The sequence below is a fragment of the Pseudomonas sp. Irchel s3b2 genome (genome assembly GCF_900187445.1).
Lineage (GTDB): Bacteria > Pseudomonadota > Gammaproteobacteria > Pseudomonadales > Pseudomonadaceae > Aquipseudomonas.
In genome coordinates, this window is the sequence record NZ_FYEB01000014.1 from 1 (window position 1) to 112,592 (window position 112,592).

General features: G+C 58.7%; 110 protein-coding genes and 2 pseudogenes (1 of these 112 running past the window's edge). 52 read left to right on the forward strand and 60 right to left on the reverse strand.

Annotation, left to right across the window (positions count from 1 at the left end; all coding sequences use genetic code 11):
- Positions 1–232 precede the first annotated feature (232 nt).
- The 4 genes from CKW20_RS23120 to CKW20_RS23135 all read right to left on the reverse strand — a co-directional run bounded on the left by CKW20_RS23120 (position 233) and on the right by CKW20_RS23135 (position 3,910).
- A complete protein-coding gene (locus CKW20_RS23120; RefSeq protein ID WP_095054965.1) occupies positions 233–628 on the reverse strand; it encodes a putative zinc-binding protein in 396 nt (131 codons plus the stop codon).
- 74 nt (positions 629–702) lie between these two features.
- Positions 703–1,377 carry a Crp/Fnr family transcriptional regulator gene (locus CKW20_RS23125; RefSeq protein ID WP_095054966.1) on the reverse strand — a complete coding sequence of 225 codons (675 nt, stop codon included), beginning with the start codon at positions 1,375–1,377 and terminating at the stop codon, positions 703–705.
- A gap of 86 nt (positions 1,378–1,463) precedes the next feature.
- Positions 1,464–2,111: a two-component system response regulator NarL gene (gene narL, locus CKW20_RS23130; RefSeq protein ID WP_095054967.1), complete on the reverse strand. Its 648-nt coding sequence runs from the start codon at positions 2,109–2,111 to the stop codon at positions 1,464–1,466.
- Positions 2,108–3,910 (reverse strand): HAMP domain-containing protein, encoded by a 1,803-nt coding sequence (locus CKW20_RS23135; protein WP_095054968.1) that lies wholly within the window; start codon positions 3,908–3,910, stop codon positions 2,108–2,110. Before CKW20_RS23135 ends, narL begins: the two co-directional genes overlap by 4 nt.
- Before the next feature lie 304 nt (positions 3,911–4,214).
- Here CKW20_RS23135 and CKW20_RS23140 point away from each other — a divergent pair, with 304 nt between their 5' ends.
- The 11 genes from CKW20_RS23140 to CKW20_RS23190 all read left to right on the forward strand — a co-directional run bounded on the left by CKW20_RS23140 (position 4,215) and on the right by CKW20_RS23190 (position 18,867).
- Entirely contained in the window at positions 4,215–5,519 is a 1,305-nt protein-coding gene (locus CKW20_RS23140; RefSeq protein ID WP_095054969.1) for a nitrate/nitrite transporter, read from the forward strand.
- Positions 5,497–6,894, forward strand: a complete 1,398-nt coding sequence (locus tag CKW20_RS23145) for a NarK family nitrate/nitrite MFS transporter (RefSeq protein WP_095054970.1) — start codon at positions 5,497–5,499, stop codon at positions 6,892–6,894. Before CKW20_RS23140 ends, CKW20_RS23145 begins: the two co-directional genes overlap by 23 nt.
- A 70-nt stretch (positions 6,895–6,964) precedes the next feature.
- On the forward strand, positions 6,965–10,738 hold the full coding sequence (locus tag CKW20_RS23150) for a nitrate reductase subunit alpha (RefSeq protein ID WP_095054971.1): 3,774 nt from the start codon (positions 6,965–6,967) through the stop codon (positions 10,736–10,738).
- 1 nt (position 10,739) lies between these two features.
- Positions 10,740–12,278 (forward strand): nitrate reductase subunit beta, encoded by a 1,539-nt coding sequence (gene narH, locus CKW20_RS23155; RefSeq protein ID WP_095054972.1) that lies wholly within the window; start codon positions 10,740–10,742, stop codon positions 12,276–12,278.
- A gap of 2 nt (positions 12,279–12,280) precedes the next feature.
- Entirely contained in the window at positions 12,281–13,036 is a 756-nt protein-coding gene (narJ, locus tag CKW20_RS23160; RefSeq protein ID WP_038982853.1) for a nitrate reductase molybdenum cofactor assembly chaperone, read from the forward strand.
- The gene (gene narI / locus CKW20_RS23165; protein WP_095054973.1) at positions 13,029–13,709 is read left to right on the forward strand and encodes a respiratory nitrate reductase subunit gamma; all 681 of its coding nucleotides are present in this window, start codon (positions 13,029–13,031) and stop codon (positions 13,707–13,709) included. The genes narJ and narI overlap by 8 nt, the downstream gene beginning before the upstream one ends.
- 10 nt (positions 13,710–13,719) lie before the next feature.
- Entirely contained in the window at positions 13,720–14,679 is a 960-nt protein-coding gene (locus CKW20_RS23170) for a peptidylprolyl isomerase (RefSeq protein WP_095054974.1), read from the forward strand.
- A gap of 25 nt (positions 14,680–14,704) precedes the next feature.
- A complete protein-coding gene (moaA, locus tag CKW20_RS23175) occupies positions 14,705–15,697 on the forward strand; it encodes a GTP 3',8-cyclase MoaA (protein WP_095054975.1) in 993 nt (330 codons plus the stop codon).
- A gap of 262 nt (positions 15,698–15,959) precedes the next feature.
- Entirely contained in the window at positions 15,960–17,975 is a 2,016-nt protein-coding gene (locus tag CKW20_RS23180; RefSeq protein WP_095054976.1) for a ribonucleoside triphosphate reductase, read from the forward strand.
- Positions 17,976–18,007: 32 nt separating this feature from the next.
- Complete coding sequence (nrdD, locus tag CKW20_RS23185) at positions 18,008–18,175, forward strand: anaerobic ribonucleoside-triphosphate reductase (RefSeq protein WP_038982862.1); 168 nt, start codon at positions 18,008–18,010, stop codon at positions 18,173–18,175.
- Complete coding sequence (locus CKW20_RS23190; RefSeq protein ID WP_176466953.1) at positions 18,172–18,867, forward strand: anaerobic ribonucleoside-triphosphate reductase activating protein; 696 nt, start codon at positions 18,172–18,174, stop codon at positions 18,865–18,867. The genes nrdD and CKW20_RS23190 overlap by 4 nt, the downstream gene beginning before the upstream one ends.
- A gap of 15 nt (positions 18,868–18,882) precedes the next feature.
- Here the strand turns inward: CKW20_RS23190 and CKW20_RS23195 are convergent, their stop codons facing one another.
- The 4 genes from CKW20_RS23195 to CKW20_RS23210 are packed head-to-tail and all read right to left on the reverse strand — an operon-like array spanning position 18,883 to position 21,983.
- The gene (locus tag CKW20_RS23195; protein ID WP_095054978.1) at positions 18,883–20,262 is read right to left on the reverse strand and encodes a 4Fe-4S binding protein; all 1,380 of its coding nucleotides are present in this window, start codon (positions 20,260–20,262) and stop codon (positions 18,883–18,885) included.
- On the reverse strand, positions 20,250–21,104 hold the full coding sequence (locus CKW20_RS23200; RefSeq protein ID WP_095054979.1) for an FTR1 family protein: 855 nt from the start codon (positions 21,102–21,104) through the stop codon (positions 20,250–20,252). Before CKW20_RS23200 ends, CKW20_RS23195 begins: the two co-directional genes overlap by 13 nt.
- A 21-nt stretch (positions 21,105–21,125) precedes the next feature.
- The gene (locus tag CKW20_RS23205) at positions 21,126–21,458 is read right to left on the reverse strand and encodes a cupredoxin domain-containing protein (protein ID WP_095054980.1); all 333 of its coding nucleotides are present in this window, start codon (positions 21,456–21,458) and stop codon (positions 21,126–21,128) included.
- A complete protein-coding gene (locus tag CKW20_RS23210; protein ID WP_095054981.1) occupies positions 21,459–21,983 on the reverse strand; it encodes an iron transporter in 525 nt (174 codons plus the stop codon).
- Positions 21,984–22,163: 180 nt separating this feature from the next.
- Between CKW20_RS23210 and CKW20_RS23215 the strand changes: the two genes are divergently transcribed.
- Positions 22,164–22,376 carry a DUF3079 domain-containing protein gene (locus tag CKW20_RS23215; RefSeq protein ID WP_095054982.1) on the forward strand — a complete coding sequence of 71 codons (213 nt, stop codon included), beginning with the start codon at positions 22,164–22,166 and terminating at the stop codon, positions 22,374–22,376.
- A 44-nt stretch (positions 22,377–22,420) separates the two neighbouring features.
- Here the strand turns inward: CKW20_RS23215 and CKW20_RS23220 are convergent, their stop codons facing one another.
- From CKW20_RS23220 to CKW20_RS23240, 5 genes are all read right to left on the reverse strand, one after another.
- Positions 22,421–23,359 carry a carbohydrate kinase gene (locus CKW20_RS23220; protein ID WP_095054983.1) on the reverse strand — a complete coding sequence of 313 codons (939 nt, stop codon included), beginning with the start codon at positions 23,357–23,359 and terminating at the stop codon, positions 22,421–22,423.
- 64 nt (positions 23,360–23,423) lie between these two features.
- Complete coding sequence (locus CKW20_RS23225; RefSeq protein WP_095054984.1) at positions 23,424–24,062, reverse strand: nucleoside/nucleotide kinase family protein; 639 nt, start codon at positions 24,060–24,062, stop codon at positions 23,424–23,426.
- 164 nt (positions 24,063–24,226) lie between these two features.
- Entirely contained in the window at positions 24,227–25,153 is a 927-nt protein-coding gene (locus CKW20_RS23230; RefSeq protein WP_095054985.1) for an ABC transporter substrate-binding protein, read from the reverse strand.
- Positions 25,154–25,196: 43 nt separating this feature from the next.
- Complete coding sequence (locus CKW20_RS23235) at positions 25,197–26,219, reverse strand: ribose ABC transporter permease (RefSeq protein ID WP_095054986.1); 1,023 nt, start codon at positions 26,217–26,219, stop codon at positions 25,197–25,199.
- Positions 26,216–27,775: a sugar ABC transporter ATP-binding protein gene (locus CKW20_RS23240; protein WP_095054987.1), complete on the reverse strand. Its 1,560-nt coding sequence runs from the start codon at positions 27,773–27,775 to the stop codon at positions 26,216–26,218. Before CKW20_RS23240 ends, CKW20_RS23235 begins: the two co-directional genes overlap by 4 nt.
- Before the next feature lie 518 nt (positions 27,776–28,293).
- Between CKW20_RS23240 and CKW20_RS23245 the strand changes: the two genes are divergently transcribed.
- From CKW20_RS23245 to CKW20_RS23255, 3 genes are all read left to right on the forward strand, one after another.
- On the forward strand, positions 28,294–29,304 hold the full coding sequence (locus tag CKW20_RS23245) for a LacI family DNA-binding transcriptional regulator (protein ID WP_008073818.1): 1,011 nt from the start codon (positions 28,294–28,296) through the stop codon (positions 29,302–29,304).
- A 397-nt stretch (positions 29,305–29,701) separates the two neighbouring features.
- On the forward strand, positions 29,702–31,366 hold the full coding sequence (gene pgi / locus CKW20_RS23250; protein ID WP_095054988.1) for a glucose-6-phosphate isomerase: 1,665 nt from the start codon (positions 29,702–29,704) through the stop codon (positions 31,364–31,366).
- 115 nt (positions 31,367–31,481) lie between these two features.
- The gene (locus CKW20_RS23255) at positions 31,482–32,708 is read left to right on the forward strand and encodes a carbohydrate porin (RefSeq protein WP_095054989.1); all 1,227 of its coding nucleotides are present in this window, start codon (positions 31,482–31,484) and stop codon (positions 32,706–32,708) included.
- Positions 32,709–32,876: 168 nt separating this feature from the next.
- On the opposite strand, the gene CKW20_RS23260 is transcribed toward CKW20_RS23255, so the two are convergent.
- Entirely contained in the window at positions 32,877–33,965 is a 1,089-nt protein-coding gene (locus CKW20_RS23260) for a GlxA family transcriptional regulator (protein ID WP_095054990.1), read from the reverse strand.
- A gap of 98 nt (positions 33,966–34,063) precedes the next feature.
- Here CKW20_RS23260 and CKW20_RS23265 point away from each other — a divergent pair, with 98 nt between their 5' ends.
- From CKW20_RS23265 to CKW20_RS23285, 5 genes are all read left to right on the forward strand, one after another.
- Positions 34,064–34,936, forward strand: a complete 873-nt coding sequence (locus CKW20_RS23265) for an ABC transporter substrate-binding protein (protein WP_095054991.1) — start codon at positions 34,064–34,066, stop codon at positions 34,934–34,936.
- Positions 34,937–35,013: 77 nt separating this feature from the next.
- Positions 35,014–35,802: an amino acid ABC transporter ATP-binding protein gene (locus CKW20_RS23270; protein ID WP_086945812.1), complete on the forward strand. Its 789-nt coding sequence runs from the start codon at positions 35,014–35,016 to the stop codon at positions 35,800–35,802.
- Complete coding sequence (locus CKW20_RS23275; RefSeq protein WP_095054992.1) at positions 35,802–36,458, forward strand: amino acid ABC transporter permease; 657 nt, start codon at positions 35,802–35,804, stop codon at positions 36,456–36,458. The genes CKW20_RS23270 and CKW20_RS23275 overlap by 1 nt, the downstream gene beginning before the upstream one ends.
- Complete coding sequence (locus CKW20_RS23280; RefSeq protein ID WP_095054993.1) at positions 36,455–37,138, forward strand: amino acid ABC transporter permease; 684 nt, start codon at positions 36,455–36,457, stop codon at positions 37,136–37,138. The genes CKW20_RS23275 and CKW20_RS23280 overlap by 4 nt, the downstream gene beginning before the upstream one ends.
- 4 nt (positions 37,139–37,142) lie before the next feature.
- On the forward strand, positions 37,143–38,570 hold the full coding sequence (locus tag CKW20_RS23285; RefSeq protein WP_095054994.1) for an amidase: 1,428 nt from the start codon (positions 37,143–37,145) through the stop codon (positions 38,568–38,570).
- A 60-nt stretch (positions 38,571–38,630) separates the two neighbouring features.
- On the opposite strand, the gene CKW20_RS23290 is transcribed toward CKW20_RS23285, so the two are convergent.
- Positions 38,631–39,224, reverse strand: a complete 594-nt coding sequence (locus tag CKW20_RS23290; protein ID WP_095054995.1) for a LysE family translocator — start codon at positions 39,222–39,224, stop codon at positions 38,631–38,633.
- A 108-nt stretch (positions 39,225–39,332) separates the two neighbouring features.
- Here CKW20_RS23290 and CKW20_RS23295 point away from each other — a divergent pair, with 108 nt between their 5' ends.
- From CKW20_RS23295 to CKW20_RS23305, 3 genes are all read left to right on the forward strand, one after another.
- Entirely contained in the window at positions 39,333–39,794 is a 462-nt protein-coding gene (locus tag CKW20_RS23295) for an Lrp/AsnC family transcriptional regulator (protein ID WP_218228015.1), read from the forward strand.
- A 160-nt stretch (positions 39,795–39,954) separates the two neighbouring features.
- Positions 39,955–42,078 carry a TonB-dependent siderophore receptor gene (locus CKW20_RS23300; protein WP_176466954.1) on the forward strand — a complete coding sequence of 708 codons (2,124 nt, stop codon included), beginning with the start codon at positions 39,955–39,957 and terminating at the stop codon, positions 42,076–42,078.
- Between the two features lie 200 nt (positions 42,079–42,278).
- Positions 42,279–42,437, forward strand: coding sequence for a KGG domain-containing protein (locus CKW20_RS23305; RefSeq protein ID WP_095054997.1), 159 nt, complete (start codon positions 42,279–42,281; stop codon positions 42,435–42,437).
- Positions 42,438–42,528: 91 nt separating this feature from the next.
- Here CKW20_RS23305 and CKW20_RS23310 read toward each other — a convergent pair.
- A pseudogene (locus tag CKW20_RS23310) lies at positions 42,529–42,792 on the reverse strand (MBL fold metallo-hydrolase); the annotation flags it as partial.
- Here CKW20_RS23310 and CKW20_RS30000 point away from each other — a divergent pair.
- Positions 42,781–42,873, forward strand: a pseudogene (locus tag CKW20_RS30000) (DUF1801 domain-containing protein); the annotation flags it as partial. The pseudogenes CKW20_RS23310 and CKW20_RS30000 overlap by 12 nt on opposite strands.
- Positions 42,874–43,291: 418 nt before the next feature.
- Positions 43,292–43,804: a hypothetical protein gene (locus CKW20_RS23320; RefSeq protein ID WP_176466955.1), complete on the forward strand. Its 513-nt coding sequence runs from the start codon at positions 43,292–43,294 to the stop codon at positions 43,802–43,804.
- A 157-nt stretch (positions 43,805–43,961) separates the two neighbouring features.
- On the opposite strand, the gene CKW20_RS23325 is transcribed toward CKW20_RS23320, so the two are convergent.
- From CKW20_RS23325 to CKW20_RS23345, 6 genes are all read right to left on the reverse strand, one after another.
- A complete protein-coding gene (locus CKW20_RS23325; protein ID WP_095054998.1) occupies positions 43,962–44,609 on the reverse strand; it encodes a helix-turn-helix domain-containing protein in 648 nt (215 codons plus the stop codon).
- Complete coding sequence (locus CKW20_RS29650; protein ID WP_176466956.1) at positions 44,606–44,767, reverse strand: hypothetical protein; 162 nt, start codon at positions 44,765–44,767, stop codon at positions 44,606–44,608. The genes CKW20_RS23325 and CKW20_RS29650 overlap by 4 nt, the downstream gene beginning before the upstream one ends.
- 192 nt (positions 44,768–44,959) lie before the next feature.
- Complete coding sequence (locus CKW20_RS23330; protein WP_095054999.1) at positions 44,960–46,147, reverse strand: MFS transporter; 1,188 nt, start codon at positions 46,145–46,147, stop codon at positions 44,960–44,962.
- 61 nt (positions 46,148–46,208) lie between these two features.
- Positions 46,209–46,907 (reverse strand): dienelactone hydrolase family protein, encoded by a 699-nt coding sequence (locus CKW20_RS23335; protein ID WP_095055000.1) that lies wholly within the window; start codon positions 46,905–46,907, stop codon positions 46,209–46,211.
- 47 nt (positions 46,908–46,954) lie between these two features.
- Positions 46,955–47,470: a DoxX family protein gene (locus CKW20_RS23340; RefSeq protein ID WP_095055001.1), complete on the reverse strand. Its 516-nt coding sequence runs from the start codon at positions 47,468–47,470 to the stop codon at positions 46,955–46,957.
- A 43-nt stretch (positions 47,471–47,513) separates the two neighbouring features.
- Positions 47,514–48,143: a ferric reductase-like transmembrane domain-containing protein gene (locus tag CKW20_RS23345; protein ID WP_095055002.1), complete on the reverse strand. Its 630-nt coding sequence runs from the start codon at positions 48,141–48,143 to the stop codon at positions 47,514–47,516.
- 229 nt (positions 48,144–48,372) lie between these two features.
- Here CKW20_RS23345 and glsB point away from each other — a divergent pair, with 229 nt between their 5' ends.
- The 4 genes from glsB (at position 48,373) to CKW20_RS23365 (ending at position 52,539) form a co-directional block, all read left to right on the forward strand.
- Positions 48,373–49,281 carry a glutaminase B gene (gene glsB / locus CKW20_RS23350; protein ID WP_095055003.1) on the forward strand — a complete coding sequence of 303 codons (909 nt, stop codon included), beginning with the start codon at positions 48,373–48,375 and terminating at the stop codon, positions 49,279–49,281.
- Positions 49,282–49,369: 88 nt separating this feature from the next.
- Positions 49,370–50,488: a DUF3616 domain-containing protein gene (locus CKW20_RS23355; protein WP_095055004.1), complete on the forward strand. Its 1,119-nt coding sequence runs from the start codon at positions 49,370–49,372 to the stop codon at positions 50,486–50,488.
- 83 nt (positions 50,489–50,571) lie between these two features.
- Positions 50,572–52,074 carry an aldehyde dehydrogenase family protein gene (locus CKW20_RS23360; RefSeq protein ID WP_095055005.1) on the forward strand — a complete coding sequence of 501 codons (1,503 nt, stop codon included), beginning with the start codon at positions 50,572–50,574 and terminating at the stop codon, positions 52,072–52,074.
- Positions 52,075–52,188: 114 nt separating this feature from the next.
- Entirely contained in the window at positions 52,189–52,539 is a 351-nt protein-coding gene (locus CKW20_RS23365) for a BON domain-containing protein (RefSeq protein ID WP_095055006.1), read from the forward strand.
- A gap of 64 nt (positions 52,540–52,603) precedes the next feature.
- Here CKW20_RS23365 and CKW20_RS23370 read toward each other — a convergent pair whose 3' ends face one another.
- Positions 52,604–53,263 (reverse strand): carbonic anhydrase, encoded by a 660-nt coding sequence (locus CKW20_RS23370; RefSeq protein WP_095055007.1) that lies wholly within the window; start codon positions 53,261–53,263, stop codon positions 52,604–52,606.
- 165 nt (positions 53,264–53,428) lie between these two features.
- On the reverse strand, positions 53,429–53,896 hold the full coding sequence (cynS, locus tag CKW20_RS23375; RefSeq protein ID WP_030130783.1) for a cyanase: 468 nt from the start codon (positions 53,894–53,896) through the stop codon (positions 53,429–53,431).
- Between the two features lie 118 nt (positions 53,897–54,014).
- Here cynS and cynR point away from each other — a divergent pair, with 118 nt between their 5' ends.
- Complete coding sequence (gene cynR / locus CKW20_RS23380) at positions 54,015–54,920, forward strand: transcriptional regulator CynR (protein WP_095055008.1); 906 nt, start codon at positions 54,015–54,017, stop codon at positions 54,918–54,920.
- Here the strand turns inward: cynR and CKW20_RS23385 are convergent.
- From CKW20_RS23385 to CKW20_RS23410, 5 genes are all read right to left on the reverse strand, one after another.
- On the reverse strand, positions 54,906–55,205 hold the full coding sequence (locus CKW20_RS23385) for a hypothetical protein (protein ID WP_095055009.1): 300 nt from the start codon (positions 55,203–55,205) through the stop codon (positions 54,906–54,908). The two genes, cynR and CKW20_RS23385, sit on opposite strands and share 15 nt — an antisense overlap.
- Positions 55,206–55,331: 126 nt before the next feature.
- Complete coding sequence (locus CKW20_RS23390) at positions 55,332–55,661, reverse strand: hypothetical protein (protein ID WP_095055010.1); 330 nt, start codon at positions 55,659–55,661, stop codon at positions 55,332–55,334.
- 677 nt (positions 55,662–56,338) lie between these two features.
- The gene (locus CKW20_RS23400; RefSeq protein ID WP_095055086.1) at positions 56,339–56,839 is read right to left on the reverse strand and encodes a GNAT family N-acetyltransferase; all 501 of its coding nucleotides are present in this window, start codon (positions 56,837–56,839) and stop codon (positions 56,339–56,341) included.
- A gap of 164 nt (positions 56,840–57,003) precedes the next feature.
- Positions 57,004–58,953: a DNA topoisomerase III gene (locus tag CKW20_RS23405; protein WP_095055087.1), complete on the reverse strand. Its 1,950-nt coding sequence runs from the start codon at positions 58,951–58,953 to the stop codon at positions 57,004–57,006.
- Positions 58,954–59,068: 115 nt separating this feature from the next.
- The gene (locus tag CKW20_RS23410; protein WP_095055012.1) at positions 59,069–59,398 is read right to left on the reverse strand and encodes a DHCW motif cupin fold protein; all 330 of its coding nucleotides are present in this window, start codon (positions 59,396–59,398) and stop codon (positions 59,069–59,071) included.
- A gap of 149 nt (positions 59,399–59,547) precedes the next feature.
- Between CKW20_RS23410 and CKW20_RS23415 the strand changes: the two genes are divergently transcribed.
- Positions 59,548–59,910, forward strand: coding sequence for a DUF427 domain-containing protein (locus CKW20_RS23415; RefSeq protein WP_095055013.1), 363 nt, complete (start codon positions 59,548–59,550; stop codon positions 59,908–59,910).
- Between the two features lie 237 nt (positions 59,911–60,147).
- Here CKW20_RS23415 and CKW20_RS23420 read toward each other — a convergent pair whose 3' ends face one another.
- Positions 60,148–61,770 carry an MFS transporter gene (locus tag CKW20_RS23420; RefSeq protein ID WP_095055014.1) on the reverse strand — a complete coding sequence of 541 codons (1,623 nt, stop codon included), beginning with the start codon at positions 61,768–61,770 and terminating at the stop codon, positions 60,148–60,150.
- A 208-nt stretch (positions 61,771–61,978) separates the two neighbouring features.
- Complete coding sequence (locus CKW20_RS23425; protein ID WP_095055015.1) at positions 61,979–63,625, reverse strand: GMC family oxidoreductase; 1,647 nt, start codon at positions 63,623–63,625, stop codon at positions 61,979–61,981.
- A 133-nt stretch (positions 63,626–63,758) separates the two neighbouring features.
- Between CKW20_RS23425 and CKW20_RS23430 the strand changes: the two genes are divergently transcribed.
- From CKW20_RS23430 to CKW20_RS23440, 3 genes are all read left to right on the forward strand, one after another.
- Positions 63,759–64,655 carry a LysR family transcriptional regulator gene (locus CKW20_RS23430; protein WP_095055016.1) on the forward strand — a complete coding sequence of 299 codons (897 nt, stop codon included), beginning with the start codon at positions 63,759–63,761 and terminating at the stop codon, positions 64,653–64,655.
- Positions 64,656–64,756: 101 nt separating this feature from the next.
- The gene (locus CKW20_RS23435) at positions 64,757–64,972 is read left to right on the forward strand and encodes a DUF4287 domain-containing protein (protein ID WP_095055017.1); all 216 of its coding nucleotides are present in this window, start codon (positions 64,757–64,759) and stop codon (positions 64,970–64,972) included.
- Between the two features lie 372 nt (positions 64,973–65,344).
- The gene (locus CKW20_RS23440) at positions 65,345–65,701 is read left to right on the forward strand and encodes a DUF6124 family protein (RefSeq protein WP_095055018.1); all 357 of its coding nucleotides are present in this window, start codon (positions 65,345–65,347) and stop codon (positions 65,699–65,701) included.
- Between the two features lie 73 nt (positions 65,702–65,774).
- Here CKW20_RS23440 and CKW20_RS23445 read toward each other — a convergent pair whose 3' ends face one another.
- The 7 genes from CKW20_RS23445 to CKW20_RS23475 are packed head-to-tail and all read right to left on the reverse strand — an operon-like array spanning position 65,775 to position 72,120.
- The gene (locus tag CKW20_RS23445) at positions 65,775–67,193 is read right to left on the reverse strand and encodes an ATP-binding protein (protein ID WP_095055019.1); all 1,419 of its coding nucleotides are present in this window, start codon (positions 67,191–67,193) and stop codon (positions 65,775–65,777) included.
- Positions 67,190–67,852, reverse strand: a complete 663-nt coding sequence (locus CKW20_RS23450) for a response regulator (protein WP_095055020.1) — start codon at positions 67,850–67,852, stop codon at positions 67,190–67,192. Before CKW20_RS23450 ends, CKW20_RS23445 begins: the two co-directional genes overlap by 4 nt.
- An 11-nt stretch (positions 67,853–67,863) precedes the next feature.
- The gene (locus tag CKW20_RS23455; RefSeq protein ID WP_095055021.1) at positions 67,864–68,508 is read right to left on the reverse strand and encodes a tetratricopeptide repeat protein; all 645 of its coding nucleotides are present in this window, start codon (positions 68,506–68,508) and stop codon (positions 67,864–67,866) included.
- A complete protein-coding gene (locus CKW20_RS23460; protein WP_095055022.1) occupies positions 68,505–69,314 on the reverse strand; it encodes an SDR family oxidoreductase in 810 nt (269 codons plus the stop codon). Before CKW20_RS23460 ends, CKW20_RS23455 begins: the two co-directional genes overlap by 4 nt.
- Positions 69,301–69,975 carry a TenA family transcriptional regulator gene (locus CKW20_RS23465; protein WP_095055023.1) on the reverse strand — a complete coding sequence of 225 codons (675 nt, stop codon included), beginning with the start codon at positions 69,973–69,975 and terminating at the stop codon, positions 69,301–69,303. The genes CKW20_RS23460 and CKW20_RS23465 overlap by 14 nt, the downstream gene beginning before the upstream one ends.
- Positions 69,972–71,453 carry an AMP-binding protein gene (locus CKW20_RS23470; RefSeq protein ID WP_095055024.1) on the reverse strand — a complete coding sequence of 494 codons (1,482 nt, stop codon included), beginning with the start codon at positions 71,451–71,453 and terminating at the stop codon, positions 69,972–69,974. Before CKW20_RS23470 ends, CKW20_RS23465 begins: the two co-directional genes overlap by 4 nt.
- Positions 71,443–72,120, reverse strand: coding sequence for a thermostable hemolysin (locus tag CKW20_RS23475; RefSeq protein ID WP_095055025.1), 678 nt, complete (start codon positions 72,118–72,120; stop codon positions 71,443–71,445). The genes CKW20_RS23470 and CKW20_RS23475 overlap by 11 nt, the downstream gene beginning before the upstream one ends.
- 185 nt (positions 72,121–72,305) lie before the next feature.
- On the opposite strand from CKW20_RS23475, the gene CKW20_RS23480 reads away from it, so the two are divergent.
- Positions 72,306–72,878 (forward strand): cytochrome b, encoded by a 573-nt coding sequence (locus CKW20_RS23480; protein WP_095055026.1) that lies wholly within the window; start codon positions 72,306–72,308, stop codon positions 72,876–72,878.
- On the opposite strand, the gene CKW20_RS23485 is transcribed toward CKW20_RS23480, so the two are convergent.
- From CKW20_RS23485 to CKW20_RS23495, 3 genes are all read right to left on the reverse strand, one after another.
- Positions 72,859–73,965, reverse strand: a complete 1,107-nt coding sequence (locus CKW20_RS23485; RefSeq protein ID WP_095055027.1) for a DNA alkylation repair protein — start codon at positions 73,963–73,965, stop codon at positions 72,859–72,861. The genes CKW20_RS23480 and CKW20_RS23485 overlap by 20 nt on opposite strands.
- Positions 73,966–74,100: 135 nt before the next feature.
- Positions 74,101–75,909 (reverse strand): monovalent cation:proton antiporter-2 (CPA2) family protein, encoded by a 1,809-nt coding sequence (locus CKW20_RS23490; protein ID WP_095055028.1) that lies wholly within the window; start codon positions 75,907–75,909, stop codon positions 74,101–74,103.
- Between the two features lie 117 nt (positions 75,910–76,026).
- Positions 76,027–76,917 carry a LysR family transcriptional regulator gene (locus CKW20_RS23495; RefSeq protein ID WP_095055029.1) on the reverse strand — a complete coding sequence of 297 codons (891 nt, stop codon included), beginning with the start codon at positions 76,915–76,917 and terminating at the stop codon, positions 76,027–76,029.
- A 159-nt stretch (positions 76,918–77,076) separates the two neighbouring features.
- Here CKW20_RS23495 and CKW20_RS23500 point away from each other — a divergent pair, with 159 nt between their 5' ends.
- The 3 genes from CKW20_RS23500 (at position 77,077) to CKW20_RS23510 (ending at position 80,912) form a co-directional block, all read left to right on the forward strand.
- Positions 77,077–78,159, forward strand: a complete 1,083-nt coding sequence (locus tag CKW20_RS23500) for a 4-oxalomesaconate tautomerase (protein WP_095055030.1) — start codon at positions 77,077–77,079, stop codon at positions 78,157–78,159.
- Positions 78,160–78,258: 99 nt separating this feature from the next.
- A complete protein-coding gene (locus CKW20_RS23505; protein WP_095055031.1) occupies positions 78,259–79,563 on the forward strand; it encodes a CitMHS family transporter in 1,305 nt (434 codons plus the stop codon).
- Positions 79,564–79,658: 95 nt separating this feature from the next.
- Positions 79,659–80,912 (forward strand): OprD family porin, encoded by a 1,254-nt coding sequence (locus CKW20_RS23510; protein WP_095055032.1) that lies wholly within the window; start codon positions 79,659–79,661, stop codon positions 80,910–80,912.
- A 19-nt stretch (positions 80,913–80,931) separates the two neighbouring features.
- Here CKW20_RS23510 and CKW20_RS23515 read toward each other — a convergent pair whose 3' ends face one another.
- A complete protein-coding gene (locus tag CKW20_RS23515; protein WP_095055033.1) occupies positions 80,932–81,996 on the reverse strand; it encodes a sensor domain-containing diguanylate cyclase in 1,065 nt (354 codons plus the stop codon).
- A 165-nt stretch (positions 81,997–82,161) separates the two neighbouring features.
- Between CKW20_RS23515 and CKW20_RS23520 the strand changes: the two genes are divergently transcribed.
- Positions 82,162–82,500: an FKBP-type peptidyl-prolyl cis-trans isomerase gene (locus CKW20_RS23520; protein ID WP_007895103.1), complete on the forward strand. Its 339-nt coding sequence runs from the start codon at positions 82,162–82,164 to the stop codon at positions 82,498–82,500.
- 242 nt (positions 82,501–82,742) lie between these two features.
- On the opposite strand, the gene CKW20_RS23525 is transcribed toward CKW20_RS23520, so the two are convergent.
- The 3 genes from CKW20_RS23525 to CKW20_RS23535 are packed head-to-tail and all read right to left on the reverse strand — an operon-like array spanning position 82,743 to position 84,579.
- Complete coding sequence (locus CKW20_RS23525) at positions 82,743–83,051, reverse strand: hypothetical protein (protein ID WP_095055034.1); 309 nt, start codon at positions 83,049–83,051, stop codon at positions 82,743–82,745.
- Between the two features lie 52 nt (positions 83,052–83,103).
- Positions 83,104–83,343 (reverse strand): pyocin S6 family toxin immunity protein, encoded by a 240-nt coding sequence (locus CKW20_RS23530; protein WP_095055035.1) that lies wholly within the window; start codon positions 83,341–83,343, stop codon positions 83,104–83,106.
- A 15-nt stretch (positions 83,344–83,358) separates the two neighbouring features.
- Entirely contained in the window at positions 83,359–84,579 is a 1,221-nt protein-coding gene (locus CKW20_RS23535; protein ID WP_095055036.1) for an S-type pyocin domain-containing protein, read from the reverse strand.
- Between the two features lie 507 nt (positions 84,580–85,086).
- Between CKW20_RS23535 and dmeF the strand changes: the two genes are divergently transcribed.
- Positions 85,087–86,016 (forward strand): CDF family Co(II)/Ni(II) efflux transporter DmeF, encoded by a 930-nt coding sequence (gene dmeF / locus CKW20_RS23540; RefSeq protein WP_095055037.1) that lies wholly within the window; start codon positions 85,087–85,089, stop codon positions 86,014–86,016.
- A gap of 1 nt (position 86,017) precedes the next feature.
- Here dmeF and CKW20_RS23545 read toward each other — a convergent pair whose 3' ends face one another.
- Entirely contained in the window at positions 86,018–87,124 is a 1,107-nt protein-coding gene (locus CKW20_RS23545; RefSeq protein ID WP_095055038.1) for a cytochrome P450, read from the reverse strand.
- A 79-nt stretch (positions 87,125–87,203) separates the two neighbouring features.
- Between CKW20_RS23545 and CKW20_RS23550 the strand changes: the two genes are divergently transcribed.
- Positions 87,204–87,968: a helix-turn-helix transcriptional regulator gene (locus CKW20_RS23550; protein ID WP_095055039.1), complete on the forward strand. Its 765-nt coding sequence runs from the start codon at positions 87,204–87,206 to the stop codon at positions 87,966–87,968.
- On the opposite strand, the gene CKW20_RS23555 is transcribed toward CKW20_RS23550, so the two are convergent.
- The gene (locus CKW20_RS23555; RefSeq protein WP_095055040.1) at positions 87,965–88,573 is read right to left on the reverse strand and encodes a LysE family translocator; all 609 of its coding nucleotides are present in this window, start codon (positions 88,571–88,573) and stop codon (positions 87,965–87,967) included. The two genes, CKW20_RS23550 and CKW20_RS23555, sit on opposite strands and share 4 nt — an antisense overlap.
- A gap of 105 nt (positions 88,574–88,678) precedes the next feature.
- Here CKW20_RS23555 and CKW20_RS23560 point away from each other — a divergent pair, with 105 nt between their 5' ends.
- Positions 88,679–89,605 carry a LysR substrate-binding domain-containing protein gene (locus CKW20_RS23560; protein ID WP_095055041.1) on the forward strand — a complete coding sequence of 309 codons (927 nt, stop codon included), beginning with the start codon at positions 88,679–88,681 and terminating at the stop codon, positions 89,603–89,605.
- On the opposite strand, the gene CKW20_RS23565 is transcribed toward CKW20_RS23560, so the two are convergent.
- The 6 genes from CKW20_RS23565 to CKW20_RS23590 form a co-directional block, all read right to left on the reverse strand.
- Complete coding sequence (locus CKW20_RS23565; protein WP_095055042.1) at positions 89,595–89,936, reverse strand: hypothetical protein; 342 nt, start codon at positions 89,934–89,936, stop codon at positions 89,595–89,597. The genes CKW20_RS23560 and CKW20_RS23565 overlap by 11 nt on opposite strands.
- 134 nt (positions 89,937–90,070) lie before the next feature.
- The gene (locus CKW20_RS23570) at positions 90,071–91,090 is read right to left on the reverse strand and encodes a branched-chain amino acid aminotransferase (RefSeq protein ID WP_095055043.1); all 1,020 of its coding nucleotides are present in this window, start codon (positions 91,088–91,090) and stop codon (positions 90,071–90,073) included.
- A 231-nt stretch (positions 91,091–91,321) separates the two neighbouring features.
- Entirely contained in the window at positions 91,322–92,704 is a 1,383-nt protein-coding gene (gene lpdA / locus CKW20_RS23575) for a dihydrolipoyl dehydrogenase (RefSeq protein ID WP_095055044.1), read from the reverse strand.
- A 3-nt stretch (positions 92,705–92,707) separates the two neighbouring features.
- Positions 92,708–93,982, reverse strand: coding sequence for a dihydrolipoamide acetyltransferase family protein (locus CKW20_RS23580; protein WP_095055045.1), 1,275 nt, complete (start codon positions 93,980–93,982; stop codon positions 92,708–92,710).
- The gene (locus tag CKW20_RS23585) at positions 93,983–95,041 is read right to left on the reverse strand and encodes an alpha-ketoacid dehydrogenase subunit beta (protein WP_095055046.1); all 1,059 of its coding nucleotides are present in this window, start codon (positions 95,039–95,041) and stop codon (positions 93,983–93,985) included.
- Between the two features lies 1 nt (position 95,042).
- A complete protein-coding gene (locus CKW20_RS23590) occupies positions 95,043–96,278 on the reverse strand; it encodes a 3-methyl-2-oxobutanoate dehydrogenase (2-methylpropanoyl-transferring) subunit alpha (protein WP_095055047.1) in 1,236 nt (411 codons plus the stop codon).
- A gap of 185 nt (positions 96,279–96,463) precedes the next feature.
- Between CKW20_RS23590 and bkdR the strand changes: the two genes are divergently transcribed.
- Positions 96,464–96,952, forward strand: coding sequence for a Bkd operon transcriptional regulator BkdR (gene bkdR, locus CKW20_RS23595; RefSeq protein ID WP_017339472.1), 489 nt, complete (start codon positions 96,464–96,466; stop codon positions 96,950–96,952).
- A gap of 18 nt (positions 96,953–96,970) precedes the next feature.
- Here the strand turns inward: bkdR and CKW20_RS23600 are convergent, their stop codons facing one another.
- A complete protein-coding gene (locus tag CKW20_RS23600) occupies positions 96,971–97,834 on the reverse strand; it encodes an MBL fold metallo-hydrolase (RefSeq protein WP_095055088.1) in 864 nt (287 codons plus the stop codon).
- A gap of 159 nt (positions 97,835–97,993) precedes the next feature.
- On the opposite strand from CKW20_RS23600, the gene CKW20_RS23605 reads away from it, so the two are divergent.
- From CKW20_RS23605 to nahK, 4 genes are all read left to right on the forward strand, one after another.
- A complete protein-coding gene (locus CKW20_RS23605; RefSeq protein WP_095055048.1) occupies positions 97,994–98,800 on the forward strand; it encodes a sulfite exporter TauE/SafE family protein in 807 nt (268 codons plus the stop codon).
- A gap of 209 nt (positions 98,801–99,009) precedes the next feature.
- The gene (locus CKW20_RS23610; protein ID WP_095055049.1) at positions 99,010–100,194 is read left to right on the forward strand and encodes a porin; all 1,185 of its coding nucleotides are present in this window, start codon (positions 99,010–99,012) and stop codon (positions 100,192–100,194) included.
- A 240-nt stretch (positions 100,195–100,434) separates the two neighbouring features.
- Entirely contained in the window at positions 100,435–101,598 is a 1,164-nt protein-coding gene (nosP, locus tag CKW20_RS23615) for a nitric oxide-sensing protein NosP (RefSeq protein ID WP_095055050.1), read from the forward strand.
- Positions 101,528–104,161, forward strand: a complete 2,634-nt coding sequence (nahK, locus tag CKW20_RS23620) for a hybrid sensor histidine kinase/response regulator NahK/ErcS' (protein ID WP_371857448.1) — start codon at positions 101,528–101,530, stop codon at positions 104,159–104,161. Before nosP ends, nahK begins: the two co-directional genes overlap by 71 nt.
- Before the next feature lie 108 nt (positions 104,162–104,269).
- On the opposite strand, the gene CKW20_RS23625 is transcribed toward nahK, so the two are convergent.
- The 6 genes from CKW20_RS23625 to CKW20_RS23650 all read right to left on the reverse strand — a co-directional run bounded on the left by CKW20_RS23625 (position 104,270) and on the right by CKW20_RS23650 (position 109,403).
- Positions 104,270–104,935 carry a response regulator transcription factor gene (locus CKW20_RS23625; RefSeq protein ID WP_095055052.1) on the reverse strand — a complete coding sequence of 222 codons (666 nt, stop codon included), beginning with the start codon at positions 104,933–104,935 and terminating at the stop codon, positions 104,270–104,272.
- Between the two features lie 59 nt (positions 104,936–104,994).
- Positions 104,995–105,552 carry a PQQ-dependent catabolism-associated CXXCW motif protein gene (locus tag CKW20_RS23630; RefSeq protein WP_095055053.1) on the reverse strand — a complete coding sequence of 186 codons (558 nt, stop codon included), beginning with the start codon at positions 105,550–105,552 and terminating at the stop codon, positions 104,995–104,997.
- Positions 105,553–105,697: 145 nt separating this feature from the next.
- The gene (locus CKW20_RS23635) at positions 105,698–106,489 is read right to left on the reverse strand and encodes an ABC transporter permease (RefSeq protein ID WP_095055054.1); all 792 of its coding nucleotides are present in this window, start codon (positions 106,487–106,489) and stop codon (positions 105,698–105,700) included.
- On the reverse strand, positions 106,486–107,229 hold the full coding sequence (locus CKW20_RS23640; protein ID WP_095055089.1) for an ABC transporter ATP-binding protein: 744 nt from the start codon (positions 107,227–107,229) through the stop codon (positions 106,486–106,488). Before CKW20_RS23640 ends, CKW20_RS23635 begins: the two co-directional genes overlap by 4 nt.
- Positions 107,226–108,185, reverse strand: coding sequence for a YVTN family beta-propeller repeat protein (locus CKW20_RS23645; protein WP_095055055.1), 960 nt, complete (start codon positions 108,183–108,185; stop codon positions 107,226–107,228). The genes CKW20_RS23640 and CKW20_RS23645 overlap by 4 nt, the downstream gene beginning before the upstream one ends.
- A 33-nt stretch (positions 108,186–108,218) precedes the next feature.
- Positions 108,219–109,403, reverse strand: coding sequence for an ABC transporter substrate-binding protein (locus CKW20_RS23650; RefSeq protein WP_095055056.1), 1,185 nt, complete (start codon positions 109,401–109,403; stop codon positions 108,219–108,221).
- A gap of 160 nt (positions 109,404–109,563) precedes the next feature.
- Between CKW20_RS23650 and CKW20_RS30005 the strand changes: the two genes are divergently transcribed.
- The 5 genes from CKW20_RS30005 to CKW20_RS23670 form a co-directional block, all read left to right on the forward strand.
- Entirely contained in the window at positions 109,564–109,692 is a 129-nt protein-coding gene (locus CKW20_RS30005) for a hypothetical protein (protein WP_256585116.1), read from the forward strand.
- A gap of 103 nt (positions 109,693–109,795) precedes the next feature.
- Complete coding sequence (gene pedF / locus CKW20_RS23655; RefSeq protein WP_095055057.1) at positions 109,796–110,257, forward strand: cytochrome c-550 PedF; 462 nt, start codon at positions 109,796–109,798, stop codon at positions 110,255–110,257.
- Positions 110,258–110,260: 3 nt separating this feature from the next.
- Positions 110,261–111,136, forward strand: coding sequence for an ABC transporter substrate-binding protein (locus CKW20_RS23660; RefSeq protein ID WP_095055058.1), 876 nt, complete (start codon positions 110,261–110,263; stop codon positions 111,134–111,136).
- A complete protein-coding gene (locus CKW20_RS23665; RefSeq protein ID WP_095055059.1) occupies positions 111,136–111,885 on the forward strand; it encodes a quinoprotein dehydrogenase-associated SoxYZ-like carrier in 750 nt (249 codons plus the stop codon). The genes CKW20_RS23660 and CKW20_RS23665 overlap by 1 nt, the downstream gene beginning before the upstream one ends.
- 15 nt (positions 111,886–111,900) lie before the next feature.
- Positions 111,901–112,592, forward strand: the 5' portion of a protein-coding gene (locus CKW20_RS23670) for a quinoprotein relay system zinc metallohydrolase 1 (protein ID WP_095055060.1). The gene runs 247 nt beyond the window's last position; the window shows 692 of its 939 coding nt (coding positions 1–692); the start codon lies at positions 111,901–111,903; its stop codon lies off the right edge, out of view.

Sequence of the window (112,592 nt, forward strand, 5' to 3'; positions counted from 1 at the left end):
CAACTTGACCATGACACTGGCCGGTGCCTTTTTTTCAAACCGCGCTAGAACTTCTGCCCACATCGTTTTCGTCACCCTGACTGGAGTTTTGGGGGGATTCTAAACGAAGACCTTGAAAGGGCTGGCTGTAAAAGCGAAACCAATAGTGGCCGTTACCGCAGGAATGGATATGTACTGAGCCAAAAGACGCCATCGCGAGCAGGCTCGCTCCCACATTTGATCTGCGTTGCCCTCAAACCATCAGTTCAGAGGCGTGATGCTGCCGAGCATCACTGGCAATCAACTGCTTGATCCCTTCAAACAACTCATCCCCCTGAGCCTCCGTGCAGTCCTCGCCATAGCGCTTGCGCAACCCGTATTGGCTAAGAATCAAATGCACATCCGCGTGCAGACCATGCTGCTTCAAGCAGTTTTCAACGCATTGCAACGGGCAACCATCCAGCGCAAAAATCCGCCGCCCCGAGCGTGCCTTGTTGACCAGCGCCGCCACATGCCCGCCGACACCGACGATGCAGGACATTTCAGCCAGGCCGCTGCGATCCAGTCGCACGGCCAGGGTATTGGCCAGTTGGGCGACGTTGGAGCAACCTGAGCAGGAGTAAACCAAAGGCAGGGATGAACGGGGCATTTGCACTCTCCGTGGATGGACTCTGCCAGTGTGCAAGGCGCATGGCATTGCGCCTTGATGACGGTCAATTCCGACTATTGGAAAGCCGCCAGCTCCTCTTCAGCGAGGACGCTGATATGGCGGCGCTCCATGGCGATCAGGCCGCACTCCACCAGACGATGCAAAATCCGCGAAAAGGTTTCCGGCTGAATCCCCAGCTTCGACGCCACCAGGCGTTTGGACACCTGCAAGACAATCTGGCCGGTCACCGGGTGGCGCTCCTGGAACAGAAAATTGATCACCCGACGGGTCGCACTGGCCATGGTCAAGGTATCGATGTCGCGCAGACGCAGGTGCAGGTGAACGCTCATGCTCGCCAGGATGGCCAGGCAGACTTTTGGCTGGTCCTCCAGGGCATTGCGGTAATGATTGCCGTCGATGCTCACCAGCACGCTGTCCTTCAGCGCGGTGGCACTCACCGGGTAGAGCCGGGCTTGGCTGAATAGCAAGGCTTCGGCAAAAGTCTGGCCTGGCTGAATGATCTCCACCAGGTTCTCCTGACCTTCGCCGGTGAGCCGGTACAACTTGACCTGGCCGCTGACCAGCAGGAAAAAACGCCTGGCCGGATCCCCTTGGTGCATGAGCGTGCTATGACAACTCAGGCGTTTGAGCATGGCCAGGCTGCAGACTTCCTCGAAGACTTTCTCCGGCAGTTGGCTGAACAGATGATGACGGCGCAACGTTAAAACGATGGAAGGGTGAGTCAGCATGGCGTACCTCCGCTGACCGTCATAGTAGAGAGCGCAGGCTCGATGACCTATGCCTCTACAGGCCTACCTCCAAAGAGGAAGGCTCGTCAGCCTGCACTGCGCAGATGCTCCATGGCCCACACCGCCGCCTCTACCCGCGAACGCAAGCCGAGTTTGTGCAGCAGATTCTTGACGTGAACCTTGACCGTCCCTTCGGTGATGCCCAGCTTGTGCCCGATGACCTTGTTGCTGAAGCCGCTGGCGATGGTTTTCAGCACCTGGCGCTCACGCTCGGTCAGTTCCACCACGGCTTGACGCGCAGGAGCGCGCAGTGCTTGCGCCATGACTTGGGTCAGTCCCGGGCTGATCACCAGCGCGCCGTTCAGCGCATCCCGGATGTACTGAATCAACAGTTCGGGCTCCATGTCTTTGAGCAGATAGCCGTCGGCATCGAGGCGCAGTGCATCGCGAATATCGTCTTCGGCGTCCGATACCGTAAACAGCAGCACTTTGCCGGTGTAGTGCATGGCCCGTAGTCGGCGCAGGGTTTCGATGCCATTCATTTGCGGCATGTTGTTGTCGAGCAGGACCAGATCCGGTCGAAGCGGCTCAATGAGACTGAGTGCTTCTTCACCCTGGCTGGCTTCGCCGACGATCAGGAAATCATCTTCGAGTTCGAGCATTTGGCGAATGCCGTGACGCATCATCGGGTGATCGTCTACCAGCAGGATTCTGTGTTGCGGGGACGGGTTCATGTGGCGCTACCTTCTGTTTGCTGCCCGAGAAACTCCGGGTGGAATTCCAGTTGGACACGGGTGCCTTGCGGTTCCCTGGAAAATATCTGCAGTTGGCCGCCCAAGCTGCGAGCCCGCTCATCCATGATGTTCAGGCCGTGGTGTTCGCGTTGGTCGATGTTGCCGCCGAACCCACGTCCGTCGTCTTCGACCAATAGCCTGACGGTCTCGCCGTCCTGGCGCAGTTGCAGCCAGGCGTTTTGCGCATGGGCGTGGCGCAGGCAGTTGGAGAGCGCCTCGCGGGTGATCTGCAAAATGTGGATTTGTTCGCTGGCCGTTAGCTCAAAGGCCAGCGTGTCGACGTGCAGATGCACTTGAAACTCTCCTCGACGGGAGAACTCCTCGGCCGTGTCCTTGAGTTCCTGCACCAGCCCCGCGTCGTGAATCTGCAAGCGAAAAGTGGTCAGCAACTCGCGTAACTGGCGATAGGCGTTGTTCAGCCCCTCGCGTAATTCGGCGGTGACGGTTTCCAGGGTCTGGACCGGTTCGCCGCGGCGCATCAGGGTCTGCATGCGGCTGACTTGCAGCTTCATGTAGGACAGAGCCTGGGCCAGTGAATCATGCAGCTCGCGGGCGATGATCGTGCGTTCTTCGAGTAGCAGCAGGCGATGGTCCTGTTCCCGTTGGCGCTTGAGCGAGAGCGAGGTGCCAATCAGGTTGGCCAGGGCCTGGATCAGCCGGGTTTCCCAGGCTTGCATGGGGTGCCCGTCGACAAAGTGCGCCTTGAGCTCACCCAGTTCACTGCCCTGGTTGCTGATGCTGAAGATTTGCGGGTTGGTTTTAGGGTGCCGCTGGCACGTGGCACAGTCGCTACTGGCGCAGACTTCCCGGATGTTCGCGCCATGCAGGGCGAGCAACTGCTGGGCCGGTGCCTGCAGCTGTCCCTGCAGACACAGCGACAGACGCAAGCCGGGCAGGCGTTGCTGGAAGCGGCGGATCAACTCATCCAGGCCTTCGGCATTGGCCAGGCGTGTGGCCAGGCTTCGGCTGCTTTGATAGAGCAATTCCAGGGCCGCGTTGGCTTGCTGCAGGTTCAGGGTTTTTTGTTGGACCTGACTTTCCAGGGTGCGATGCGACTCTTCGATCGTCTCGGCCATGGTGTTGAAACTCGTGGCCAACTGGCCCAGTTCGTCCTGGGACTGATGGTTGACCCGCACCTTGAAGTCACCGCGACGAAAGCGCTGGGTTGCGTCCACCAACTCCTTGAGGGGCGTGACGACACCGTACTGCAACTCGTACAACCCGATCAGCAGGACAATCATGGTGGTGAACAGGGCCAGACCCTGGATCGCCTGTTGCCAGCCTTGCTTTTGTTCGCTTTGGCGCTGCAACAGATCGACGAACTGGTTCAGTTGCTCAACGAAGGAATGAGCCTTGACTTGAAAGGCAGCCGCATCGCCGCGCTCAAGTGCCGGGCGTAAATCCTCGTTCCATTGTTGCTGGATTTGCCCATAGCTGATTTGCAGGGCGGCGGTCGGGCCATCTTCCAGCACGGCCTTGAGTGACTGGCTGGTGAGACGGGTTTGCAGGCTGTCGGTAATGGCGACGATTTCTGAGGGCGTTGCACCCGCGGCGAGTTTCCAGCTCAGGTGATAGGTCTCCATGCGCACCGAGCCTGCGGTGTTGATGGCAGCGGCATCGCCCTGGCTGAACCAGGCGATCAGCCCGGCGCTCAATGAACTGGCGAGTGCCAGCACGGCGATCAGGATCACCGCCAGCCCGGCGCGAGCGGGCAGGGAGCTGCGCAACCAGCGCATCATCGGCGCAGGTCCGGGCAATAAATAAGAAAACAGAGCATGCAATGTTCCAGCGTGTGGTTTTGCCGCCGATCCAGGCGCGCTACCTCTAAAGAGTTGTCGACTGTTCCTTGTCAGCAAAAGCGTGGGTTAAAACCATTAAGAGGCTGATAAATAAAGGTTTTTAAGGTTTTCTTGCACTACCTCCTTGGAGGTAGGCAGTGCAAGCATAGGCTTAGGCCCCCATGGCGTTCGTTGACCTGGGTCAAGTTTTTGCGGGGTTCGCCTCTCTAGTCTGCCGGCATGGCTGACTGACTGGAGAGCATTTGTGACCCAACCCCGTGTACGACAAGGCTTGGTGCTGGGCATGAGCACGCTGGCCTTCACTGTGTGCTTCATGGTCTGGATGATGTTTGCCGTGCTCGGGGTGCCGATCAAGGAACTGCTCCAGCTCAACGAAACCCAATTCGGCCTGCTGGCCGCGACCCCGGTGCTGACCGGTTCGTTGGTGCGTTTGCCGCTGGGTTTGCTGACCGACCGTTTTGGCGGGCGCAGTGTGTTCTTTTTGCTGATGCTGGCCTGCGTCGCACCGCTGTATCTGATCAGCCATGCCACCGCCTACTGGCAGTTCCTGGTGCTGGGTTTGTTCGTCGGCCTGGCCGGCGGCTCGTTTTCCGTGGGAATTGCCTACGTCGCCAAATGGTTCGACAAGGAGAACCAAGGCTTCGCCATGGGCATCTTCGGCGCCGGTAACGCCGGGGCTGCGGTGACCAAGTTTCTCGCGCCGGCACTGATTGCGGCCGGCAGTTGGCAGCTGGTGCCGAAAGTTTTCAGCGCGATCCTCTTTATCACCGCGCTCTCATTCTGGTTTCTCAGTGCCGAAAACAAGGACCACCGCAGTGCCTCCGGCGCCAGTTTGCGTGAGCAATTGCGCTCGCTGAAAGACCCTGCGGTGTGGCGCTACTGCCAGTACTACTCGATCGTCTTCGGCGGCTACGTCGCCCTGGCACTGTGGATGACCAAGTACTACGTGCAGGAATACGGTTTCAGCCTGCAAAGCGCGGCGCTGCTGGCAGCCTGTTTCTCCCTGCCCGGTGGAGTATTGCGCGCCGTTGGCGGCTGGATGTCGGATCGCTGGGGTGCGCAAAGCGTGACCTGGTGGGTGTTGTGGGTCAGCTGGATCTGCCTGTTCCTGCTCTCGTATCCCCAGACCCAACTGCAAGTGCAGACCATCGACGGCCCGGTGGATTTCCACATTGGCCTGAGCCCCGCGTTGTTCACCGTGCTGCTGTTCGTCATGGGCATCGCCTTCGCGTTCGGCAAGGCCTCGGTCTTCAAATACATCGCCAATGACTACCCGAAAAACATGGGCGCGGTGTCCGGCATCGTCGGCCTCGCCGGTGGCCTGGGTGGTTTCGTGCTGCCGATCCTGTTCGGCGCCCTGGTGGACCTCACCGGCGTGCGCTCTTCCTGCTTCATGTTGATGTACGGCGTGGTCTGGGTCTCCCTCACCTGGATGTACTTCACCGAAATACGCAAAAGCCCGGTGCTGGGTAAAGCGCCGCTGCTGACCCCGTCCCCGATTTCCAGCATTGCCCAAGGAGAAGAACATGTCCGTTCTGCAAAAGCCTGACAAAGGCCCGGTCATTCATGACTGGCGCCCCGAGGACCCCGCGTTCTGGGGAAGTAGCGGCAAACAGACCGCCACTCGCAACTTGTGGATTTCCATTCCTGCACTGTTATTGGCCTTTGCGGTGTGGATGGTCTGGAGCACGGTGATTGTGCGTTTGAACGCCATCGGCTTCACCTTCACCACCGACCAGCTGTTCTGGCTGGCGGCGTTGCCGGGGCTGTCCGGTGCGACCTTGCGGGTTTTTTATTCCTTTATGGTGCCGATCTTCGGCGGCCGGCGCTGGACCGCCCTGAGCACCGCGTCGCTGTTGCTGCCATCGATCTGGATGGGCTTCGCCGTGCAGGACCCAAGCACCTCATACAGCGTGTTTGTTGTGATTGCCTTGCTCTGCGGTTTCGGTGGCGGCAACTTTGCCTCGAGCATGTCAAACATCAGCTTCTTCTATCCCAAGTCGCAGCAGGGCACAGCCCTGGGCCTCAATGCTGGCCTAGGCAACCTGGGCGTCTCGGTGATGCAGTTCTGTGTGCCGCTGGTGATTACCTTCGGTGTGTTCGGCTTCATGGGCGGCTCGTCGCAAGCGTTGCCGGACGGCGGTCAGTTGTGGCTGCAGAACGCCGGTTTCATCTGGGTGCCGTTTATTGTCCTGGTGACGGTACTGGCCTGGTTCTGCATGAATGACCTGTCCAGTGCCCGGGCCTCGTTCAGCGAACAGGCTGTCATCTTCAAACGCAAACACAACTGGCTGATGTGCTGGTTGTACCTGGCAACCTTCGGTTCGTTCATCGGTTTTTCCGCGGCGTTTCCGCTGCTGATCAAAACCTCCTTTCCTGACGTGATTGCCTTGAAGTTCGCCTTCCTCGGCCCGTTGGTGGGTGCGCTGGTCCGTCCATTGGGTGGCTGGCTGGCCGACAAGCTCGGTGGCGCGAAAGTGACCTTGTGGAACTTCGTGGCAATGATCGCGATGGTCTTCGGCGTGATGCACTTCCTGCCGCAGAACGGTACCGGCGGCAACTTCTACGGCTTCCTCGGCCTGTTCATGCTGCTGTTCATCACCACCGGCGTGGGCAACGGCTCCACCTTCCGGATGATCCCGGTGATCTTCCGCACCCAGCACGAAAAAGCCTCGGCCGGAAAACCACCGGCAGTGCGCGAACAAGCGCTCAAGGATGCCGGCAAGGAATCAGCTGCGGTCCTGGGCTTCAGTTCGGCCATGGGCGCCTTCGGTGCGTTCTTCATTCCCAAATCCTTCGGCACTTCGATGGCCCAGACCGGCGGCCCGGAGATGGCCTTCTACATGTTCGTCGGCTTTTACCTGAGCTGCATCGTGGTGACCTGGTGGTGGTACGCGCGCAAAGGCGCCGCAACCCCCTGCTAAGCCGACCCGAATCCAACCATTGCGTGGGCGGGGCACAGAACCCCGCAGCAAAGCCTGAGAGGACTACACCGTGAGTCATTTACTGGATCAATTGCGGTTTTTCAATCGCAAGCAAAACGAGTTTTCCGATGGACATGGAGAGACTCACAAAGAATCGCGCGACTGGGAGAACGTCTACCGTTCGCGCTGGCAGTACGACAAGATCGTGCGCTCCACCCATGGGGTGAACTGCACCGGCTCGTGCTCGTGGAAAATCTACGTCAAAAACGGCCTGATCACCTGGGAAACCCAGCAGACCGACTACCCGCGCACCCGCAATGATCTGCCCAACCACGAACCGCGCGGTTGCCCGCGTGGCGCCAGTTACAGCTGGTACATCTACAGCGCCAACCGGCTCAAGTACCCGAAGATCCGCAAGCCTTTGCTCAAACTCTGGCGCGAGGCACGGCAGACCATGGCACCGGTGGAAGCCTGGGCGAGCATTGTCGAGGACAAGGTCAAGGCCGAATCTTATAAAAGCAAGCGCGGCATGGGTGGTTTCATTCGCTCCAACTGGGAGGAAGTCAACGAGATCATTGCCGCGTCCAACGTCTACACCATCAAGCAATACGGCCCCGACCGGATCGTCGGTTTCTCGCCGATTCCGGCCATGTCGATGGTCAGCTACGCCGCAGGCTCGCGTTACCTGTCGCTGATCGGCGGCGCGTGCCTGAGTTTCTACGACTGGTACTGCGACTTGCCACCAGCCTCGCCGATGGTCTGGGGCGAGCAGACCGACGTGCCGGAATCGGCCGACTGGTACAACTCCAACTACATCATTGCCTGGGGCTCCAACGTCCCGCAGACCCGTACCCCCGACGCGCACTTCTTTACCGAAGTCCGCTACAAGGGCACCAAGACGGTGGCGATCACCCCGGACTACTCGGAAGTCGCCAAGCTCACCGACCTGTGGCTGAACCCTAAACAAGGCACCGATGCGGCGCTGGCCCAGGCGTTCAACCATGTGATCTTCAAAGAATTCCACCTGGACAAGCCGAGCGCCTATTTCACCGACTACGCCAAGCGCTTCACCGATTTGCCGGTGCTGGTGCTGCTCAAGCAAATGGTCGACAAGGCACCCGGTGCCGGTTATCAGCCGGACCGCTTCCTGCGCGCCAGCGACCTGACCGACAACCTCGGCCAGGAAAACAACCCGGAATGGAAAACCATCGCCCTGGACGTCAGCGGTGAACTGGTTTCTCCGCAAGGCGCCATCGGTTATCGCTGGGGCGAGAAGGGCAAGTGGAACATCCTGCCGCGTGAAGGTGGCGAAGGCCGTGAGATCGATCTGAAGCTGAGCCTGATCGGCGATGACGTTGCCGAAGTGGCGTTCCCGTATTTTGCCGGCGAGTCCCACGAGCATTTCCAGCACGTGGCCGGCGATGCCGTGCAATACCGTCGCGTGCCAGTGCATAACGTGGTGCTGGCGGACGGCAGCGTGGCCAAAGTCGCCACCGTGTTCGACCTGTCGGCAGCCAACCTGGCCATCGATCGCGGCCTCGGTGGCGCTAACGTGGCCAAGGATTACGACGACGCCTCGGTGCCCGGCACCCCTGCCTGGCAGGAGCAGATCACCGGCGTCAGCCGCGAGAAAGCCATCCAGATTGCCCGGGAGTTCGCCGACAACGCCGACAAGACCAAGGGTCGCTCGATGATCATCGTCGGCGCGGCGATGAACCACTGGTACCACATGGACATGAACTACCGCGGGCTGATCAACATGCTCATGCTCTGCGGCTGTGTCGGTCAGACTGGTGGCGGTTGGGCGCACTACGTCGGCCAGGAAAAACTCCGTCCGCAATGCGGCTGGCTGCCACTGGCGTTCGGCCTGGACTGGAACCGTCCGCCTCGCCAAATGAACGGCACCAGCTTCTTCTACGCCCACAGTTCGCAATGGCGCCACGAGAAGATGAGCATGCACGACGTGCTCTCGCCATTGGCCGATAAATCACAATTTCCCGAACATGCCCTGGACTACAACATCCGCGCCGAACGCGCCGGCTGGTTGCCCAGCGCACCGCAACTCAACACTAACCCTTTGCACATTTGCCGCGACGCTGCTGCGGCCGGCATGGACCCGAAAGACTACGTGGTCAAGTCGCTGCAGGACGGTTCGCTGCGCTTCTCCTGCGAACAGCCGGACAGCCCGGTCAACTTCCCGCGCAACATGTTCATCTGGCGTTCCAACCTGCTGGGCTCCTCGGGCAAGGGCCACGAGTACATGCTCAAGTACTTGCTCGGTACCAAGAACGGGGTGATGAACGAAGACATCGGCCAGGTCGGCGACTGCAAACCCGAAGAAGCCGAATGGGTGGACGAGGGCGCCATCGGCAAGCTCGATCTGGTCACCACGCTGGACTTCCGCATGTCCTCGACCTGCGTCTATTCCGACATCGTCTTGCCGACCGCGACCTGGTACGAAAAAGACGACATGAACACCTCGGACATGCACCCGTTCATTCACCCATTGTCGGCCGCCATCGACCCGGCGTGGGAATCGCGTTCCGACTGGGAAATCTACAAGGGCATCGCCAAGGCGTTTTCCAGCATGGCCGAAGGGCATCTGGGCGTTGAGAAGGACTTGGTGACTATCCCGCTGATGCACGACAGCGTCGGCGAACTGGCCCAACCGTTTGGCGGCACCGACTGGAAAAGTGCCGGCGTGGCCCCGGAGCCAGGCAAGAACGCGCCGAACCTGCATGTGGTGGAGCGTGACTATCCGAACATCTACAAACAGTTCTCGTCCCTCGGGCCATTGCTGGAAAAACACGGCAACGGTGGCAAGGGCATCAACTGGAACACCGACGCCGAAGTGAAATTCCTCGGTGCGCTCAATCACCGCGAAGGAACTGCCGGGATCAGCCATGGTCGGCCGAAAATCGACACGGCGATCGATGCTGCTGAAGTGATTCTGTCCCTGGCCCCGGAAACCAACGGCCAGGTCGCTGTGAAAGCCTGGGCCGCGCTGTCGGAGTTCACCGGTATTGACCACAGCCACCTGGCGCTGTCCAAGGCCCACGAGGCGATTCGCTTCCGCGACATTCAGGCCCAGCCACGCAAGATCATTTCCAGCCCAACCTGGTCAGGTCTCGAAGACGATCATGTCAGCTACAACGCCGGCTACACCAACGTTCACGAAGGGATCCCATGGCGCACCATCACCGGTCGCCAGCAGTTCTACCAGGATCACCCGTGGATGCAGGCGTTCGGCGAGCAATTGATGAGTTATCGGCCGCCCGTCAACACCCGCACCATCGAAGGGGTGAAAGGCAAGCGCAGCAACGGCCACAAGGAAATCGTCCTGAACTGGATCACTCCGCACCAGAAGTGGGGCATCCACAGCACCTACAGCGACAACCTGCTGATGCTCACCCTCAGCCGTGGCGGGCCGATTGTCTGGCTCTCGGAGAACGACGCGAAAAGCGCCGGCATCGAGGACAACGACTGGATCGAATGCTTCAACGTCAACGGTGCACTGACCGCCCGGGCGGTGGTCAGCCAGCGCGTCAAGGACGGCATGGTGATGATGTATCACGCACAGGAACGGATCGTGAACGTGCCCGGTTCGGAAACCACCAAGACCCGTGGCGGCCACCACAACTCGGTCACCCGCGTCGTGCTCAAGCCGACCCACATGATCGGCGGCTATGCCCAGCAGGCCTACGGTTTCAACTATTACGGCACGGTCGGTTGCAACCGCGATGAATTTGTCGTGGTGCGCAAAATGTCCAAAGTCGACTGGCTCGATGGTTCAAGTGGCGATGACCTGCCGCGCCCACTGCCGACCGATATCGAGGAGAACTGAGATGAAGATTCGCTCACAAATCGGCATGGTGCTGAACCTGGACAAGTGCATCGGTTGCCACACCTGTTCGATTACCTGCAAGAACGTCTGGACCAGCCGCGAAGGTATGGAATACGCCTGGTTCAACAACGTCGAATCGAAACCCGGTATCGGTTACCCGAAAGAATGGGAAAACCAGGACAAGTGGAAGGGCGGCTGGATCCGCAATGCCAACGGCACGATCAACCCGCGCATTGGCGGTAAATTCCGCGTGTTGGCGAATATTTTCGCCAACCCGGACCTGCCGAGCCTCGACGATTACTACGAACCGTTCGACTTCGATTACCAGCACCTGCACACCGCGCCGCTGGGCGAGCACCAGCCCACTGCGCGCCCGCGTTCGCTGATCTCCGGCAAGCGCATGGAAAAAATCGAGTGGGGCCCGAACTGGGAAGAGATCCTCGGCACCGAATTCGCCAAGCGTCGTAAGGACAAGAACTTCGACAAGATTCAGGCGGACATTTACGGCGAGTATGAAAACACTTTCATGATGTATTTGCCGCGCCTGTGCGAGCACTGCCTGAACCCGGCGTGCGCGGCATCGTGCCCGAGCGGGGCGATCTACAAGCGCGAAGAAGACGGCATCGTCCTGATCGACCAGGAAAAATGCCGTGGCTGGCGGATGTGCATCAGCGGCTGCCCGTACAAGAAGATCTATTTCAACTGGAAAAGCGGCAAGTCCGAGAAGTGCATCTTCTGCTACCCGCGTATCGAAGCCGGGATGCCGACTGTTTGCGCCGAAACCTGTGTCGGACGTATCCGTTACCTCGGTGTGCTGCTGTATGACGCCGACCGCATCAGCGAGGTGGCGAGCACCGCCAATGAGCAAGACCTGTACGAGAAACAACTGGAGATTTTCCTCGATCCGAATGACCCGGCAGTGATTCGTCAGGCTCTGGCCGATGGCGTACCGCAGTCGGTGATCGATTCCGCCCAACGTTCGCCGGTCTACAAAATGGCCGTGGACTGGAAACTCGCACTGCCGCTGCACCCGGAATACCGCACCTTGCCGATGGTTTGGTACGTACCGCCACTGTCGCCGATTCAAAACGCCGCCACTGCTGGCACCGTCGGTATGAACGGGGTGATCCCGGACGTCGACAGCCTGCGTATTCCACTGAAGTACCTGGCGAACCTGCTGACGGCGGGCGATGAAAAACCGGTCAAGCGTGCGCTTAAACGATTGCTGGCGATGCGCGCCTACAAACGTTCCGAGCAAGTGGATGGCGTTCAGGACCTGCAAGTGCTCAAGGATGTCGGCTTGAGTGTGGCCCAGGTCGAGGAGATGTATCGCTACCTGGCGATTGCCAACTATGAAGACCGCTTTGTGGTACCGAGCGCGCACCGTGAAGACGCCATGAGCGATGCCTTTGCCGAGCGCTCCGGTTGCGGCTTCAGTTTCGGCAGCGGCTGCAGCGGCAGTTCCGACACCAACATGTTCGGTGCGAAGAAAGCCAACCGACGCGACATCCTGAAAACCGTCCAGTTGTGGGAGGAATGAGCATGCAAATTCTCAAAGTGATTTCGCTGCTGCTCGATTACCCGACTGAGACGCTGATTGGCGGTCGCGACGAACTGGAGCAAGCGATTATCCAGTCACGGGAAATCAGCCCTAAACAGCGCGGCGCGTTGTTCGAATTGCTCGAGCTGATCTGCGCCAATGACCTGATGGACGGGCAGGAGCACTACGGTGCGCTGTTTGGCCGAGGTCGCTCGCTGTCGTTGCTGTTGTTTGAACATGTGCATGGCGAGTCCCGCGACCGTGGTCAGGCGATGGTCGACATGATGGCGCAATACGAAGAAGCCGGTTTTGCCATCGGCGTCAAAGAGCTGCCGGACTATATCCCGCTGTACCTGGAGTTCCTGTCCACCCGCGAAGACATCGAGGCCCGCGAGGGCCTGGCGGATGTTTCGCACTTGCTGGCCTTGCTCGCCGCACGCCTGGAAGAGCGCGAAAGCGCCTATGCCAGTTGCTTCCGCGCGCTGCTGCAAATCGCCGGGGCCGAACCGCATCAGGCGGTGGCCGACCTGCGCGCGCAGGTGGCGGCGGAACCGCGCGACGACTCCCTCGAAGCCCTCGACAAGATTTGGGAAGAGGAGGCCGTGGACTTTCTCCAGGCCGAACAGCAGGACCGTTGCAGCGGACTGCCAAGCGCACCGGGCAAGGCTCGGGAAGAAAGCGCGGTGCCGTTGCACTGGGTGGATTTTCAGCATGAAGGGTTGGCCGCCGCGCCAGCCAAGGAGGTCGGTAATGTCTAAATGGAATCTGTTGTTATTCGGGATCTATCCCTACGTCGCTTTGGCCATTTGCCTGATCGGCAGTTGGGCACGCTTCGACCTGTCGCAATACAGCTGGAAGGCAGGTTCGAGCCAGATGCTCAACCAACGCGGCATGCGCGTGGCGAGCAACTTGTTCCATATCGGTGTGCTGTTCGTGCTGGCCGGGCACTTCGTCGGGCTGCTGATGCCAGCGTCGGTTTATCACCATGTGATCAGCACTGAGAACAAGCAGTTGCTGGCAATGGTCTCCGGTGGGTTCTTCGGCCTGTTGTGCCTGATTGGCTTGCTGATGCTGGTCAAGCGGCGTCTCACCGATCCTCGGGTACGGGCCACCTCCAACCCTTCGGACATCCTGATTCTGCTGGTGCTGTTGGCGCAATTGCTGCTGGGTCTGCTGACAATTGCGGCGTCCACCGCGCACATGGATGGCTCGGTAATGGTGATGCTCGCCGATTGGGCGCAGAACACCGTGCTGTTGCGGCCGATGGAAGCGGCGGCGGCCATCGCGCCGGTCGGGCTGATCTACAAGCTGCACGTGTTTCTCGGTTTGACTCTGTTCGTGCTGTTCCCCTTCACCCGTCTCGTACACATCGTCAGTGCACCGGTCGGGTACCTGGGACGCCGTTATCAAATCGTTCGGCAGAAAGTCTGAGGAGAAAATCATGTCAGGTGGATGTGGATGTGGTGGTGGTAACGGTGGCAGCGGTGGCTGCGGTTCTTCCAAAAAAGCCGAGGATGTTCTCGACATCGCGCCGGTCGCAGAGGCGCAGTTTGAAGCACTCCCGGTTGAGCCGACGGCTGCCGATGACGCCCCGGCGCAGTTGATCGCCAGCAGCGAGCAGGAGTGGCCGATCATCAGCGTCAACGAGGTGTCGATCACCCCGGAAGCGATGGCCCAGGAGCTGCAATATCACCCGGCCGAAAGCCGCGAGGAAGCGGTCTATCTGGCCGCCAGGGCATTGGTGATCCGCGAGTTGTTGCAGCAGCGCATTGCCGAACTCGGCGTGTCGATGGAGATTGGTGCCGGCGAGAACGAAGAAGAAGCGGCCACGCGCTTGTTGCTCGAACGTGAAGTGCAGGTGCCCCAGTGCGACGAGGAGACCAGTCTTCGTTACTACGAAAACAATCGCGGGCGCTTTCACAGTGCGCCGTTGCTGGCGGTTCGGCACATCCTGCTCGAATGTGCGCCGGACGATATCGAGGCGCGCGCCCTTGCGCGTGATCAGGCTGAAATTCTGCTACAGCGGTTGGCGGATTTCCCCGGTAGTTTTGCTGAGCTGGCGGTGAAATATTCGGCCTGCCCGTCGAAGGCTCAGGGCGGTTCTTTGGGGCAAATCAGCAAGGGCCAGACCGTGCCCGAACTGGAACGTCAGCTGTTCACTCTGGCGCCGGGCCTGGCCAGCAAACCGCTGGAAAGTCGCTACGGCTGGCATGTGGTCAGTGTCGATCAGCGGATCGAAGGCATGCCGTTGCCCTATGAAGTGGTGTCGACGGCGATTCGCACGCAGTTGCAGCAAGGCGTCTGGCAAAAAGCGCTGGTGCAGTACCTGCAAACCCTGATCGGTGCGGCGGATATTCGCGGCATCCACTTGCAGGGCGCCGATTCACCGCTGGTGCAGTGAGCATCGAGACAAACCGGGAGATGTGATGAACGCTGTCATGCAGGATGGTTTTGGACGGCAGATCGATTATCTGCGGATGTCGGTGACGGACCGTTGTGATTTTCGCTGTGTGTATTGCATGGCGAAAAACATGACCTTCCTGCCGCGTCAGCAGGTGCTCACGCTGGAGGAATTACAGCGTCTGGCAACGTTGTTCGTCGGGTTGGGCGTACGCAAAATTCGCCTCACCGGCGGCGAACCGCTGATTCGTCCGGGCATCGTCGAACTGTGCCGCAACATCGCCGCGCTGCCCGGTTTGCGCGAACTGGTGATGACCAGCAACGGCTCGCAACTGGGCCGTCTGGCCCGGCCATTGGCGGAGGCGGGGGTCAAGCGGATGAACATCAGCCTCGATAGTCTGGACGGGCAGAAGTTTCGCGCGATCACTCGCAACGGTGATCTCGATCAAGTGCTGGGCGGCATTGAAGCGGCGCGGGACGCGGGGTTCGAGCGGATCAAACTCAACTGCGTGGTGATGAAAGGGCGCAACTTTGATGAGGTGCCAGCGTTGGTGCAATACGCCATCGATCAGCGCATCGATATCAGTTTCATCGAAGAAATGCCCTTGGGCGAGGTCGGTCGTTCCCGGGGCGAATCGTTTTGTTCCAGTGACGAGGTACGGACACTGATCGCCAGCCAACATCGGTTACTCGACAGCACTGAAAACAGCGGCGGACCGGCGCGCTACGTGCGCCTGGAACGCCATCCCGATACCCGGATCGGTTTCATTTCACCCAACAGTCACAACTTCTGTGGCAGCTGTAATCGGGTGAGGATGACTGTTGAAGGGAAGCTGTTGCTTTGTCTGGGGCAGGAGGACGCGCTGGATTTAAGAGGATTGCTGCGGCGTTATCCGCTGGATGACCAACCCGTGATCAATGCGGTGCAGAAGGCGTTGCGCGGCAAGCCATTGCGCCACGACTTCAGCCCCGAAGGGGAGGTGCAGATTGTGCGGTTCATGAACATGAGTGGCGGTTGAGCTGTCTTGCACGATTCAAAAAATACAACCAATCCATGTAGGAGCGGGCTTGCCCGCGATGGCGGTCTATCAGTCAACATTGATGTTGGATGTGATGGCCTCTTCGCGGGCAAGCCCGCTCCCACATGGGACCCGCGCTTGTCACAGATTCACCGCCAAATCTTGATATCGATCAATTGCAGATCAGTCCTTTGTCCGTAGCCTTTACTGCATGTTGTGTTTGTTTGTTTGTAAACATCTATATGTAGTATCTGGAGGCCGAATGCAGAGCACGCTGATCTCAGTAGGATGTAACCGCTTGCACAAACGCGATGGCAGTCTGGTCGCCTTTGATGCGGACAAGATCCGTCAGGCGTTGATCGCCGCCGGCAAGGCAACCGGGGAGTACACCGAGGTTGAGGTTGAAGGCTTGCTTCAGGCGGTACTCGCCCGACTGGAAGGTCTGCCAAGGCTGCATGTCGAGCAGATCCAGGATCGTGTCGAACGGGTGTTGATGGACGCCGGTTTCTTCTTCGCCATGCGCGCCTACATCGTCTACCGCGAACAACACGGGCGTTTGCGTCGCGACCGCCGGACCATGGTCGAAGTGGCGACCTCGATGAACGAGTACCTGGACCGTGAAGACTGGCGCGTCCAGGCCAACGCCAATCAGGGCTATTCCCTGGGCGGGCTGGTGTTGAACGTGTCGGGCAAGGTCACCGCCAACTACTGGCTGGACGAGGTGTACAGCGAGGCCATCGGCCAGGCCCACCGCGAGGCGGATTTGCATGTGCACGACCTGGACATGCTCGCCGGCTACTGCGCCGGGTGGTCGCTGCGCACCCTGTTGCACGAAGGGCTCAACGGTGTGCCGGGGCGTGTCGAAGCCGGTCCGCCAAAGCACTTGAGCAGTGCCCTGGGGCAAATGGTGAATTTCCTCGGCACCCTGCAAAACGAATGGGCCGGTGCTCAGGCGTTCAGCTCGTTCGACACCTACCTGGCACCCTATGTGCGCAAGGACCAGCTGAGTTATCAGGAGGTGCGCCAGGCGATCCAGGAGTTCATCTACAACCTCAACGTGCCGTCGCGCTGGGGCACCCAGACGCCGTTCACCAACCTGACCTTCGACTGGGTGTGCCCGCAGGATTTGCGTGAGCAGATACCCGTCATCGGCGGGGAGGAAATGCCGTTTGCCTATGGCGACCTGCAGGTCGAAATGGACCTGCTCAACCGCGCCTACATCGAGGTGATGCAGGCTGGCGATGCGAAAGGGCGAGTGTTCACCTTTCCGATTCCGACCTACAACATCACCCATGATTTTCCGTGGGACAGTGAAAACGCCGACCGCTTGTTCGAGATGACCGCGCGTTACGGCTTGCCGTACTTCCAGAACTTCCTCAACTCGGATCTGCAGCCCAATCAGGTGCGTTCGATGTGCTGCCGGTTGCAGCTGGATGTGCGCGAGTTGCTCAAGCGCGGTGGAGGTTTGTTCGGTTCGGCGGAGCAGACCGGGTCACTCGGCGTGGTGACCATCAACTGCGCGCGTCTGGGCTATGTGTTCAAGGGCAACACCAGTGGTCTGTTGCAGCGCCTGGACACGCTGATGGAACTGGCGATGGAGAGCCTGGAGGTCAAGCGCAAGGTCATTCAGCACCACATGGATGCCGGTTTGTACCCGTACACCAAGCGTTACCTCGGGACCCTGCGCAACCATTTCTCCACCATCGGCCTCAACGGTATGCATGAAATGCTGCGCAATTTCACCGGTGACGAGGAGGGCATGCACACCGAACATGGCCGGCAGTTTGCCCTGAATCTGCTGGACCATGTGCGCGCCACGTTGCTGCGCTTTCAGGAAGAAACCGGTCATCTCTACAACCTGGAAGCGACACCGGCGGAGGGCACCACATACCGCTTTGCCAAGGAAGACCTCAAGCGCTATCCGGACATTCTACAGGCGGGCAGTGTGCAGGCGCCGTATTACACCAACTCCTCGCAACTGCCTGTGGGCTATACCGAAGACCCCTTCGAGGCCCTGGAACTTCAAGACGAACTGCAATGCAAATACACCGGCGGCACGGTCCTGCATCTGTACATGGCCGAGCGGATTTCATCGACCCAAGCCTGCAAGCAACTGGTGCGCAAGGCCCTTGGACGTTTCCGCCTGCCATACCTGACCGTGACCCCGACCTTCTCCATCTGCCCGGTGCACGGCTACCTCGATGGCGAACATGAGTTCTGCCCCAAATGCGACGAGGCCCTGCTGCTGCAAGAGCAGAAAGCCGGCTCTGTTCATTGATTTCGATCCACTCAACCGCAAGGAGCTTCACCATGACTGCATCGCAAACACTGCCCCAGGCTCAACGTCAACGCTGCGAAGTCTGGACCCGGGTGATGGGCTATCACCGTCCTGTGTCGGCGTTCAATCCGGGTAAACAGTCGGAGCACCGCGAACGCGCGCACTTCACTGAAAGCGCGGCACTGGCCGGGCGCCAATGAGTCGAATGCTTCGGGTCGGGGGCATGGTGCCCCTGACCACTATCGACTATCCGGGACAGCTCGCCTGCGTGCTGTTTTGCCAGGGTTGCGCCTGGCGTTGTCGTTACTGTCATAACCCGCAGCTGATTCCGCCTCGTGGCAGTGAGGAAGTGGATTGGCGGCGGGTGTTGGCGTTTCTGCAACGTCGCCAGGACTTGCTCGATGCGGTGGTGTTCAGCGGCGGTGAGCCAACTTTGCAGGACGGCTTGCTCGGCGCCATGGATGAAGTGCGGGACATGGGATTTCGCATCGGCTTGCACAGCGCCGGGATCAAGCCTGCCGCCTTCGCCAAGGCATTGACTGGTGCGGATTGGGTCGGTTTCGACGTCAAGGCGTTGCCCGAGGATTGCCAGGCCATCACCCGGGTCGAGGGCAGTGGAACGGCTAACTGGCGCAGCCTTGAGCATCTGCTGGCCAGTGGTGTGGACTACGAATGTCGCACCACCGTGCATTGGCATCTGTTCGAGCCGGCGCGTCTGCTGATCCTGGCAAAACGCTTGAATGCGCTTGGCGTCAAACGCTTCGCCGTGCAACTGGTTCGCACCGAGCGGATGTTCGATCCGCTGTTGCCGAGCGTTTCGGCTCAAGCGTTGCTGCCAGAGTTGTGGGAGGCCATGCGCGAGTTGTTCCCAGCCTTCGTGTTGCGGGGGTAACGGGGGCTGGGGAACTCAAGCCCAGCCCCAGAATTGCAACCACCAGCCAAATCCCACCATGCCTTCGGCCAGGAGCAGGCAAGCGATTGCGGACCCGCGTCGCACTTGGGAAAGACCTTCGCGACTTAGCCGTTTCCAACCCAGTAGCAGGCTCCAGCCCATCGCGGCCAATAACAGACAGGCCCTGGCCGGTTGTACCCACTCCAGCAGTAGACCTTCATAACGCAGTAATTTGACGGTGGTAGCCGACAGCCCGAGAAACAGTCCGGCACCACCCAAGGGCGTGAGTGTCAGCGCCAGGGGCCAATACAGTGTGCGATCTCGCGCCAGTCGGGCCGTCAGGCGCAGGAGCAGCATCAACGCCGTGCCGAGCACGATCGAACTCAAGCTCAGGTAAGCGACGATGCTGAAACCGTCGAGCCAGCTGAAGCTGTCGTTGAGCTGCGGGTAATGGGTCAGCAGCCACCAGGGAGCATTGTCCTGCAGGGCCCAGAGTTGGTTGTGTTCGACCAGCCACTCGGCCAGGAATTGTTTGAGGGCGACAAACCATGGGCTGACCGTCCATTGAAACGCGCCCATGGCCAAACCGATCACGCCGAACAGCAGCAAGCGCGTATCCCAAGGGGACAGCGTCTGCGCCGTCGCGTGAAGAATCTCCTGATTGCTGGAGCGCGCGATCAGCTGAACGGCACCGCGCTGCCCGCTGCAGCGTCCGCAGGCGTGGCAATCACTGGCGCCTTGCAGGCGGCGGATATCGAGCAGGGGAGCGCAGTTGGGTGGCGGCAGGCGTGGTGCGGCATTCTCTATCCAGCGTTGTTCATCGACCTGAAAGTGCACAGGGGCCAGTCGGGCGAGCAGGGCGAAAACGCCGCTGACCGGGCACAGGTAACGGCACCAGACTCGCTTGCCCCGGGCGAACAACAACCCGACGATGACCGCTGCGACGGTCGAGCCACCCAGAATCAACAGTGCGGCCTGGGCGTAGTCGTAGACGCTGATCAATTGGCCGTAGAGAGTCGTCAGGCAGAACGCCAAGGTAGGCCAGCCGCCCCAGCGCAACCAGCGCGGCACACCCAAACCTTTACCGTAATGGCTGGCCCATTCGCTGAGCGAACCTTCCGGGCACAGAACACCGCACCAGAGTCGACCGAAGAACACCATCGACAGCAACACGAACGGCCACCAGATCCCCCAGAACAGAAACTGCGCGAGCAAGGTCAGGTTGTCGAGTATCTGTGCCTGGCTGTCCGGCAGCGGCAACAGTGCCGGAGTCACCAACAGCACCGCGTAAAACAGTACGACAGCCCATTGCACCGCACGGATGACGGGCGCATGGCGACGCATCCCGTCACCAAGGCGCTGGAGCCATCGATTGTGCCGGCTCAGTTCAGGCATGGGACTTTTTCCGGCGCACGTTGGCGTAGCCAGGCGCTGACGACCAGCCAGTAACCGACCCACACCAGTAAGGTCATGCCGCTGGGCGTTGCGCGATAACCGACCAAACCAGCTAAAAAACCACCCAATCCATGGCTGTCGCTCAGCAACGGGCTGCTGTCCCAAAGCGCTTCGCCTACGAGGCTGTAAACCACATCCGGCACATCCAGGGCGAGCAGTTGGCCACCGATTCGTTCGGTGCCGCTGACCAGCAACCCCGCGCCGAGGATGAGCAAGATGACTTCGCTGGTGGCAAAGAATCGTTGCCATGAAATGAAGCGGCGACTGCTGTGCAGCAGCGTAATGGTCAGCGCCGACAGCACCAGCCCCAACACGCCGCCGATGGCAAACAAACCAAGCTGCGGACCTCGCAACCGGGCGCCGGCGCCATAGAGAAATACCACCGTTTCGCTGCCTTCGCGGCTGATCGCGAGCATGGCCAGCAGTAATAGACCTGCGCCTCCCTGGCGGGCCAGGTGGCTATCGGCGTGCCGTCGCAAATCGTGGTTGAGGGTGCGCCCGTGGCGGTGCATCCAGCCGACCATTTGCACCATTAACAGGCTGGCAAACAGTGCGAGTGCGGCCTGGAACCATTCACTGGCCGACCCGCTCATGGCCTCACCGGCAAACAGAATCAACACCGCCAGCAGGCCCGAGAGCATCAACCCCAGCACTACTCCCGCCCACAGGTATTTGACCAAACGATTACCTTGGCTTTGCTGGCTGGCCCAGGCCTGGAGAATACCGATCACCAGCAACGCCTCGACGCTTTCGCGCCAGACGATGAACATTGATTGATTCATGAAAACTCCGTGCGCTAACAGTTATTTCGCGAGGATGCCGCCCTCGGGCAATTGCGGATTGAACTCGTCGAAAAAGGGATAGCGGCCGGGCTTGAGCGGGTGAATGACGACGAAGGTTGTCACCCCCGGCGACAGTACTTTTTCAACCCGCAACGGCGTGCTCTCGAACTCGGCCGGCCCCTGACCGCTATTTTTCAGGACGATCTTGAAGCGCTGTCCGGCCGGCACCTCGAGCAAGACAGGGGAAAAGTGGCCATCGCGCAGGGTCAGTTCGTAGCTCGGCAACTCGGCATGGGCCGTCAACGGCGCAACTGTTCCGGCCACAATCAGCCAGGCAAGATGCAGACGCTTCATTCAATAGCCGCCTTTTTTACCGATGCCGGCGTAGATGAATTCGTAGTGCAGTTCGCAACGTTCGAACCAGGGCGCGACACCGGTTTCCTTATCGGTGTGGCGCCCGAGGGAACCATGACCGCCAGGTGGCAGAACAGTGAACGTCAGCTGATATTTACCAGGGCCGAGCAGCTTTACATTGTCGCCATAGTGCGGACCGTCATTGGCCACCATGGCGTGGAAATCGCCTTTGATCTCGGGGTCGCTGCCGTGTTTTTTCAGGTTGAAAGAGACGTTCAGGTAGGGGACGAAACTGCCTTCCTGAAAGCCCTGCCGATTGTCCGAAGTGGCCCGAATGTCAGCTTCCAGGTGGACGTCGGAATCCGCGGTCGCGCGCATCATCCCCGCAGGTGCCATTTCTATCGGCTGCAAATACACCGCCCCGACTTCCAGCCCGGGACACAACTGTGGTGCCCCGATCGGGTATTCCTTTGCGTGAGCCAACGGTACGAGCAAGAGCAGGGCGAGTGAGAGGTGGGTACGCATGATGTCTTCCTGAGCACTGACGAGTAAGAACCCGAGTCTAGGAAGCTTTGCTGCGAACAATAATGATTGTTATCAAGTTTTGAGCAATTAAACCGATGACTCGGGCTTGATATCCATCAAGGATGGTTTTGCACAAAGGCTGTAGGTTGGAAGAACGTCTCTCAATGATCGGAGATCGAAATGGCCAAGAACTTTCCCATAAACCCCAAACACCCCGAGCGGATCTGTTGGGGATGCGACCGGTATTGTCCAGCCAAATCCCTGGCGTGCGGCAATGGCTCCGAGCGTACGATGCATCCAGCCGAGATGTTCGGAGAAGATTGGTATTTGCCTGGCGACTGGGGCATCGAGCCCCTCATCGTTACAGACAGGACAGCGGGTGATGGCGTTTAGCTCGCGAAAGCTGCCATCCCCGCGATACAGATCCTGACCAGATATCAATCCAGCTGATGCCGATAAGGCAAGTCCGGCCCGGTCTTGCTGCAGGTCAGGGCGGCGGCGCTGACGGCGAAGGTGAGCATCGCGTCGATCTGTTCACGACTCAAGCGCTGCAAACCCTCCACCGAATCCAGCTGCTGTTCGGTCAGCCAGGCGATCAATGCCGCCTGGAAGGTGTCGCCGGCGCCCACGGTATCAGCCATCACCACCGCGCAGGCCGGCGCCGACCAACTGCCATGGCGGCGGCTGAATACCGTTGCTCCCTGGCCGCCACGGGTGAGGAATACCAGCTGGCAGCGGTGTTCCAGCCAGCCATGGATCACGCTCTGCGGATCACGCTCGGGGTAGAGCAGGTTCAGATCTTCGTCGCTGACCTTGATCAGGTCGGCATGCTCGACCAGAGTGCTGATGCGTTCGCGCCACAGTTCGATATTCGGTTCTGGATTGAGTCGCACGTTAGGGTCGAGGCTGATCAGGCGTTTGCCGCTTTCCCGGCGGACCAGGGCCAGCAGGGTGTCGGCAATCGGCTGCACCACCAGCGAGAACGAACCAATATGCAACCCACGCACCTCAGCGCCTAACTCAGGTAAATGCCCCGGCAACAGCTGGCGATCGGCACAGCCTTCGCCTCGGAAGCTGTAATGCGGCGAGCCGTCGGCACCGACGGCGACCATCGCCAGGGTGGTCGGTGCGTCGAAGTCCTGCAGGTAGTCCGGGCGCACGCCTTCCTCCTGCAGCACTTGCTGTAAACGCCGGCCGAGGTAGTCGCTGGACAGCCCGGCGAACAGCGCCACGTCGATGCCCAGACGGCTCAAGCCGACGGCGACGTTGAACGGCGAACCACCGGCAATCGCTTTGTAGTTCACTTTTGAAGCTTGAGCGTTGACATCGTTTTCACTGAAGAAATCGAACAGCGCTTCACCACATACCAGATACATAGTCATTCGCTCTTTAAAGGTTCGCTACAAGTTGTTGATAGCGTTCGTAGGCCGAAGTGGGATCTTAATTTGTGATCGTGAAATCAGCGATATTGCTGGCCGACACCACAATGTCGGCATTCGGAAGGTCGTTGCGATGAACTTTTTCATAGGAAGCAGGCTCATCGAAACCCAATGATCGCCATCGATCAAGCAGGCGCGCTTCCAGGGTTTCGCGGTCAGCCTGCAGCATTATGGTGGCGTCAAAACAGTCTATTAAGGACGACCATGGGGCGAGGTCTAATAGAAGGTAGTTTCCTTCCACGATGAGATATTTCACGTCAGAGGAAATCAATTGTCCTGCAGAACGGGATATCTCCAGAATTCGATCGAATACCGGAACGGCAACCGCTGGTTCATTGTTCGCACGAAGCCTCAGCAGCAGACTCCTGAAGCCACCCACATCGAATGTATCAGGTGAGCCCTTACGATCTAAAAGGTTCAAGGATCCAAGAACCGCGTCATCGTAATGAAAGCCATCCCCGGGAACGACAGCTGCGCTCCCCGGCATAAGGCTATTAAGCGCCTCTACCAAGGCCTGAGAGACGGTGGACTTACCGGCACCAGGCGGCCCCGCTAGCGCAACGACAATTCGATTACCAGACAGAGCCTTAACGTAGTTGAGTAGCTCTGTGCTTACTATTTGTTTTGTTTCGGTAGACATGCAAAGTCTCTCGTCAGCAGTCGTCGCTCAGGCTTCCCACAGGTTCGCCCTCTAGGGATTTTCATGCCGTTCGGCTGCTGCGAGCATCTCGCAGCAGCCATTCCCCGCATTACAGAGGGTGGCTAGAGACCCTATGTCACTTGACTCAACCGCTTAGTGGTCGGTCAGTGGTCAGCTTGCCAGCCTTTGTACTCCATGACATTAGCCCGGGTTACAAGTGAAGGTTGAAGCAGTACCGTTGTGCTTTCCAAAGATTTGCCATTCAACAGGTCATAACCCATCGTTACGGCCTGTTGTGCCTGGCCCCAAGGGGATTGAGAGGCGGATGCCTGGATCTGTGTATCGCTTTTGAGCGCAGTCTCTATATCGGGAGCCCCATCCACCGATGCGATAATGATGCCTTTGCGCTTGAGTTGTTTTGCTGCCAGGTCGGCACCTATGGCCTGGGGATCATTGATCGCGAACACCGCGTCGATTTTTGCAAAGCGAGTCAAGTCGCCTTGCATCACGCTGTAGCCACCTTCGCGCGAGCCTTTGGCATCTTGATTATCAGACAGCACCTTGATATCGGGTGCCTGCGCGAAAACACTCTTACAGCCATTGACTCGGTCCAATACTGCTGAAGTCTGCGTACCATTCTGGATAATAACGTTACCCTTGCCACCCAGCTTCTCAGAGATGTACTGACATACAATCCTGCCGGCTTCGACGTTATCGGTCTGTACCGTGGCGTTGGCACCTTGCACCATGACATCTACGCCCACAACCACTATGCCTGCCTTCCTTGCTTTCGCAATCGCAGGCGCGATTGCTACAGGGTCGACGGCATTGACAAGAATCAAGTCTACGCCCGAAGAAATGAAGTTATCGATTTGAGTGAACTGCTTATTCAAATCGTAATCTGCCGACACCGAGATAAATTTTGCAGCTGGATTGATATGCAGTGCCTCGGCTTTGGCGCCATCTACCATCGCTACAAAATAAGGATTACCCAGCGAGCCAACCGTTATCCCGACGGATTTCAACTCTCGTGCTTGAGCACTGCTAAATGCCAAGAGTGTACAAACAGCGGTAAATATTATTTTTTTCATGAGAACTGTCTCTTGTTATTGGAGTGTGGGGGTTATATATGATTCAGGTTCGTGCACCTGACTGCCGAAAGCGATCGAGGGCTACCGCTCCGATGATGACAACACCTTTGATAATGTATTGCCAGATATCCGAAACTCCCAGCAATATCAGGCCATTGGAAAGTGTAGCGATAATCAGGGCGCCAATTAGCGTACCGATGATGGTGCCGACGCCTCCTGTAAAGCGTGTGCCTCCCAGAATAACGGCGGCGATAGCGTCGAGTTCATAAGACTGTCCCATTTGCAGTCCGTTGGCCGCCATCAGTCGAGCGGAAGTCATGATAGCCCCCACACCCGCCAACAAACCGGATAGGGCATAAGCAAATAACAGGACTTTCCAGACTTTGATTCCCGACAACCGTGCGGCCTCAGGATTGCCGCCCACTGCGTAAATCTGTACGCCTAATACCGTACGTCGAAGAATAATCCACGAAAGAGCAACCACTACTACCGCGATTACAACCAGCCATGGCACCCCGAACAAACTTTCGTTCCCAATGTAAGCAAAGGACAGGTCGGGATTGAAAACCGTTTTGTCTTCGCCGATGAGGCGTGCGACTCCACGCATCGCAGTCAATCCGCCTAGCGTGACGATAAACGCCGGTAGCTTTCCAAAAGCAACCAATACACCATTGACGAGCCCTAGCAGTAGTCCGACTCCAAGCCCCGCAGCGATGGCCAGGGGAGCAAACCCCGGAATTTGCGATACCAATAGCGCTACTACTGCGGAAACAGCCAGAATCGAACCAACCGAAAGGTCGATTCCACCTGTCAAAATCACGAAAGTCAGACCTGACGCCAATACCACGTTGATAGAGGCTTGCTGACTGATGATTGAGAAATTCTGGACCGAGAAAAAGCTCTCGCTCATCAGGCCAAAGCCTACACAAAGGAGTAACAACACGGGCAGCATGCCCGCCACTCTCATCAATTGGCGCATTTTATCCTGCGCGGAAGCTTCGGGGATGCTTCGTACACCAGGCGTGGTGAAGTCACTTGCTACTTTGCTTTGCAGTGGGGAAGTCATGGGACTAAGTCTCCGTTGGCTAGAGTCAACCTGTCGCTGCCTGTGGCAAACGCGATAATGGCTTCAGGTGTGATATCAAGACCGCTGTGGCCACCGAGTTCGGTGACAAGTTTACCTTCACACATGACCAATACACGGTCGGCAATTCCAACGATCTCTGGTAGTTCACTTGAAATTATCACTACGCAAACGCCGGATGCTGCTAATGCATTGATGATTTTATATATTTCTGATTTAGCCCCAATGTCGACACCCGATGTAGGCTCGTCGAGGAACAATACTCTGGGCTTCATTTCCAGCAGACGAGCCAGCAAAACTTTTTGCTGGTTGCCTCCGGACAGCGCTCCAACATTGATATCTGAGGACGCTTTGATATTGAGTGCCTGGATTGCTTGTTCGGTACGTCCAGTTCCGGCCGTTCGGTCCACAAACCCGGCAAATCGAGCATCACTTCCCACAACACAGACATTGATATTGTCGTGGACACTCATGTCGAGAAAAAGGCCCAGTGCTTTGCGGTCTTCTGTCAGATAGACGATGCCTGCGTTACCTGCATCGCGAGTAGAGCGTATGACTACAGCTTCGCCGTCCATTTCAATCTTTCCGCCTGAGTACGCATCGACGCCTGCGATTAATCGGGCAAGTTCGGTTCTTCCAGAACCCACCAGTCCTGCAATCCCGAGAATTTCGCCGGCATACAGATCGAAACTGCAATCCTGAATTTTGAAGTCATCTGTAAGATTGCGAACACGTAGTATCGGTTGCTCGTAAGAGCACAAAGAGCGCTCATGGGCGTAGAAGCCGGAAACATCGCGGCCAACCATCATCCGGACCAGGGTTTCAGCTGACAGCGTGACGCGATCCAGCGAACCAACGTAATGACCGTCCCGGAGCACCGAAACAAAATCGGACAATGCGTATATCTCGGCCATTCGATGGCTGATATAGATGATCGCGACGCCATCATCACGTAGCTGGCGAATCAATGTAAAAAGACTTTCGGTCTCTTTTGTGGATAGCGGCGTTGTAGGCTCGTCCATCACCAGGATTCGCGTATCGGCATGAATTGCACGCGCGATTTCAACAAGTTGTTGGTCCGCAATCGACAAGGTGCCGACCAGTGCGTGCGGATCAAATGTGACGCCAAGTCGCTTGAGTACTACCAGCGCACCTTCGGTCATTGCCTTGCGGTTTATAACCCCACATCGTCGAATCTCTCTACCCAGGTAGATGTTCTCCACCACGCTCATATTCGCGCACAAGCTGAGCTCTTGATAGATGACGGATATGCCATGGCGCTTCGCATCGTTCACGCCATAGTTTCGAATATCACATCCGTCGATTCGTATAGTGCCACTGTCGGCGACATAGGCCCCCGATAGTATTTTCATCAGAGTGGATTTTCCGGCGCCGTTTTCGCCCATTAGCGCGTGGATTTGTCCAGGGAAAATACTGAGGTCAATGTCATGCAGGACGCGCACTCCATTGAATGACTTCGAGATGGAATGCATTTCCAATAGGGCAGGAGGGGGGCTTTCAGATCCAGTGCTCAGCATAGCTGTTAACTCCTTATCTTCCGATTTGAGAAGCTGTTGAAACCTCTCATCGGTGTTCTTGTTTGAGCAACATAGTCGAAAGGAAAGCGCTTGCGCAAGCGCTTTCCTTTTCGTTCGAGGAATTCTCCAGAAAGCACTTCCATGTCCATCCACTAGGGAAGCCCCGATCAAAGAGAGCTCGAACAGGATGTTAGAAAAGCGCTTGCGCAAGCGCTTTCGTCTCGGCTATGCTTTTTTCAACAAGCGCTGCTGCGTCCATTAATTGGTTCGCAGGATGATCGCTACGATAATAAAAAGGAGTGCCCGGCTATGCTGCATAGCGGATTCCACCATCTCGATTCACAGACTTCAGATGCACTGCGCACCTCGCTGGGTCTTTCACGAAATTGCGGGTTCGTCCCGGCGTCAATTCCGAGAGCCATCGACGCATTTTCTCGCCGTGAGCTTTACAATAGGTAGCAACTGGACATGAGTTCAGCGCTATCCATCAAATCACGCGAGAAAAGGAGTGATGCACAGTGGGCGCAAAGATGAGCGATGTCGCGAGAGCCGCGAACGTATCGATGTCTACGGTATCTCATGTACTCAACGGTACTCGTAAAGTACATCCTGACACCGTCCGTAGCGTGAATCAGGCTGTAGAGTCCGTAGGCTATATTCGAAACTCACTCGCTCGGTCTCTGGCTCGTTCCTCTTCGGGTTCGGGTGCCATCGGTGTGGCGATTGCTACGCTTTCAAACTATTACTTCAGTGAAACAGTACGTGCCATTGAAGCGGCATGCGCGAAAAGCGGTTTGATGATGATACTGGTCAACACGCAAAGAGATCCGGAACAGGAACTTAAAGCGGTCAAGGCACTGCATGAGCGACGTGTTGACGGGATTGTACTCGCCTCGGAATATGATCCGGAAAATCGAGTATTTAATTACTTGAAAGCCAACAAGATACCCACGGTTCTCATCGATCGACTGCTCTCGACGTCTTTCGATCAGGTGGGGGTAGAGAATAAGCACTCATCTCAAGAGTTGATTGCACATTTGATTAAACTGGGTCATCGGCGTATCGGGATGGTATCTGGGCGATTGACTCAGTCTTCTTCTCATGAGCGAATTGACGGCTACCGTGCGGCTTTAGCTGACGCTGGAATTGAGTACGAAGATCAATTGGTTTGCTGTGGTGAATCGGCGATTGCACCGGCAATGGAAGCCACTCGCCGTTTGCTATCGCTAGAGCATCCGCCCACTGCAATAATGACTGCAAACAACTTGATGACCATTGGTGCAATGCAGGCCCTTCGTGAAGCGGGACTTGAGGTGCCAAAGGATATCGCGCTGGTTGGCTTTGACGATTTCGACTGGGCGGATGCTTTTAGCCCAAGACTGACAGTTGTAGCGCAACCTCTCGAGGAACTCGGAGCCCAGGCGGTGAAGCTTTTATTGAAGCGCATCAAGCAACCTGAGGGTCGACGTCAGACTATTAGATTGAAACCCTCTTTAATCCAGCGAGATTCTTGCGGCGCTCCCAAATGACTGTACTCAGGGTTTCGTCCTGAGGATCTAGCGGTGCAGACGTGAATTATTTGACGCTTGTCCACGTCTCGCCGTCTGGATAACTTTTAAACTAAATGACTGGCACCTGGTTTCCTTTTGTCGTGCACGTGTTTGCTGCTTGAGTGGTCCAAGTTCGATTTTGTTTTCTTCAGGTTTCAATGATTTCGTTATAGCGATAGACATTTATTTGAATCGCGATGGAGAACGCTGGCCTTCGCGGGACTAAATCCGATAATTGGGTCGTAACTGCACAATGCAGGGCTTATTCCTGTGATGGCGCTTCTGCGTTTGCAGAATTACAAAACGCCCACATTTGAATGGCAAAAAAAGGGTCGATTGAGACGGCACAAGCCGTATTGGCGAAGAAGGGCTGAGCATGAATAACTACAACAAAACGAATGATGTAACTGCACTGCCGGCATGGCGCAATCTGCTCGACCATCGGGAGAGCATGAAAAATTTTAGTATGCGCGATGCCTTTCGAGATGACAGCAAACGCTTTCAAGACTTTTCCTTGGCGGGCTGCGGGCTTTTTTTGGATTACTCCAAAAACCTGATCACTCACGAAACGCGTTCATTGCTTGTAAACCTTGCTCGTGAGGCAGGCGTGGAACAGGCAGCGCATGCCATGTTCAGTGGAGAGAAAATCAACGGCTCCGAGGGACGTCCAGTGCTGCATACCGCGCTGCGGCGACCAGTTGGGGACGCTTTGATGGTCGATGGTCGCAACTTGATGCGCGATGTGCATGGCGCCCTGGCGCAGATGACTGACGTTGTGAGTCGTATCCATAATCATCTGTGGCGTGGTTACAACGACAAGGTAATCACCGATGTCGTGAACATTGGTATTGGTGGCTCATTTCTGGGCCCGGAGCTTGTCTCTGAGGCGCTCGCGCCTTTCGCACGGCATGGGGTGCGGTGCCATTATCTAGCTAACATCGACGGCAGTGAATTCCGAGAAGTTACAGCCGGACTGAATGTAGAAACAACGCTGTTCATCATCTCCAGCAAAACCTTCGGTACGCTTGAAACCCTGAAGAATGCACAAGCTTCTCGTAGCTGGTACTTGGCTAAGGGTGGGACGGAAGAGAAGCTATATCGCCATTTCATTGCTGTGACAAGTAATCGCCAGGCAGCGCTGGATTTCGGCATCCGTGAAGCAAACATTTTTCCTATGTGGGACTGGGTCGGTGGCCGTTACTCACTATGGTCTGCCATTGGCCTGCCGATTGCTCTGGCCATTGGCATCGCTAACTTCAAGGAGCTGCTATCCGGCGCGTACGCTATGGATCAGCATTTCCTGAACGAACCATTGGAACAGAACCTTCCTGTTCTTTTAGCGGTACTCGGCGTTTGGTATCACAACTTTTGGGGTGCGCAAAGCTATGCGTTCTTGCCCTATGACCATTACCTGCGCAACTTCGTGAAGCATCTGCAGCAGATGGACATGGAGTCAAATGGCAAAAGTGTTCGTCATGACGGCACGGCAGTGTCCTGCAGCACGGGCCCGGTAATCTGGGGCGGCGTGGGGTGTAACGGACAGCATGCTTACCACCAGTTGCTGCATCAGGGAACGCCTCTGATTCCAGCTGACTTCATTGTGCCTGTGGTCAGCCACAATCCAGTGGCTGATCATCAGGAATGGCTGTACGCCAATTGCTTGTCTCAAAGCCAAGCGCTGATGTGGGGCAAAACCCGCAGTGAAGCTGAGGCAGAGCTAAAAGCCAAAGGCCTTTCATCCAGTGAGATTGAACGATTGGCGCCGCATAAAGTGATCCCCGGTAACCGGCCAAGCAATACAGTTGCTCTTGAGATCATCAATCCACATAGCCTTGGTGCGCTGATCGCCCTTTATGAGCACAAGGTCTTTGTCCAGGGCGTAATTTGGGGAGTCAATTCGTTTGATCAATGGGGCGTGGAACTGGGCAAGGAGCTAAGTAACAGCGTCCATGGACTCCTGACTCGCTATGACGCGCAACCGGCTGATGATTCCTCGACGCAGGGTCTTATAGATTTCTTCCGAGGACGTCATCGGGGGTAGAGCCTCTCCCTTTCGAAAACCGGTGCGTGGGAGTTAACCCGCGTACTTTGATTAAAAGCGTGCTGTTCGCGTTATCGGCCTTGTCCAATAAATATAAAAACAAAAGGTGTTATGAATGAACGTTAAAACTCTCAGCGCAGTTCTGGGTGCGTCCTTTGCTGTCGGCTTTTTGCCCGTTGACGCGTATTCAACAGACTTCAGTGGTTATTTCAGAACCGGAGTTGGAGATTCGACTGAAGGAGGGAAACAGTCGTGTTTTCAGCTACCGGGCGCGCAATCCAAATACCGTCTTGGCAACGAATGCGAGCAATACCTGGAGCTGGATTTGCGTCAGGATCTGCTTTCACTGGACGACGGCTCGGTGGTCAGCGTGGAAGGCATGGCACAGTTTTATAACGAGTATGGCCATGAACCAAAATTTGACGGGGAGCACGGCTATACGCGGATGAGTCAGCTCTACGCTGAGTGGAGCAAGATGCCGGTATTGAATGGCGGTTCTTTCTGGGCGGGCCGTCGCTACTACAACCGAAACGACATCAATATTTCCGACTACTTCTACTGGAACCAAAGCTCAACGGGCTTTGGGTTCGACCAGGTCGCATTGGGAGATCTGAAATACAGCTACGTGTTCTCACGCAAGGACAACGTCTTCCAAAAGGATTTTGTCACCCGTCATGATGTGACCGTCAGCGGATTCAACACAAATCCCGGTGGCGAGGTTCAGCTGGGCGTCAGTTATCTGGACAAGCCGAGCCGCGAGAATGCTCATCAGGGCTGGTCGGTGGTTGCCCAGCACAAGCAGGTCGCGTTTCTTGGCGGAGTCAACAAGTTCGCTGTTCAATACGGCCGCGGGCCGGGCACCGCATTGGGCTACACCGGTGATACCACGTTGGATGAGAGCAATAAGAGCTGGCGGGTCGTGGAGTTTTTCGACTGGCAAATGACTCATGCTTTCAGTGGTCAAGTTGAATTGGTCTATCAAAAAGACACGCGCCCTGATGGTGATGATCAGAACTGGTTATCCATTGGTGTCCGGCCAATTTATGCGTTCACGGATCAGTTCAAGTTGATCACAGAAGTTGGGCGCGACCAGGTTGAAGCCGCGGACGGTACCCGAAAACTCACTAAGTACACCATCGCGCCGACCTGGTCTCCGAAGGGCCCGGGATTCTGGGACAGGCCGGAATTTCGTCTGTATTACACCTACGCTACCTGGAACAAGGCTGCGCAACGCGCCGCCACCTTGCAATCTCCGGGATCGGCGTTGTCTGATACCGGTTCGTTTGGTACAGACCTGCACGGTTCCAACGTAGGGTTTCAGATCGAGTATTGGTGGAAATAAACGCCTGAAATGACAGTGGCTGACAATCAGCCCCAAGTCAGATGCGCTGAACGTTGTGACGTTCAGCGCCATCGTTATCGAATATTGTTGAAGCTTTATCAGGCGAGTCACTCAGAGCGAGAGACAACGTCACCCTCCTTTTATCCGGTGATCGAGTTTGTAATTGCGTCACTGTGTCGATTTTCGCATCAACTCTTTGCGCAATTTTCCGGGGGACATGCCAAACATGTTCTGAAAATGTCGAATGAAATGAGGTGCATCGGCGAACCCGCATTCGAAAGCGATTTCCCCTATATGTCGATCCGAGCTGATGAGGAGCCATCGGCCAAACCTGAGTCGAACCTGACGGTAGAATTGGGCTGGAGTGTTGCTGGTTTCGGCGACAAACAGCCGTTCAAGTTGCCGTTTACTGGTACCGACAAGGTTTGCGATTGAGTCAATGTCCAAGGGTTCGGTCATGTGCTTTTCCATCAGCATCACGGCTTCGTGCAGACGCCTGTTCGAAGAACTGGCGTAGCCAAGTGCCTTTCGCCGGTCGACGAAACTGCCGGAACTGCTTTTTGCGACCGTCATCTGATGAACAACTTTGCCGGCCCGATCCGGGCCGCAATGCACCCCAATAAGATGAATGGCCAATTCAATCACCGAGATACCGCCTGCGCAGGTGATCCGATCCTTGTCGATGAGAAAGTCACTGTTGCTGACAAAGCGCAATCTGGGGAACAGACGTTTCCAGTCGTCGCAATGGTAGGCATGTACGCAAGCGGTACGTCCCTCCATCAAGCCATGTCGAGCGAGCACGAAGCTGCCCGTGCATAGACCGATCAACGGCACGTTAGCGGCTGCTGCCTGATGCAGAAATGCCGGATACGTCTTTGGTGCGGCCTCAAGAGAATCAAGCAGCCCACCAATCACCACGATGTAATCAAATTGATGAGGATTGGTGAGCTCAGTGTCGATAGGCACGTCCAGTCCACAGCTGGAAATGACTCTTTGCCCAAGGGTACCCAGTACTTTCCATTGGCAGCGTATCGGACGGCTCTGATCACCCGTATCGGCGGCATGTCGCAGCGCATCGGTCAGCCCTGACAGTGACAGCAAGGGGAAACGCGGCCACAACACAATGCCAATAGACAACTCGGTAGTGCCGCGTTGGCTTGGCGGATGTCGTGCCCGACCATTATCAAGCTCTTCCACGAGGCTTTCGCTGGAGGCCTTGGGCAGTGCATCTCCGAAATGTCGCAAATGTTCAATCATTCATGCAAACCATCCAACCAGTTATACCGCCGATCACCATACGATGAGCGTCTGCCCAACACCATGCTGTTCATAAAAAAACAATCGAGGAGCACGTGATGAAGAAGCCCAACGTTCAACGTATTGCCGGTATCTATGCGGGTCTGCTGGTATCCATGCTGGCCTCGGTACCGGCATTCGCACTGGAAACGGTAGAGCCGGGAAGCCTGACTATTGCGTTCAGCGGCGATATGCCGGGGACCGGTTATAAAGACAGCCGAATGGTCGGCTACGACGGTGAAATCCTTCAACAAATTTCCGAGAAGCTGGGTTTGAAAGTTAAACCTGCGTTGATGGACTGGGCCGGCACCATCGCCTCGGTGCAGGCTAAACGCGTGGATATCATGGCCGGCACCATGGGCTGGACCGAGCAGCGGGCGAAGATCATGACCGTGAGCGACCCGATTCACTATTTCAAGAACGGCATCACCCAGACCGACAAGACCAACTGGAGCAGCCTCAAAGATTTGCAGGGCAAGAAGGTCGGCACTATCACGGGTTTCTCGTTCATCCCTGAGATGCGCAAGATCGAGGGGCTACAAGTGGCGTTGTACGACACATCCGATGCCGCAGTACGCGATCTCCTCGCCGGGCGCATCGATGCAGTGATCGGCGATCCTCCGGTCATGCAATACGCCATTTTCCGCAATGAGCAGTGGCACCTGCACTTCAATGCTTTCACCGACAACGATCCGAATTTCCCCCTGCTAACGGGTCTGGGCCAGGTGGTGTACGGCTTCAATAAAGAGGCCAACCCGCAGCTGGTGGCGGCCGTGAACGAGCAGATCCAGTCTCTCTGGAAAAGCTGTGAAATGCGCAAGATCGGTGCCCGCTACGGCCTGACTCAGGATGTCTGGTATGTGCCGGAAGGCAAGGATCTGAGGCTTGGTGTCGACCGCCCGGCGGACTGGAAACTGCCCGGCTGCCAGTAAGCGCTGGAGCGGATGAGTCGGCCTGATGCCCCGTGCCGATTCATCGCCATGTCTATAACAAAAAGAGGTTAACCAAGATGTCGACCCCGTCCGAACCTGCGTTGCTGCGAGTGCATGACCTGCACAAAAGTTATGGTGATCTGGAAGTGCTCAAGGGTATCAATCTGGAATTGAAAGCCGGTGAAACCCTGTCGTTGATCGGCCCCAGCGGGTCGGGAAAGTCCACTTGCCTGCGTTGCATCAATTATCTGGAAAAACCCACTCGAGGCGATATCTGGCTGGGCGACGAGTTGATCGGGCAGATCAAGGACGGTAAACGCATACGTCTGATGAGTGATCGGGAAATGGCTCCGCAGCGACGCGAGATCGCGATGGTGTTCCAGCTCTTCTACCTCTGGCCACATTTGAGTGTACGCGACAACGTCGCGCTGGGGCCGATCAAGGCACAGGGTATGCCGCGCAAGCAGGCCTATGAGCTGGCTGATGCGATGTTGGAAAAAGTCCATCTGCGGCACAAGGCCGAGGTCTATCCCGAGCAATTGTCCGGCGGGCAGCAACAGCGGGTCGCTATCGCCCGCGCGTTGGCCCAACAACCTAAAGTCATTCTGTTCGACGAGCCGACCTCGGCGCTGGACCCCGAACTGGTGGGTGAAGTACTGGCCGTGATTCGTGAGCTGGCGCAAGAGGGCCGCACCATGATCATGGTGACCCACGAAGTGCGATTCGCTCGGGATGTGGCGGATCGGGTGATCTTCATGGACGGTGGACACATTGTCGAGCAAGGGCCATCGGCGCAGGTTATCGACAACCCCAGCCATGAGCGCACCCGCAGTTTTCTTGGGCGCATGGCCATGGAGGGCGCTTGATGGCGAACTTCGAGGTCTTTCTCGGGCTACTGCCCCTGTTGTTGAAAGGCGCGCTCACCGCGCTGGAAATCGCGCTGTGTTCCTTGCTGCTGGCGAGTGCCGGCGGAATAGTCCTGGCGGTGTTGCTGACGTTCGGTCGGTCACGGGTGTTGCATGGGGCGATCGGCTGTTTCATTGAATGGATGCGCAATGTTCCCGCGCTGGCGCATCTGTTCCTGATCTATTTTGGTCTTTCCTATCTTGGCATCAATTTACCCGCGTGGCTGGCCGCCATCGTCGGCTTGAGTCTGGTGGGCAGCGCGGTGTTGGCTGATATTTTCCGTAGCGGCTTGCAGTCGCTGCATGTCGGTCAGTATGAAGCCGGGCTGGCTGTCGGCCTGAGCCGGATGCAGATCCTGCGTTGCATCCTCTTGCCCCAGGCCCTGCGCGTTACGTTGCCGGCGTTCGCCAACTACGTCACGCAACTGGTCAAGGACACGTCCATCGCCTCGGCCATCGCCGTGCCGGAAATCATGTTCCTGGCGCGCAATCTGGTGACTTCCACCTTCCAGACTTCACTGATCTATTTGGCTGTGATGTGCATCTACGCCGCGATGATTTTGCCGATCGGTGTGGGATTCATTCGGCTCGAACGTCATTTTGGGAGCGCGCGATGATCAGTTTTTTTCAGCAGTACCCAGAGTACTGGAGCGACTGGATCGCTCGCCTGTTGCTCGGTGCAAGGATCAGCGCCGAATTGTCCCTGATGGGGTTCGCTCTGGCGGTCATATTGGGTGCGTTGTTGGCCTGGGCGATGAAAAGCCCGAGTGTCCTCCTGAAACGGTCGGCTGCGTACTTTATTCAAAGCATGCGTGCCGTACCTCTTTTGGCGCTATTGCTGGCCCTGTATTTTGCGTTACCCAGCCTGGGGCTGACGTTGTCTGGCTATTGGGCCGGGGTCATTGGTCTGGGTTTACAGGGCGCCGCTTACGTCGCGGAAATCCTCCGTGGCAGCCTGGATTCGCTGCACCGCGGCCAGCGCGAGGCCGCCATCGCCACCGGACTGACACCGCTGAAAGCGTTTACGTCAGTCATCCTGCCGCAAGCGATTCGCGGCATGTTGCCGCCACTGCTCAACGCCTATGTATCGATCCTCAAGGACAGCTCATTGTGCGCCCTGATCGCTACCGATGAGCTGATGCTGGCGGCACGGGCCATCGCTTCGGAAACCTTCCTGCCCATGCATGTCTTTCTGCTGGTAGGGCTGTTCTATTTTGTTATCGCTTTCCCTCTTTCAATGCTGTCGCGTGTGCTTGAAAAGCACTTTTCACGCGGGCGCAAAACCCTGCGAGGTTGAATATATGAGCACCATAGATCGAGTTACTTCCTACAGTATTGCCCAGTTGCAGCAGGCGCTGGATGCGGGGTGGCTGACTAGCGAAGCGCTGGTTCGTGCGCAACTGGCGCGCATCGAACACTTTGACGAGCAGCTCAATGCCTATGTCGAGGCCTATCCCACGCGAGCTCTCAATGCGGCCATCGCTGCGGATCGTCAACGTGCGGCTGGCATACGACTGGGACCGCTGCATGGCATTCCTCTGGCGATCAAGGACTTGTTCGAGATCGATGGCAAGGCCATCACGGGTGGGTCATTGGCACAGGCACCGCGTGTTTCGAGGTTGACCGCCACCGCAGTGCAACGCCTGGAGCGTGCCGGAGCAATTATTCTTGGCAAGACCCACACCGTCGAATTCGCTTTCGGGGGCTGGGGCACCAACGCGGTGATGGGCACGCCGTGGAACCCATGGGACCGCAACGTGCATCATGCTCCGGGTGGCTCAAGCAGCGGCTCGGCAGTGGCCGTGGCCAGTGGGTTGGCAAGCGCTGCGTTGGGCACCGATACCGGTGGCTCGGTGCGAATTCCGGCAGGCATGTGCGGCTTGGTCGGGCTGAAAACAACGCGTGGGCTTATCAGTCGCCATGGCTTGATCGAACTGTGTCCGTCGCTGGATTCGGTGGGGCCTATCACCCACACAGTTGAAGATGCGGCGTGGATGCTGGATGCACTGCTGGGCCCGGACCCGCTGGATCCGGTTTCGGCCCAGGCACCTGTATTCAGCGCCGCTGCCGGTCTCAATCAGTCGGTAGCCGGTTTGCGCATCTGGGTGTTGCCACAGGCCGAACGAGCGCATGTCGCTCCCGGGGTGCTGAAGGCTTACGATTTGGGGCTCGAGCAACTGGCCGCGTTGGGCATGCAACTGATCGAGCAACCGCTACCCACGTCGTTGGAGCAGTGCATGCGCATCGCGGGTGGGCTGATGAGTGCCGAAGGTTATGCCAGTCTGGGTAGCTTGTTCGAGCGCGACGATCTGCGTTTCGACCCCCATGTTCAACGTCGCGTACTCAGTGGTCGCGCCATCGACGCAGCGTCGTATATCCAGTTGCACAATCAGCGCCGCGCCGCTCGGCACGCCATGCAGGAGGCCATGACCAACGTAGACGCCTGTGCTTTCCCGACTAACGCTATTGGCAGTGTGCCGTTGGATGAGGTCGATGAATATGGCACGCCGCTGGCCTTGTTGGGGCGGTTCGCCAACTTGCTGAACCTGTGTTCGGTGGCGCTGCCCATCGGGTTCGATGAAAAGTGCATGCCGGTCTCGATGCAGATTGTGGGTCGGGCATTCGCCGAACCGCTGATTCTGCGCATCGGCCATGCCTATCAACAGGTCAGCGATTGGCACACGCTACGGCCTGAGGGCTGGGAGCTGGCAGATAACGCGGTTGCGTGATGGTATATCTGTCGAGATCATGCTCACGCAATAGCGACTTTCGGCAGTGACGATCACGGGTCACTGCCCTTGATACAACAGCGTCAACGCGAAGGCGACCAAGAGGAAGGCTGAGGTGTAATCTATCCACTTTAACCAAGAGGCGTTCAATCGTTTCACGACTGACGAGCATGCTCCCGCAAGGCCTGCCCACCATAGTGAAGACCCAAGAAATACCCCGAGCACAAGCCATGCGCCAGTTGTCATGTCTGATTGACTGACTCCCAGCCCGGCAAACAGCGTCACGAAGCCCAGGATGGTCATTGGGTTGGACAGTGTCAGCAGGCATGTGGTCGAGTACATACCCCATAGATCCCGGGTGGTTGATGAAATGGCGGTGACGTCACCTTTTTTTCGCCAGGTTTTCCAGGCCAGGTAAAGAAAGAAAGCTGCACCCGCAATTCGCAAATATCGGGTATCACCGATCAGCGTCAATAATCCAGTCAGTCCAAATAGAGCAGTCAATGCATAGGCCGCATCAGCTGTCGCCGCTCCCATCCCGGTCGTGAAACCTGCCTTGAATCCTCCTCTTAAAGTATTTTGCACACACAGTAAGCCTATCGGCCCAACGGGAGCAGCAATCGCCAAGCCCAGTAGCATTCCCTTGATCAACATGACAGGATTCTCCTTTTTCGGGGCCTCCATTTTGAATGGCTCACCTCTGCGAGTCCCATTGCGATTTGATGGTTTGCAGGCCTCTCCACCTAACAAACGATGTTTTCAATGCCGATGACCGACAGACCTCTCGACCGCTTGGACAAACGCCTTTTGGCAGAACTTCAGGTGGACGCTCGGTTGAGCTTTGCTGAACTGGGAAGGCGCGTGGGGCTCTCGACTCCCGCTGCGGCCGAACGAGTTCGCAAGCTTGAAGATCGAGGTGTGCTACGAGGCTATCGTGCTGAACTCGATAGCCATTCCATTGGTTATCCGGTGACAGCATTCATCAGGCTATACGTCCCTACGGAACACTATGCCAAGGTATTGTCGATCATTGAGGGCATGCCTGAGGTGCGAGAGGCCCATCACGTAACAGGCGATGCTTCATTCGTACTTAAAGTTGTTGCGGCCTCATTGGCTGCGCTGGAAACGTTAATCTCCTCCTTTGATTCATATGGCGGCACCGAAACTTCGGTTGTTCTTTCGACTCGCCTGGCCACCCGTGGCCTACCTATCAATCCCTATTAGCCGAGTTGGGCTTCCAGCGCCGACAAGCTGAGTTAATTTCGTAACTTTTCACTAATTTGGCGAGATAAAAAAGTATCGACTGAGAATGGGAATTGATATTATTCATTAATTCTCGCCGAGCTCCTGATGTGCCCGGCATCTTCTTAAGGTTTGTATGTCGATGCGTCGAACTCTCGTTTCTCTGTGTGTGATCCAAGCCATTTCCCAGACCACCTGGGCTGACCAGGCACCGACTGATCCTGCGTCAATAGAGTTACAAGCGATCGACATCAACGGCACATTCGAAGAGCCGGCCCAAGGACCCGTCCAGGGGTATCGAACGACCCGTTCGACCAGCGCGACGCGCACCGACACTCCGATTCATGAAACCCCACAATCCATCAGCGTGGTCACCCGGGATGTTGTGGAAGACCTCGGCGCCACCCGCCTGCAAGACGCTCTCGATTACGCCGGTGGCGTGGGCCGTGCGAACAATTTCGGCGGCCAGGGCCTGACCACTTTCACCGTGCGTGGCTTTACCACCGGTGAGTTCTACCGCAACGGTTTCCCGATCAACCGCGGTTATCCGAACATGCCCGATGCCAATACCATCGAGCGCCTGGAGGTCCTGCGCGGGCCAGCCACAACGCTCTATGGCCGTGGCGACCCGGGCGGCACCTTCAACGTGGTGTCCAAACAACCCCTGGCCGAACGCACCGTCACCCTGGGCAGTCAGCTCAACGATCAGGGCATGCGTCGCGGAACGCTGGATGCCTCAGGACCGCTGGATGATGAAGGACGACTGGCCTATCGGCTGAACGTGATAGGCGAGGGTGGCGACACCTTCCGCGATCACGTCGAAAACGAGCGTTACGGTGTGGCGCCGGTCCTCGGTTGGCAGGTCAACGACACTACCCGTATCACCTTCGAAGGCGATTTCATGCGCAATAACGCGCCGCTCGATCGGGGCGTGACTCGCTATCGCAATCAAATCGGCGTCGCGTCGCGGGATACTTTTTTCGGTGAAAAGGATGTCGGCAAGCTGCACAACGACAACAACATGGCGCAACTGCGTTTCGAGCATTTCCTGAACGACAACTGGACCTTGGGCGGCGGCACGCAATTTCTTGACGGCAGCCTGCAAGGTAATGCCGTCGAAGCCAACGGTGTCGCTGCCGACGGCCGAACGCTGGGACGCAACTTCAACTACCGCAAGCTGGAGTGGCAAGACCTTGATGTGCAGTTGAATCTGACCGGGCATTTTTCCACCGGTGGATTCGACCACACGTTGCTCACGGGCATCGAGTATGAGGATTACGATTACAAGTCGATCATCCGTCGCTCCAGTGGGGCGGTGAGTGCCTACCCCATCGATATTTTCAATCCGGTCTACGGCCAGCCGCGTCCGGCGTTGACTCGCACCACCACCCATGATCAGGAAAACCTCAAGACTTATGCCGCTTTCGTGCAAGATCAGGTAACGCTGACCGAGCGCTTGAAAGTCTTGGCAGGTGTGCGTTTCGAACGCTTCGAGCATGATTACGACAACAAACTCGTCAACGGTGTGAGCTGGACCAACAGCGACAACGCTGCCACCCCGCGCCTGGGTCTGATCTACGACTTGACTCCGACGGTGGCGATCTATGCCGACACGGCGCGGTCCTTCAAGCCCAACAGCGGTGCCAGTCGAACGGGCGGCGGTTTCAAACCTGAAGAAGGCAAATCCTACGAGGTAGGTGTCAAGTGGCAGGCCCTTGATCGTCAATTAAGCGTGGACGCCGCGGTGTATCAGATTGAAAAAAGCAACGTCCTGACGACAGACCCGGTGGACTCGACCTTCAGCGTGGCGGCGGGCGAAGTTCGTAGCCGTGGCTTCGATCTGAATGTGGCCGGCAACCTCACGCCAGAGTGGCGGATGATCGGTGGCTATGCCTACGTGGATGCCGAAGTTACCCAGGACAACGTGCTGAAGTCAGGCACCCGCCTGATGAACATTCCGCGCGACAGTTTCAGCCTGTTGAACGTCTATGAGTTTCAGGACGGTGGCCTCAAAGGACTGGGCCTGGGGCTGGGCGCCAAGTATGTCGACGAGCGCGCCGGCCAGACTGCGGCCAATGCCTTTTCCATGGATAGCTACAAGGTGTTCGACCTGCTCAGCTTTTACAAAGTCAACGAGCACCTGCGGCTTAACCTTGACCTGAAGAATGTGTTCGACAGCCACTATGATGAAGGCGCCTTTGGCAACGTTTACGCCTATCCGGGCGCGCCGAGAACCGTACAAATGGGTTTCTCGTACACTTTGTAGGTAGATAGGTAGCGCCCTTGCTATGAGGACGGCATTGACAAGGGGCTTCGTCGTCGGCAGGTAAGTACGTCCAATGGGATCAGCTTCATTTTTTTGCCATCGGTAGGCGACGAGTAAGCTCCGTTGGTCATGCTAATGGGACAATGATTCAGGGATGTCACTCCAATGAGCGTAACTAATTTTCTCGAAGGAGATTAGCCATGACCAAACGACAACATCACGGCTTTTCTGATGACCCTCAGAAAGTCAAAGAGGCGGGGCGCAAAGGTGAAACAAAAGCCAATGTCGCCACTGACAAGGCGGAAAAAGCCCGAATCGGTGGGCAGCATAGTCATGGACAGACACGCGGAGAACGATGATACGCCTGCACGACCTGCTGACATGCTCGTGTCAGCAGGTCGGGATCTCATAAAACGCCCACCTGGTCGAGTGAGTGGTTGGGAATCACTATTACGACAAGTGGTCCATGATAACTTTCAGCCGACCGTCCCGGTCGAAGTGATAACGCTGCAGATCCCTCGCCAGGATCAACACGCCGGTGAAGTGTGCCGCTGCTTCCTCGCGGATGTCTTCGATTGACGGACTGCGCTCGGGACTGGATTGGTAGCGCGCACTGAAATGAGTAAGAACCAGATTTGGAATGCGTGCCGATTCGGCAAAACGTGCCACTGCGGCTGCACTGCTATGCCCATAACTTGTCCGCGTGCGATCGATATCCACGAGGGCGACAGGATTGATGAAGAGGCGCTGAAGACGCTGATTCGCGCCGCGGTGGCGCTCAATACGTTGACATAAACAGGCTCTCGCACCGTCCTTCAGTGGCCCGTTTAGATCAGCATCAAGCGCTCAATTGAGACTGTTTGGTTGTGTTACACAACTAATTAATCATTTTCGTTCAAGGTGCTTGCCGTGGCTCATTCCGCAAACTTGCGGATAAAAAATGGCACTGTTTAGATCGATTATTTCTTTAGGTTATTTATATAGTTCTGGCTCGAATATCTATAACGAATAAATCCACGTCTTCGTTTTGATTCTGTATGCGGTGAAGAGCATTTAGCCGCTATAACAGACGGCGACGTATCGACCGCGACACTAAAGCGGTTTCAACATCAAATTCTGCTGCTCGGCCATCATCTTGTCGTCCCTTCGCCAGTCCTTAGAATCCGCCTCCATCAGCTTCGTCCAACTATCGAATCGCTTAGGGAGTTACACCATGATGAACGCCATGCAGATGCCAATGCCGATGATGAACGCCAACATGCCGACGATGCCTATGATGGGCATGCCGATGATGATGGCGACCATGAGCTGCGAAATGATGGACGACGGCATTATGTGCAAAATGATGCCGGCTGCGGGCATGGACATGGCCATGTTCAAGAACAGCGCTGAAATGATGCAGATGATGATGAACTGCGGCATGCCGATGATGATGCATTGCGGCAATATGAGCATGATGTGCATGTCCCAGGCGAGCATGGCCATGCCGATGATGAACATGATGATGCCAATGCCGATGATGGGCATGCCGATGCCGTCGATGAAGTGCGTGATGGAATGCACCATGATGGCCGACTGCATGATGTGCAAAATCATGCCGATGACCGGCATGAACATGGACATGATGAAAAACTGCTGCGACTTGATGATGAAAATGATGAACGATTGCAGCATGCCGATGATGATGAGCTGCAACGGCATGCCGCTGATGTGCTGCACCTGCTGATCCCTGACAGCAGCACAAAAAAAGCCCCCGCGACCTTACGGTTGCGGGGGCTTTTTCATTCAGGCGGACACCATATCCCCCCTCGGCGTGAGGCTTGCCCGCGAAGGCGGAGTGTCAGCCAATATCCATGTTGAATGTTCATTGATCCTTCAGGTGTTTAATCCAGGCGTTCCGGGTAAGTCACCACCAGATAAGCCACTGCCTCACTGTCGGCGGGGTTGCGGTAGCGGTGGGGCTGATCGGCGTAGAAGAGGATCGAGTCGCCGGTGGACAGCAGGTAACGTTCATCGTTGACGCTGATTTCCAGTACGCCCTGCGACACCACCAGGTTCTCCTGAACACCCGGACCATGCCCCTCGCAATGGTCTTCACCCAAAGGGCTCAGGCGCAGTTCGTAAAATTCCGATTGGCGTGCCACATCAAACGGGAACAGAGCGCGGCTGATGAAGGCTCCGTTGGCGCTGACCAGGCGTTTGCTTTCACGCGCCGACAGCACGGCTACACCTTCGAAGGCCCGATGCTCAAGAAAGGCGGCCACCGAGACCTTCAGGCCTTTGGCAATTTTGCACAGCACTTTGATCGAGGGCACGCTGCGTCCGGACTCGATCTGCGCCAGCATTGCCCGGCTCACACCGCATTGTCGGGCCAGCGCGTCGAGGGACAAGTGACGCTTGCCCCGCAGCCTTTGCAGATTCTGGGCGACTCGCTCACAGATCGGCTCTTCTTCCAGTTGTTCCAGATTATTCAAATCCGTCACGGGTTCATCTGCGCTCGCCAGAAATCGCGAGGGTTGCTGCGCGTTCATGCGTGACGGCTCTCGGTCGAATGTGCGGCCTGAATCCACTGAAAAGCCTGTAAACCGGCGTTACGTGCATACATCTCCCACATGGCCCGTGCCCGTTGCTGAGCCTGTTTGCGTTTGCGGTAACTGGCGAAGTCGATGAGGTTGTCAGTCGGATTCATGGGGCACTTCACTGTGATGATGAATGACGGGATGAGCTGAGAGTACGTGGATATTTTTATAACTATAAATACTGATTTTGTATTTATTAATTCTATTTGGTTCTTGTCGGTTGGGCCGGGCGAACCGCGCTGCAAACCCTCGCAGGCTCGACAGCTGCTACAAAGAGTGCGTCGAGGCTTGATTTATCGGCATTAGGATTTACGCAGCACAAGCAACAGCAGCGCCGCAGCCGCCAGCACCGCGCCGACGATGAAGGTGCTGGCGGAGCCCGAGGTCTCCCACAGCGCGCCGGCGAGCACACTGGCGATCAACAGGCACACGCCGCTGATCAGATTGAACAGGCCGAATGCCGTGCCCCTGAGATGTTCGGGCGCGGTGTCGGCGATCAGCGTCGCGAGAATCCCTTGGCTGAAGCCCATGTGCAGGCCCCACAGGGCTACGCCCGCCAGCATGGTCATGATCGAATCCGCTTGCGCCAATAACAGGTCCGCCAGGATCAGCAGGACGATGCCGACACACAGCACTTTGGTGCGGCTGATCCGGTCGGATAACCAGCCGGCCGGGTAGGCGGACACCGCATAGAGCAACGACATGACCACCATCACCATCGGCACCCAGGTGACCGACAGGCCTGTTTGCTGCGCTTTCAACACCAGAAAGGCCTCGCTGAAACGGGCCAGCGTGAAGAGCCCGCCGATGATCACCACCCACCAATAATCACGGGAAAAATCCCGCAGAACCTTCCAGTGGATGGGCGAGCGAAAGGCGCGTTCGCCAGCGACAGCGGTCGGCTCCTTTACCCCGCCGACAATCAGCGCCACCGATATCACTGCCGGGATCACCGCAAACCACAACACCAGATGGATCTGCCCGAGCCAGAGCATCAGCACGATAGCGAGGATCGGACCCAGAATGGCGCCCACGGTGTCCATCGATTGGCGCAAACCAAAACAGGCGCCGCGGATTTCGGCGGGTGCGATATCGGCGACCAGCGCATCTCGCGGCGCGCCACGAATGCCTTTGCCGATCCGATCCAAAAAACGCGCGGTGAACACCACATCCACCGAATGCGCGAGAGGAAAGAGCGGCTTCGACAAGGCGGCTAGACCGTAGCCCATCAACAGCAAGCCTTTGCGCCGGCCGATAAAGTCGCTGAGGGCGCCGGAGAATATCTTGGTCAGCATCGCGGTGGCCTCGGCGATGCCCTCGATCACCCCGACGGTCAATGCGCTCGCGCCCAAGGTTGTGACCAGAAACACCGGCAACAGGCTGTGCACCAGCTCTGAAGACAGGTCCATGAACAGACTGACAAAACCCAGGGCCCAGACTGTGGAGGGGATACGCAGTGAAGCCGGTCTGGGTTTTGAGAGGTTGTCCATGCTGGTTTCCGGGATTGAATGCTCACCGATTGTTTATGTCGCCAACCCCAGCGATCAGGCCTTAAAGATTCTGACTCAAAAACAGCAACGTATTGCCATGCGCTTCAACCGCCGCCCGCTGGTTATAGCTGTCCCGGTGTGAGCAGTTGAAGCCATGTTCGGCCCCCGGATAAACCTCGATATCGACGTCGTCGTTGAACTCGAAACGCTCGGCGATTTGTTTCACGGCGTCGATGGGGATGTGGCTGTCCTGTTCGCCGAAGTGCATCAGCATCGGCACCTTGAGTTCACTGGCCCGATCCAGTTGGTTCTGAATTCCGCCGCCGTAGTAGGCGATCGCCACGTCGACGAAACCGTTGGCCGCGGTGTTGTACGACAGCATGCCGCCGAAGCAGAAACCGATAGACGCGATCCTGCCGTCCAGCCCTGGCTGCGCCTTCAGGGCGTCGATGGCCAGTTTGATGTCGGCCTGGGCCTTGGTGGTGTCGGTGGCGTTCATCAGCTCGACGGCGCGTTTCCAGCCGGCTTCGTCGTAGCCCAGTTCGATACGGTGGCCGTGGCGCCAGAACAGATCCGGTGCGATGACCAGGTAGCCGTCGGCGGCGTATTGCTCGGCGACCGAGCGAATGTGTTCGTTGACGCCGAAGATTTCCTGAATCAGCACAATTCCCGGACCTTTACGGGTGTGGGGGATGGCCAGGTAAGCGCCGAATGTGCCTTCTGCGCTGGTGATCTCGATCCATTGGGTGGTCACGCTCATGATGGCTCCTTTACATAAGTTGGGTGGGTTATCGAGACGCTGGCATATCAGCGGTGACTGTGCCGCCAGAAGTATCGAGCCAACAGCGCGTCCACGCTGAGTTTGCCGGCCCCCGAGAGCAACAATGGCACGAGGGCGGCGAGGTAGATCAGCGGCAGTTTGAAGTTGCCGTGGCCTTTATTGCTGATGGCATAACCCTGGGCAAGTTCACTCAATGTAGACCAATCGGCCGGCCAGTGAACGGCAGCGGCCGCAACGATCGTGACCACGGTCAGAATAATCGCCGAGACCCGCGTTCCCAGACCCATCAGCAGGGCGAGGGCGCAGATCAGTTCGGCCCACATCGCCAGTTCCCAGTTCAGCGTGGCCGGAACGTGGTTGAAGGGGAACGGGAGGCGGTTCTGGATGTCGGCAAACCAGTTCTGGCCGTTCCATTTTTCCAGGCCTGATTCGAAAAACTCCCAGGCCAGAAACACCCGCAAGGTCAGGGGCGCGATCCAGCTTCCGGTACGGTCGAGGTTCAGGTGCAGGTTTTTGACGGCCGATGAGATAGAAGTGTTCATGGGCTTGAGCTCCGGGCAGAGGATTGTTGGTGTTCTGGGGGCTTCATTCGGTCAATAACGCATTCCTGACGGATCGTTTGTACTTCAGCGCAATCTTGCCCAGCAGCCGAATGACGATCGCCGAAAACATCAAGCCGAACGGAAGGACGTACCAGGCGCTCAGGGGGATGCGTTTGAAGTTGGAGTAGGTGAACACCGCTGCGAGCACCCACATGCCGCTGACGTGCAGGGCTTTCCAGGGTTTGGGGCCAATCAGCCGCGCCGTGGTTTTGAAGGAAGTCAGCGCCATTAACAAAATAAACAGATAACCAACCGAGCCCGGGATGTTGCCGACCGTGGTGCGACTGGGCCAGAACTCGGGGTTCAATTGGCCGTAGCTGTAGATCAGGATGGCGTGCACCAGATGGGAAAACGCAAAGGCCAGGCCGATGAAGCGTCGTTCGCGCACCAGCGATCGGGTGAAAGGCGAGGGCACCAGCACGGCGAAGGCAGAGGCGGTGAACGCGGCCAGAAACAGCGCAAAAGAGGTGCGTGCGGTAGCGCGAATGGCGCTGCGGGTGGCTTCCACCAGATCCGGGTTGAGCAGCAGAATCAGACTGGTCATCAACAGCACCAGCAAAGACAGCAGGCCAAACAGCGACCAGCCGTGGTAACGAGGAACTTGGGTCATCATGACAACACTCCTGAACAAGTGCCGACCCGTTTTTACCGGTGGTCGGCGGACGGCAGGAGTGTTTCAACCGGGTATGTTGGCGGTATGTCCGCAAGGTCGCCGGGCGCAAGTTCATGTATCCCGGGCCACGACAGATACATTCCCATACAAAACTGTGATTCAGCCGCGACCAGCAGCGTCTAGCGACAGTGTCCCCGCAATCCCATGGGGCGAGACTTCGGAACCCGGCATGCAAGCGCTGTTGAACGAGATCCTTGACGCAGTCCGACCGTTGATCGGTCAGGGCAAAGTGGCTGACTACATTCCCGCCCTCGGCACGGTGCCGGCCAATCAGTTGGGCATTGCCGTGTATGGCAATGACGGCGAGTTATTTTGTGCCGGAGACGCCAACACGCCGTTCTCGGTGCAGAGTATTTCCAAGGTATTTAGCCTGGTGCAGGCCATCGACCATTCCGGCGAAGCGATTTGGGAGCGTCTGGGTCACGAGCCGTCCGGCCAGCCGTTCAACTCGCTGGTGCAGCTGGAGTTCGAGCGCGGGCGCCCGCGCAATCCCTTCATCAACGCCGGTGCGCTGGTGATCTGCGACATCAACCAGTCACGCTTTGCCGCGCCGGCATTATCGATGCGCGATTTTGTCCGGCGCTTGTCCGGCAATCCGAATGTCATGGTGGACGGCAAAGTCGCCGAGTCGGAATACCAGCACCGCGCGCGCAACGCGGCCATGGCCTACCTGATGCAGTCGTTCGGCAACTTTCATAACGATGTCGAAGCCGTGCTGCGCAGTTACTTCAGCCATTGCTCGCTGCGCATGAGTTGCGTGGATCTGGCCCGGACCTTCTGTTTCCTGGCCAACGACGGTTTCTGCAAGCACAGCGGCGCGCAGATCCTCAGCGCCCGCCAGACCCAGCAAGTCAACTCGATCATGGCCACCAGCGGGCTGTATGACGAAGCGGGCAACTTTGCCTATCGCGTCGGTTTGCCGGGCAAGAGCGGCGTGGGCGGGGGAATTGTGGCGGTGGTGCCGGGGCAATTCACGGTGTGCGTCTGGTCTCCGGAATTGAACACTGCCGGCAACTCCCTCGCGGGCATGGCGGCGCTGGAATTGTTGAGTCAGCGGATTGGCTGGTCGGTGTTCTGATGGCCCGTCTTGACTAGCGCCCGATGACCGCTACCGTGAAGCAGGCATTCTTTGACTCACCCGAACGGGTGAAGGAGCGGGTGACTTCATGGTGAATTTCGGTTCCGCGCTTCTAGTCTTCAATGACCCGGACACTCATTTGCGCAAAGGGTTGTCTGCCGTGGTCCAGATAGGCGACACCCTGTGGGTCGCCAATGATGAATCCTTGAGCCTGGAGCGCTTCACCTTGCGTGAGCGCGTCGGTGCGGGCGAGTTTCTGTTTGACCAGCACAAACAATTCCCGTTGGCATCCCTGTTGACGCTGCCGGTCATCCCCACGATTGGCGAAGAATTCGTTGAAGCAGATCTGGAAGGCATGAGTTACGACCGCGACACGGGGTATCTCTGGGTTGTGGGGTCTCACAGCCTGAAACGGAAAAAACCCGATAGCACCAAGTCCCTAAAGAAAAACGCCGAGCGTCTGGCAACTGTCAGCAGCGATGGCAATCGTTTTCTCCTGGCCAGGATTCCGGTGGTCGAAGAAAACGGGACGTTCACTTTGGTGAAGAGCACCGCCGGCGATGATCGGGTTGCCGCCCAATTGGCCGGCAATCAACTGGGTAACGAATTACTCGATGAGCTCAAGGACGACGAGCATGTGGGGGCATTTCTGCACATTCCCGGCAAGGACAACGGGTTCGATACCGAAGGCCTCGAGATCAACGGCAAGCGCGTTTTTATCGGGTTGCGAGGGCCGGTGTTGCGGGGCTGGACAATTGTTCTGGAGATTGAACCCGAGGACCATCCCAAGGCCGCTCACACGCTGACACTGAAAAAAATCGGGTCTGGGGGGCGAAAATATCGAAAGCATTTTCTCCAGTTGGGCGGACTCGGCGTCAGGGACTTATGCATCGATGGTGACGACATGTTGATCCTGGCCGGTCCGACGATGAACCTAGACGGGCCTGTCAGCGTATTTCGATGGCTCGACGGTGCCAGGCCAGCAGACGAAAGTTTTGTCTTCAGCGAACAATTGACGCCGGTTCTGGAGGTTCCTTACGGGCAAGGAGAGGATAAAGGCCGCGATCATGCCGAAGGGCTGACCTTTATCAGCACTGCGGGCGTAGAAGAGCCCTTGCTACTGGTGGTCTATGACGCGAACGCCGGGTGGCGCAAACAGGGGAGCAATCGCCTGGAGCAAGATGTATTTCGACTGGCGAAAAAGTAACCGCCACCACGCCCCAGTGAATGACGCTCCACGGATTTTCCTATACATTTTCTGGCCGCCCCCCTGCATGGTGAAACCGTTTCATGTCTCTTGCGCTCGAACGTCTAGTCGCTGGCACGCCGATCCCTTTTGCCGGTAATCGTGTCACGGTCGTCAGCCCCGAATTGGCGGCGCGCTTTCAGCCCGGTGACCATCTGCTGGTGGAGCAGGTCAGCGGCGAATTGTTGCTGATCCCGGTGGCGGATCAACAAGCGGCGGCGGTCGCCATCGAGCGCGCCGAAGCGGCGTTCGCTGCGATGTCCAGCGTCTCGGATCACGCTATCAGCGAGTTCTTCGATCACTTTGCTCAACGTCTGGAAACCCCGGAATGCTGGGCCTTGATTGCGGCCGCCAACCTGGCCGACATCGAGCGAGCCAAGGCGCGCGGGCGTTCCACCACGCGGTTGCTCGCCGATGAACGCATGCGCGGCGACATGATCGCCGGCCTCAGGGCCTGGCGCGATGCTCCCGCCACCCGCGGCAAGGTCGTAAGCTGCGTCGAGCATGACGGCTGGAAAGTCGAGCAAGTGGTGTCGCCGCTGGGCATCGTCGCGTTCGTGTTCGAAGGCCGACCGAATGTCTTTGCCGACGCCGCCGGTGTATTGCGCACCGGTAACACGGCGGTGCTGCGCATTGGCAGCGATGCGTTGGGCACCGCCCAGGCCATCGTCACCCACGCATTGAATCCGGCACTGGTTGACGCCGGGTTGCCGAGCGGTGCAGTGTCGCTGGTGGAAAGCGTCAATCACGCCGCTGGCTGGGCGATGTTCGCTGACCGGCGCCTGTCGCTGGCCGTGGCCCGTGGTTCGGGACGGGCGGTCAGCCAATTGGGTAGCATCGCGCAACAGGCCGGCACTGCCGTCAGCCTGCACGGCACGGGTGGTGCGTGGCTGATCGCCGACAAGGACGCCGATGCCCGGCGCTTTGCCGCCGTGGTGCGCAACTCGCTGGACCGCAAAGTCTGCAACACCCTGAACGTTTGCCTGATCCACCGCGACCGCGCCGCCGAACTGGTGCCGTTGTTTCTCGACGCACTGCAACAGGCCGGCACCGCTCGGGGCCAGGGCTGCAAGTTGCATATCGTCGAGGGCAGTGAGCCCTGTTTGCCGGCCGATTGGCAGACCGCGAGCGTCGAGGTGTATCGCGCCGAAGGCTATCAGACCGAAGCGTTGGCCGAACCGCTGCCCGAAGATCAATTGGGGCGCGAGTGGGAATGGGAAGAAACCCCGGAAGTCAGCCTGAAAATCGTCGAAGACCTGGACCAGGCCATCGCTTTGTTCAACCGCTATAGCCCGCAATTCACCGTGTCGCTGATCAGTGAAGATGCGCTGGCGCAGGAGCGTTTCTACAACGCGGCCAACGCGCCCTTTGTCGGCAACGGGATCACCCGTTGGGTCGATGGGCAGTACGCGCTGAACAAGCCGGAATTGGGGCTTTCGAACTGGGAGAGTGGACGCCTGTTTGCACGCAGCGCGATTCTTTCGGGGGATGGTGTGTTCACCATCCGTAGCCGCATGACCCAGACGGATCTATCGGTCAAACGCTGACGGTGAGGGGACAGCCCCCGACCGCAGGCAACGGCACGCACTATACTTAATGTGTGTCCGTGTCTGCGTGGGGACGGACAGCGCTCATCTGACTACGTGAGGGAGGGTTGCGCCATGAAACTTCATTCCTTTCAACATTACTCACATGATCTGGAAATGGTCGTTCACGACGCGTGGATTACCACCAGAGTGAAGTCGGCCCTGGCATTGGCCGACTCAACCCTTGGCCTGCATGTCCATGTCAAAACCCATGCGGGCAGGGTGGCATTGAGCGGCCGCGTCAATACTCATAGGCAGTGTGAGCAGGCTGTTGCTCTGGCCCGTTCGGTTCATGGTGTCGTCGACATCGATGCCAGTGAATTGCTCACTCACGTGTTCACGCCAGGAAGTTTCCCTGAAGCGCCCAATGGCGAAGACACTCCTGAGCGTCGGCCACAATCGTCAGCGAAGACGGACGACAAATGACAACGACGCGTGCGCACTTTGTAACGCTGCGCCAAGCCTGGCGCAGCTCGGGCGAGCGAGGCCTTCAGGCGGCTTCGACCGCTTGACCATACACCGCACAGGTGTCCGGGTGCTCGGCCAGCGACACGAAGTTGCGACGGCTGGCATCCAGAGCATCGACCGAACCGGTCTCGATGTCATAAACCCAACCATGCAGATTCAGCAGGCCTTTTTCCTGGGCCAGACGCACGCTCGGGTGAGTCTGGATATTTGCCAGTTGGGCGATGACGTTTTCCCGGACCATCGAACTCACTTTGGCTGCGTCGCTGGCGTGAGGGCGGGAGTCATTGATCACCTTGGCCGACTCGGCGTGTTGCAACCAGCCACTGACGGCAGGCAAGTGATCCATGCATTTGCACTGGGCGATGGAGGTCATGGCGCCGCAGTCCGAATGCCCGCAGATCACGATGTCAGTCACACCCAATACCGCGACCGCATACTCGACCGTGGCCGACACGCCGCCGGGATGCGGACTGTAAGAGGGCACAATGTTGCCGGCATTACGCACTACGAACAGTTCGCCGGGTTCTTGCTGGGTCAGCAGTTCCGGCACCACTCGGCTGTCGGAACAGGTGATGAACAAAGTGCCGGGATGCTGGGTGGTGGCCAGGTGTTTGAACAGGTCGGTACGTTGGACAAAGGCTTCGTTCTGGAACTTCAATAAACCTTCGATGAGCGCTTTCATGGCGGACTTCCTTGCAATGAATGAGGGGGGCTAATGCCTGCAGAACTGTAGGAGCGAGGCTTGCCCGCGAAGAATGCAGCGCGGTTTTTCAGGTACTACGCGTCATCGTTCTTCGCGGGCAAGCCTCGCTCCAACAGGTTCTGCGTCTTAGTTGACTGTGTTGTTTTAGAAAGGGCGTAGCGGCAAGAACTTGCCGTCCAGAGTAATCACTGCGCGAGAACCACCTTCCGGGTCTTCAACTTTCTTCATGTCCAGCTTGAAGTTGATCGCGCTGATGATGCCGTCGCCGAATTGCTCATGAACCAGGGCTTTGAGCGTGGTGCCGTAGATCTGGATCATTTCGTAGAAGCGATAAATAGTCGGGTCGGTCGGGACACCCGAGAGGCTGCCGCGCAGCGGAATGATCTGCAGGCGAGCCACGGCGTCGGCATCTAGTTCGAGTTTTTCGCCAATCACCTTGGCGGCGGCTTCCGGCAACGGATGCTGGCCGAGCAGGGCGGCGGTGACGTAGGCAAGACCCAGGCCGGTGCCGTCGGTCAGATCCTGCCAGGACAGATTCTTGCGTGCCTTGGCATCGAGGATCGAAGTGGTCAGGGCCAGACTCGGGTCCTGGTAAGCGTGGGACTGTTGCATGGTGTGACTCCTATCGGTTGTGGCTGGAAAGTGGAGCCATCTTCGGTCGATTGATCCATAGCGTCCAAGACCGATATACAATGCTTCGCATAAGTCCTGCCTATAGATGGTGTGCCCCATGCTGCTCCGACATTTGCGTTACTTGCTGGCAGTCGCCGACCACGGCGGCTTCACCCGCGCCGCCGAGGCATTGCACGTCTCTCAACCGACGCTGTCCCAGCAGATCCGGCAACTGGAGGAAACCCTGGGCGTGAGCCTGTTCGATCGTACCTCGCGCACGGTCAAACCGACCGATGCGGGGCTGGCCTATATCGAAAGTGCCCGTCGGGTATTGGTGGAACTTGAAGCAGGGAAACGTGCGCTGCATGACGTGAAGGACTTGTCTCGCGGCACTTTGCGATTGGCCATGACGCCAACGTTCATGGCGTATCTGGTGGGACCGTTGGTGCGCGACTACGTGGCGAAGTTTCCAAACATCCATCTGCAGATTTTCGAGTTATCGATGGATGACATCGAGACCGGGTTGCTTGATGACTCGCTGGACATTGCCATTGCCTTTACCCCGGTGAGAAGCCCCGACATCGAGTGCGTGCCGGCGTTTGTCGAGACCTTGGGCGTGATGGTCGGGCGCAGTCATTCGTTGTATCAGCGTCAGAGCCCGCTATCGCCAGAGGAGGTGGCCCAGCTGGATTTCGCATTGCTGACGCCGGACTTCATCACCCGATCCTCCATCGACGGGTATTTTCGGCAACAGAACATCACGCCCAAAGTGGCGATTGAGGTGAACTCGGTGAGTTCGCTGTTGGAGGTCATTCGCCACGCGCCGATGGCCACCATCCTGCCGGAACCCATCGCCACTGCGGAACGGGCATTGCGCAAAATTCCGCTGTTGGGGGAGGCGCCCAACCGAGAGGCCGCGCTGCTTCGGCGCAAAAACAACTATCACAGTGCGGCGTCGGTGGCCTTCATGGACCTGGTGTTGGGCGAGGCTGCGGTCGAGTCGGCAAAGTCAGTCATCCACTGATTGGCACAGCCCGTTGGGCGCCTTGCCAGTGGAGGTCACGGTTACCGAGTCGTCATCAGCGAGGACGATCGAGAGTGTGACGCCCGAACCCTTGGCTTCGAAGCGGCGATCGTTGATGGCTTTGGTTTCCGCCTCTTTACTGTTGATCAATACAGGGCCGTCCTGATCCGCATGGACGACGACTTTACCGGGGCAGTCCACATCGAATGAGGGAATGCCAGGGAGGGTGTTCGCATGAGCAACATTCGCCATTGCGAATACTATGAATATCAGGATTTTGTTCATCGCAAACCTCCAGCGATCCAGCAGGGCATACGGTTAACCATAGCTTTGTTTGGTGCGCACGAGACAAACGAAAAGGCCCCGCTCGATATTCCGAGCGGGGCCTTTTTTCTTTACTGAGGGGGGATATCAATACAACCGATCAATCACCCGAGCTTCGTTCTGGTTCTGCATCGATGCCCACGCCTGTTTCAGCGTTTGCAGCACATTACCGATGAAGTCCTTGTCGGCCGCAGCTTTCTTGCCGACATAACCCTGGCCGCGACGGTACATCTTCAGTCGGGCCAGCAGGTTCTGGTTGTTCTGGTCGAACTCTTCTTCATGGGCATGGGGCGACAGGCAGTCGATACGAACCTGGCCCGATTTGCTGATCCACAGAATATGGCTGTCCTGGCTGTCTTTTTGCGCAGCGAACAAGCGAGCCAGTTCATCGATAGTAGGTTGATTGTTCAGATTCATTGTAAGCCCCTTGACCATTTGGTGATCTTTCAAAGTTGATTCGCTAATACAGGTAGCCCATCGGTTAGTTGATCCCTGGCACCGAAACCAGGACGTCAGCGGTTGGCCGTCAATACGACGGGGTCCCGCGTCTGTTGCATGTAGTCGTGTTGAATAACTGCTACGCAATAGCGTCACAACGAAGAGAAGCAGCGAAAACCTGGAGGCCACTGCCGACGTTTTCAGGGTCGGCCACAAGCTTCATGAGGATTGATCGCCAGCGCTTCTCGCCCTTGTACTGGACGTTCAGGCCAGGTCAGCTTCTTCAATCTGCCTTGTGGGCAGCGTGTATCCGGGAAAAACAGCTCGGCGGTCAGACGAGCTTGCTCAAACGTGTTGCCTGTACTCCCGATCGGGGAGACGTCTGCATCATGCAAGGGCAAATCGGAGGCGTCAACGGTTTTGTAGTGAATATTTTTATTCACTACATATTGTCGGACAAAGTGGTTTTGGAATTAAAAAGGCAGATGTGGCTGGCTGTGGCGTCGTTGGAATCGCCAAGATCGCAACCTTCTGTAGGAGCGAGGCTTGCCCGCGAAGAACGATGACGCGGTCCTGCCGTTTGTCCGCGTGATGGCTTTCGCGGGCAAGCCTCGCTCCTACGGGACTGGGGTAGGAGTTGCCGAAGACTGCGATCTTTAAAAGCGGTAAACGGTGCATGGATAACCGTCGATCGGCAGGTGATGCAGGGTGAATTCACCGCCCGTGAGATCGGGCATCACTTTGGCCCAAAACAGCCGCGCAGGCTGGTTGGCATCGATGTGGAAAATTTGCCATTGACCGAGGAACCGGCTCAAGAGGGCAGAGATGACAAACTTCGCGACGCCTTGGCCACGAAAGCGTCGACTGACAAAAAAGTAGCCAATGTTGTGCTCGGCACCGAGGATATGGGTTTCGTTATCCACGGTCACAAAACCCGCAAGCTCGCCGTCAACCTTGATCAGAAATGGCCTGGTTGCCGGGTTGCGCCAGTAATCAAGCCTGGGCTGGATATTGAAGAAGCCCTGTTCACCAAGTTTCAGCGGCAGCCATTCACTGAAGTCATACATGTAGAACTGCATCAGGTTTTCGATGGTCTCCAGTTCGTCGCGGTGAGCGACGTGCAGTTCTATTGAGGGCTGGCTTCTGATTGTCGTCATGGTCGATACCTTTTCAGAAAGCAGGCTGTTGCCCGATACGCCGCGGAACCTGTAGGGGCGTGGCTTGCCCGCGAAGAACGATAACGCGTAATACTTGAAAAACCGCGGTGAATTCTTCGCGGGCAAGCCACGCTCCTACAGGTTTCAATTCGTTGCAAGTGCCCTCAACCCTTGCCCGCCGGTTTCGCCGCGCGTTTGGTGCCGGTCGAGGGCTTGCGTTTGGCTGGTTTTCGCTTGTTTTTCCACGGTGTGGCGCCACGCCCGGCCGGGCTTGCCGGCCCGCTGATGGTCAGGTTCAGGCCGGCGCAACGCGCCACCTGCTTGCTCATCCACGCAGCCTGTTTGGTGACGAACTCTTCCAGGCTCATTTCACCGCTCTGCACCATGTCCAGGGCCTGCTCCCAGATCGCCGTGGTTCCGGGATCGGCAATGGCGCGCGGCACGGCGTCGATCAGGCTGAAAGCCGCCAGCGTCGCGGCCAGGGCCTTGCCGTTCTTGATCAGATAACCGCGGTCCAGCAGGCCCTGGATGATCGAGGCGCGCGTCGCTTCGGTGCCGATGCCGGTGGTGTCCTTGAGTTTTTGCTTGAGCAGTGGATCTTCCACCAGTTTGGCGACGTTTTTCATCGCCTTGATCAGATCGCCTTCGGTAAACGGCTTGGGTGGCTGGGTCCAGAGGTCCTTGAGCTTCACATCGGCCACCGCGCAGTCACGCCCTTCGGCTAATGCCGGCAGTGTTTGCGGTGCCGGTGCTTCGCGTCCCTTGGCAGGCGCGAGAGCTTCGGGCAGGGCGCGTTTCCAGCCGGGCTCGACGATCTGCTTGCCCACGGCACGCAAGGCTTCACCGGCACAGTCGAAGTCGGCCTGGGTCCGGTCGTATTCATGGTTGGGCAGGAACTGGGCCAGGTAACGCGCACGAATCAGGGTGTAGACCGCCCGTTGTTTGCCTGCCAGTCGGTCGAGGTTTTTCGCCGCCGCCGTGGGGATGATGCCGTGGTGAGCGCTGACCTTGGCATCATTCCAGGCCCGTGAGCGGCGCTGGGGCTCCAGGTGATCGTGCAAGGCGTTCAGGGCTGGATCGGCTTGCCTCAGCGCAGCAAGAATACTTGGGGCTTCGCTGTGCTGACTCAGCGGCAGGTAGCCGCAGTCGCTGCGTGGGTAGGTGATGACTTTGTGGGTTTCGTACAGCGCCTGGGCGATATCGAGGGTTTCCTGAGCGCCGAGCCCGAGCTTCTTCGAACAGACTTCCTGCAACGTACCCAGATCGAACGGCAAAGGCGCGACTTCGCGCATGCGCTCGGTGCGCAGTTTGATCACCCGGGCGCTCGTCGCACTGCCGATGGCCGCAGCCGCTTTCTGAGCCAGCGCCTGATTCAGGCAGCGGTCCTGATCGTCGCAAACGTCGGAGGCCGCACGCCACTGGGCGGTGAACGCGGTGCCATCGTGCAGCAGTTGCACATCGATGGCCCAGTAGGCCACCGGGACGAAATCGGCAATGCTGCGGTCGCGATCCACCACCAGGCGCAAGGTCGGTGTCTGTACCCGGCCGACCGGCAATACACCCTGATAGCCGGACTGACGCCCCAGCAGGGTGAACAGCCGACTCATGTTCATCCCGATCAACCAGTCGGCCCGGGAGCGCCCCAACGCCGAATGATACAGGCTGAATGTCTCGGCCCCGGGCTTTAGCGCCGCCAGTGCCTTGCGGATTGACGCATCGTCCAGCGCCGACAGCCACAGCCGCCGGATCGGCCCGCGATAACGGCAATGCTCCACCAGTTCCCGGGCGATCATCTCGCCCTCACGGTCGGCGTCGGTGGCAATCACCAGTTCACTGGCCTCGCCGAGCAAGCGTTTGACCGCCTTGTACTGGCTGGCCGTGCGCGGTTTGACGGTCATCTTCCATTTTTCGGGAATGATCGGCAGATCCGCCAGCACCCAACGCTTGTAACGCGCGTCATAGGCATCCGGCGGTGCGGTTTCCAGCAGATGGCCGATGCACCAGGTCACCGTGACGTCCGTTCCCAGCCAGCAGCCATCGCCCCGGCGCTTGGCGCCGAGCACGGCCGCGATGTCTTTGGCCTGGGAAGGTTTTTCACAGAGGTACAGCCGCATAACCACCATCGTCGATCAGTGTTCGAGAGGTGCACAGAATGGCGGTTGATGAGCGATGGAGCAATCTTTATCTGTATGGATGTACAGCTTAAGCTGTTGCGGTTGATGACAGCGGTCAGTCCACCACAAACAATTTGGCGCCAATGGCGGTGGATGACCGATGCGCTTCGGCATTGTCTGCCACTTGATAGCTCATGCCCGGCGTGAGAACGAAGACTCGACCATCCTCCAGTTCGGTGTGCAGTTCTCCCTCCAGGCAAAACAGCACATGCCCCTTCGAGCACCAGTGATCGGCCAGATACCCCGGCGTGTATTCGACGATGCGCGCTCGAATCGCGCCGAACTGCCGGGTGCGCCACTGCGCGCTACCAGTCTCGCCCGGGTGTTCGGTGGGTTCGATTTGCGACCAGTCGGTGGTGCCGAAGGGGATGTTGGCAATGTCCATGTTGCTCTCCAGGTTTGGCATGAGTCGTGGGGACTTGCACTGTAACTGAAGCAAGCTCCGTTCGGCTGCGAAGTGCTCGGGATGCCGAAAGATGGGGTATACCTGATGGGGCACGGATACAACGTAACAGCAATGGAGGAACCTACCCCATGAAAGCCCCAGCTCCCGGTAATCCCATCGCCATCAGCCCTCAACCCGGCTGCGTGGTGGTGAAATTCCATGGCATTCAAGTGGCGTCGTCCACTCGGACGCTGGTCATGCATGAGGCCAATTATCCTTCGGTGTACTACATCCCGCGGGAGGACATCGCCGAACAATATTTCGCCCGCACCGACCACACCAGCTATTGCCCGTACAAGGGCGATGCCAGCTATTTCAGCCTGCAAATCCCCGGACATGAAGGCGCCAATGCGGTATGGAGTTATGAGCACCCGAAGGTGTCGGTTGCGCAGATTGGCGGGTATGTGGCGTTTTATCCTGAAGAAGTGACGTTTGAGGTGCTTGATACCTGAGGTGCAGAAAACATTGTGGTGAGGGAGAACTCTTTGTAGCAGCTGCCGAGCCCGCGAGGCTGCGTTCGGCTGCGAAGCAGTCGTAAAATCAGAGATTGCGGTACGTCAGGCAGACTGCGTCAGCCGAATTCACGACTGCTGCGCAGCCGAACGCAGGCTTCGCCAGCTGCTACAGATCGCATCACGGCTTAGCGGATCGGCGAGGGCAAATCCCCTCGCCACACCTCCCGCTAGCCGTCAGTTTTTGTCCAGATCCACGTTTTTGGTTTCACGCAAACACATCATCCCCACCACCAGGCTCACCCCGGTAATCACCACCGGGTACCACAGCCCATAGAAAATATCTCCGGTGTACACCACCAGGGCAAACGACACCGTCGGCAGGAAACCACCAAACCAGCCGTTGCCGATGTGGTAGGGCAGGGACATGGAGGTGTAGCGGATACGGGTCGGGAACAGTTCGACCATCAGTGCCGCCAGCGGGCCGTAGCACATGGCGGAGATGATGATCAGCGCGACGATCAGCGCCACGATCATTGGTTTGTTGATCTGTTGGGTGTCGGCTTGTGACGGATACCCGGCCAGGGTCACCGCGCCGCGCAGGGCAGCTTCATCGTAGCCATCGATTTTCACCTCGCCGATGCTGATCTGCACGGCGCTGCCGGCCGGAGCCGCTTCGCTGTTGTAGGGCAGGCCTTGTTTGACCAGGAAGGTTTTGACCTTGTCGCACGGGCTATCAAATTTAGCCTTGCCGACCGGGTCGAACTGGAAGGTGCAGGTGGCCGGGTCGGCCAGAACGGTGATCGGTGCCTGGCGGCTGGCCAGGTCGATGGCCGGATTGGCGTAGTGGGCCAGGGTTTTGAAGATCGGGAAGTACAACGCGGTGGCCAGCAACAGGCCGATCATCAGCACTGGTTTGCGCCCGACTTTGTCCGACAGCCAGCCAAAAAAGATGAAGAATGGTGCGCCGATAATCACACTGACAATCAGCAGACTGTTGGCCAGCGCCGGGTCCATTTTCAGGAACTGGGTGAGGAAGAACAGCACATAAAACTGCGCCGCGTAGAAGGTCACCGCTTGCCCGGCGTTGATGCTGAACAGCGCGATCAGCACCACTTTCAGGTTGTCCCATTTGCCGAAGGAATCGCGCAGCGGCGACTTGCAAAGCTTGCCTTCTTCTTTCATTTTCACGAACGCAGGCGATTCGTGCAGGCTCAGGCGAATCCAGGTCGAGATACCCAGCAGTACGATTGAAAACAGAAACGGAATGCGCCAGCCCCAGACTTCGAACTGGTCACCGGTGAAGTAGCGGCAACCGAGCACCACCAGCAGCGACAGCAGCAAGCCGAGGGTGGCAGTGGACTGAATCCAGCTGGTGTGGAAACCGCGTTTGCCCATCGGCGCATGTTCCGCGACGTATGTGGCAGCGCCGCCGTACTCACCGCCCAGCGCCAGGCCCTGAAGCATGCGCAACACCACGAGGATGATCGGCGCGGCAATGCCGATACTGGCGTAAGTCGGCAGCAAGCCGACGCAGAACGTCGCCACGCCCATGAGGACGATGGTTGCGAGGAAGGTGTATTTACGCCCGATCATGTCCCCCAAGCGTCCGAACACCAGCGCACCGAACGGCCGCACGATGAAGCCGGCGGCGAAGGCCATCAGTGCAAAGATGAACGCCGTGGTGTCGTTGACCCCGGCGAAGAACTGTTTACTGATGACGGCCGCGAGGGCGCCATAAAGGAAAAAGTCGTACCACTCGAACACCGTCCCGAGGGACGAGGCGAAAATGACTTTCTGGGTTTCCTGACTGGTACCGGCGCTGCGGACGGCTTCCAGGGGCTGAACATGTTCTGACATATCGGTATCCCTCACAGTGATTGTTTTTGTTGTTCCACTGTCGGCGCCAACCTTGTGGGCAGGTGCCGCTACTGTCGATGCATCGGGTGTACTCCTTCCCTGTAGGAGCTGCCGAAGGCTGCGATCTTTTGATCTTGATCTTCCAGCGCCTGCAAGGACGCCAAAAGATCGCAGGCTTCGCCAGCTCCTACATTGATTGCGTGTTGCTTCAGGCCGATGTGGTCTGTTGTTTTTCGGGGGGCACGCTCCTTGTGTCAGGGCTGAGGATCAATTGCGCGGCTTTCTCGGCGATCATCAGCGTCGGCGAACAGGTGTTGCCCGAGGTGATGCGCGGCATGATCGAGGCGTCGGCGATGCGCAGGCCGGGGATGCCGTGGACGCGCAACTCGGCGTCGACCACCGCGCCCGCATCGTTGCCCATCCGGCAGGTGCCCACCGGGTGGAAAATAGTCGTGCCAATCCGGGCGGCGGCTTCGTGCAACTGCACTTCGCTCTGCAAGCTGTCACCGGGCAGGTACTCGACCGGCTTGAACGCTTGCAACGCGGGTGCGGAGACGATGCGCCGGGTCAGGCGGATGGCGTCGGCTGCCACTCGCAAGTCTTCGGGATGGCTCAGGTAGTTGGGCTGAATCAGCGGCGCTTCCCGCGGATCGGCGGAGCGAATGTCTATTCGGCCACGGCTTTGCGGGCGCAGATCGCAGACCGATGCAGTGAACGCGGGGAAGGCGTGCAGCGGCTCGCCGAAACGCTCCAGCGACAACGGTTGCACATGGTATTCGAGGTTCGCCGAGGTCTGCTCCGGCCCTGAACGGGCGAAGGCACCGAGTTGGCTCGGAGCCATGGACAACGGGCCGCTGCGGTCATACAGATAACGCAGGCCCATGCCCATCTTGCCCCACAGCGTGCTGGCAATCTGGTTCAGGGTGCGGGCGTTTTCCAGTTTGTAGATCAGCCGCAGTTGCAGATGATCCTGCAGGTTGCCGCCCACGCCGGGCAGTTCATGAACAACGCCGATGCCCAGCTTTTGCAGGAGCGGGCGAGGGCCGATACCGGAACGCTGAAGGATGCCCGGTGAACCGACGGAGCCGGCACACAAAATGATTTCCTTGCGCGCCTTGAAGGTTTTGGCCTGGCCTTGCCAGCGCGCGTTGACCGCCGAGGCACGGCCGTTTTCCAGCAATACGCGGTCCACTTCGACATCGGTCAGCACCGTCAGATTGGCGCGCTGGCGGATCGGTTTGAGAAACGCCTTGGCCGCGTTCCAGCGGATCCCGGCTTTCTGATTGACCTGGAAATAGCCGCAGCCTTCATTGTCACCCTGATTGAAGTCATCAATGCTGGCGATGCCGCTTTGCTCGGCCGCCGTTCGGAAGGCGTCGAGGATCGGCCACGACAGCCGCTGCCGCTCGATCCGCCATTCGCCGGCAGCGCCGTGAAATTCCGAGTCGCCGGCAAAATGGTTTTCGCTGTGTTTGAACAGTGGCAGCACGTCCTGCCAGCCCCAGCCGGCATTGCCCTCGGCCGCCCAGCCATCGTAATCGCCAGCCTGGCCGCGCATGTAGATCATGCCGTTGATCGAAGAACAGCCGCCGAGCACCTTGCCGCGTGGGTAGCTCAGGGCGCGGCCTTGCAGGCCCGGTTGCGTTTCGGTCTTGAAGCACCAGTCGGTGCGTGGGTTGCCGATGCAGAACAGGTAACCGACGGGGATGTGAATCCACGGGTAATTATCGCGGCCGCCGGCTTCGAGCAGCAACACGCGATGCTGCGGGTTGGCTGACAGTCGATTGGCCAGCAAACAACCGGCCGGCCCGGCGCCGACCACGATGTAGTCGTATTCATCAAGGGAAGTCTGCATCCCTGACCTCGTATTGTTGTTCTTGTTGTCGGTCATCCTAGTTGTTAGCTTTCGTTAAAAGAATGTTAGTTTTTACGCAGCTGCTGTGCGTTTTTAAACAGCGTCGTTAACGGCATAACGTCAAGGATGGTTCATGTTCGACTGGAATGACCTGCGGTTTTTTCTCGAATTGCAGCGCAGCGGCCGCTTGCTGACCGCCGCTCGCCGTTTGAACACCACCCACGCCACCGTGGCCCGGCACATCGAAGCCATCGAAAAAAGCCTCGGCACCGCGCTGTTCGTCCAGCATGCCCAAGGCTACGAATTGACCCCGGCTGGCGAAGCGCTGCTCAAACACGCCGAAGCCATGGAAAACGTCGCGCTGCTGGCTCAGGAAGAAATCACCCAGTCATCCGCGCCGCTGGGCAAGATCCGCGTCGGGGTGACAGAAGGGCTGGGCATCATGTTCCTCGCCAGCCGCATGAACGGGTTGTTCGAACGCTATCCGGGGCTGGAGGTGGAGCTGGTGGCGGTGCCGCGTTTCGTCAGCATCCTCAACCGTGAAGCCGAGATCAGCATTCATCTGGAACGCCCGGCCGCCGACATGCTAGTTACCCGCAAACTCACCGATTACCGACTGGCGCTCTACGCCAGTCAAGCCTATCTGGACCGCTCGCCACCGCTGCGCAGCCGCGAAGACCTTGGTCGCCATGCGTGGATCGGTTACGTCGACGACTTGCTGTTCAGCCAGGAACTGATGTTCCTCAACAGCTTCTGCCGCAACCCTCAGGTGGTCTTCCACAGCACCAGCGTCATCGCCCAGCAACAGGCCGCGCGCTCGGGCCTGGGGATCGCCGTGCTGCCGTGCTACATGGCCAGCGCCGATCCCCAACTGGTGCCGTTGCTGCCGGATGAAAGCATCCAGCGCAGTTATTGGATCAGTACGCGGCGCGAGCTGCATAAATCCGTGAGGTTGCGGGTGTTGTGGGATTACGTGGTGGAGTTGTGTGAGCGCGAGCAGGATCTGCTGCGAGGCTCCATTCCCCTGTAGGAGCGAGGGGTTATTGCCGGGAAAGCGTTTGGCGTCCAATCTATGGCATGACGACAAGGAGCGTTATCCGACACTCCGTCGCGATAAAGGGAGCTTGCAACATGACCGACGATACAAAAACAAAAGGCCCGGCGTCGTATTTCCCATCGATCGAGAAAAAATATGGCCAGCCAATCAACCACTGGCTGGATCTGCTGGAAACAGTAAGCGGCAAGAAGCATATGGAAATGGTGGCTTGGCTGAAGGCTGAACACGGTATGGGGCACGGGCATGCCAATGCTTTGGTTGCCTACTATTTGGCGAGTTCACCAACCTAACCTATAGCCCATTTAAACAAGAAAAACCGCGATCGTTTAAATGAAGCTTGCCGTTACCATCCAGAGGCTACAACGCCTTGCGCCACCCCCTACACGTAAGACAGAATCCGCCGGCTTGTGCGTCTAGGAGCCGCTCGGTAACTTGATTCCTGTCACTGCTCATCAGTGATCGGGTTTAGTAGCCCGTGGCTAAATCTAAGACGTACGACGCTTCTATCAGTCGGGCTTTGCGCCTGCATTTTGATGGTAGCTGTACGTAGGGCGTCCTTGGGCGCGCCGGCTTCTTAGATTCCCCGGTCTACTAACCTGCGTACAGCTGCCACCCCTTCTTTAGTAGAGAAGTGATGGGAGCCCACATCAGGAATCTAAGACATGTTCAAAGTTACGCCAAATCCGCCGGACACCGATCCGATATCCCCGTACGAACCCGATTCGAAAAAACTCAACGAGGCCGCCAAACGCGCCCTCGACTTCCACTTCCCGTCGAATGCCGACATCAAAGCCACCGCGCGTAAACCCAGCAAGCTGTTTGCCGTAGACCCAGAGGCGACTACCGAAACCCTGGCGGTTTTTTTGGTCGAGACGCTGGCCTCGGTCGATGTGATGGTCCATCAGTTGGTGGATCATCTAGAGGGTGAATCGCGTCACGCCCTACTGGGTATTTCAAATAGCATCATGGTGGCGGAGATCACTGCGAACCGGGTGCTGGATCACATTAATACGCCTTAGATGTGTGAGCTCCATTCTCTTGTAGGAGCGAGCGGTGCGGCGATCCTACAAGGGAGTGTGTTTTGGCGCACATTCAGCCATTGGGCGGCAGCTCGCGGGTGGTCCGCTGCACAGAGCTGTGGTTCTGGCCATCGGGAATCGACAGGGTTGCCCGCAGCCCGCCTTCGGGTGGGTTGACCAGCGTAATCCGCCCACCCAGCCGCGTCGCAATGGTGCTGACGATGGTCAACCCCAACCCCGCGCCTCCGGTGTTTCCGCGGCTGTAAAAACGTTCGAACAACCGCGCGCGATCTGCTTCGTCGATGCCCGGTCCCTGGTCCTGGACGCTCAAGTTGTAGAACCCTTCCTCCTGGCTCAATTGCACGGTGATGACGCCATGTTCCGGTGAAAAATTCGCGGCGTTGGTGACCAGATTGTTCAGGGCGATGTCGATGTCGGCGGCGTCGGCGAGGACTTCAAAAGGCTGGTCATCGACGTCGAAGGCCAGTTCCAGGTTCCTGCTCAATAACCAGGGCGTGAGTTGGGCCAGACTGGCGCGCACGGTTTCGCTCAGATCAATACTGTGCAGCACCGGCGCCACAGTCTTGGGTTCGAGACGGGCCATGGTCAGCAACTGATTGACCAGGCGGCTGGTGCGGTCGACCCCGGCAATCAGAAACGCCAGGGACTCACGACGTTCCTGTTCCGTGCCGGCTTCCTGCAGGTTTTGCGCATGCACCCGCAGCACTGCCAGCGGCGTGCGCAGTTCGTGGGCGGCGTCGGCGATGAAGCGCCGCTCGCGGCCAAGCACTTCTTGAATTTGCGCGAGCATGCGGTTGAGCGCTGCTTGCATCGGTTCCAGTTCGCTGGGCAACGGAGTCAGTTGCAACGGCTCCAAAGAACCGCTGTGCCGTGCCCGCAACGTTTCCGCCATGTTGGCCAGGGGTTTGAGCCCCCAACCAATGGCCAGCCAGACCATGGCCGCCAATATCAGGCTGCCCAGCACATTGGGCCACAGGGTATGACGCACGATCCGGTCTACTAGGTCCGCACGCACGTCATCCCGTTCACCGACCCAGATGCGCAGGTCATTCTGTTTGTCTTCGAGCATGAACACCCGCCAATGGCGGTTGTGCAGATCCACTACGTCGCTGAAACCGGGTTTCGTCGGCGGGGCCGTGAAGGAGGGCGCACTGGCGGTGTGCACCAGTACTTCGCCCTTGCGATTCCATACCTGAAAGGCAATTTTGCTTTCATAGGGATGACCATCGACTCTCGGCACCGCTTCACTCAAGGCCTTGTTGAACGCTTGATACAGTTCGGCGTGTTCATTGCTGGCCAGCGGCATGCGCATCACACCCTGCAGCAGCCGGGCGTTCTGGGCCAGTTGAGCGTCGTAGACTTCGGCAATTTCGTGATTGCTGTCGTGCAGGTTGAGCACGCTGATGATCGCCAGGCCAGTCAGCAACAGGCCAATGATCAGCGTCAGGGTGCGACGCCGGATCGAAGTCATCGACGCTCCTCCACCAGGTACCCGACACCGCGAATGGTGCGGATCAGGTCGGTGGAGAACTTCTTGCGCAGGTGATGGATATGCACTTCCAGGGTGTTGCTTTCGGCTTCTTCGTTCCAGCCGTAAAGCAATTGCATCAGGTGATCGCGAGTCATGACCCGGCCCGGCGGCGAGAGCAGTTCGTGGAGCAGTTGATATTCCTTGGGCGTCAGCGCCACCGGCTCGCCTTGATAGCTGACTTGCTGGGTGCCGGGGTTCAGGCTGATGCCGGCGTGTTCGATCAACACTTGGGCGCGACCGGCGCTGCGTCGCAACAAGGCCCGCAGGCGAGCCTTGAGTTCGTCCAGGTCGAAGGGTTTGATCAGGTAATCGTCGGCCCCGGCATCCAGCCCGGCGATGCGGTCTTCGGTGGCATCGCGGGCGGTGAGGATCAGTACCGGCAAGTTGGAGCCGCTTTCACGCAGGCGGCGCAACACTTGCAGACCGTCCATGCGCGGCAGGCCGAGGTCGAGCACGGCCAGGTCAAACGTCTCGCTGAGCAGCGAATGCAAGGCACTGTTGCCGTCCTGCAGCCAGTCGACGGTGTAACCCTCACGGCCCAGAGCCTGATGAATGCCCTCGCCAAGGGCCACGTCATCCTCGATCAGTAATAAGCGCACGCGGACTCCTGTCAGTTGAGTTTCTTGTTCACGTCCACCAGTAACGCCTGGATCTCTTTGCGGCGCCCGGCGTCGGCGCTTTCCCGGCCAGGACGCGGTGCCGCTTGCAAGGCTTTTTGCAGTGCTTCCCTGGCTTCACCATAGCGCTTTTGACGGTAAAGGTGATCGCCCCAGAAGTACAGACTGTCGATGCCAGCGGGGTTCAGCTGCAAGGCCTGCTTTAACAATTGTTCAGCCTTGTCGGCATCGCCGAAACCGAGGGGCCAGCCGGGCACGCGATCATACAGCGCCGCGAGGCTGGTGTAGGCCGAGCCTTGCAGGGCCTTGGGATCAATGGTGAGGGCTTTTTCCAGGTCGACTTTGGCGGCCTTGACCTTGCTCAGGGCACCGAGGCCACCCTGGGCTCCGGCCCAACTGCTGGTGACAATGCCGGACCAGATCCATGCTTCGGCCAGGGATTGGCGTTCCTGGGTAAACGCCGAGGCCTGGGTCGCGAGTTTTTCGAAGGCCGCGGTGCGTTGTTCGGCGGGCAATTCGTATTGAATGTGCGCCCAGCTTTGCTGAATGCCATTGAGGCGCTGCTGATCGGCGGCGTCGAGCGCCCAGACGCTTTGGCTCAACACCCCTAACAACAGGCAAGTGACGATTTTTTTCATGGTTTGAGACTCTCGTTATCAGGCTTCTGACTGAGGCGACGGATCAGCGGCAACTGCTTGCGCAAGCCACGGTCCACCAGATGCGGCAACAGACTGTTCAGGCGGACGAAAAAGCGTTCCGGCCAGCCCAGGTACAAATCACGCCGGTCACCGGCAATCGCGTGGATGACCGCCGAGGCGACGGTTTGCGGATCGTCGACATTGGCTTTGAGCGCATCGTTCAGCGCCTGGGCCGCCGGGCTGTTCATGCTGGTGTGGGTCGCCCGGGGGGCAACGTAAAGCACGTTGATCCGGGTGTCGGCCAGCTCCCGGCGCAGGGCTTCGGAGAAACCGCGCAGGGCAAACTTGGTGGCGCAATAGCTGGCGTAACCGGGGTAGCCGATGGAGCCGTAGGTCGAGCCGACGTTCACCACCATGGCGCTCTCAGCCTGCTTGAGCAGCGGCAGCAAAAGCTTGGTCAGGCAGATCGGCGCGCTGATGTTCACCGCCAGCATCGCATTGATCTCGCTGTCATCGAGCTGTTCGAGCATGGCGAAGTGATTGACCCCGGCAGCGTTGACCAGCAGGTTGATGCCGCCGATGGCTTTGGCCGCGGCCAGCACTTTGTGTCGGTCGCCGGGGACGGTCAGGTCAGAGCCGACCCAACACAGGTGCAGCGGGTAGCGTTCGAGCAAGGGTTCCAGCGCCTCCCGGTGCCGGGACACGGCCAACACCCGCGCGCCACTGGCACACAGGGCGCTGGCGATGGCCAGGCCGATACCGCCGCTGGCTCCGGTCAAAACCACACGGGCTTCATGCAGCTGCATGCAGGTTCTCCCCATCGCGGGGCAGGCCGCGGAACATGTCTGTATAGAGCTTGTACACGACCTTCGAGGCATGAATCACTGCGGCTTGATCGGCCGGGTCTTCGAGTGTGTTCATCAGCCGGCGGTAGGTCTGCATGTGTTCGATATCCAGCGAACCATGGGAACTCAGGTAGCTGAAGGCGGTTTCCGGCAGCGCCAAACGCTCGCGGATGCTGCCGGCCGCGTGGGTGGCCAGGGCAATGCTGGTGCCTTCCAGCACATTGACCATGCCGAACAGGCCTACCGGGTTGTCCCGTGCAATCAGGTCGTAGAGGAAGCTGACCATCAACTCGATCGGCAGCGAGGGACGACCGTCACGCACCGCCTCTTTGTCGCCGCCACAGGCCGCGATGTCGTCGAGTACCCATTGTTCGTGGCCGTATTCCTCCTCGATGTATTCGCACACCGCTTTACGCAACCATTCCAGCCGCTGCGGCAGACGTGCGCCGCACGCCATCATCAACGGCACGGTATGGCGCACGTGGTAGTAGGCCTGGGCGAGAAAAGCGCGGTAGCTGTCCAGGCTGACCTTGCCCTCAAGGGCATCGCGGATGATCGGCAGGTTGAACAACTCGTGGCGTTCTTGCAGGGTGGCTTCTTGTAGGGTGTCGAAAAAACTCATGATGCGGATTCCTCGGAAAAAACGGATTCAGTGAGCTGCGCCCGGTAACGTTCGACGATGGCGTCGCGGCGCGGTCGGCCATTGGCGGTCAGCAAGCCGTTGGCGGCGGTGAACGGTTGATCGAGACGGGTCCAGTGATGAACCTGGGCGTAATCGGGCAAGGCCTCGTTGGCCTGGGCCACGGCGGCAGCGAGCTCTTCATCGGTGCAGTCCGGCCGATGGGGCCAGAGCAGGGCGTGGTTGGTTGGCATCGCTTCGCCATAGACAAACGCCTGAGCGATGTGGCGACGCTGAGTGAGTTCGGCCTCGACCCATTCCGGATTGACGTTGCGGCCGAAACTGGTGACGAACTGATGCTTCTTGCGCCCGTTGAGGTAGAGAAAACCTTCTGGGTCGAACTCGCCGAGGTCGCCGGTCGGCCACCAATCATCGCGGAAGGGCGCTTGCCCCAGATAACCGAGCAGGGTCGATCCCTTGACCAGCACTTCACCATCGTCGGCCAGGCGAAGCTCGACATGGGGCAGGGGCCGGCCGACGCTACCAGGGCGGTGCGACCCCGGGCGATTGAGGCACACCACCGACGAGCATTCCGACAACCCGTAACCCTCATAGACCGGAAGGCCGATGCGCTGGGCACGATGCAGTAACTCTTCGCTAACCCGCGCACCGCCCACTGCGGCAAAACGCAATGACTGAGGGTTGAATGCTTTTTGCTCGGCGGCGCTGACCAGCATCAGCAGCAACTGCGGCACCAGGATCAGACTTTCCGGTTTTCGGGTGGCCAGACAACCCAACAGCCGCGGCACATCGACACCGCTGGCACCCTGAATGCCCAGGGTTTTCTGGCTCGGTACGCTCAAGGTCGCGCCGGCATACAGCGCGGCATAACAGCCGAGGTTTTCCAGCAGAATCGCCAGGGGCAGCAGCGCCAGGTGATGCCGTGGATCGGTAGGTTTGCTTGCCTGATCCAGTTCACGGGCCACCCGCAAAAGGCTTTCGGCGCTCAGGCACACACCTTTGGGCGTACCGGTGGTGCCTGAGGTGAAGGTCAGTTTGGCGGTGCCTTCGGGTATCCGGTTCGGACCGCTGAAGGCGCGACGCCAGAATTCGCCGGTCTTCTCGTAGCCGGCCGCCTGCAGTTCGGCTTCCAGTTCCGGTTCGCCAATCACCAGTTCGGCCTGGCTCTGTTGCAGGCAATGGCTGCGTTGTGCCGGGCTGAAGAAAGGCGGCAACGTCAGGCCGGTCAGGCCTTCGAACAGTACGGCCAGGTCCCAGAGCATCGCCTCGGTGCCGTTGTCCAGGGCCAGCGCGACCACTTTGACGTGCTCATCGCGCAGACGCTGTTGGCGATACATGACCTCGGCGTACAGCGTGGCGTAGTCCAGTTTCAACTGATCGCCCCACAAGGCGATGGCGTTGGTCTTGCGCTCGGCATGACTGCGCAGGGTCTGCTTGAACCGCTCCATTTCAGGCGACATGGCTGGACTCCTCAAGGGAGATCGGCAACCCCAGACGATTGAACAGACCGATGTTGCGCAAATGGATGAAACCGGCGCGGATGTTGCCGACATGCACCCATGGCTGACTCTCGTAATAACTGCCCCAGAGGTGACGGTCGTCGCCCAGCCGCTCAGGGTCGGCGGCGCAGAGCGTCACCGGCTTCAAGCCCAGGCGATGAAAACTGTTCACCAGCCCGATGTTGCCGGTGAATGCCACCCATTCCAGCCCGCCCATGGCCAACAGGTAGGTGATGGCGATGATGCTCAGGCGCGCGCTGCCGGTATCGCTGGCGGCGAGGTTACCGACCTCGACAATACCGGTCCGGTCCACGGGTTGGCCGGCAGCGTCGCTGATCAGCGGATCGATGGCTTCGTCCAGGTAACGCTCCAGAAACAGCGGTTCGGCGCTGGCCAGTCGTACGCCGGCCACCGCAGACAGCGCGCCTGACGCATCGCTCATGCCGAACAGCTGCGGCATAAATTGGCGGATATCGGCGCCGTGGGCCTTTCGAAAACGTTGCTGGATAAAGGCTTCGAGAACCGGACGCTGGGGATCGTCCGGCAAGGCTCTGGCCAGACTCATCTGCGGGGTTTCGGCTTGGCCGAAGTGCAGGGGCAGAGGGATGTTCCAGTCGAAATCGGGCATGGGCAAGAACGCCTCCCTGAGTAAGTTTGGGAGGAGTATCAAAGGCAATTCTTAACGGAGTCTGAAGGTGACCTTCAGATTGTCTTAAGACTGGACGGGCAGGGTGGCGCCGGTCGGTTCGACGAAACCGGATCCAGGCTGTGCGAATGAGTCGGCAGCCGCCACTGAGCTTCACGAGGCCCCGTATGACCCGAGATTCAGCAGTACACCGGTATGGAAAACTCTCGATCACCTTGCACTGGCTGATGCTGGCGTTGTTCGTCGGCGTTTATGGTTGCATCGAGATCAAAGGATTGTTGCCCCGTGGGCATGCCTTGAAGGGCCTGTTTCTGGGGCTGCACGGCGTATTCGGGTTGAGCATTTTTGCGCTGGTCTGGGTTCGCTTGCTCGGGCGCCTCACGCCCCGGCCACCGATTACCCCGGCCCCGCCCACCTGGCAGACCGGCGTCTCGCACCTCATGCATCTGGCGCTATATGGGTTGATGATCGCTACGCCGCTATTGGCCTGGTTGATGCTGGCCGCCGGGGGCAAGCCGATGCCGTATTTCGGCTTTTTCTTGCCGGCGCCGGTGGCGGTTGATCCCGATCTGGCCAAGCAACTCAAGCATTGGCATGAATTGCTCGGCAGCACCGGCTACTGGTTGATTGGTTTGCACGCAGCGGCGGGGTTGTTCCATCACTACTGGGTCCGCGACAACACGCTCACGCGCATGCTGCCGGGCGGCTCTGGTGTGGGCATCAATGAGCGTCAGCGATAATTCGGAATTGGGTGCTGGCCAAGCGTTCGCCATTTACCAGAATGTGCACCGCGTGCTGGCCGGCATAGTGCCTGCGGGTGGTCAGTTCCTTGATGTGCTGACTGCGGCTAATGGCTTTGCTGGCATTGTCGGACAGTGTGAGGGCTTTAAGTTTGAACACCTTTGCCGAGGTGCTGCCGTTGGCTTTGACATAATCGATAGCGTAATCGATCACCAATCGCTGACTGTCCGGGACCGTGGACTTCACTCTGAAAGACAGGGTGATTTTCTCACCCAGGCGAATCACCGCCGGTTCGACCTTCACGTCAATGATCTCAACTTCGGGCTTGCCACCCGCGCCAATGATTGCCAGCGCCCGCTTGTTACCCTGTTTGATCAAACTGCGCAGAGCGTGTCTGGCGATCCACGCCGTATGCTTGTTGTCCAGCGACCAACCCTCGATCAGCGCCAGCACCCACTCGGGATGATCCTTGGTGATGTCGTTGAGGTGGTTGGCCACGGATTTGCGCACGTAGAGGCTGTCGTCGGCCTTGAGGTTGTCGAGGATCGCAGCCGCCAGTGTCGGGTCGGCCTGGACCTGTTCCAGGCGGAACGACCATGGCAGGCGCGGTCGGCTACCTTCGCTCGCCAGGCGCCGGACATGTTCGTTTTCATCCAGCGACCAGTCGTGCATCAGCGCCAACGAGCGTTCGATATCGCTGCGCAGGAAGTGCCGAATGGCGAATTCCGATGAGCCGAAGGCTGTGAAATATTTGAGCGCATTCATCGACAGGTCGAACGTGTGAGCGCCGTAGGTCGCGACGTAGTGCGGCAAAAACATGCTGACGAAGGCGCTGTTGAGGCGCGGGGCGAGGGCGCGCAGGACGTCGAGGGATTCTTCATAACCGAGTGGCAATACCGCGTGCAGGCATTCGCTGACGCGGGCCATGCGTTGCATGACTGACAATTCCGCCAGACCGGTTCTGGCCAGTTTCAGGAAGGCCTTGGCATCGAACCCGGGATAGACCGCAGTCATCTCGGTGGCGATGTGTGCGAGGCGTTCGGCGTTGAAGATTTCCTTCAGGGCGGGGGAGGTCTGGTCAGCCATTGTGGGTTCCTTGCCAAGTGATCGTTCCCACGCTCTGCGTGGGAATGCATCCCGTGACGCTCTGCGTCACATTTCAAGAGCGGACGCAGAGCGTCCATGGCGGCATTCCCACGCAGAGCGTGGGAACGATCCGTTTCAAACCTTACCCGCTTCCTCCTCCAACTGATCCGACTCAAACAGTTTTGCCAATTCCGCCCGCGCTTCCTGAGCGGTCTGCATCACCTTGGCCGCATCGTCATACACCGCATGCTGGGCTTCCAGCACCTGTTCATCGTGATGGGTAAAACGCTTGATCCGCGCATCCGCCTGGGCCTGGGTCAACCCTAGTCCAACCAGGGTGCGCCGGGTCATCTCCAGGCTGGAGTAATAGGTTTCCCGCACCGCCTGAGCCCCGACATCCACCAACCGGTGCACATGCTGACGGTTACGGGCGCGGGCGATGATTTTGATGTGCGGATAAAGCTTATGCACCACCTCGGCCGTCTTGATGTTGGTCTCCGGATCATCGGTGGCGATCACGAAAAACTCCGCTTGCTCGACCTTGGCCGCGCTGAGGATTTCCGGGCGCATCGGGTCGCCGTAGAACACTGGCACACCGCCGAAGCTGCGGGACAGTTCGATGGTTTCCACCGACGTGTCGAGGGCGACGAACTTGATGTTCTGCGCCCGCAGAATCCGCGCAACGATCTGCCCCATACGACCCATGCCGGCAATGACCACGCGCGGTGTGTCGGTGTCGATTTCGCGAAACTTCTGCGGCACCTCTACCGGTTGAACCTTGGGTTTGACCAGTCGTGCGCAGGCCAGCAGCAACAGCGGTGTCAGCGCCATCGACAGGGTGATGGTCAGTACCAGCAAGTCGTACAGGCGCGGCTCAAACAAGCCCTGATCCCGGCCGATCTTGAACACCACAAAGGCAAACTCACCACCGGCCGCCAGCACAATCCCCAAACGAATCGCATTGACCTTGCCCAAGCCCCCGGCCAGTCGACCGACCACAAACAGCAGCGGCAGCTTGATCGCGATCAACAGCACGGTCAGCCCCAGCACCGCAATCGGCGCGCTGAGCAGCAAACTCAAGTTGGCGCCCATGCCGACGCTGATGAAAAACAGCCCCAGCAGCAGCCCCTTGAACGGCTCGATCTGCGCTTCCAGTTCGTGGCGGTATTCGGAATCCGCCAGCAGCAAACCGGCGAGAAATGCGCCGAGTGCCATGGACACGCCGACCAGGTCCATCAGCCACGCTGTACCGATCACCACCAGCAATGCGGTGGCGGTGGACACCTCCGGCAAACCAGTCTTGGCCACCACGCGAAACACCGGGCGCAACAGATAACGCCCGCCGATCACCACCACTGCGATACTGCCCAGCACCCGCAAGCCATGGTTCAAATCTTCGGCGGCGCTGGTGGTGTGATCGCCGCCGGCCAGCAGTGGCACCATCGCGATCAATGGGATTGCAGCAATGTCCTGGAACAGCAAAATCGCGAACGCCAACCGTCCGTGAGGGCTGGTCAGTTCCTTGCGCTCGGCCAGGCTTTGCAAACCAAATGCAGTGGACGACAACGCCAGGCCCAGGCCCAACACGATGGCACTGTTCAGGGATTGGCCGAACACGAACAACGCCAGTACGCCAATCACCGAACCGGTCAGCAGCACCTGTGCCAGGCCCACGCCGAACACCGATTTGCGCATCACCCACAAACGTCGCGGCGACAACTCAAGGCCGATGATAAACAGCAGCAACACCACCCCGAGTTCGGAAATGTGGCTGACGCTTTGCGGGTTGCCGATCAAGCCCAGCACCGACGGCCCGATGATCACCCCGGCAAACAGATAGCCGAGCACCGCCCCCAATTGCAGGCGCTTGGCCAAGGGCACGGTGAGCACCGCCGCGAATAAAAAGACGACAGCGGCTTGCAACAGGTTGCCTTCGTGGGGCATGGCGAAACTCCAGGGTGTGGCAGGCGAGAGCGGCGCTCGCCCGATTTTCAGCGGGGCGTCAGGATAAAGGCTGGCGTCCTTTCAGTCAGCAAGGAGGTTGCTGATCGAGCTCACGGCTCAGTGGGGCCATTGTTCGAGCAGGATCGAAACGAACTTCTCCGCCGCCGGCGATAACGATGCGCCCCGACGGTACACCAGGCCGAGTGTCCGGTTCACCACAGGATCGGTGAGCGGAATGCTCACCAGCGTCGGGTGATCCGCCGTCGGCATCGCAAGGCTCGGCATCGCGGAAACCCCCAGACCGGCTTCGACCATGCCCAGCGAGGTGGACAAATGCTGTACCTCATAAAACCACTGCGGACGCCAGCTCAGGCCCGACAAGGCGTGGTCCAGGATCATGCGGTTGCCGCTCAGGCGCCCGACGCCGATCAACCGGTAGTCGCTCAATTCTGACCAGGTCACGGACGTCCGCCCGGCCAGTTCATGGTCACGGCGGCAGGCAAGGACAAAGGGCTCGTTGACCAGTGAAACGAATTCAATGTCCGGGTGCTGGCCGCTCATCATGTTGATGCCGAAGTCGGCTTCCCCTCGCAGCACCGCTTCGAGCCCTTCATTGGCGCTGAGGTCGAGCAAACGGATGCGGATTTTCGGGTAGCGTTCGTTATAAAGACGAATCACCGACGGCAGGAAGTAAAACGCAGCGGTTGGAATGCAGGCCAGGGTCACCTGACCAATTTGCCGCTCAGCCAACTCGCGGATATTCAGGATCGAGTCGTCGAAGTCATCCAGCAATCGGCGAGCCTTGGGCAGGAAATCACGGCCGACACTGGTCAAGCTGACCTTGCGCGTGGTTCGGTCGAGCAAGGTAGTCCCCAAACCCTCCTCGAGTTTTTTTATCCGTCGGCTCAAGGCCGGTTGTGATAGATGCAGTGCGTCGGCAGCCTCATGAAAATTCCCCAGTTCGGCGATTTTCACGAAAGATCGGATGTCCTGGAGCTCATATTCCATGTTCTGTCTCGTCGGAGGAGGGCGCTGAATCACGGTAAAGCTTTCTTTTGTGAAACGCAATAATTGCTCCGATCTTTGCATTGGAAACACAATTACTTCCCTGTCACTCTTGTTTGCAAGACATCAATTACCTCGATTGATTAACAAGAGTTAGTAGTCATGCAACGAATTCCTTGTGTGCTGATGCGCGGCGGTACTTCAAAGGGGCCGGTTTTTCTCGCTTGGGATCTGCCGGTTTCGATTCAAGAACGCGATGAGCTGTTGCTCTCGGTGATGGGCTCCGGTCACGAACTGGAGATCGACGGCATCGGCGGTGGCAGCCCGCAAACCAGCAAGGTCGCCATCGTCAGCCCTTCGTTGCATCCCGATGCCGATGTTGATTACCTGTTCGTCCAGGTCATGGTGTCTCAGCGTCGGGTGGATACCGCGCCCAATTGCGGCAACATGCTCTGCGCGGTCGGGCCATTTGCCATCGAGCAGGGTCTGGTCAAGGCGGCCGGTGAGCTGACCCGCGTGCGGATTCGCAATCTCAACACCGGCACCTTCGTCACCTCTGATGTGCAGACGCCAGACGGCAAGGTCAGCTATGAAGGCGACACCGCCATCGATGGCGTGCCTGGCAGCGCGGCACCGGTTCAGCTGACATTCCTCGATGCCGCTGGCAGCAAGACCGGCAAGCTGTTTCCAACTGGCAGCACCGAAGACCGATTCGACGACATTCCAGTGACCTGCATCGACATGGCCATGCCAATGATGATTCTCGAGGCGCGTCACCTGGGCAAACGCGGCGACGAAACGCCGGCCGAACTGGACGCCGACAAAGACTTTCTGCAGCGCCTCGAAGCCCTGCGGCTACAGGCCGGCATGGCCATGGGCCTGGGCGATGTCAGCGACAAGGTCATCCCCAAGCCGGTGCTGGTATCGAAGGCCAAGGCTGGCGGCACGATTCAGGTTCGCTACTTCATGCCGTACAACTGCCACCGTGCGCTGGCCATTACCGGTTCCATCGGTCTGGCCACGGCCTGTGTCAGCGAAGGCAGTGTGGTCGCGCAGATGCTCGGCAATACCGGCGGGCCGCGTCTGCAACAGGTGCGAATCGAGCATCCGAGCGGCGGCATCGATGTCGTCTTGTCCTACACCGGGAAGAACGGTGAGACAATCCGCGCCTCTGTTGTTCGTACCGCCCGAAGGCTGTTTTCCGGCTTTGTGTATGCCCCGGTTTCCCAACGGTTCGCTGGGTAGTCTTCCCACGTAGTCACCGCAGTTTTGCATCAGAACAAGCTCGGGGTCGTACGCCTGGCGCGTCGGCCACGTCTTCCATAACAACAAGAGAGTTGCCCTATGCTTGCCTTACTCGGCTTGGCCATGGTGGTTGTGTTCACGTTCCTGATCATGACCAAGCGTCTATCACCCATCGTTGCATTGACCATTGTTCCGATTGTCTTTGCGATCATCGGCGGCTTTGGCGGAACCACCGGCAAAATGATGCTCGACGGCCTGAAGATGGTCGCACCGTCCGCAGCATTGCTGCTGTTCGCGATTCTGTTTTTCGGATTGATGATCGACTCAGGACTGTTCGATCCGCTGATCCGCAAGATTCTCAAACGGGTCAATGGCGACCCGATGAAAATTGCGGTCGGTACTGCGCTGCTATCGCTGACTGTCGCCCTGGACGGCGATGGCACCACCACTTACATGATCACCTGCGCGGCAATGCTGCCGTTGTACAAGCGCATTGGGATGAACCCGATGATTTTGGCGACCGTTTCCATGCTGTCGTTGAGCATCATGAGCGGCATGACCCCTTGGGGCGGCCCGGCGACCCGGGCGATTGCCGCATTGGGGCTGGATGCCGGGGCGTACTTTGTTCCGTTGTTGCCGACCATGATCGGCGGCGCTGCGTGGGTGGTATTCACCGCGTTCCTGCTGGGCCGCGCCGAGCGTAAACGCATTGGCAACGTCCAGCTGCAAAGCGGCGGGAGTGATTGCTATATCAAGGCGATTCTTGAGGACACGCCGCACAAACGCCCGAAACTGGCCTACGTCAACCTGTTGCTGGTGACGGCGGTGATGGTCGCGCTGGTGATGGGACTCATGCACTCGGCAATCCTGTTTCTGATTGGCTTCGTGCTGGCGCTGATGATCAACTACCCGCAACTGAACATTCAAAAAGAGCGCATCCTCGCGCACTCCGGCAATGCCATGACGGTAGTCCTGCTGGTGTTCGCGGCCGGTATCTTCGCCGGGATTTTCTCCGGAACCAAAATGGTCGACGCTCTGGCGCAAACCCTGGTTGACTGGATTCCACCGTCCTGGGGGCACTTGTTCCCGCTGGTGGTGGCGATTACCAGCATGCCGTTGACCTTCGTGCTGTCCAACGATGCCTATTATTTCGGCGTGGTGCCAATCCTCGCTAACGCGGCGGCGGCCTACGGGATCGATCCGGTGGAAATCGCCCGGGCGTCGATTCTTGGCCAGCCGGTGCACTTGATGAGCCCACTGGTGGCCTCGACCCTGTTGCTGGTGGGGATGGTCGATCGCGACCTTGGCGACTTCCAGCGCGCCACCTTCAAATGGGCGGTGTTCACTTCCCTGGTGGTCACAGCGTTAGCCCTGCTGACCGGGGCCTTGACGCTGTTCGCCTGATTCATCCCTGACTCGCTACTTGATAGAACTTCACGCGCCCGATGGCGGGCGTGCGGTCACGTGCATCCTTAAAACAACAATATGAGTAGTTCGACATGACCCACTTTCTGACTCGCGGGGCTCTTCTTCCTCTTCTGGGTGTGTTGCCGATGGCTACTGCCGGTGCGAGTGATTTCATCGACGACAGCAAGTTGAAGTTGCAACTGCGTAACGTCTATATCAACGAAAACTTTCGCGATGAGCATGGCTTGAGTGCGCGTTCGGCCAGAACCGCCAAAAGTGAGCGCACTGAGTGGGCCCAGGGCTTCCTGCTGGATTTTCAGTCGGGTTTCACCCCTGGCACAGTGGGTTTCGGGGTCGATGCACTGGGCTTGCTGGGGGTCAAACTTGATTCCGGTCGTGGCCGCAGCGGCACCGGTCTGCTGCCTGTGCACGATGACGGCCGTGCCGCCGATGAGTTTGCCAGTGCCGGGGCGGCGGCCAAGGTCAGACTGGCCAAGACCACCCTCAAGTACGGCACTTTGCTGCCCAAAAACCCGGTACTGATCTACAACGATGCGCGCTTGCTGCCGCAAACCTACGAGGGAGGGCAAGTCACCAGTACCGACATCGAAAACCTGACCCTGACCGGCGGCCATCTGGACCGATTCAAACTGCGCGATTCCACCGACAGCGTGTCGATCGTTCCTGACGGTTATTCAGGCGATAAAGGTGGCGATTTCACCTACGCCGGCGGTGACTACAAACTCGGCAAGAAGACGCGAGTGAGTTACTTCTACGGTGAGCTGGAAAACTTCTATCGGCAGAATTTTGCCGGCATCCAGCACGATCTGCCGTTGGGTCCCGGGGTGTTGACCGGTGACCTGCGCTATTTCAACAGCAAGGACGCGGGCCGTGCCTACGCCTCGAAAATCGATAACGACATGCTCAGCGGCCAGTTGTCTTACGCGGTGGCGGGGCACACCTTTGGTGGCGGTTACCAACAACTCAGCGGTGACGCCGGGTTGCCATACATCAGTGGTGCGACGGTGTACTCGTTCAGCAACGCTGGCATCGGCAAGTTCATCGAAGAGGACGAGAAGACCTGGATGCTCAGTTACGGTTACGACTTTGCGCCGATGGGCGTGCCGGGGCTGACGTTCATGACCCGTTATCTCAAAGGGAACGATGGCAAGTCTGATACCAACATCAAAGAGTCCGAACGCGACACGGAGCTGGCCTATGTGGTCCAGAGTGGCACGTTCAAGGGCTTGGGCGTGAAGCTGCGCAACTACGTCTACCGTTCGGACTTCGCCCGCGGACGTGACAGCAACCGGATCTATTTCACCTACGATATTGCTCTCTGGTAGGCGCGCCGGGGCGCCTGCATCAGACCCGGCTCACCGTCTGACCGCCCAACCGATACTGATTATTCCCGCTGCGCTTAGCCTCATACATCGCCAGATCGGCAATGTGAATCAACCGGTCCATGCTCGGCGCATGGTCCGGGAACACCGCCACGCCCAGGCTGCTACCGATGTGGCGCTGGTCGTTGCCGATGACCACTGGCGGTGCGAGTTCGATGAAGATTTTCTGGCAGATGCTGTGGGCTTCGTCTTGCAGGCTGTTGCCTTGGGGCAGGCCTTGCAGAATGACCACGAACTCGTCGCCACCGATCCGCGCGACGGTGTCGGTTGAACGCAGGATTCTCTTCAGGCGTGTAGCGGTTGCGACCAGCACGCGGTCGCCGGCCGCATGGCCATAGTGGTCGTTGATTGCCTTGAAACCATTGAGGTCGACAAACACCAGGGCAACCCGCGTGGCGCTGATGCGGGCCTGTTCCAGGGCCTCGGACAGGCGTTCTTCAAGCACCAGTCGATTGGGCAGGCCGGTCAGCGGGTCGTAATGGGCCAGGTGTTGCAGGTAACTGGCGGAGGCTTTTTCTTCGGTGATGTCGCGTACCACGCCCATCATCTTGATCGTTGCGTCATGGGCATTCTTGACCACATTGCCGGTTTCCCGCAGCCAGCGGATGCTGCCGTCCGGCCAGACCACGCGGTATTCCTCGTCATGGTTTTCACCGGTTTCCAGACAACGCAGTTCTCCGGCGCGGACCTTGACCCGGTCGTCCGGGTGCACGCAGGCGCAGAACAGAGCGTAGGAGGGCGTCACCTCGCCGATCTTGAACCCGAACATGCCGTAGATCGCGTCCGACCAATAGAGTTTGTCGGTATCGACTTCCCAGTCCCAGGTGCCAATGCGGGCAAAGTATTGGCTGCGTTTGAAGCGTTCGACGTCACCTTCCTGGCGGATGCTTTGTCCCTCTGTGAGGTCGTCGATCAGCGCACGGCACTCGGCCAACTGCTTTTGCAGCCAACGATCGCGCAAGATCAGCGCGACGATCAAGGCAAGCGTCATTGAGCCGATGGCCGCGTTGGTCCAGAGCTGACTCATTGAGGAATTGCGATCATGGTGTATCGAACCGTGGGAGGAGGTGGTGGGTATATTAGTTCACGGCCACCGCCGGAGACAGGCCGAAACGGTTGCCAACAGCCTGTATTTCTGGGAAAACGGCGCCCATGAAGCCTGTTCGGGCAAGCGCACACTAGAGTGAATGTAATGAATGATGAATTGCAGGTAATCGACCTTGAAGTGGGCGACGGAAAAGCCGCCGTCAAAGGCGCGCTGATCACCACTCAATATCGGGGTTGGCTGGAAGACGGCACTGAATTCGATTCTTCCTACAGTCGGGGTAAACCGTTTCAGTGCGTGATTGGCACGGGGCGGGTGATCAAGGGCTGGGATCAGGGCATCATGGGCATGCAGGTTGGCGGTAAACGCAAGCTGCTGGTGCCGGCGCATCTGGCCTATGGCGAGCGGACGATGGGCGCGATCACGCCGAATTCGAACCTGATTTTCGAGATTGAATTGCTGGAAGTGCTGACGCGGGATGATTGATGGCTGTGTGAGCTGAAACGACAAAACCCGCCATTTCTTTCCACAGAAATGGCAGTTTTTTTTGTCTGTGGCGAGGGGGATTGCGCTGATGCCAGGTAGTTAAGCGTTGGCTGTCCCAAAAGATCGCAGCCAGCGGCAGCTCCGGATGTCGTACGGCTTCGATTCCACGGGTGTACCCGGTCGGCGAGCTGTCGAAGGCTGTGATCTTGGCGATCCCCAGTGTTCTTTTGCCGATGGGTGAGTCAGGTGAATGCCTCAATATCATCAAGGGTGTCCGCCACAGTCCCTTCCAGGGAGGGGAATTTTTCCTTCAGTTTTTCAAGGGCCGGGAGTACAGCACCCAAGTCCAGATCACCCTGTCTGCGGGCTATGTGACCGAGCGCGGTGATGGCAGCTGCTGCAACCGATTCGGATTCACTCTCGAGGTACTTCAGGCAGGTGTTCTGAGCCCAAATCTTGTCTTGCTCATTCAGCCCGATAGAAACCAGTGCGGTGGCAACGTTAGTTTCTTCGCCGCTAGCTAGAAGCCTCATCGCTTCCTCGTGGCTCATTGATGGATCTTGGTAGCGAAGGCTCACTTTTTAACTCCCATCTCAGTTGTACCTACTCCCGCACCCCTATGAAGAGATCCAGTTCGGTCGGTAACTGCTCATTGAGAACTATAGCGATTTGTTGGATTTGCTCGCCGGTTAGTAACCATTCTCCATCCGCACTTTCATCAAGACTTTTCCACCCAAGAACACCCATTACCGCGACTTCAAACTCAGGTCGAACTGTAAAGTCGTATTTTAAGGAATCATCTTCGCCATCACCTTTTAAAAACCCACTAATCCATAAAAACATAAATAGCCTCTTAATTTATTTTGGGGTGGTTCTGCCGGGTTTTGCGGGGTCTATCTGTTCACCAGTTTCGTGACTGAACTCGCCAAGATGCTTACCTTGACTGTCATACTTCTCTATTGCGCCTGTCTTACTGTCCCATTCATATATTCGCCCCTTTCGGTCTTTCCACCGGCTGCGCTTACTCCCCCCGCCCTGAACACTGCTTTTTGATTTAACAGGAAGGGCATCTGGAAATGCAGGCAATGCCAACGGCGGCCGGTGGTACTTTATATCACCGCCGCCAGCAGATCTTGAAACCACAACATACAGCGGCTGCACACCTGAATCAGCCGGGAAAACAAGAATGTAGTCCTTGTACTCAGTCGGGTAGATCGGGTTGACGATGATGTTATCTGCCTGTTCGGTAGGCGGATAAATCCAGATCTGAGGTGCTTGTGGTGCGGCCTCTAGCGGGGGAATCCCTGAGGTGCTGGATGGGTCAACCGCTGGCGTCCATATCAAGGTTATCCCATTACCAAAGTCAGCCACCTGCTGAGAACCCTGACTCTTGAACCGGACTACAGGAATTATTTCCCAGTCACGGCGCTTCTGGGTGTTGTACCCATAACCCTTCAAGGTGCCGTCAGCTTGTTGCTCGACATGCAGTCGAACCCGTGTACGGCCTTCCTTGAGCGATTTGAGCTGTTCTTCTGTGTACAGGGAGCTGTCGCCCAAGCTCGACGGCCACAGCAATGCAACCATTCCAGCCAAGGCTCCAGCTGCAACACCAGCCGTCACTATACCTGCGCCAGCAGCACCCATCCCGGTACCAGCAGCACCAACTCCGCCCAGAAGAAGCGTTCCCAGTGCAGCAGGTAACGCGCTGCCACTGATTTTTTTGAGTGGGATGTTTCCCGCCGCATCCCTTTCGCGGCCACCCAGCAGGGAGAATTTTCCGTAGTCGGTCAGTTTCTCGACAGGGACGAACCCGGCTGGGTTGTCGTGGTTTATTACGCCGTCGGGGAGGTTGCAGCTTTTGGTGAACACGCAACCCATGGAGCTGGATTGATCCTGCTGCAGAGGTTGCCTGACAAAACGGTCTTCATATGCCTGCTGTCGGGCCAATATGTCGTCATAGGATTTTTGTCTGGCGTCGCGCTCTGCCAGTTCGGTGGCGGTCATGTAGCGGCTGGTGATGTGGTGCCCGTCGCCCGATGGTGGGTTTTGAACCCGAGGTATGTCTGTTTTGCGAGCCATGAGCGTCCTTGTTTCATCTTTTGAAAACGATGCGGACGCTATATCAAAGGGCATTTGAAAGATGTAGGACGGGTCTGAAACTCTGGCCGTTGTTACAAATGGCGTTTGTCGCTATGCGTTGAGCTGAAACGGAGAAACCCTCCATCTATGCAAACAGAGATGACGGGTTTTTCGTTATTCGTGGCGAGGGGGCTTGCCCCCGTTGGGTTGCGCAGCGACCCCAAATCCAATCATCGCGGTTCTTCAGACTGACCGCATGCACCGATTTTACGGCTGCTGCGCACCCGAGCGGGAGCAAGCTCCCTCGCCACAAATGAAAGGCGATGTGGCCTGTTGCGCCAGGCTGAAATGATGCGTTGTTTGTCAGGAGCCTTCGCGGGCAAGCCCGCGATGAACGATGACGTGGTCAACCTGACGAAACACGGATTAATGTCTTGCTAGCCCCGGTTTTATCGGTAGAGACTTGCTGCAAGCCATCCGCCGTTACTCGAAATAGAGGCTCGCCCCATGACACTGACACCTCAAACTTCGCGTTTTACCCACGACCACCTGTTTCTGGGGGCGGCCCACGATGACAATGCCCGCCGCACGTTGTGGGTGGTGGCGCTGACGTTTGTGATGATGATTGGCGAAATTGCCGCCGGTTACATCACCGGTTCCATGGCACTGCTGGCGGACGGTTTTCATATGGCGACCCACGCCGGGGCCTTGGGCATTGCCGCGGCGGCTTACGGTTTTGCCAGGCGGCATGCCAACAACTCGCGCTTCAGTTTCGGTACCGGCAAGGTCGGGGATCTGGCGGGTTTTGCTTCAGCCGTAGTGCTGGGCCTGGTGTCGATCGGCATCGCTGGCGAATCCATCGTGCGACTGTTTCAACCGACCACCGTTGCCTTCACCGAAGCGACGGTGATTGCGGTGGTGGGGCTGGCAGTGAATATCGTCAGTGCGTTTCTGTTGTCGGGCAATCATGGACATCACGGCCATGATCATCACGATCACAGTCATGCCCACGCTCATCATCACGACAACAACCTGCGTTCGGCGTATTTGCATGTACTGGCCGATGCGTTGACCTCGGTGCTGGCCATCGTGGCGTTGCTGGCCGGGCGCTACCTGGGTTGGGTCTGGCTGGACCCGGTGATGGGGATCGTCGGCGCCATCGTGATCGCGAGATGGGCTTATGGCTTGATGCGTGACAGCGCCGCCGTGTTGCTCGATACCACCGATGAGCACGTCGCCGCCGAAATTCGTGAACTGCTCGAATCGACGGACGATGTTCGCATCAGTGACCTTCACGTCTGGCAAGTCGGCCCCCAGGCGCGGGCGGCGATAGTCAGCGTCGTGGCCGTGGCGGGTGTCAATGCCGACGCCATTCGCGAACGTCTGGCGCCGGTTCATGAGTTGTCTCACCTGACGGTTGAATATCGCAACGCTTGAGTCAGGCAAAGACCGGAATGCGCCCATTCAGGGAAGGGCGGTAGTGCCAGGTCAAACAGTCCAAAGCAGGTTTCATCGCCAGGATCTCAGTCAGGGTGGCACTGGCAATGCTCATGGCCAACACCTGCCCCGGACATTGATGACGACCCGCGCCGAAAGTGAAGCTGCGACGGTTCGGGCGGTCGAGCAAAAACGCATCGGGATTGTCATTAAGCTGCGGATCGCGATTGGCTGAGGCCAGCAGCACCAGGATGACGTCGCCGGGGTTCAGGCTCACGCCGTCGATTTCACACGGTGCGGCGACGAAGCGGCGGGTGTTTTGCACCGACGGGTCGAAGCGCTGGACTTCAGCGATCAGGTCATCAACATGAGTCGAATCCAACTGTGGGTTTCGGATCAACGCCAATAGCGCATTACCGATCAGCCCGGCGGTGGCTTCATAGGTCTGGGAGAACAGGCCGATCAGGTTGGCGATCAAGGTTTCAGAATCGGTCGATGTGTCAGCGAAGCGCTGCCGGATACCGGCGAGTAAGGTGCTTCGATTGTTCGGGTCGTCCAGAAGCTCGATGAAATAACCCTTCAGCTGTTCCGCCGCGACATGGGCGGCGTCCAGTTGCGCCGGATCGCTGAGCGGTGACAGGCAGGCAACGAAATCGGCGGTGAGCTCGCTGATGGCCCGGCCCTGAGCCGGAGAAAACCCCGGCAACGCCGCCACTACGCAGACCGGCCCGCGAAACATCGCCGCGTACAACCCGTCGGCACCCGGGGTAATCAATCGAGCGCCGACCAATGCATTGACCTCGTGCACGTCAATCAACGTCAGCCCCGGCTCAATCGCCGCCCTCGGGCAACGCTGCCGTTCGCCCTCGTTCATCCGCATCAACTGACCGAACACCTTGCCGGCCATGCCTTGAGCAATCACTTGGGGCACCGGCTCGTGGGACGGCCGGACATGGCAGTCCGGATGCGCCAGCACGGCGGCAACGGCACGGGCGCTGCTGGCCACCCACAGTTTCAGTCCTTGATGAAAAAACAGCCCACCCTCGGCGCGCAATTGCGCGTAGTAGGGATAAGGGTCGGGGTGAGTCGCAGCGATGATCGGATCCATGGGTCGCAGCCTTGTCGGTCGGGAAAGTGTTGCTACTATCTCCCACTCGAAAAGACGACGATTCGTCCGGGAGCGAAATATGAACGCAGAACAACATGACATCGGCGTCTCTCAAGTGGCCGCAGCCATCGCGGAACCCGCCCGGACGAAAATCCTCTGTTCGCTGATGGACGGCCACGCCCGCACCAGTACCGAACTGGCGGCGGTTGCCGAAGTCAGCGCTTCCACCGCCAGCGCTCACTTGGCCAAGCTCAAGGAACTGGCGCTGGTGCGTTTACACGTTCAGGGCCGTCACCGCTATTACAGCCTCGCCGACAAACGCGTGGCCCAGGCCTTGGAAGCGCTGATGGTGATCGGCCAGAACGCTGCGCCGACGTTCAACCCACGCACTCCGGATCGGCTGCAATTCGCTCGCACCTGCTACGACCACATGGCCGGCACGTTGGCAGTGTTGCTGCATGACCGGATGATCGAAGCGGGGTGGTTGCTGGACACCGACGAACAGGCTTATCGCCTGAGCGACAGCGGTGAAGTGCTGTTCGAAGGCTTGGGTATCGACATCAAGGATCTCAGCACTTTGCGCCGCCGCTTCGCCTGCCCGTGTCTGGATTGGAGCATGCGTCGGCCGCACCTGGGTGGCGCGTTGGGCGCGGCGTTGCTGCACACGGCGATCAAACGTAAATGGGTGACGCAGGATCTGGACAGTCGGGCGCTGGCGTTGACGGCGCTGGGGCGCAAGGAATTCAGTAGCCGCTTCGCCGTTGAGCTACCGGTTCAAGTGACGGCAGAACAACCCGCGCCCATCGAGAGCAGGCGCGGCGCGATGGCCAACCCTGTGGCTTAGCGACTGGCCGAGGCCATGAGCACGCCAAAGGCTGTGAAGGTCACGCCCGAAACTTTGGCGGCCACCCAGGAACCCTTCGGGCTCGACAACCAGCCTTTGGCGGCATTGGCGAGCAAGGCATAGCTGCCATGCACCAGAATTACCAGTACGGCATAGGAGGCGACCAGTTTGAAGAACTGGGCGTAGAAGTGCGCCGAGGTGTCGATGAATTGCGGGAACACCGCCAGAAAGAAAAACACCGCCTTGGGGTTCAAAAACTGCAGCGAAGCCGCTTCAACGAAGCGATAGCCGGGGCTTGAGGGGCGCGTTTCAAGCAGCGTGCTGGAACGATCCGAGCGCCAGCTTTTGTAGCCCAGGTACAACAAATAGGCGGCCCCGGCGTATTTCAACGCGGTAAAGGCGTTCGCGGAGGTGCTGAGTATCAGGCCCACACTGGTGGCGCTGATGGCGGCGACGACGAACGCCCCCGACGCGATCCCCAGAATGCCCGGCACGGCTCCCGCCCAACCGTGGCGTATCGCGTTGGACAGGGTCAGGACCACGCCAGGCCCCGGGCTCAAAATGGTCAGGGTGGCGAAAAGTATAAAGAGTCCGTAGCTGTTCATGTCTTGCTCCGTCAGGTGGCGCTGGCTGCGTGCTGGCAGATTGGCGTGACGACGAGGGCGTGACAAACGCTTTAATTAAAGCGCATAGGTGACTAAATTAGACGCATGAAAAATCAACTACCGCCGCTTAATGCTGTTCGCGCCTTCGCCGTTGCTGCTCGTCATCAGAGCTTCAGCCTGGCGGCCGAAGAGCTGCATGTCAGCCACAGTGCCGTCAGCCGGCACATCAAATTGCTGGAGGAGTACCTGGGCGTGCTGCTGTTCGAGCGGCGCATCCGTCAATCGGTACTGACGCCGGCCGGCCAGCGCTTTTATGAGCAGGTCAGTGCCGGGTTGGCGCAGATCGCCAACGCCGCCGCTGCGCTTAAGGAGCATGCCTCGCTGCCTACGGTGAAGATCAATGTCCGCCCGTCCTTTGCCGCGCTTTGGCTGACGCCCCGGCTGCCGGATTTCATGGCGCAGCACCCGGACATCAAACCGCAGGTAATCACTCAAACCCAGGCGCCCGATCAGGCTCGCGATGGGTTCGATATCGTCATTCGCCGTGGTCGTGACGATTGGGCTCCGGCGATCGAGGCGCGAGCGCTTTTCGAAGATGAACTGTTACTGGTCGCGGCGCCATCGCTGATCGAGCGCCTGCCACTTGAAGACCTCACTTCGCTGAGCCGGCACACGTTACTGACCGCCAAGGCGCGTCGCGAAGACTGGCACCATTGGGCCATGCATTTTGGTCAAAGCCAGTCAGCCACTCAGGTCACCCGGCAATTTGATCACATGCATCTGGTGCTTCAGGCCGCGGTGATGGGAGAGGGTATTGCCTTGTGCCCGACCTCTCTGCTGGGCACCCATCTTTCAAGCGGCCAGCTGATCTGCCCGTTGCCCGAGTTGCGTGTGCCGTTACCGCGTTATTACTACGGTGTTGCGCCGGACGTGACGGCGCACACACGGGTGTTTGTGGAGTGGTTGTTTGCCCGGATTGCTCAGGATGAGCTGCATGGGCAAACACCTCATGCTGTGACCGCTACGCCCTGAAAACCCAGACGATCTCCACCACACGCACTGCCAAAATCAGGTAAAGCAGAAACAAAATAATTTGAAGCACCGTGTGATACGGCAACTTGGACAGCCGTCGCAGGCCGTCACTGACACTAAGCAGCATCAACACCGCTGACACCAGAATCAGCCCCCAACCCGCCAGACTCGAGGCGAGCAAGCCCATAAACAACTGTTGATCGCTATGCAACGCATTGGTGCCCGCCGCAAATAGCAGGGCGCAGACCAACAGGTTCTTGATGTTATCGAACACTTGCGTGGTGAAATCGGTGTCCAGCAAGGCCAGATACTTTCGCCAGAATTTGCCCATGGTTTGATGGCACCTGTTAATAGCTGTTACGTGGGGCAAGTCTAGTGGCGTTTCCCACGAAACACGGACGAAAAAAAGCCCGGCCTTCAAGGTGATGGCCGGACTTTGATGTTCAAACGGACAGGTGCGTCAAATCAAACCTTGACGATCCAGCCCGCTGGCGCTTCGACATCGCCGGTCTGTACACCGGTCAGCTCTTTGTAGAGCTTCTGGGTGATCGGACCGACTTCGGTTTCGCTGTGGAATACATGCAGCTTGTCGTTGTAGCTGATGCCGCCGATCGGCGTGATCACCGCAGCAGTACCGCAGGCACCGGCTTCCTTGAAGTCGGACAGCTTGTCGATGAGCACATCACCTTCGACCACTTCCAGGCCCAGACGGGTTTTGGCCAGTTCGATCAACGACAGACGAGTGATACCCGGCAATACCGAAGGGGAATTCGGCGTGACGAACTTGTTGTCGTGGGTGATCCCGAAGAAGTTGGCCGAGCCGACCTCTTCGATTTTCGTGTGGGTCAGCGGGTCCAGGTAGATGGCGTCGGCGAAATGCGCCTTCTTGGCCTGGGAGCCCGGCATCAGGCTGGCGGCGTAGTTGCCACCGACCTTGGCCGCGCCGGTGCCTTGTGGGGCAGCGCGGTCGTAGCTGGAGATCAGGAAGTTGTGCGGGGTCAAACCGCCCTTGAAGTAGGCGCCGACCGGGATGCAGAAGATCGAGAAGATGAACTCGGGCGCGGTACGCACGCCGATGTTGTCACCCACGCCGATCACGAACGGGCGCAGGTACAGCGCGCCGCCAGTGCCGTAAGGCGGGATGAAACGCTCGTTGGCGCGCACCACGTCCTTGCACGCTTCGATGAACTGTTCGGTGGATACGTGCGGCATCAGCAGGCGTGCGCAGCTGCGTTGCATGCGTGCGGCGTTCTGGTCCGGGCGGAACAGGTTGATCGAGCCGTCCTTGCAGCGGTAGGCCTTCAGACCTTCGAAGCACTGCTGGCCATAGTGAAGGGCAGTGGAGCCTTCGCTGATGTGCAGCACGTTGTCTTCAGTCAGGGTGCCTTTGTCCCACTCGCCATTACGCCAGTGCGACAGATAGCGCTTGTCTGTCTTGATGTAGTCAAAACCCAGCTTGTCCCAATTGATGCTTTCGTTACCCATGACACCCTCTATCACTTAACAACCGCCGAAACGGTTCAAGGCTTCTGACATTTTTCTGGATGGGGACAACAATACTTCATTCCGGGCCCATTTCGCAGCCCAGATTGCGATCTCTCTCGCACTGATCATTCCCTGTGGGAGCGAGGCTTGCCCGCGAAGAACGATAACGCGGTGGTTCAGATACACCGTGGTGTCTTGTTCGCGGGCAAGCCTCGCTCCTACAGGTTCGGTTTACAGGTGCAGCGCGTGACCAAGGGCACGCAACGCCGCTTCCTGCACTGCCTCGCCGAGCGTCGGATGCGCGTGGATGGTGCCGGCAATATCTTCCAGCCGGGCGCCCATTTCCAGGCTTTGACCGAACGCCGTCGACAACTCCGACACGCCCACACCCACCGCCTGCCAGCCAACAATCAGATGATTGTCGCGACGCGCTACGACCCGCACGAAACCGCTTTTCGACTCCAATGTCATCGCCCGGCCATTGGCGGCGAACGGGAAGCTGGACACGATGCAGTCCAGCCCCGCAGCCTTGGCTTCATCCGGGGTCTTACCGACCACTACCAGTTCCGGGTCGGTAAAGCACACGGCGGCGATGGCGGTCGGGTTGAATTCGCGGTGTTTGCCGCTGATCAGCTCGGCAACCATTTCACCCTGAGCCATGGCCCGGTGGGCGAGCATCGGTTCGCCGCTCAAGTCGCCGATGGCGTACACATTGCGCATGCTGGTCTGGCACCGGTTGTCGATCTTGATCGCCGAACCGTTCATCTCCAGATTCAAGGCTTCGAGGTTCCAGCCTTGGGTGTTGGGTTTGCGACCGACGGCCACTAGCACCTGATCGGTTTCCAGGTTCAAGGTGTCACCGTTCGGATCCCGAACTTGCAGATTATTTCCTTGTAAATCAAAGCCTTCAACGCTGTGATTCAAGTAAAGCTTCACGTCGAGTTGCTTCAGCGCTTCGTGCACCGGATGGGTCAGTTCGGCATCGTAAGCCGGCAGAATGCGATCCTGCGCCTCGACCACGCTGACCTCGGCGCCGAGTTTGCGATAGGCAATCCCCAGTTCCAGACCGATGTAACCGCCACCGACCACGACCAACCGTTTCGGCACGCTTTTCGGCGCCAGCGCTTCGGTGGAGGAGATGATCGGCCCGCCAATCGGCAGCATCGGCAGGTTCACACTTTTCGAACCGGTGGCCAGCACCAGGTGCTCGCACTGAATACGTGTGTCGCCGACTTCGACGGTTTTACCGTCAATGACCTTGGCCCAGCCTTGAATGACCTGGACCTTGTGCTTCTTTAATAGCGCCGAGACGCCGGTGGTCAGGCGATCAACAATGCCATCCTTCCACTCGACGCTCTTGCCGATGTCCAGGGTTGGCGCCGACACGCTGATGCCCAGCGCCGAGTGTTGGCTGTGGCGTTGTGTCTGGTGGAACTGTTCGGCGACGTGAATCAACGCCTTCGACGGAATGCAGCCGATGTTCAGGCAGGTGCCGCCCAACGATTCGCCTTCCACCAGAATGGTCGAGATGCCCAGCTGGCCGGCACGGATCGCCGTCACATAACCGCCGGGGCCGCCGCCAATGATCAGCAGCGTGGTATTCAGAGTTTGCATTCCTTACTCCACAAATAAGGTAGCGGGTTGTTCGAGCAAGCCACGGATGGCCTGGATGAATTGCGCCGCGTCCATGCCGTCGACCACGCGGTGATCGAAGGAGCTGGAGAGGTTCATCATCTTGCGAATCACGATCTGGCCTTTGACGACCATTGGTCGTTCGACGATCTTGTTGACGCCGACGATCGCCACTTCCGGCAGGTTCAGCACCGGCGTGCTGACGATGCCGCCCAAGGCGCCGAGGCTGGTCAGGGTGATGGTCGAGCCGGACAGTTCATCGCGGCTGGCCTTGCCAGTGCGCGCAGCAGTTGCCAGACGCGAGATTTCCGCGGCGCTGTCCCACAGGCTGCGGGCTTCGGCGTGACGCACCACCGGCACCATCAAACCGATGTCGGCTTGCGTGGCGACGCCCACATGCACCGCGCCAAGACGGGTGATGACTTGCGCTTCGTCGTCGTAACGGGCGTTGATCTGCGGGAAGTCGCGCAGAGCCACGACCAAGGCACGGACCAGGAATGGCAACAAGGTCAGCTTGCCGCGGGTCGCGCCGTGTTTCTCGTTCAAATGTGCGCGCAGTTCTTCCACGGCGGTGACGTCGATTTCTTCGACGTAGCTGAAGTGAGCAGCGCGCTGGGTGGCGTCTTGCATGCGCTGGGCGATCTTGCGGCGCATGCCGATCACCGGGATTTGCTCTTCGTCGTTGCGCTGGGCGTAAGCGGCCGTGGCAGGTGCCGAGGCGTTCGACTGACCCTGAGCCAGATAGGCTTCGAGGTCTTCATGCAGCACGCGACCGGCAGGGCCGCTGCCACGCACCAGACGCAGTTGAATGCCGAGATCCAGCGCATGCTTGCGCACGGCCGGAGAAGCCAGCGGACGCTCATCGGCTTCACGCGCCACCATCGGGCCTTGGCATACCGCTGCCGGGCGCGGGGCCGCCATCGGTTTGCTTTCAACGACGGCTTCAACTTTCGATGCCACAACTGGCGCTTCTTTCACGGCAACAACAGGCTGGGTCGACTCTTTAACGTTGCCCGCGCCTTCGACTTCAATGCTGATCAGCACACTGCCGACCGCCATGACTTCACCTGGCTGTCCGCCCAGCGCAAGCACCTTGCCATGCACCGGCGAAGGGATGTCGACCATCGCCTTGTCGGTCATCACATCGGCCAGCACCTGATCTTCGACGACCATGTCGCCGACCTTGACGTGCCACTGCGACAATTCAACTTCTGCAATGCCTTCGCCAATGTCCGGCATTTTAATAACGTGCGTGCCCATTCAGACCTCCATGACCCGTTTCAAAGCCGCGCCCACACGGGACGGACCAGGGAAATACGCCCACTCTTGCGCGTGCGGGTAAGGGGTATCCCAACCGGTAACGCGTTCGATCGGCGCTTCCAGGTGATGGAAGCAATGCTCTTGCACCAGAGACACCAGCTCAGCGCCGAAACCGCAAGTGCGGGTCGCTTCGTGAACCACCACACAGCGCCCGGTTTTCTTCACCGATTTGACGATGGTTTCCAGGTCCAGCGGCCACAGGCTGCGCAGGTCGATGACCTCGGCGTCGACGCCGGTTTCTTCAGCGGCGACTTGCGAGACGTAGACGGTGGTGCCGTAAGTGAGCACGGTCACGTCCTTGCCCGGACGGGTGATAGCGGCGACGTCCAGTGGCACGGTGTAGTAACCGTCCGGTACTTGCGCGGCGGGGTGTTTCGACCACGGGGTTACCGGACGGTCGTGGTGGCCGTCGAATGGGCCGTTGTACAGGCGTTTTGGCTCGAGGAAGATCACCGGGTCATCGTTTTCGATGGAGGCGATCAGCAAGCCTTTGGCGTCGTAAGGGTTGGACGGCATGACCGTGCGCAAACCGCAAACCTGGGTGAACATCGCCTCGATGCTCTGGCTGTGGGTCTGCCCGCCGTAGATGCCGCCGCCGCATGGCATGCGCAGGGTCATCGGCGCGGTGAACTCACCGGCCGAGCGATAGCGCAGGCGAGCGGCTTCGGAAATGATCTGGTCCGACGCCGGGTAAACGTAATCGGCGAACTGGATCTCGGCCACCGGCCGCAAACCGTAAGCGCCCATGCCCACGGCGACACCGACGATGCCGCTTTCGGAGATTGGCGCATCGAACACCCGGGAGGTGCCGTACTTGTTCTGCAGCCCTTCGGTGCAACGGAACACGCCGCCGAAGTAGCCCACGTCCTGGCCGAACACCACGACGTTGTCGTCACGCTCAAGCATCACATCCATGGCCGAGCGCAGGGCCTGGATCATGGTCATGGTGGTCGTGGTCATGGCGGTTTCCAACTCGATTTTGTTGTTGTGATCGTTCATGTCAGATCCCCAACTCCTGACGCTGGCGCTTCAAATGCTCCGGCATCTCTTTGTAGACGTCTTCGAACATGGTCGCGGCGCTCGGAATCTGGCCGCCGGCGAGGGTGCCGTACTGCTCGGCTTGTTTCTGCGCGGAGATCACTTCGGCTTCCAGTTCGGCGCTGACGGCGGTGTGTTCCTCTTCTGACCACTGACCGATCTTGATCAGGTGCTGCTTGAGGCGCGCAATCGGGTCGCCCAACGGGAAGTGGCTCCAGTCGTCGGCAGGACGGTATTTGGACGGATCGTCGGAGGTCGAGTGCGGGCCGGCGCGGTAGGTGACCCATTCGATCATGGTGGGACCGAGGTTGCGGCGTGCGCGTTCGGCGGCCCAGGCGGAGGCGGCGTAGACCGCGACAAAATCGTTGCCATCGACCCGCAGGGAGGCGATGCCGCAACCGACGCCACGTCCGGCGAATGTAGTGGCTTCACCACCGGCAATCGCCTGGAACGTCGAGATCGCCCACTGGTTGTTGACCACGTTGAGGATCACCGGCGCACGGTACACGTGGGCGAAGGTGAGGGCGGTGTGGAAGTCTGATTCAGCGGTGGCGCCGTCGCCGATCCAGGCCGAGGCGATTTTGGTGTCACCCTTGATCGCCGAGGCCATGCCCCAGCCCACGCCCTGGACGAATTGGGTGGCGAGGTTGCCGGAGATGGTGAAGAAACCCGCGTCCTTGACCGAGTACATGATCGGCAACTGCCGGCCCTTGAGCGGATCGCGCTCGTTGGACAGCAGTTGGCAGATCAGGTCGACCAACGGCACTTCACGAGCCATCAGGATGCTTTGCTGACGGTAGGTGGGGAAGCACATGTCGTCGATGTTCAAGGCCAGGGCCTGGGCGCTGCCGATGGCTTCTTCGCCAAGGCTTTGCATGTAGAACGACATTTTTTTCTGACGCTGGGCGACCACCATGCGGTTGTCGAAAATCCGCGTCTTGAGCATGGCGCGCATGCCTTTACGCAGGATATCCACCGGCACGCCTTCGGCCCATGGACCGAGGGCATTGCCCTGGTCGTCGAGCACGCGAATCAGGCCTTTGGCCAGATCAGCCGTGTCGGCCGGTTCAACGTCGATTGGGGGTTTGCGCACCAAGCCTGCGTCGGTCAGATGCAGGTAGGAGAAGTCGGTTTTGCAGCCGGGGCGGCCCGAAGGTTCGGGAACGTGCAGGCGCAGCGGTTCGTACGCTTGGTTCATGGCTTCTACGCTCGATCTTGTGAATTTCTTGTAGTGAGCTGGCAGTCATTCTTCGGTAAAAGAATTCTTGTCCTACAACAATGATAGGTCGGGCCAAGAAGAATATTTCTCTGTGTTTCATTGCGCTTAAGGTTATTTAAGGATAGAAATTCTGCATAAACATAAAAAACAGGTGTTTTTATCTCATGCGCAAACTTGACCGTACCGATATCGGCATTCTCAACAGCCTTCAGGAGAACGCGCGCATCACCAACGCCGACCTCGCGCGCTCGGTGAACCTGTCGCCGACGCCGTGCTTCAACCGGGTCAAGGCGATGGAAGAATTAGGGCTGATTCGTGAGCAGGTGACCCTGCTGGATGCCGATCTGCTGGGGCTGCATGTGAATGTGTTCATTCACGTCAGTCTGGAGAAACAGGTGGAGGAGGCGTTGCAGCATTTCGAAGAAGCGATCTCGGATCGCCCGGAAGTGATGGAGTGCTATTTGATGGCCGGCGACCCGGACTATCTGATCCGCGTGCTGGTGCCGACTATTCAGTCGCTGGAGCGCTTCATGATGGACTTTCTGACCAAGGTGCCGGGAGTGGCGAACATCCGTTCGAGCTTTGCGCTCAAGCAGGTGCGGTATAAGACGGCGCTGCCGTTGCCGGCGAACGGGTTGACCCTGGCCAACTGAAGAAACCCCGATCGAAGGTCAGAGTTGATTCAGGGGGATCTTCAGGTACGTCACGCCATTGTCTTCCGCCGGCGGCAGATTCCCCGCCCGCACATTCACCTGAATCGCCGGTAACAACAACGTCGGCATGTCCAACCCGGCATCGCGCCGGGTACGCATGGCGACGAACGTGGCCTCATCAATGCCGTCGTGAATATGAATGTTGCTTTGGCGTTGCTCGCCAACCGTGCTCTGGCATTGCGGGGCGCGGCCAGTGGGCGGGTAATCATGGCAGACGTAGAGGCGCACGCTGGCGGGGAAGGCCAACAGTTTCTGGATCGAGGCAAACATCTGGTTGGCGTTGCCGCCGGGGAAGTCGCAGCGCGCGGTGCCGACGTCCGGCATGAACAAGGTATCGCCGACCAGAATCATATCGCCGTCAATCAAATAAGCCATATCCGCCGGGGTATGCCCGGGAACATGCAGGGCGGTGGCCTTGAGGTTGCCAATGCGAAATGACTCGTTAGGCGCGAACAGGTGATCGAACTGTGAACCGTCGACAGGAAATTCCGTTTCCAGATTGAACAGGCTTTTGAACACTGCCTGAACCTTGTTGATCGACTGACCGATCGCAATCTTGCCCCCCAGTTCCCGGCGCAGGTAAGGCGCGGCCGACAGGTGATCGGCATGGGCATGGGTTTCCAGCAGCCATTGCACCTGCAGCTGGTGTTCGCGCACGAAGGCGATGATTTTATCGGCCTGGACAGTCGCGGTGCGCCCGGCGGCGGGGTCGTAATCCAGCACCGGGTCGACAATCGCGCAGTACCCGCCATCGTGCTCATGGATCACGTAGCTGAAGGTCTTTGATGCGGGGTCGAGGAAGGCTTCAATCAAGGCGGGCATGGTGGGCATTTCTTCTTGGATAAGTCTTGAGGTTAGTTTCATTTTCCCTGGGTTGACCAGCCCCGCATCAATTCAATTAATGAAAAAAACTGTGCGGCCTCTATCCTGTTACTCAATCGATACCGGGCGTTCCCGGCTTTTCTGGATCACGAGTGTTCTATGTTGTTGGCAAGTTTTTTTGGCCTGGTCATGGGCCTGGTGCTCGGTTTGACCGGCGCTGGTGGCGGTATTCTTGCGGTGCCGGCCTTGGTGCTGGGATTGGGATTAAGCATGACTCAAGCGGCACCCGTCGCCTTGTTTGCGGTGGGCAGTGCGGCGGCGATCGGTGCGATAGACGGTTTGCGCCATGGCCTGGTGCGCTATCGCGCGGCGTTGTTGATTGCTCTGCTGGGCGCGGTGTTTTCGCCGGTGGGCATCTACTTCGCCCATCAGTTACCGGAAAAAGTTCTGATGATCCTGTTCAGTCTGCTGATGGTCATGGTGGCCTGGCGAATGCTGCGCCGGGAAAAGCACGACGTCGGTCCAAGCGATCACGGGCATGCCAACTGGGGCCAGAAGAACTGCATGCTCGATCAACAGACCGGGCGCTTTTCATGGACTGCCAAATGCACGGCAACCCTGGCGGCACTCGGCGCGGTGACCGGCGTTGTCTCCGGCCTGCTTGGGGTGGGTGGCGGGTTTCTGATTGTCCCGGCGTTCAAGCAACTGACCGATGTGCAGATGCGCGGGATCGTCGCCACGTCGTTGATGGTGATCAGCCTGATCTCGGTGATCGGCGTGATCGGCGCGTTTCATGCCGGGGTGCGGATCGATGGTTTGGGCGTGTCGTTCATTGTCGCCAGCATCGTCGGGATGATCCTCGGTCGAAAACTCTGCGCGCGGGTGCCGGCCCGAGGGCTGCAGATCGGCTTCGCCAGCGTCTGTGTGGTGATCGCCGTTTACATGCTGTTTAGAGCGCTCGCCTAGCGGGCACCGGTTCCTGTGGACGCCAGTCCGGTCCACAGGCTTACACCCTAAGTTCCGGGTCTGGCTAGCGGGCGGTCTTACGCCGAATTTGCCGCGCGCTACCCGCCAATCCAAAGCAGCTGACAACCGCCCCGAAGGCAGCGTATGACGCCGCCGGTCAGCTTTCGATAATCGCCTCCGACATCAAGTCCCCCGTTGCGGAGCGCGTCATGCACAACAATAAGAACTTCAAGCATCGTTTCTTGCCGGCCCTCATCGCCAGCCTGTCGTCCCTTGGCCTGAGCTCAATGGCCGAGGCCGAGATCATGCTGTACGACAAGGACCAGACCACGTTCTCCACGGATGGCTACATCAACGCCTTCTATGTGAACAGCGACGTGGACCGGGCCGGCGAGCAGTACGACCGGCGTCAGGCGCGGGTGAAGATGGGGTTTCTGCCCAACTACCTGGGTTTCAACATGGGCAAGCAGGTCGATGACCTCAAGCTCGGCGCCCGCGCCTCGTTCTGGGTGACCATCAACGACAGCGAAACCAACGGCACCGACACCGCCATCGACGTGCGGCAGTTCTACGGCACGGTGGCCAATCCAGAGTGGGGCGAGGTGTTGATCGGCAAGGACTTCGGCCTGTTTGCCCGCTCCAACATCCTGCTCGACGAATTGCTCGCCGGCTACGGTCAGGTCAGCGATACGTTGGGCCTGGTGGACGGCGGCGGGGTGTCGTTCGGCAACATCGGCAGCGGTTACCCGTACCCGTTCCCGACGTCGCAGATTACCTATCGCACCCCGGTGATGGACGGTTTGCGGGTGGCGGTGGGGATCATGGACCCGGTCGATACCAACGACAGCAGCGCGACGGGCAAGGCGTATCAGGAGAACCCCCGCACCGAGAGCGAGATCACCTATCAGTTCGACGTCGGCGGGGCGAAGATTTACAGCTGGCTCAACGGCAGCTACCAGACTTCGGACAACACCGACTCCAGCGTCGAGTCCGTCACCTCCAAAGGCGTCGGCTACGGTGTGCAGGCGAAGATGGGCGGGCTGTCGCTGACCGGCTCCGGTTTCCAGGCCAAGGGCATCAACCCGTTCTTCACCAACAACGCCGGCGAACCGACCCTGCGCAATGTCGACAGCGACGGTTACCTGTTGCAGGGCTCCTATAAACTCGGCAAAAACCGCCTGGCGCTGTCTTACGGCAAGACCGAGGACGACGGCAACGGCGTGGTCGGCAGCGGCGCCGATTACGAGACCCGCGGCATTGCGCTGTTCCATGACGTCAACGACAACCTGAAGTTGGTGGCCGAGTACAACCAGTTCGAAATCAATGGCCATGACACCAGCGCCCAGAATGAAGACACCGATACATTTGCGGTGGGGGCGGTGTTGACCTGGTAATGCAGATCCCCTGTAGGAGCGAGGCTTGCCCGCGAAAGCGGTGTGTCAGTCGACATGAATGTTGAATGTGACGGCCTCTTCGCGGGCAAGCCTCGCTCCTGCAGGGGAATTCGGTGGTTTGAGGATGCCGTCCGGCTCTCATCCCATCGAACCACCCACCCGCTACCCAAGTAGCATTCGTCACCACCCGCAGGCTTCGTACACTCGAACCTCATACAGGCGCACCGGCGAGGGGCGAGGATGGAGCAGGTTCAGAACGACGGTGTGGTCAGTGCCATGTCCCAGGCCACCGATGCCCAGCAAGCGGCTCAGGATCTGGCGCGACAACTCTTGCACCCGCATTTGGGTTTCGTGCTGTTCTTCTGCTCCGCCGAGTACGACTTGCAGGCGCTGGGGCAGGCGTTGCAACAGAGTTTCGGCGGCATTCGTCTGGTGGGCTGCACCAGCGCCGGGGAAATCACCCCCCAAGGTTATGGCCGCAGCTGCGTGACGGCGGTGGGCTTCGATCATCGGCACTTTTCCATCTCCACCGAACTGATCGACGAGATGGAGCATTTCAGCCTGATCGATGCCCAGCAAATGGTCGAGCGACTGGTCAGTGGCTGTCGCAGCAATACCTTGGCGCCGATCAAGGGCAACAGCTTTGCCCTGACCCTGCTCGATGGCTTGTCCAGCCGTGAAGAAATGGTTCTCGCCGCCTTGAGCGCGGCGTTGGGCGACATTCCGCATTTCGGCGGTTCGGCCGGCGACGACAACTACCTGACCCACACCCATGTGTATTTCGGCGGTGAGTTTCACAGCGGCGCGGCGGTGGTGGTGCTGGTCAATACCTGGCTGGACTTCGAAGTTTTCACCACCCACCACATCCTGCCCAGGGCCGAGAAACTGGTGGTCACCGCGGCCGACAGCGCCTCGCGCCGAGTTTTTGAACTCAACGCCGAACCGGCCGCCGAGGAGTACGCCCGGCACATCGGCGTGGCGGTGGCCGACCTCGATTATCGGATCTTTGCCGCGCACCCGTTGGCGGTGCGGATCAACGATCAGTATTACGTGCGGGCGATCCAGCAGGTTCATCCGGACCTGAGTCTGAGTTTTTACTGTGCGGTGGAAAACGGCATCGTCCTCACCGTCATGACCCCTGGCCCCATGCTACCAAATCTGCAACGCCTGTTCGACGGTTTGCAGGAACGTCTCGGGGAGCTGTTGCTGACCATCGGCTGCGACTGTTTTCTCAGGCGTCTGGAACTGGAAGACGGCGGCAATCTCGAGCAGATCGGCGCGTTTCTGCGGGACCAGCGGGTGATGGGTTTCAACACCTACGGAGAACAGTTCAATGGCATGCACATCAACCAGACCTTCACCGGGGTTGCCATTGCCCGAGGCCGCTCCCCTGGACAGCGCTGACCTTCAGGCGCAGATCGCCAGCCTGCGCCACGAAAACCACAAACTGCAGCGCATCAATGGCGCGCTGATCGAGCGCATCGAATCCGGCATCACCCGGGGCAACGACCCGTATGCGGCGTTCCAGCATTCGGTGGTGCTGGCCGAGCAGGTGCGTGAACGCACCGATGCCCTGAACCAGGCCATGGCCGAACTCAAGGCCGGCAATCATTTGCTCAGCGAGGCACGGCTGCGTGCCGAAACCGCCCATCAACACTTGATCGACGCCATCGAAAGCATTTCCGACGCCTTTGTATTGTTCGATGCCGAGCAGCGGATCGTGCTGTTCAACAGCCGCTTCAAGGCGTTTTGGGGCAACAGTCGAGTGCGGATCACCGCCGGCATGCGCCTGCGCGAGGTCAAACGGTTGATGACCGCTACCGGACTGTTCAGCGAAGAACCTCGCGGCCATGCCGACGAAAACCTGCTCTATCGCCTGCACAATGGGCGCTGGCTGCAAGTCAGCGAACGGCCGACTCAGGAAGGTGGACGGGTGTTCCTGTTCACTGACATTACCGACGTCAAACTCAGTGAAACCCTGCGCCGCGAGCAGGCCGTGGCGCAGAAGTCGCACTTGTTGCAACGAGCGGTCGATAACCTGTCCCAAGGGGTGGCGATGGTCAACGCCGAGGGCATTCTGGAACTGTGGAACCGGCGTTTCCTGGAACTCAGCGGCCTGGCCCCGGTGGCGGCCCATCGGCCGTTCGCCGAAGTAATCGCCGACAGCGAACTGAACCTGCTGACCCCGGCCAGTCGCGATGCAAACGGGCGGCACGTGCAGGAATGCGAGCAGCGCCTCTATGATGGCCGGGTGCTGGAAATCCGCACCCATCCATTGCCCACCGGCGGTTTCGTCAACACCTTCACCGACATCACCGAACGCTATCAGCACGCCGAAGCCCTCAGTGAAAGCGAGCGCTGGATTCGCCTGATCACCGATCATGTGCCGGCGCTGATCGCCTACCTGAATGCCGATCTGGTCTATGAGTTCACTAACAAGGTCTACGAAGAATGGTACTGCTGGCCCCGGGGCGTGATGCTCGGGCAGAGCCTGCGCGAAGTGCATAGCGAACAGCATTATCAGCGCCTGGAAGCCTACGTGGAGCGGGCGCTGGCCGGCGAGAGCGTGACGTTCGAATTTGCCGAAACCAACATCAATAATCAGGAGCGCTACATGCTGCGCTCCTACGTGCCCAATCGCCTGGCCACCGGGGAAGTGGTGGGGATTTTTGTGTTGATCCGCGACATCACTGAGCGCCGCCGCACCGCCGAGGCGCTGCATCAGGCCTATCAGAATCTTGAGTTGCGGGTGCGTGAACGCACCACCGAACTGACCACCCTCAATGACCAATTGCTGCGCGAAATCGATGAGCGCCGTCGCGTGGAGTCACGCTTGCGCGAGGCCAAGCTCGAGGCCGAGCAGGCCAACCTGTCGAAGACCAAATTTCTCGCCGCCGTCAGCCACGACCTGCTGCAACCGCTGAATGCCGCACGTCTGTTTACCAGCGCGTTGCTGGAACGCCGGGAGCCGATGGCCAACGAGATTCTGGTGCGCAACGTCAGCAATTCCCTGGAAGACGTGGAAAACCTGCTGGGCACCCTGGTGGACATTTCCAAACTCGATGCCGGGGTGATCAAAGCCGACATTGCGCCATTTGCTTTGAGCGAATTGCTGGAGAATCTCGCCGCCGAATACACCCAAGTGGCCCGCAGCGAAGGCCTCGAGCTGCATTTCATCCCGTGTTCGGCACTGGTGCGCAGCGACATTCAATTGCTCGCGCGGATCCTGCGTAATCTGCTGAGCAATGCCATTCGCTACACCTACAACGGGCGCGTGGTGCTCGGCTGCCGGCGTCATCACCAGCGGCTGACGATCGAAGTCTGGGACAGCGGCATGGGCATTGCCGAAAACCGTCTGGAGGAGATTTTTCAGGAATTCAAACGCGGTGACGTGCAGCGTCCGGATCAGGATCGCGGCTTGGGGCTGGGTCTGGCGATAGTGGAGAAAATCGCCCGCATTCTTGGCCACCGGATTCACGTGCGTTCGTGGCCGGGCAAAGGCTCGATGTTTTCCGTCGAAGTACCCTTGAGTGCCACGGCGCCGAAGGCATTGCCGAGCCTGCTGATGAGTGAGCCCATGCTCGAGCGCCTGCGCGGTGCACGGGTGTGGGTGCTGGACAATGACGCGGCCATTTGTGCCGGGATGCGCACCTTGCTCGAAGGGTGGGGCTGCCGGGTGGTCACGGCGTTGTCGGAGGAGGACCTGGCGCGGCAAGTGGATAATTATCACGACGAAGCCGACCTGCTGATTGCCGACTATCACCTGGATGACGAGAAGAATGGTGTCGACGCCGTGGCCCGCATCAACGCCCGCCGCGCTTCAGCGATCCCGGCGATGATGATCACCGCCAACTACAGCAACGAACTCAAACAGCAGATCCGCGAACTGGGCCATACCCTGATGCACAAACCGGTGCGGCCGATGAAGCTCAAGACGGCGATGAGTCATTTGCTTGGCCGGCCCTGATCGTTCCCACGCTCTGCGTGGGAATGCCTCAATGGACGCTCTTGGGACTCTTGGAACGCGGAGCGTCCCGGGCTGCATTCCCACGCGGAGCGTGGGAACGATCAAGTCTCAACGCCGCAAATACGACCCGAAATCAATATCCCCGGCACTCAAAATCGCCTGCACCCGATTGTGCACATTGAGTTTGCGCAATATCGCCGAGACGTGGGCCTTGACCGTGGTTTCGGCGATTTCCAGGGTGTAGGCGATCTGTTTGTTCGATTCGCCTTTGGTCATGCGCTCAAGTACCAGCAACTGCTTGCGGGTCAGTGCCTGGAGCAACTCCGGCGGGAAACTCGGGGTGTCATTCATCCGGCGATGAGTGCTGCTTTTTTGCGTGCGGATGATGTCCGGCGGCAGGTACACGTTGCCATTGAGAATCTGCTGGATCGCCTCGGTCATCTGTACCCGAGGCGAGGACTTGGTGATGAACCCCACCGCGCCATAGGTGATGGCTTGCAGCACGATTTGTTTGTCCTGTTCGGCGGAGACGATCACCACCGGAATGGTCGGCGCTTCGTTGCGCAGGTTAATCAGGCCATTGAGGCCATGCATGCCGGGCATGTTCAGGTCGAGCAGGATCAGGTCCAGGTCGTCGTGTTCCTGAGTCAGGGCCAGGGCGCTGTCGAGGTCGGCGGTTTCCATGACCTCACTGCCGGGGAAACCGTCGCTGATGACGTTATGAATGGCTTCGCGAAACAGCGGGTGATCGTCGGCAATCAGAATTTTGTACATGGCCTTTCACCTCATTATTTTTTTGATCCGGGTGTGGCAACAACACGCAAGCACTCACGTCAGGGAAAGGGCTCGGGCCGGGCCGGCGTCACGGGCAGGTTTGCCGCTTGCCATGCATCCAGTCCGTCGCGGTACCAATACAGTGTTTTATAGCCTATGGACGCGGCGCGTTTTACCGCGTTCCAGCTCAACCAGCAATCGGAGCGGCAGTAAAAGACCAACGGTCGAGTCAGATCGCCCGCCGTCAATTGCTGCAGGTGGCGGGCGAAATAATCCTGCCACGGGGGCGTCAGGTCGCCGTCACCGGTATTGGCCAGCCAATGGCTGCCGGGCAGGTTTTCGTGGGCCTCGTTTTCGATGAAACGGCCTTGCAGCCATTGCCGACGGTAGACATCGATCAGTAGCGGCTGCGGCGTGTGCTTGAGCAAGTTTTGCAGGGCCGGCGTGTCGATGATACTTGCCCCCTGGAGCTGAGTCGGGGTCGGGCTGCGGTACAGACCGATGCGATAACCTTCGGCGGAGAACAGCGCTGTTTCGGCATGCGCGGCGCCCAGCAACAGGCTTAGCGACAGCGCTGCGAGAGAAGGGCACAGCAGATCACGTCGTGCACGCGGCATGGGGTTCAGTCCTTATAGTTATGAACCCATTACATGCCAGTAGCGGTGCGTTGTGAATGCGACAATAGACAGGTAAACCAGTACTAAAGTAGTAATTTGCCCTGTTGATCGTTCCCACGCTCTGCGTGGGAACGATCCGGAGTAGTCAGCCGGTTTTGCGCAAAGCGGCATGCTGCGGGTTAAAGGTGAGCACGGCGAGCAGGGCGAACACCAGTGTCAGCCCCACGCACACCGTCAGCGCCAACGGATTGAAGCGTTCATACAGCGCAAACCGCACCAGTTCCACCGCATGGCTGAACGGGCTCAAGGCGCACAGCCAATACAACCACTCGCTGGACTCGCGCATTTTCCACAGCGGATACAGCGCCGACGACAGGAAAAACAGCGGGAAGATCACGAAGTTCATCACCCCGGCAAAGTTCTCCAACTGACGAATCGCGTTGGATAGCAACAGCCCCAGCGCGCTGAGCATCAACGCCACCAGCAACAACGCCGGCAAGGCCAGCAATAAACCCATGGCCGGCGGTTGCACGCCGTACAGCCAGGCAATCGCCAGAAAGGCATACACCTGCAACAGCGAAATCAGCGAGGTCGCCAGCAATTTGCTGCACAGCAGGAAGGTCCGGGGCAGGGGGCTGGTCAACAGCACGCGCATGCTGCCCATCTCCCGGTCGTAGACCATCGACAGCGAACCTTGCATGCCGTTGAACAACAGGATCATGCAGGCCAGGCCCGGGATGATGTAAACCTCATAGGGAATATAGGTGTCGTAGGGCTCGATGATCGCGATGCCGAGTGCCGCGCGAAAACCGGCAGCGAACACCAGCAGCCACAGCAATGGCCGCACCAGTGCGCTGAGAAATCGCGTGCGCTGCAACACAAAGCGTAGCCATTCGCGCAGTACGATACCGCTGAAACATTGCCAGTAAGCGTTCATTGGACGACTGCCCCTGAAGATACCGAGGTGGTCAGGCGAGCGAAGGCCGAACCGAGGTCACCGCCATGTTCCAGGCTCAACGCGTCTGCCTGTCCGCTGGCCACCAAACGGCCTTGATGCAGGATCAGCAAGTCGTCGCTGGGCTGTACTTCATCCAGCAAATGAGTGGTCCAGAGCACGCTGATGGTGTGCTCGCGGCACAGGCTGCGGATGTGTTGGTTGAGCGCCAGGCGACTGGCCGGATCGAGGCCGACGCTCGCCTCGTCGAGCAGCAACAGGCTTGGCTCGTGCAGCAACGCGCGGGCGATTTCCACCCGGCGGCGATGGCCGCCATTGAGTTCGCGCACCCGCTCGCGACGGCGCTCGGTCAGCGCCTGACGCGCCAGTTCGGCGTCGACCCGAAGGCCAGTCTGGCGTCGGGACAAACCATGCAGCGCAGCGTGGTAACGCAGATTCTGCTCGACGCTGAGGTCCAGATCCAGGGTGCTTTGCTGGAACACCACCCCCAATTGCTTCAACGCCGGGCGTGCCGCGTTGCGCAACGAACAGCCACCGACCCGAATATCACCGCGCTGCACATCGTAAAGGCGAGTGAGCAGGGAGATCAGGGTCGACTTGCCCGCGCCGTTCGGTCCCAGCAGCGCGGCAAAACGCCCGGGTACCAGGCTGAAACTCACCTGACGCAAGGCCTCGCGCTGGCCGTAAGCGAAACTCAGGTCACTGACTTCAAGGGCGTTCATGGCGTCACCACCACGCCCCATGGATAGCGCCCGACCTTCACCGACTTGGTGACCTTGAGGCTGTCGACATCGATCACCGACACATCGCCACTGACGCCATTGGTAGCCAGTAATTGCCGTTGGTCCGGGGTAAACGACATCTGCCAGACTCGTCGGCCCACCAGCAGGTAATCGAGAATATCGAAGGTCTTGGCGTCGATCACCGCCACATGGTTGGCCGGGCCGAGGGCGACGAAACCGTACTTGCCGTCGGCGCTGAGTTTGATCCCCACCGGTTGGACTTTGTCCGGGTGCACGCCTTTGATCTGGAAGGTCAGGGTCTTGAGGACTTTGCGGCTGGTGACGTCGAGAATCGTCACCGTGCCACCGATTTCCGCCGAGGCCCAGAGCTGCGAGCCATCGGGATTGAATTCGACGAAACGCGGCCGCTGATCGACCAGGGTGTTGTCGGCCAGGGTCTGGGTACTGGTGTCGATCCAGTGCAGCATGTTGGTGGTTTCACTGGTGTTCACCGCCCACTTGCCGTCGGGGCTGACGGCCATGCCTTCAGGCTCGACGCCAACGCTGATCTGCCCGAGCACCTTGGAGGTTTCGGTGTCGATCACCGTCACCAGCGCATCGTCCTCGTTGGAGACGTACAACCAGCGATTGTTGGGGTGCAGGGCGAATTGCTCGGGGTCTTTGCCCGAGGGCAGTTCCTTGATGATCTTGCGGGTGGCGACGTCCATCACCTGGACCCGGTCCGAATCGCTGGCGCAGATGTACAGCAGCTTATTGTCGTGGGACAGCAACAGGCCACGCGGTCGCTGGCCGACGGGCAGGGTCTCGGTGACTTGCAGGGTCTGCATGTCGATCAGGCTCAGGCTGTTGTCCTTTTCGTTGGAAACCCAGGCGGTGCTGGCCGCCGCATGCCCGGCGGCGAGCAGTAGAGCGCATGAAAGCAGGGTGCGGCGCATGGCAGATTCCTTCTTGTTGTGGTTGTAGGACTTTCAGAGAAAGCGGCAGCTGACCTCGGCTTTGTCGTAACCCAGGCTGTCCATTTCATTGACGGGGTGCAGGAAACCGTCTTGCGGCGAAGTGCTGACCAGTGCCCGGGGTTGCACGATGGGGATCGGCTGGCGCAACTGACCGTTCCACGGCCGATAACTGAGCTTGCGACCCTTGAAGCCGTCCAGTGGCAATTGATCGCTGATTTCCAACTGACGAATCGCCATGGCATCGGCCTGACGCAGTTTTCCCACCGCACTGGCGATGCTGCGTACGGCCATCCAGGCGGCGAAATCCCGGTCGTTCATCCAGCGCCCGGCCAGGGCTTCAAAGCGTTTCTGCAACTGCGCGGCGCCGTAGGTTTCCACGGTCTTGTGCCAGCCCACGGGCGTCAGGCCCTGAGTGCCGGCAACCGGCCGTGGATACCAGGTCTGGTAGGGCACGTACTCGCCGAAGTCGCCGCGTTCATCGGCCACCAGCACCACGTCGTACTCGGCGGTCTGGGTGAACAGCGGCATGTCGGCCTGGGCGCTGCGGCGCTGGTCGTTATCGAAACTCCAGGCTTTTTCTGCCACCAGTTGCAAGCCGAAGCGTTTGGCCGCCCGACGCAGGGCGGCGGCATAGGCTTGATCGTCCGCGGTCGGGCCGACGATCAGCAGCGCCCGTTGCCATTTGCGCAGCACCAGAAATTGCGCCAACGCATCGGCCAGCATCGCGCGGCTTGGCAGACTGTGCAGCACGTTTGGCAAGCAGTCGGTGCTGCGCAGGCTGTCATCCGGGCTGCCGGCATTGAATAGCAGGCTGTCGGGTAGCACGGCGCTGAGCCGGCGCAGGGTCTGCGCTGGTGCATTCACCACAAACAGGCGCAGGCCTTGTTCGTGTTGGTGTTTGGCCGCTTCGATCAGCGCCTCCGGATTGTCGACGTTGGCGCTGACCAGGCTGTAACTGTGATTGAGAAAGCGCCCGGTACTGTTGCTGTCGGTGATCGCCAGTTCGGCGCCACGCAGGCCGGCATCGGTCGGTTCGGGAATGACGTTCGACAGCAACGGCCCGGGGTCAGGGCGATAACCGAGGTAGCCGATCTGCACCTGCAACGGCGCGTTCGCCGCCTGAACCTGGGTCGCCACCCCGGCGGCGCAGGCAATCGCCAGCAAGTAGATCAAGGCATAAGGGGCGAGCTGGCGCATAAAGGCACTCCATCACAGGTAGGGTCAGCATAGGAACCCTGGACGGGCGGGGAAATATGCAGAAAGTCCCGATGGGCCAGTACCAAGGTAGTAACTCACCCCGGACGGCGCGGTTTTAGCATGGGCAACAACGGCCATCACTCAAGGGGGGAGATTGACCATGCGAATTCTCAAAGCACTGCTCCTGCCGTTTTTGCTGATCCTGACCCTGATCGGCGTCGACAAGCTTCACGGCACGCGGCCCGTATTGGTTGGGCCTGCACCACAAGCCCTACTACCAAGGGAGTAGGCCGCGGCCACCAAAGCAGCATGGGGTTGGCGCAAAGCCGTTCCTAAGATGGGTGCCATAGCCTCTTCAAAGAGGTTTTGCGTGCAATCTTGAGGGCAGAACAATGACAACAAAACGCAACGCCTTGCTCGTTGCCGGACTGCTGGCCGGTTTTATCAGCGCAGGTTCCGTCTGGGCCCACGGCAACGTGGTACCCCAAGCCGTCGAAACCCAGGGACTGACCCCGATCAAGGATGCCGGTGTGCAGGTCGATGCCGATGGTTGGGCGGCGGCGAACCCTTATCGTTCCTCCCCGGATCGTGATAAAGCCGTGCAAATCGGCTCTTCGGCCTACAACCAGAACTGCGCGGCCTGTCATGGCCTGGAAGCCAAGTCTGGCGGCATCGCTCCTGACTTGCGCATGCTCGACGCCGACGAGGCCGGTGATGAGTGGTTCGTCGAACGCGTGCGCCATGGCGCCGTGCGTGACGGCCGGGTGTACATGCCGAAAATGGCCGACTACCTGAGTCAGGAAGCCTTGTGGGCGGTACGCACCTATCTGGACAGCGTGCGCGTCGAGGAGTGACCCATGCGTTTGCTCGCGGTGTTGATCAGCGCTGTGTGGCTGTGTTGCCAGACAGCGCAGGCGCAGGTCCGTACCTATGACGAAATGATCGCCGCCGCCGAGCTGAAAGTCGCGGTGTACAAGGACTTCGCGCCCTACAGCTTTGAAGACGCTGGCGAGGCTCGCGGGGTCGATGTCGAACTCGCCCAGGCTTTGGCCAAGGCCATGGGGGTGCGTCTGAAACTGATTTGGGCACCCGCCGGGGAAAAGCTCGACGACGACTTGCGCGATTACATCTGGCGGGCCAGTCAGTTGCACAATCAGCAACTGGCCGACCTGATGATGCGCGTGCCGTACGATCGCGATTACTCACAGAAACGCAATGAACTGGGTGAGCTGGAAAACGGCCATGTGGTGATGTTCGGGCCGTACCAGAGCGAACAATGGCAAGTGGCTTATGACCGTCGTCGACTGGACTCAGTGGCCAGCGTCGCGGTGTTTCAGCAACACCCGATTGGCGTTGAAGTCGACAGCGTGCCGTCGTTTTACCTGACCTCGGTGTTCAACGGCATGCTTGCCGCCAAGACCCATCATTACCCGAGCGTGCCCCTGGCGTTTGCTGCCATGAAGGCCGGTGAAGTCGACGCGGTGATGGCCATGCGCGGCGAGATCGACTGGCAAGTCCATCAGGCCGCCGACCCGCAAGTGGCGCTGGCGGAAAACGCCTATCCGAACATGGGCAAGCAGCTTTGGGAGATCGGCATGGCGGTGCATGAAAGCAATCGTCAATTGGCGTATGCCGTGGAGGAGGCACTGGAAGCGTTGATTCGCGAGGGCTCGGTGAAAGCCATTTATGCCCGTTACGGCCTGCGGTATGACGTGCCCGAGATGTATCAATAGTGAACTGGCGCGCGAGTTGTCTGTTGGCCTGCTGGCTGCCCTTGGCCGCGAACGCGGTTGAGGTCGATCCGGTGCCGTCGGTGATGTGGGGGTTCTATCACAAGCAGATGTTGGGCGATGCACCGTTCGTGTTCGACGAGCGGGTCAAGTTGCTCGCTCCGCCGTTTGCCGAAGACGCCCGACAAGTGCCGCTGGAAATTGACGCCCGGGCGTTCAAGGGCGAGGTGGTGCGAATCCTCGCCTGGGCCGAACTCAATCCGCTGCCGAAAATCGTCGACTTCGAACCCTTGACCGGTGTGCTGCCGTGGCTGTCGATCCGCATCCGCGTTGAACAGGCCACGCCATTACGTGCGGCGGTACTGACCCGCGATGGGCTGTGGCATGTCGGCTCGACCCTGATCGACGCGGCAGGCGGCGGTTGCACGGCGCCGAGTGTGGTGCGCACCCAGCCGGGTTGGGAGGAACACATCGGCGAGGTGCTAGGTGGCCGTTATCCCCGTGGTGAATTCAGTCGCGTACGTTTGCAGGTGGCGCATCCGATGGACAACGGCATGGTCAGCGGCATCCCGGAATTTTTCATCAACCAGGCAGAGCTGCACGATCAAAACGATCAGCTGCTGGCGCGTCTGGAGTTGTTCCCGGCGGTCAGCGAAAACCCCAATTTGGCCTTCGATATCGAAGGAGCAGGGCAGACGCGTCTGGTGCTGCGCGACAACAGCGGCAATCAATTCGATGCGGCCATACCCTGACCCAAGGAGCGTGTGATGCGCTGGATGCTGCTGTTGTTCATCACTCTGAGCCTGCCGGCCCTGGCCGATCCCGATTACGCACTCAAGCCCCGACAGATCGCCGAAGACACCTGGCTGCTGGAAGGCAGCACCGATAATTTCGCCAAGAGCAACGGTGGCAACATCGTCAACACCGCATTCATCGTCACCGAGAAAGGCGTGGTGGTGATCGACACCGGGCCGTCGAAGCGCTATGGCGAAGCGCTGCGCAAAGCAATTGCGACGACCACCGATAAACCGGTGATCCAGGTGCTGCTGACCCATCACCATCCTGATCATGTGCTGGGCAATCAGGCTTTCACCGACGTGCCGATCGGAGCCTTTGCCGGTACCACTGAACTGTTGCGGCAACAGGGTGAGGCCATGGCCGAGAACATGTATCGGCTGGTGGGTGACTGGATGCGCGGCACCGAAGTGGTGTTGCCGACGCAGACGCTGACGCCCGGCGTGCAAAGTTTTGGGAACCACGATTTGCGCCTGCTGAGTCTGGGTGGGCACACCGGCGCGGATCTGACTATTCTCGACCAGAAAACCGGCGTGCTGTTTGCCGGGGACCTGGTGTTTTATCAACGCGCCCTGACCACCCCCAACAGTCCGGGGTTGTCAGTATGGCTTGCGGACATCGCGGCTTTACAAGATTTACCGTGGACGATGATCGTCCCCGGCCA

Excerpts from the sequence above, each read along its gene's own strand:
- CKW20_RS23120 (WP_095054965.1), bottom strand. The coding sequence starts at position 628 with ATGCCCCGTTCATCCCTGCCTTTGGTTTACTCCTGCTCAGGTTGCTCC.
- CKW20_RS23125 (WP_095054966.1), bottom strand. The coding sequence starts at position 1,377 with ATGCTGACTCACCCTTCCATCGTTTTAACGTTGCGCCGTCATCATCTG.
- narL (WP_095054967.1), bottom strand. The coding sequence starts at position 2,111 with ATGAACCCGTCCCCGCAACACAGAATCCTGCTGGTAGACGATCACCCG.
- CKW20_RS23135 (WP_095054968.1), bottom strand. The coding sequence starts at position 3,910 with ATGATGCGCTGGTTGCGCAGCTCCCTGCCCGCTCGCGCCGGGCTGGCG.
- CKW20_RS23145 (WP_095054970.1), top strand. The coding sequence starts at position 5,497 with ATGTCCGTTCTGCAAAAGCCTGACAAAGGCCCGGTCATTCATGACTGG.
- narH (WP_095054972.1), top strand. The coding sequence starts at position 10,740 with ATGAAGATTCGCTCACAAATCGGCATGGTGCTGAACCTGGACAAGTGC.
- narJ (WP_038982853.1), top strand. The coding sequence starts at position 12,281 with ATGCAAATTCTCAAAGTGATTTCGCTGCTGCTCGATTACCCGACTGAG.
- narI (WP_095054973.1), top strand. The coding sequence starts at position 13,029 with ATGTCTAAATGGAATCTGTTGTTATTCGGGATCTATCCCTACGTCGCT.
- CKW20_RS23170 (WP_095054974.1), top strand. The coding sequence starts at position 13,720 with ATGTCAGGTGGATGTGGATGTGGTGGTGGTAACGGTGGCAGCGGTGGC.
- moaA (WP_095054975.1), top strand. The coding sequence starts at position 14,705 with ATGAACGCTGTCATGCAGGATGGTTTTGGACGGCAGATCGATTATCTG.
- CKW20_RS23180 (WP_095054976.1), top strand. The coding sequence starts at position 15,960 with ATGCAGAGCACGCTGATCTCAGTAGGATGTAACCGCTTGCACAAACGC.
- nrdD (WP_038982862.1), top strand. The coding sequence starts at position 18,008 with ATGACTGCATCGCAAACACTGCCCCAGGCTCAACGTCAACGCTGCGAA.
- CKW20_RS23190 (WP_176466953.1), top strand. The coding sequence starts at position 18,172 with ATGAGTCGAATGCTTCGGGTCGGGGGCATGGTGCCCCTGACCACTATC.
- CKW20_RS23195 (WP_095054978.1), bottom strand. The coding sequence starts at position 20,262 with ATGCCTGAACTGAGCCGGCACAATCGATGGCTCCAGCGCCTTGGTGAC.
- CKW20_RS23200 (WP_095054979.1), bottom strand. The coding sequence starts at position 21,104 with ATGAATCAATCAATGTTCATCGTCTGGCGCGAAAGCGTCGAGGCGTTG.
- CKW20_RS23205 (WP_095054980.1), bottom strand. The coding sequence starts at position 21,458 with ATGAAGCGTCTGCATCTTGCCTGGCTGATTGTGGCCGGAACAGTTGCG.
- CKW20_RS23210 (WP_095054981.1), bottom strand. The coding sequence starts at position 21,983 with ATGCGTACCCACCTCTCACTCGCCCTGCTCTTGCTCGTACCGTTGGCT.
- CKW20_RS23215 (WP_095054982.1), top strand. The coding sequence starts at position 22,164 with ATGGCCAAGAACTTTCCCATAAACCCCAAACACCCCGAGCGGATCTGT.
- CKW20_RS23220 (WP_095054983.1), bottom strand. The coding sequence starts at position 23,359 with ATGTATCTGGTATGTGGTGAAGCGCTGTTCGATTTCTTCAGTGAAAAC.
- CKW20_RS23225 (WP_095054984.1), bottom strand. The coding sequence starts at position 24,062 with ATGTCTACCGAAACAAAACAAATAGTAAGCACAGAGCTACTCAACTAC.
- CKW20_RS23230 (WP_095054985.1), bottom strand. The coding sequence starts at position 25,153 with ATGAAAAAAATAATATTTACCGCTGTTTGTACACTCTTGGCATTTAGC.
- CKW20_RS23235 (WP_095054986.1), bottom strand. The coding sequence starts at position 26,219 with ATGACTTCCCCACTGCAAAGCAAAGTAGCAAGTGACTTCACCACGCCT.
- CKW20_RS23240 (WP_095054987.1), bottom strand. The coding sequence starts at position 27,775 with ATGCTGAGCACTGGATCTGAAAGCCCCCCTCCTGCCCTATTGGAAATG.
- pgi (WP_095054988.1), top strand. The coding sequence starts at position 29,702 with ATGAATAACTACAACAAAACGAATGATGTAACTGCACTGCCGGCATGG.
- CKW20_RS23255 (WP_095054989.1), top strand. The coding sequence starts at position 31,482 with ATGAACGTTAAAACTCTCAGCGCAGTTCTGGGTGCGTCCTTTGCTGTC.
- CKW20_RS23260 (WP_095054990.1), bottom strand. The coding sequence starts at position 33,965 with ATGATTGAACATTTGCGACATTTCGGAGATGCACTGCCCAAGGCCTCC.
- CKW20_RS23265 (WP_095054991.1), top strand. The coding sequence starts at position 34,064 with ATGAAGAAGCCCAACGTTCAACGTATTGCCGGTATCTATGCGGGTCTG.
- CKW20_RS23270 (WP_086945812.1), top strand. The coding sequence starts at position 35,014 with ATGTCGACCCCGTCCGAACCTGCGTTGCTGCGAGTGCATGACCTGCAC.
- CKW20_RS23275 (WP_095054992.1), top strand. The coding sequence starts at position 35,802 with ATGGCGAACTTCGAGGTCTTTCTCGGGCTACTGCCCCTGTTGTTGAAA.
- CKW20_RS23280 (WP_095054993.1), top strand. The coding sequence starts at position 36,455 with ATGATCAGTTTTTTTCAGCAGTACCCAGAGTACTGGAGCGACTGGATC.
- CKW20_RS23285 (WP_095054994.1), top strand. The coding sequence starts at position 37,143 with ATGAGCACCATAGATCGAGTTACTTCCTACAGTATTGCCCAGTTGCAG.
- CKW20_RS23290 (WP_095054995.1), bottom strand. The coding sequence starts at position 39,224 with ATGTTGATCAAGGGAATGCTACTGGGCTTGGCGATTGCTGCTCCCGTT.
- CKW20_RS23295 (WP_218228015.1), top strand. The coding sequence starts at position 39,333 with ATGCCGATGACCGACAGACCTCTCGACCGCTTGGACAAACGCCTTTTG.
- CKW20_RS23300 (WP_176466954.1), top strand. The coding sequence starts at position 39,955 with ATGCGTCGAACTCTCGTTTCTCTGTGTGTGATCCAAGCCATTTCCCAG.
- CKW20_RS23305 (WP_095054997.1), top strand. The coding sequence starts at position 42,279 with ATGACCAAACGACAACATCACGGCTTTTCTGATGACCCTCAGAAAGTC.
- CKW20_RS23320 (WP_176466955.1), top strand. The coding sequence starts at position 43,292 with ATGATGAACGCCATGCAGATGCCAATGCCGATGATGAACGCCAACATG.
- CKW20_RS23325 (WP_095054998.1), bottom strand. The coding sequence starts at position 44,609 with ATGAACGCGCAGCAACCCTCGCGATTTCTGGCGAGCGCAGATGAACCC.
- CKW20_RS29650 (WP_176466956.1), bottom strand. The coding sequence starts at position 44,767 with ATGAATCCGACTGACAACCTCATCGACTTCGCCAGTTACCGCAAACGC.
- CKW20_RS23330 (WP_095054999.1), bottom strand. The coding sequence starts at position 46,147 with ATGGACAACCTCTCAAAACCCAGACCGGCTTCACTGCGTATCCCCTCC.
- CKW20_RS23335 (WP_095055000.1), bottom strand. The coding sequence starts at position 46,907 with ATGAGCGTGACCACCCAATGGATCGAGATCACCAGCGCAGAAGGCACA.
- CKW20_RS23340 (WP_095055001.1), bottom strand. The coding sequence starts at position 47,470 with ATGAACACTTCTATCTCATCGGCCGTCAAAAACCTGCACCTGAACCTC.
- CKW20_RS23345 (WP_095055002.1), bottom strand. The coding sequence starts at position 48,143 with ATGATGACCCAAGTTCCTCGTTACCACGGCTGGTCGCTGTTTGGCCTG.
- glsB (WP_095055003.1), top strand. The coding sequence starts at position 48,373 with ATGCAAGCGCTGTTGAACGAGATCCTTGACGCAGTCCGACCGTTGATC.
- CKW20_RS23355 (WP_095055004.1), top strand. The coding sequence starts at position 49,370 with ATGGTGAATTTCGGTTCCGCGCTTCTAGTCTTCAATGACCCGGACACT.
- CKW20_RS23360 (WP_095055005.1), top strand. The coding sequence starts at position 50,572 with ATGTCTCTTGCGCTCGAACGTCTAGTCGCTGGCACGCCGATCCCTTTT.
- CKW20_RS23365 (WP_095055006.1), top strand. The coding sequence starts at position 52,189 with ATGAAACTTCATTCCTTTCAACATTACTCACATGATCTGGAAATGGTC.
- CKW20_RS23370 (WP_095055007.1), bottom strand. The coding sequence starts at position 53,263 with ATGAAAGCGCTCATCGAAGGTTTATTGAAGTTCCAGAACGAAGCCTTT.
- cynS (WP_030130783.1), bottom strand. The coding sequence starts at position 53,896 with ATGCAACAGTCCCACGCTTACCAGGACCCGAGTCTGGCCCTGACCACT.
- cynR (WP_095055008.1), top strand. The coding sequence starts at position 54,015 with ATGCTGCTCCGACATTTGCGTTACTTGCTGGCAGTCGCCGACCACGGC.
- CKW20_RS23385 (WP_095055009.1), bottom strand. The coding sequence starts at position 55,205 with ATGAACAAAATCCTGATATTCATAGTATTCGCAATGGCGAATGTTGCT.
- CKW20_RS23390 (WP_095055010.1), bottom strand. The coding sequence starts at position 55,661 with ATGAATCTGAACAATCAACCTACTATCGATGAACTGGCTCGCTTGTTC.
- CKW20_RS23400 (WP_095055086.1), bottom strand. The coding sequence starts at position 56,839 with ATGACGACAATCAGAAGCCAGCCCTCAATAGAACTGCACGTCGCTCAC.
- CKW20_RS23405 (WP_095055087.1), bottom strand. The coding sequence starts at position 58,953 with ATGCGGCTGTACCTCTGTGAAAAACCTTCCCAGGCCAAAGACATCGCG.
- CKW20_RS23410 (WP_095055012.1), bottom strand. The coding sequence starts at position 59,398 with ATGGACATTGCCAACATCCCCTTCGGCACCACCGACTGGTCGCAAATC.
- CKW20_RS23415 (WP_095055013.1), top strand. The coding sequence starts at position 59,548 with ATGAAAGCCCCAGCTCCCGGTAATCCCATCGCCATCAGCCCTCAACCC.
- CKW20_RS23420 (WP_095055014.1), bottom strand. The coding sequence starts at position 61,770 with ATGTCAGAACATGTTCAGCCCCTGGAAGCCGTCCGCAGCGCCGGTACC.
- CKW20_RS23425 (WP_095055015.1), bottom strand. The coding sequence starts at position 63,625 with ATGCAGACTTCCCTTGATGAATACGACTACATCGTGGTCGGCGCCGGG.
- CKW20_RS23430 (WP_095055016.1), top strand. The coding sequence starts at position 63,759 with ATGTTCGACTGGAATGACCTGCGGTTTTTTCTCGAATTGCAGCGCAGC.
- CKW20_RS23435 (WP_095055017.1), top strand. The coding sequence starts at position 64,757 with ATGACCGACGATACAAAAACAAAAGGCCCGGCGTCGTATTTCCCATCG.
- CKW20_RS23440 (WP_095055018.1), top strand. The coding sequence starts at position 65,345 with ATGTTCAAAGTTACGCCAAATCCGCCGGACACCGATCCGATATCCCCG.
- CKW20_RS23445 (WP_095055019.1), bottom strand. The coding sequence starts at position 67,193 with ATGACTTCGATCCGGCGTCGCACCCTGACGCTGATCATTGGCCTGTTG.
- CKW20_RS23455 (WP_095055021.1), bottom strand. The coding sequence starts at position 68,508 with ATGAAAAAAATCGTCACTTGCCTGTTGTTAGGGGTGTTGAGCCAAAGC.
- CKW20_RS23460 (WP_095055022.1), bottom strand. The coding sequence starts at position 69,314 with ATGCAGCTGCATGAAGCCCGTGTGGTTTTGACCGGAGCCAGCGGCGGT.
- CKW20_RS23465 (WP_095055023.1), bottom strand. The coding sequence starts at position 69,975 with ATGAGTTTTTTCGACACCCTACAAGAAGCCACCCTGCAAGAACGCCAC.
- CKW20_RS23470 (WP_095055024.1), bottom strand. The coding sequence starts at position 71,453 with ATGTCGCCTGAAATGGAGCGGTTCAAGCAGACCCTGCGCAGTCATGCC.
- CKW20_RS23475 (WP_095055025.1), bottom strand. The coding sequence starts at position 72,120 with ATGCCCGATTTCGACTGGAACATCCCTCTGCCCCTGCACTTCGGCCAA.
- CKW20_RS23480 (WP_095055026.1), top strand. The coding sequence starts at position 72,306 with ATGACCCGAGATTCAGCAGTACACCGGTATGGAAAACTCTCGATCACC.
- CKW20_RS23485 (WP_095055027.1), bottom strand. The coding sequence starts at position 73,965 with ATGGCTGACCAGACCTCCCCCGCCCTGAAGGAAATCTTCAACGCCGAA.
- CKW20_RS23490 (WP_095055028.1), bottom strand. The coding sequence starts at position 75,909 with ATGCCCCACGAAGGCAACCTGTTGCAAGCCGCTGTCGTCTTTTTATTC.
- CKW20_RS23495 (WP_095055029.1), bottom strand. The coding sequence starts at position 76,917 with ATGGAATATGAGCTCCAGGACATCCGATCTTTCGTGAAAATCGCCGAA.
- CKW20_RS23500 (WP_095055030.1), top strand. The coding sequence starts at position 77,077 with ATGCAACGAATTCCTTGTGTGCTGATGCGCGGCGGTACTTCAAAGGGG.
- CKW20_RS23505 (WP_095055031.1), top strand. The coding sequence starts at position 78,259 with ATGCTTGCCTTACTCGGCTTGGCCATGGTGGTTGTGTTCACGTTCCTG.
- CKW20_RS23510 (WP_095055032.1), top strand. The coding sequence starts at position 79,659 with ATGACCCACTTTCTGACTCGCGGGGCTCTTCTTCCTCTTCTGGGTGTG.
- CKW20_RS23515 (WP_095055033.1), bottom strand. The coding sequence starts at position 81,996 with ATGAGTCAGCTCTGGACCAACGCGGCCATCGGCTCAATGACGCTTGCC.
- CKW20_RS23520 (WP_007895103.1), top strand. The coding sequence starts at position 82,162 with ATGAATGATGAATTGCAGGTAATCGACCTTGAAGTGGGCGACGGAAAA.
- CKW20_RS23525 (WP_095055034.1), bottom strand. The coding sequence starts at position 83,051 with ATGAGCCACGAGGAAGCGATGAGGCTTCTAGCTAGCGGCGAAGAAACT.
- CKW20_RS23530 (WP_095055035.1), bottom strand. The coding sequence starts at position 83,343 with ATGTTTTTATGGATTAGTGGGTTTTTAAAAGGTGATGGCGAAGATGAT.
- CKW20_RS23535 (WP_095055036.1), bottom strand. The coding sequence starts at position 84,579 with ATGGCTCGCAAAACAGACATACCTCGGGTTCAAAACCCACCATCGGGC.
- dmeF (WP_095055037.1), top strand. The coding sequence starts at position 85,087 with ATGACACTGACACCTCAAACTTCGCGTTTTACCCACGACCACCTGTTT.
- CKW20_RS23545 (WP_095055038.1), bottom strand. The coding sequence starts at position 87,124 with ATGGATCCGATCATCGCTGCGACTCACCCCGACCCTTATCCCTACTAC.
- CKW20_RS23550 (WP_095055039.1), top strand. The coding sequence starts at position 87,204 with ATGAACGCAGAACAACATGACATCGGCGTCTCTCAAGTGGCCGCAGCC.
- CKW20_RS23555 (WP_095055040.1), bottom strand. The coding sequence starts at position 88,573 with ATGAACAGCTACGGACTCTTTATACTTTTCGCCACCCTGACCATTTTG.
- CKW20_RS23560 (WP_095055041.1), top strand. The coding sequence starts at position 88,679 with ATGAAAAATCAACTACCGCCGCTTAATGCTGTTCGCGCCTTCGCCGTT.
- CKW20_RS23565 (WP_095055042.1), bottom strand. The coding sequence starts at position 89,936 with ATGGGCAAATTCTGGCGAAAGTATCTGGCCTTGCTGGACACCGATTTC.
- CKW20_RS23570 (WP_095055043.1), bottom strand. The coding sequence starts at position 91,090 with ATGGGTAACGAAAGCATCAATTGGGACAAGCTGGGTTTTGACTACATC.
- lpdA (WP_095055044.1), bottom strand. The coding sequence starts at position 92,704 with ATGCAAACTCTGAATACCACGCTGCTGATCATTGGCGGCGGCCCCGGC.
- CKW20_RS23580 (WP_095055045.1), bottom strand. The coding sequence starts at position 93,982 with ATGGGCACGCACGTTATTAAAATGCCGGACATTGGCGAAGGCATTGCA.
- CKW20_RS23585 (WP_095055046.1), bottom strand. The coding sequence starts at position 95,041 with ATGAACGATCACAACAACAAAATCGAGTTGGAAACCGCCATGACCACG.
- CKW20_RS23590 (WP_095055047.1), bottom strand. The coding sequence starts at position 96,278 with ATGAACCAAGCGTACGAACCGCTGCGCCTGCACGTTCCCGAACCTTCG.
- bkdR (WP_017339472.1), top strand. The coding sequence starts at position 96,464 with ATGCGCAAACTTGACCGTACCGATATCGGCATTCTCAACAGCCTTCAG.
- CKW20_RS23600 (WP_095055088.1), bottom strand. The coding sequence starts at position 97,834 with ATGCCCGCCTTGATTGAAGCCTTCCTCGACCCCGCATCAAAGACCTTC.
- CKW20_RS23605 (WP_095055048.1), top strand. The coding sequence starts at position 97,994 with ATGTTGTTGGCAAGTTTTTTTGGCCTGGTCATGGGCCTGGTGCTCGGT.
- CKW20_RS23610 (WP_095055049.1), top strand. The coding sequence starts at position 99,010 with ATGCACAACAATAAGAACTTCAAGCATCGTTTCTTGCCGGCCCTCATC.
- nosP (WP_095055050.1), top strand. The coding sequence starts at position 100,435 with ATGGAGCAGGTTCAGAACGACGGTGTGGTCAGTGCCATGTCCCAGGCC.
- nahK (WP_371857448.1), top strand. The coding sequence starts at position 101,528 with ATGGCATGCACATCAACCAGACCTTCACCGGGGTTGCCATTGCCCGAG.
- CKW20_RS23625 (WP_095055052.1), bottom strand. The coding sequence starts at position 104,935 with ATGTACAAAATTCTGATTGCCGACGATCACCCGCTGTTTCGCGAAGCC.
- CKW20_RS23630 (WP_095055053.1), bottom strand. The coding sequence starts at position 105,552 with ATGCCGCGTGCACGACGTGATCTGCTGTGCCCTTCTCTCGCAGCGCTG.
- CKW20_RS23635 (WP_095055054.1), bottom strand. The coding sequence starts at position 106,489 with ATGAACGCTTACTGGCAATGTTTCAGCGGTATCGTACTGCGCGAATGG.
- CKW20_RS23640 (WP_095055089.1), bottom strand. The coding sequence starts at position 107,229 with ATGAACGCCCTTGAAGTCAGTGACCTGAGTTTCGCTTACGGCCAGCGC.
- CKW20_RS23645 (WP_095055055.1), bottom strand. The coding sequence starts at position 108,185 with ATGCGCCGCACCCTGCTTTCATGCGCTCTACTGCTCGCCGCCGGGCAT.
- CKW20_RS23650 (WP_095055056.1), bottom strand. The coding sequence starts at position 109,403 with ATGCGCCAGCTCGCCCCTTATGCCTTGATCTACTTGCTGGCGATTGCC.
- CKW20_RS30005 (WP_256585116.1), top strand. The coding sequence starts at position 109,564 with ATGCGAATTCTCAAAGCACTGCTCCTGCCGTTTTTGCTGATCCTGACC.
- pedF (WP_095055057.1), top strand. The coding sequence starts at position 109,796 with ATGACAACAAAACGCAACGCCTTGCTCGTTGCCGGACTGCTGGCCGGT.
- CKW20_RS23660 (WP_095055058.1), top strand. The coding sequence starts at position 110,261 with ATGCGTTTGCTCGCGGTGTTGATCAGCGCTGTGTGGCTGTGTTGCCAG.